This window comes from Bacteroides sp. 1_1_14, assembly GCF_000162515.1.
Classification (GTDB): Bacteria; Bacteroidota; Bacteroidia; order Bacteroidales; family Bacteroidaceae; genus Bacteroides; species Bacteroides thetaiotaomicron.
Map to the genome: position 1 here is coordinate 165,217 of NZ_GG774703.1, position 89,850 is coordinate 255,066.

Annotated in this window: 78 protein-coding genes, 1 tRNA gene, 7 pseudogenes and 1 riboswitch (1 of these 87 only partly in view); of the genes and pseudogenes, 33 read left to right on the forward strand and 53 right to left on the reverse strand. The window is 40.4% G+C overall.

Annotated elements, in window-relative coordinates; all coding sequences use genetic code 11:
• The 3 genes from HMPREF9007_RS20265 to HMPREF9007_RS20255 form a co-directional block, all read left to right on the forward strand.
• A protein-coding gene (locus tag HMPREF9007_RS20265; RefSeq protein ID WP_008760271.1) for an AAA family ATPase crosses the window boundary here: on the forward strand, nt 1-1,266 show its 3' portion. The gene continues 906 nt to the left of window position 1, outside the view; 1,266 of the gene's 2,172 nt are visible here — the last part of the coding sequence; the start codon falls outside the window, past its left edge; it ends in the stop codon at nt 1,264-1,266.
• Nucleotides 1,266-1,871 (forward strand): hypothetical protein, encoded by a 606-nt coding sequence (locus tag HMPREF9007_RS20260; protein ID WP_008760272.1) that lies wholly within the window; start codon nt 1,266-1,268, stop codon nt 1,869-1,871. The genes HMPREF9007_RS20265 and HMPREF9007_RS20260 overlap by 1 nt, the downstream gene beginning before the upstream one ends.
• A gap of 694 nt (nt 1,872-2,565) precedes the next feature.
• Nucleotides 2,566-4,656: a BT4734/BF3469 family protein gene (locus HMPREF9007_RS20255; protein ID WP_008760273.1), complete on the forward strand. Its 2,091-nt coding sequence runs from the start codon at nt 2,566-2,568 to the stop codon at nt 4,654-4,656.
• Nucleotides 4,657-4,791: 135 nt separating this feature from the next.
• Here the strand turns inward: HMPREF9007_RS20255 and HMPREF9007_RS20250 are convergent, their stop codons facing one another.
• Entirely contained in the window at nt 4,792-5,226 is a 435-nt protein-coding gene (locus HMPREF9007_RS20250; RefSeq protein WP_008760274.1) for a DUF6078 family protein, read from the reverse strand.
• A gap of 177 nt (nt 5,227-5,403) precedes the next feature.
• Here HMPREF9007_RS20250 and HMPREF9007_RS20245 point away from each other — a divergent pair, with 177 nt between their 5' ends.
• Both HMPREF9007_RS20245 and HMPREF9007_RS20240 read left to right on the forward strand, forming a co-directional pair.
• Nucleotides 5,404-6,456: a Zn-dependent alcohol dehydrogenase gene (locus HMPREF9007_RS20245; RefSeq protein WP_032850134.1), complete on the forward strand. Its 1,053-nt coding sequence runs from the start codon at nt 5,404-5,406 to the stop codon at nt 6,454-6,456.
• A gap of 4 nt (nt 6,457-6,460) precedes the next feature.
• Nucleotides 6,461-7,261 carry an RNA methyltransferase gene (locus HMPREF9007_RS20240; RefSeq protein ID WP_008760276.1) on the forward strand — a complete coding sequence of 267 codons (801 nt, stop codon included), beginning with the start codon at nt 6,461-6,463 and terminating at the stop codon, nt 7,259-7,261.
• Nucleotides 7,262-7,367: 106 nt separating this feature from the next.
• Here the strand turns inward: HMPREF9007_RS20240 and brxL are convergent, their stop codons facing one another.
• The 16 genes from brxL to HMPREF9007_RS20165 all read right to left on the reverse strand — a co-directional run bounded on the left by brxL (nt 7,368) and on the right by HMPREF9007_RS20165 (nt 28,310).
• The gene (gene brxL, locus HMPREF9007_RS20235) at nt 7,368-9,404 is read right to left on the reverse strand and encodes a BREX system Lon protease-like protein BrxL (RefSeq protein ID WP_008760277.1); all 2,037 of its coding nucleotides are present in this window, start codon (nt 9,402-9,404) and stop codon (nt 7,368-7,370) included.
• A gap of 5 nt (nt 9,405-9,409) precedes the next feature.
• Nucleotides 9,410-11,956, reverse strand: a complete 2,547-nt coding sequence (gene pglZ / locus HMPREF9007_RS20230; protein WP_008760278.1) for a BREX-1 system phosphatase PglZ type A — start codon at nt 11,954-11,956, stop codon at nt 9,410-9,412.
• A gap of 2 nt (nt 11,957-11,958) precedes the next feature.
• Nucleotides 11,959-13,047 (reverse strand): PDDEXK nuclease domain-containing protein, encoded by a 1,089-nt coding sequence (locus HMPREF9007_RS20225; RefSeq protein ID WP_008760279.1) that lies wholly within the window; start codon nt 13,045-13,047, stop codon nt 11,959-11,961.
• Nucleotides 13,048-13,056: 9 nt separating this feature from the next.
• Complete coding sequence (locus HMPREF9007_RS27480; RefSeq protein WP_277754621.1) at nt 13,057-13,332, reverse strand: hypothetical protein; 276 nt, start codon at nt 13,330-13,332, stop codon at nt 13,057-13,059.
• Nucleotides 13,314-16,478, reverse strand: coding sequence for a BREX-1 system adenine-specific DNA-methyltransferase PglX (gene pglX, locus HMPREF9007_RS20220; protein ID WP_277754622.1), 3,165 nt, complete (start codon nt 16,476-16,478; stop codon nt 13,314-13,316). The genes HMPREF9007_RS27480 and pglX overlap by 19 nt, the downstream gene beginning before the upstream one ends.
• A gap of 171 nt (nt 16,479-16,649) precedes the next feature.
• Nucleotides 16,650-20,231 carry a BREX system P-loop protein BrxC gene (gene brxC / locus HMPREF9007_RS20215; RefSeq protein ID WP_008760280.1) on the reverse strand — a complete coding sequence of 1,194 codons (3,582 nt, stop codon included), beginning with the start codon at nt 20,229-20,231 and terminating at the stop codon, nt 16,650-16,652.
• Between the two features lie 12 nt (nt 20,232-20,243).
• The gene (locus HMPREF9007_RS20210; RefSeq protein WP_008760281.1) at nt 20,244-20,849 is read right to left on the reverse strand and encodes a BREX protein BrxB domain-containing protein; all 606 of its coding nucleotides are present in this window, start codon (nt 20,847-20,849) and stop codon (nt 20,244-20,246) included.
• 2 nt (nt 20,850-20,851) lie between these two features.
• Nucleotides 20,852-21,490 carry a BrxA family protein gene (locus tag HMPREF9007_RS20205; RefSeq protein WP_008760282.1) on the reverse strand — a complete coding sequence of 213 codons (639 nt, stop codon included), beginning with the start codon at nt 21,488-21,490 and terminating at the stop codon, nt 20,852-20,854.
• Nucleotides 21,483-21,695 carry a helix-turn-helix transcriptional regulator gene (locus HMPREF9007_RS20200; RefSeq protein WP_008760283.1) on the reverse strand — a complete coding sequence of 71 codons (213 nt, stop codon included), beginning with the start codon at nt 21,693-21,695 and terminating at the stop codon, nt 21,483-21,485. The genes HMPREF9007_RS20205 and HMPREF9007_RS20200 overlap by 8 nt, the downstream gene beginning before the upstream one ends.
• A gap of 684 nt (nt 21,696-22,379) precedes the next feature.
• Entirely contained in the window at nt 22,380-23,186 is an 807-nt protein-coding gene (locus HMPREF9007_RS20195) for a metallophosphoesterase family protein (protein ID WP_008760284.1), read from the reverse strand.
• A 21-nt stretch (nt 23,187-23,207) separates the two neighbouring features.
• Nucleotides 23,208-24,605, reverse strand: a complete 1,398-nt coding sequence (gene rhuM, locus HMPREF9007_RS20190; protein ID WP_008760285.1) for a RhuM family protein — start codon at nt 24,603-24,605, stop codon at nt 23,208-23,210.
• Nucleotides 24,606-24,633: 28 nt separating this feature from the next.
• Nucleotides 24,634-25,059, reverse strand: a complete 426-nt coding sequence (locus HMPREF9007_RS20185; RefSeq protein ID WP_008760286.1) for a hypothetical protein — start codon at nt 25,057-25,059, stop codon at nt 24,634-24,636.
• Between the two features lie 247 nt (nt 25,060-25,306).
• Entirely contained in the window at nt 25,307-25,981 is a 675-nt protein-coding gene (locus HMPREF9007_RS20180) for a TIR domain-containing protein (RefSeq protein ID WP_008760287.1), read from the reverse strand.
• A gap of 6 nt (nt 25,982-25,987) precedes the next feature.
• Nucleotides 25,988-26,569, reverse strand: a complete 582-nt coding sequence (locus tag HMPREF9007_RS20175; RefSeq protein WP_008760288.1) for a hypothetical protein — start codon at nt 26,567-26,569, stop codon at nt 25,988-25,990.
• Nucleotides 26,551-27,585 carry a toll/interleukin-1 receptor domain-containing protein gene (locus tag HMPREF9007_RS20170; protein WP_008760289.1) on the reverse strand — a complete coding sequence of 345 codons (1,035 nt, stop codon included), beginning with the start codon at nt 27,583-27,585 and terminating at the stop codon, nt 26,551-26,553. The genes HMPREF9007_RS20175 and HMPREF9007_RS20170 overlap by 19 nt, the downstream gene beginning before the upstream one ends.
• Before the next feature lie 155 nt (nt 27,586-27,740).
• Nucleotides 27,741-28,310, reverse strand: a complete 570-nt coding sequence (locus tag HMPREF9007_RS20165) for a TIR domain-containing protein (protein ID WP_008760290.1) — start codon at nt 28,308-28,310, stop codon at nt 27,741-27,743.
• Between the two features lie 102 nt (nt 28,311-28,412).
• On the opposite strand from HMPREF9007_RS20165, the gene HMPREF9007_RS20160 reads away from it, so the two are divergent.
• From HMPREF9007_RS20160 to HMPREF9007_RS25845, 5 genes and pseudogenes are all read left to right on the forward strand, one after another.
• Complete coding sequence (locus HMPREF9007_RS20160; RefSeq protein ID WP_008760291.1) at nt 28,413-28,622, forward strand: helix-turn-helix transcriptional regulator; 210 nt, start codon at nt 28,413-28,415, stop codon at nt 28,620-28,622.
• A gap of 87 nt (nt 28,623-28,709) precedes the next feature.
• On the forward strand, nt 28,710-31,415 hold the full coding sequence (locus HMPREF9007_RS20155; RefSeq protein WP_008760292.1) for a DEAD/DEAH box helicase family protein: 2,706 nt from the start codon (nt 28,710-28,712) through the stop codon (nt 31,413-31,415).
• A 4-nt stretch (nt 31,416-31,419) separates the two neighbouring features.
• A complete protein-coding gene (locus HMPREF9007_RS20150; RefSeq protein WP_008760293.1) occupies nt 31,420-32,838 on the forward strand; it encodes a class I SAM-dependent DNA methyltransferase in 1,419 nt (472 codons plus the stop codon).
• Between the two features lie 4 nt (nt 32,839-32,842).
• Nucleotides 32,843-33,994, forward strand: coding sequence for a PDDEXK nuclease domain-containing protein (locus HMPREF9007_RS20145; RefSeq protein WP_008760294.1), 1,152 nt, complete (start codon nt 32,843-32,845; stop codon nt 33,992-33,994).
• Between the two features lie 5 nt (nt 33,995-33,999).
• A pseudogene (locus HMPREF9007_RS25845) lies at nt 34,000-35,488 on the forward strand (restriction endonuclease subunit S).
• Nucleotides 35,489-35,495: 7 nt separating this feature from the next.
• On the opposite strand, the gene HMPREF9007_RS20135 reads toward HMPREF9007_RS25845, so the two are convergent.
• A complete protein-coding gene (locus HMPREF9007_RS20135) occupies nt 35,496-36,299 on the reverse strand; it encodes a tyrosine-type recombinase/integrase (protein ID WP_016662496.1) in 804 nt (267 codons plus the stop codon).
• A 63-nt stretch (nt 36,300-36,362) separates the two neighbouring features.
• Here HMPREF9007_RS20135 and HMPREF9007_RS20130 point away from each other — a divergent pair, with 63 nt between their 5' ends.
• Nucleotides 36,363-36,914, forward strand: a complete 552-nt coding sequence (locus HMPREF9007_RS20130) for a restriction endonuclease subunit S (protein WP_008760298.1) — start codon at nt 36,363-36,365, stop codon at nt 36,912-36,914.
• Here HMPREF9007_RS20130 and HMPREF9007_RS26780 read toward each other — a convergent pair.
• The 7 genes from HMPREF9007_RS26780 to HMPREF9007_RS20100 all read right to left on the reverse strand — a co-directional run bounded on the left by HMPREF9007_RS26780 (nt 36,909) and on the right by HMPREF9007_RS20100 (nt 42,870).
• On the reverse strand, nt 36,909-38,042 hold the full coding sequence (locus HMPREF9007_RS26780) for a restriction endonuclease subunit S (protein WP_225982430.1): 1,134 nt from the start codon (nt 38,040-38,042) through the stop codon (nt 36,909-36,911). The genes HMPREF9007_RS20130 and HMPREF9007_RS26780 overlap by 6 nt on opposite strands.
• A gap of 98 nt (nt 38,043-38,140) precedes the next feature.
• Nucleotides 38,141-38,545 (reverse strand): hypothetical protein, encoded by a 405-nt coding sequence (locus HMPREF9007_RS20125; RefSeq protein ID WP_008760300.1) that lies wholly within the window; start codon nt 38,543-38,545, stop codon nt 38,141-38,143.
• A gap of 35 nt (nt 38,546-38,580) precedes the next feature.
• Nucleotides 38,581-39,522, reverse strand: coding sequence for a relaxase/mobilization nuclease domain-containing protein (locus HMPREF9007_RS20120; RefSeq protein WP_008760301.1), 942 nt, complete (start codon nt 39,520-39,522; stop codon nt 38,581-38,583).
• Nucleotides 39,512-39,820 (reverse strand): MobC family plasmid mobilization relaxosome protein, encoded by a 309-nt coding sequence (locus HMPREF9007_RS20115; RefSeq protein WP_008760302.1) that lies wholly within the window; start codon nt 39,818-39,820, stop codon nt 39,512-39,514. Before HMPREF9007_RS20115 ends, HMPREF9007_RS20120 begins: the two co-directional genes overlap by 11 nt.
• Before the next feature lie 138 nt (nt 39,821-39,958).
• The gene (locus HMPREF9007_RS20110) at nt 39,959-41,038 is read right to left on the reverse strand and encodes a DUF6371 domain-containing protein (protein ID WP_032850135.1); all 1,080 of its coding nucleotides are present in this window, start codon (nt 41,036-41,038) and stop codon (nt 39,959-39,961) included.
• A 78-nt stretch (nt 41,039-41,116) separates the two neighbouring features.
• Entirely contained in the window at nt 41,117-42,493 is a 1,377-nt protein-coding gene (locus tag HMPREF9007_RS20105) for a DUF3987 domain-containing protein (protein ID WP_008760304.1), read from the reverse strand.
• Nucleotides 42,494-42,504: 11 nt separating this feature from the next.
• Nucleotides 42,505-42,870 (reverse strand): helix-turn-helix domain-containing protein, encoded by a 366-nt coding sequence (locus HMPREF9007_RS20100; protein WP_008760305.1) that lies wholly within the window; start codon nt 42,868-42,870, stop codon nt 42,505-42,507.
• Nucleotides 42,871-43,054: 184 nt separating this feature from the next.
• Here HMPREF9007_RS20100 and HMPREF9007_RS20095 point away from each other — a divergent pair, with 184 nt between their 5' ends.
• A complete protein-coding gene (locus tag HMPREF9007_RS20095; RefSeq protein ID WP_008760306.1) occupies nt 43,055-43,987 on the forward strand; it encodes a restriction endonuclease in 933 nt (310 codons plus the stop codon).
• A gap of 11 nt (nt 43,988-43,998) precedes the next feature.
• Here HMPREF9007_RS20095 and HMPREF9007_RS20090 read toward each other — a convergent pair whose 3' ends face one another.
• From HMPREF9007_RS20090 to mnmE, 5 genes are all read right to left on the reverse strand, one after another.
• On the reverse strand, nt 43,999-44,847 hold the full coding sequence (locus tag HMPREF9007_RS20090) for a hypothetical protein (protein WP_008760307.1): 849 nt from the start codon (nt 44,845-44,847) through the stop codon (nt 43,999-44,001).
• Nucleotides 44,848-45,112: 265 nt separating this feature from the next.
• Nucleotides 45,113-45,478, reverse strand: coding sequence for a lipoprotein (locus HMPREF9007_RS20085; RefSeq protein ID WP_008760308.1), 366 nt, complete (start codon nt 45,476-45,478; stop codon nt 45,113-45,115).
• A gap of 9 nt (nt 45,479-45,487) precedes the next feature.
• Nucleotides 45,488-46,594 carry a site-specific integrase gene (locus tag HMPREF9007_RS20080; RefSeq protein ID WP_016662489.1) on the reverse strand — a complete coding sequence of 369 codons (1,107 nt, stop codon included), beginning with the start codon at nt 46,592-46,594 and terminating at the stop codon, nt 45,488-45,490.
• Nucleotides 46,595-46,678: 84 nt separating this feature from the next.
• On the reverse strand, nt 46,679-47,581 hold the full coding sequence (locus tag HMPREF9007_RS20075) for a helix-turn-helix domain-containing protein (RefSeq protein WP_008760310.1): 903 nt from the start codon (nt 47,579-47,581) through the stop codon (nt 46,679-46,681).
• A 249-nt stretch (nt 47,582-47,830) separates the two neighbouring features.
• On the reverse strand, nt 47,831-49,228 hold the full coding sequence (gene mnmE / locus HMPREF9007_RS20070) for a tRNA uridine-5-carboxymethylaminomethyl(34) synthesis GTPase MnmE (RefSeq protein WP_008760311.1): 1,398 nt from the start codon (nt 49,226-49,228) through the stop codon (nt 47,831-47,833).
• Nucleotides 49,229-49,360: 132 nt separating this feature from the next.
• Here mnmE and HMPREF9007_RS28040 point away from each other — a divergent pair.
• Nucleotides 49,361-50,116, forward strand: a pseudogene (locus HMPREF9007_RS28040) (response regulator).
• Nucleotides 50,117-50,197: 81 nt separating this feature from the next.
• On the forward strand, nt 50,198-50,857 hold the full coding sequence (locus tag HMPREF9007_RS20065) for an NAD(P)-dependent oxidoreductase (RefSeq protein WP_008760312.1): 660 nt from the start codon (nt 50,198-50,200) through the stop codon (nt 50,855-50,857).
• A gap of 69 nt (nt 50,858-50,926) precedes the next feature.
• On the opposite strand, the gene HMPREF9007_RS20060 is transcribed toward HMPREF9007_RS20065, so the two are convergent.
• The 4 genes from HMPREF9007_RS20060 to HMPREF9007_RS20045 all read right to left on the reverse strand — a co-directional run bounded on the left by HMPREF9007_RS20060 (nt 50,927) and on the right by HMPREF9007_RS20045 (nt 54,900).
• Nucleotides 50,927-51,805: a nucleoside phosphorylase gene (locus HMPREF9007_RS20060; RefSeq protein ID WP_008760313.1), complete on the reverse strand. Its 879-nt coding sequence runs from the start codon at nt 51,803-51,805 to the stop codon at nt 50,927-50,929.
• Between the two features lie 162 nt (nt 51,806-51,967).
• Complete coding sequence (gene floA, locus HMPREF9007_RS20055; RefSeq protein ID WP_008760314.1) at nt 51,968-52,969, reverse strand: flotillin-like protein FloA; 1,002 nt, start codon at nt 52,967-52,969, stop codon at nt 51,968-51,970.
• A 23-nt stretch (nt 52,970-52,992) separates the two neighbouring features.
• The gene (locus tag HMPREF9007_RS20050) at nt 52,993-53,463 is read right to left on the reverse strand and encodes an NfeD family protein (RefSeq protein WP_008760315.1); all 471 of its coding nucleotides are present in this window, start codon (nt 53,461-53,463) and stop codon (nt 52,993-52,995) included.
• A gap of 9 nt (nt 53,464-53,472) precedes the next feature.
• On the reverse strand, nt 53,473-54,900 hold the full coding sequence (locus HMPREF9007_RS20045; RefSeq protein WP_008760316.1) for a tetratricopeptide repeat protein: 1,428 nt from the start codon (nt 54,898-54,900) through the stop codon (nt 53,473-53,475).
• Nucleotides 54,901-55,039: 139 nt separating this feature from the next.
• Between HMPREF9007_RS20045 and HMPREF9007_RS20040 the strand changes: the two genes are divergently transcribed.
• Entirely contained in the window at nt 55,040-55,786 is a 747-nt protein-coding gene (locus HMPREF9007_RS20040; RefSeq protein ID WP_008760317.1) for an ATP-binding protein, read from the forward strand.
• A 27-nt stretch (nt 55,787-55,813) separates the two neighbouring features.
• A complete protein-coding gene (locus HMPREF9007_RS20035; RefSeq protein WP_008760318.1) occupies nt 55,814-56,185 on the forward strand; it encodes a DMT family protein in 372 nt (123 codons plus the stop codon).
• Between the two features lie 125 nt (nt 56,186-56,310).
• Here HMPREF9007_RS20035 and HMPREF9007_RS20030 read toward each other — a convergent pair whose 3' ends face one another.
• From HMPREF9007_RS20030 to HMPREF9007_RS20005, 6 genes and pseudogenes are all read right to left on the reverse strand, one after another.
• Nucleotides 56,311-57,327 (reverse strand): FAD:protein FMN transferase, encoded by a 1,017-nt coding sequence (locus HMPREF9007_RS20030; protein ID WP_008760319.1) that lies wholly within the window; start codon nt 57,325-57,327, stop codon nt 56,311-56,313.
• Nucleotides 57,328-57,365: 38 nt separating this feature from the next.
• Nucleotides 57,366-57,946, reverse strand: a pseudogene (locus HMPREF9007_RS20025) (manganese efflux pump MntP family protein).
• Nucleotides 57,947-57,952: 6 nt separating this feature from the next.
• The gene (locus tag HMPREF9007_RS20020; protein WP_032850136.1) at nt 57,953-58,753 is read right to left on the reverse strand and encodes a DUF6048 family protein; all 801 of its coding nucleotides are present in this window, start codon (nt 58,751-58,753) and stop codon (nt 57,953-57,955) included.
• Nucleotides 58,689-59,240: a DUF6452 family protein gene (locus tag HMPREF9007_RS20015; protein WP_008760321.1), complete on the reverse strand. Its 552-nt coding sequence runs from the start codon at nt 59,238-59,240 to the stop codon at nt 58,689-58,691. Before HMPREF9007_RS20015 ends, HMPREF9007_RS20020 begins: the two co-directional genes overlap by 65 nt.
• A gap of 20 nt (nt 59,241-59,260) precedes the next feature.
• Nucleotides 59,261-60,211: a glycosyltransferase family 2 protein gene (locus HMPREF9007_RS20010; protein ID WP_008760322.1), complete on the reverse strand. Its 951-nt coding sequence runs from the start codon at nt 60,209-60,211 to the stop codon at nt 59,261-59,263.
• A gap of 23 nt (nt 60,212-60,234) precedes the next feature.
• Nucleotides 60,235-60,786 (reverse strand): DUF4199 domain-containing protein, encoded by a 552-nt coding sequence (locus tag HMPREF9007_RS20005; RefSeq protein ID WP_008760323.1) that lies wholly within the window; start codon nt 60,784-60,786, stop codon nt 60,235-60,237.
• 314 nt (nt 60,787-61,100) lie between these two features.
• Here HMPREF9007_RS20005 and HMPREF9007_RS20000 point away from each other — a divergent pair.
• Nucleotides 61,101-61,174 (forward strand) — tRNA-Thr (locus tag HMPREF9007_RS20000).
• Between the two features lie 53 nt (nt 61,175-61,227).
• Here HMPREF9007_RS20000 and HMPREF9007_RS19995 read toward each other — a convergent pair.
• From HMPREF9007_RS19995 to HMPREF9007_RS19960, 8 genes are all read right to left on the reverse strand, one after another.
• Nucleotides 61,228-62,313, reverse strand: coding sequence for a hypothetical protein (locus HMPREF9007_RS19995; RefSeq protein ID WP_008760324.1), 1,086 nt, complete (start codon nt 62,311-62,313; stop codon nt 61,228-61,230).
• A 7-nt stretch (nt 62,314-62,320) separates the two neighbouring features.
• Nucleotides 62,321-62,728, reverse strand: a complete 408-nt coding sequence (locus HMPREF9007_RS19990) for a hypothetical protein (protein ID WP_008760325.1) — start codon at nt 62,726-62,728, stop codon at nt 62,321-62,323.
• Entirely contained in the window at nt 62,725-63,288 is a 564-nt protein-coding gene (locus HMPREF9007_RS19985) for an RNA polymerase sigma factor (RefSeq protein ID WP_008760326.1), read from the reverse strand. Before HMPREF9007_RS19985 ends, HMPREF9007_RS19990 begins: the two co-directional genes overlap by 4 nt.
• A gap of 128 nt (nt 63,289-63,416) precedes the next feature.
• A complete protein-coding gene (eno, locus tag HMPREF9007_RS19980; protein ID WP_008760327.1) occupies nt 63,417-64,697 on the reverse strand; it encodes a phosphopyruvate hydratase in 1,281 nt (426 codons plus the stop codon).
• A gap of 179 nt (nt 64,698-64,876) precedes the next feature.
• Nucleotides 64,877-65,539, reverse strand: coding sequence for a pentapeptide repeat-containing protein (locus tag HMPREF9007_RS19975; RefSeq protein ID WP_008760328.1), 663 nt, complete (start codon nt 65,537-65,539; stop codon nt 64,877-64,879).
• Between the two features lie 20 nt (nt 65,540-65,559).
• Nucleotides 65,560-65,934, reverse strand: coding sequence for a fluoride efflux transporter CrcB (gene crcB / locus HMPREF9007_RS19970; protein WP_008760329.1), 375 nt, complete (start codon nt 65,932-65,934; stop codon nt 65,560-65,562).
• A 27-nt stretch (nt 65,935-65,961) separates the two neighbouring features.
• Nucleotides 65,962-66,024, reverse strand: a riboswitch (Fluoride riboswitch).
• Between the two features lie 17 nt (nt 66,025-66,041).
• Nucleotides 66,042-66,818, reverse strand: coding sequence for a hypothetical protein (locus tag HMPREF9007_RS19965; RefSeq protein ID WP_008760330.1), 777 nt, complete (start codon nt 66,816-66,818; stop codon nt 66,042-66,044).
• Nucleotides 66,819-66,993: 175 nt separating this feature from the next.
• Nucleotides 66,994-67,665: a M23 family peptidase gene (locus HMPREF9007_RS19960; protein ID WP_277754623.1), complete on the reverse strand. Its 672-nt coding sequence runs from the start codon at nt 67,663-67,665 to the stop codon at nt 66,994-66,996.
• Nucleotides 67,666-68,287: 622 nt separating this feature from the next.
• Here HMPREF9007_RS19960 and HMPREF9007_RS19955 point away from each other — a divergent pair.
• The 6 genes and pseudogenes from HMPREF9007_RS19955 to HMPREF9007_RS19930 all read left to right on the forward strand — a co-directional run bounded on the left by HMPREF9007_RS19955 (nt 68,288) and on the right by HMPREF9007_RS19930 (nt 77,401).
• Nucleotides 68,288-70,447, forward strand: a complete 2,160-nt coding sequence (locus HMPREF9007_RS19955; protein WP_008760331.1) for a glycoside hydrolase family 97 protein — start codon at nt 68,288-68,290, stop codon at nt 70,445-70,447.
• A gap of 164 nt (nt 70,448-70,611) precedes the next feature.
• Nucleotides 70,612-72,021 (forward strand): amidophosphoribosyltransferase, encoded by a 1,410-nt coding sequence (locus HMPREF9007_RS19950; RefSeq protein WP_008760332.1) that lies wholly within the window; start codon nt 70,612-70,614, stop codon nt 72,019-72,021.
• Between the two features lie 120 nt (nt 72,022-72,141).
• The gene (gene pepT / locus HMPREF9007_RS19945) at nt 72,142-73,365 is read left to right on the forward strand and encodes a peptidase T (protein WP_008760333.1); all 1,224 of its coding nucleotides are present in this window, start codon (nt 72,142-72,144) and stop codon (nt 73,363-73,365) included.
• Between the two features lie 49 nt (nt 73,366-73,414).
• Nucleotides 73,415-74,500 (forward strand): glycine cleavage system aminomethyltransferase GcvT, encoded by a 1,086-nt coding sequence (gene gcvT, locus HMPREF9007_RS19940; protein ID WP_008760334.1) that lies wholly within the window; start codon nt 73,415-73,417, stop codon nt 74,498-74,500.
• A gap of 150 nt (nt 74,501-74,650) precedes the next feature.
• Nucleotides 74,651-76,926, forward strand: a pseudogene (locus tag HMPREF9007_RS19935) (cation:proton antiporter).
• A gap of 49 nt (nt 76,927-76,975) precedes the next feature.
• On the forward strand, nt 76,976-77,401 hold the full coding sequence (locus tag HMPREF9007_RS19930; protein WP_008760335.1) for an HIT family protein: 426 nt from the start codon (nt 76,976-76,978) through the stop codon (nt 77,399-77,401).
• Between the two features lie 74 nt (nt 77,402-77,475).
• On the opposite strand, the gene HMPREF9007_RS19925 is transcribed toward HMPREF9007_RS19930, so the two are convergent.
• From HMPREF9007_RS19925 to HMPREF9007_RS19910, 4 genes and pseudogenes are all read right to left on the reverse strand, one after another.
• Entirely contained in the window at nt 77,476-77,898 is a 423-nt protein-coding gene (locus tag HMPREF9007_RS19925; RefSeq protein ID WP_008760336.1) for a S4 domain-containing protein, read from the reverse strand.
• Between the two features lie 101 nt (nt 77,899-77,999).
• Nucleotides 78,000-78,565: pseudogene (gene pth / locus HMPREF9007_RS19920) on the reverse strand (aminoacyl-tRNA hydrolase).
• A gap of 137 nt (nt 78,566-78,702) precedes the next feature.
• Nucleotides 78,703-79,293, reverse strand: coding sequence for a 50S ribosomal protein L25/general stress protein Ctc (locus tag HMPREF9007_RS19915; RefSeq protein WP_008760337.1), 591 nt, complete (start codon nt 79,291-79,293; stop codon nt 78,703-78,705).
• A 135-nt stretch (nt 79,294-79,428) separates the two neighbouring features.
• A complete protein-coding gene (locus tag HMPREF9007_RS19910) occupies nt 79,429-79,833 on the reverse strand; it encodes a PUR family DNA/RNA-binding protein (protein ID WP_008760338.1) in 405 nt (134 codons plus the stop codon).
• 168 nt (nt 79,834-80,001) lie between these two features.
• Between HMPREF9007_RS19910 and nusB the strand changes: the two genes are divergently transcribed.
• The 6 genes and pseudogenes from nusB (at nt 80,002) to HMPREF9007_RS19880 (ending at nt 83,853) form a co-directional block, all read left to right on the forward strand.
• A complete protein-coding gene (gene nusB, locus HMPREF9007_RS19905) occupies nt 80,002-80,928 on the forward strand; it encodes a transcription antitermination factor NusB (protein WP_008760339.1) in 927 nt (308 codons plus the stop codon).
• A gap of 40 nt (nt 80,929-80,968) precedes the next feature.
• A pseudogene (gene yajC / locus HMPREF9007_RS19900) lies at nt 80,969-81,285 on the forward strand (preprotein translocase subunit YajC).
• Between the two features lie 21 nt (nt 81,286-81,306).
• Nucleotides 81,307-82,319 (forward strand): annotated as a pseudogene (locus tag HMPREF9007_RS19895) (YbbR-like domain-containing protein).
• Nucleotides 82,309-82,923 carry a dephospho-CoA kinase gene (coaE, locus tag HMPREF9007_RS19890; RefSeq protein WP_008760340.1) on the forward strand — a complete coding sequence of 205 codons (615 nt, stop codon included), beginning with the start codon at nt 82,309-82,311 and terminating at the stop codon, nt 82,921-82,923. The pseudogene HMPREF9007_RS19895 and the gene coaE overlap by 11 nt, the downstream one beginning before the upstream one ends.
• Before the next feature lie 25 nt (nt 82,924-82,948).
• A complete protein-coding gene (locus HMPREF9007_RS19885; protein ID WP_008760341.1) occupies nt 82,949-83,383 on the forward strand; it encodes a DUF5606 domain-containing protein in 435 nt (144 codons plus the stop codon).
• A 221-nt stretch (nt 83,384-83,604) separates the two neighbouring features.
• Nucleotides 83,605-83,853 (forward strand): hypothetical protein, encoded by a 249-nt coding sequence (locus tag HMPREF9007_RS19880; protein WP_008760342.1) that lies wholly within the window; start codon nt 83,605-83,607, stop codon nt 83,851-83,853.
• A gap of 58 nt (nt 83,854-83,911) precedes the next feature.
• On the opposite strand, the gene clpB is transcribed toward HMPREF9007_RS19880, so the two are convergent.
• Complete coding sequence (clpB, locus tag HMPREF9007_RS19875) at nt 83,912-86,500, reverse strand: ATP-dependent chaperone ClpB (RefSeq protein WP_008760343.1); 2,589 nt, start codon at nt 86,498-86,500, stop codon at nt 83,912-83,914.
• A gap of 223 nt (nt 86,501-86,723) precedes the next feature.
• Between clpB and HMPREF9007_RS19870 the strand changes: the two genes are divergently transcribed.
• The 4 genes from HMPREF9007_RS19870 to HMPREF9007_RS19855 all read left to right on the forward strand — a co-directional run.
• Entirely contained in the window at nt 86,724-87,308 is a 585-nt protein-coding gene (locus tag HMPREF9007_RS19870; RefSeq protein WP_008760344.1) for a DUF6621 family protein, read from the forward strand.
• Nucleotides 87,309-87,365: 57 nt separating this feature from the next.
• Nucleotides 87,366-88,262: a LysR family transcriptional regulator gene (locus tag HMPREF9007_RS19865; protein ID WP_008760345.1), complete on the forward strand. Its 897-nt coding sequence runs from the start codon at nt 87,366-87,368 to the stop codon at nt 88,260-88,262.
• A gap of 321 nt (nt 88,263-88,583) precedes the next feature.
• Complete coding sequence (locus HMPREF9007_RS19860; protein ID WP_008760346.1) at nt 88,584-88,958, forward strand: YccF domain-containing protein; 375 nt, start codon at nt 88,584-88,586, stop codon at nt 88,956-88,958.
• Between the two features lie 117 nt (nt 88,959-89,075).
• Nucleotides 89,076-89,850 (forward strand): putative sulfate exporter family transporter (locus tag HMPREF9007_RS19855; protein WP_008760347.1); only part of this gene is annotated, 775 nt, incomplete at its 3' end.

Here is an 89,850-nt window from a genome sequence, read left to right on the forward strand (position 1 = left end):
GCGTTGAGCAAAGAAAAGCGACGTCTCAGCGACCTTGACATACAGGAAAAAGCGGCAACAAAGGCTAAGAAAGAAGTCGTTGATGAACTGACATCAAGTCTGCAAAGCGACTTCACACGCTTGCCTTGGTACCTGCCCGATGGGGAAACGATGCAAGAGATGCTCGACGAAGAAGTATGCAAGGTATGCGGCCGACCAGCAAAGAAGGGCACGCAGGAGTATCGTTTCATGGAGAACAAGCTGAGGGAATACTTGGAGTGTAAGTCGCAGGAACTTGCGGCCAAGCAAGAAGAATTACCAGACACTCCGCTTTTTGGTACTCAATATATCGAGGAGCTTCATTCGCTCTCTATCAGTTTTGGGGGCATGACGGCGAGAGATATTGCCAAGAAATATCGCGAGGTCGTGGATAAACTGGAATTTGTGGCAAGAATCAAACAGGACATTGCAGAGAAAGAGGCTGAGTTGCTAGAACTGGAAGACGAGAAATCCCGTTTGCTTATCCAAGCCGACGGACTTACGGAAGCGATGCTTGATAAGAATTTCCGCGATATCAAGGGTTTCTATGAGCAGCGAGACCGAGCAAAAAACCGCATTAGCGATTATCGCGAGCAGTTGGCCAAGGTCCAGCTGGAATACGATAAGGTGAAGGAAGAGTTTGAGCAACTGAATCCGACAACTGGCATGGCGAAAGTGTATAACCGTGTGCATACGTTGCTCGACAAAGTGATGTGGGCTTTCGTTAATGCAAAGAGCGAAAACCTGCGCCGCTTCCTCGCAAGCCTTGAGGAGCGCACCAATAGTTATTTCGAGAAACTGAACAAGAATGACTTCCGTGGCCTAATCCGCATTGTACAGACAGCGAGCGATTCGGCAGAGATAAAGCTATTTAGTTCTAACGGCACGCCAATCAAAAATCCGGGCGGTGCGCAGGAGACAACCATGTATATGTCACTACTCTTTGCTATCTCCGATCTCACTACGCTGAAGCGCGAAGAGGATTATCCGCTCATATTCGATGCGCCAACTTCATCATTTGAGAACTTCAAAGAGAACGTCTTCTACAACATCATCGACAAAATCCAGAAACAGTGCATTATCGTGACGAAAGACTTGCTTGAAGTGGACAAACAGACGGGCAAGAAGACTCTGAACGAAGCGCAAATAGAAGCTTTGACCTGTTCTGTATATCGTATCGAGAAACAGACGGGCTATAACGAAACCGACCTTTCAACAATACGAACCATCATAACTCCAATAAAATAATGGCAGCAACAAAGATATTCAACCTTTGGGCGAAGCGCAGCCCTGAGTGGGAAACGAAATACGAAGACACCTTGCTGAAGGCGTTCTGCGACTACGGTAAGGGTTCGACAAGCTATCAAGAAACCCGTGCAAAACTGTTCGGCGCAGGATATGAATTGTATATTCTGGCGTTCTTCATTGGTCTGTATCATGGTCAGACTAAAGACCTTGTGGCAGATAAAGCCAAGCGGAAAGACTTTGGCTGGGCGATTGAGAATTGGGGAACGGCAGAGGCTCGTGGCGGTCGCAAGCAGTATGGTCAGATTCGCGAATACATGTTCATGGCTCTTGTGGCTCGTACTGAAATAGACTGGATTGCCCTTGACAAAGGCGATATTACGCCCCGCAAAGTGGTTGACTTGCTCATTGACAAAATGGAGAAGTACGCAAACTTCGGCTTCGATTTCATGCAGGACAAGCTCGAAGACAATCCCGATTACTTCTACAAAGAAACAGCATTCCTACAAGTTTTCCTCAACTTTATGCGATCATCAACCTCTGAAAATGCAGCAGCAGCAGCAGAAGAAGAAGAAGAAGAAGAAGGGGAAGCAGAATCTTTGGATTAATATATGGAAGTTATATAATAAATTTTAATGTATGAAAAAACGGACAAAACTTACAGTCGGCTGGTTCTATGAGCTTCTGGAATGGGGCGTTTGTCCGAATAGGGTGTGGCAGGATTGGGTATTGCTATTGGATTAAAAAAGGTATCGATATACCTTCAAATTTTCAATAAAAGAGGACCAGCATTATTTGCTGGTCCTCAATAAAAAAACGATTGATTTGTTGCATTCGAAAATATGCAGTATCTTTGTGATAGAGATATTTGAGATTATGCAGAGAAACGCAATGTGCAGCAAGACTTTTGTTACTAATGTGTTACCTATTATCTTTGATTTTAGTCCTTACTTTTTGATTTTCAAAAAGATAAAATCAATCACTTAGATTTGCAGTTTGAAACTAAAGTTCCCAATGCTTGAAACCATAGTTCCAAAGGCTTGAAACTAATGATTCCAAGCTGTTGGAACTAAAGTTTCAAGCCTTTGAAACTATGGTTTCTCTTCGCTGAAACTATGGTTTCAAGGCGACGAAACTAATTCAGTGCTATAACCTTATCATGACCCAGCTTAGATTGCTTCTTTAGGGTCAGCCTTTTCTATATTAAATTTTCGTTTTTTCTTGTCGGTCCCGGATATAATGAGTAATTTAGCAGTCTCAACGACACGAAGACGCTGACACAAACAACCTATTATTATATAAATGAAAATTACCCAATTCCGTAAAAATGGAGATACAACAGCGCTCAGCGTAATGGATCTTGAAAAACTGGTAAACAAAGTAAAAACAGAGATAAAATCCCGTCCGGTTTCCACTTTCAGAGAAGAATTAAGATATATGCTTCCAGATGATCGGTGTATGTTTGCCGACAAGCTTCCCGAGATAATTCCTGCCGCAGAATTTAGAAAAGTAAACGGGCAGAAGCAGATGAAAGCGTATAATGGTATTATTGAACTGACTGTCGGTCCCCTGTCCAATAAATCGGAGATAGCTCTGGTGAAACAAAAAGCGAGTGAACAACCGCAGACCCGTTGCGCTTTTATGGGTTCGAGTGGAAAAACGGTGAAGATATGGACCACTTTTACTCGTCCGGATAACTCACTGCCCAAAACACGGGAAGAGGCGGAACTGTTTCACGCTCACGCCTATCGGCTGGCCGTGAAATGTTATCAGCCCCAAATCCCGTTCGATATACTTCCCAAAGAGCCGACTTTGGAGCAATATTCGCGATTGTCTTATGATCCGGATATTATGTATCGTCCGAATTCCGTGCAATTTTATCTCTCGCAGCCCACAGCGATGCCCGAAGAGACGACTTTCCGGGAGGCAGTGCAGGCAGAGAAGTCTCCGTTGACTCGTGCCGTGCCGGGATATGATGCAGAAAATGCTTTTTTGATGCTTTTTGAAGCTGCTTTTCGAAAAGCTTATACAGATCTTAGTGAAGCAGGCCTCCAATTACGGGAAGATAAATGGCAACCATTGGTCGTACAATTGGCCAAAAATTGTTTTGCTTCGGGATTGCCTCAGGAAGAAGTCGTGAAACGTACCGTTTTTCATTTCTATATGTATAAACAAGAAGTGTTGATCCGGGAGATGATTGGCAACGTATATCTCGAATGTAAAGGTTTCGGCAAAAATATCAGTCTGAGCAAAGAGCAACAGCTAGCCTTACAGACCGAAGAATTCATGAAACGCCGTTATGAATTTCGCTATAACACACAAATCGCCGAGGTGGAATATCGGGAAAGGCTGTCTTTCCGTTTTCGTTTCAATCCTCTCGACAAACGGGCGCTGAATAGCATTGCCCTAGATGCACAAATGGAGGGTATTCCACTGTGGGACAGGGATATCAGTCGGTATATCTATTCAAATCGCGTGCCTGTATTCAATCCGTTGGAGGATTTTCTCTATCGACTTCCCGGATGGGACGGTAAAGACCGTATCCGTGAATTGGCAGCTACCGTTCCTTGCCGGAATCCGTATTGGACAGACTTGTTTCACCGCTGGTTTCTCAATATGGTTTCTCATTGGAGAGGGTATGATAAAAAATACGCGAACAGTGTTTCGCCATTGCTGGTCGGGGCGCAAGGGACGCGAAAATCTACCTTTTGCCGGAGTATAATGCCACCTTCGGAACGTTCCTATTATACTGACAGCATTGATTTCTCGCGAAAGAAAGATGCGGAACTTTATCTCAATCGTTTTGCGCTCATCAATATTGATGAATTTGATCAGGTCAGTTCGACACAACAGGGCTTCTTGAAACATATTCTGCAAAAGCCTGTGGTAAATATGCGGAAACCTCATGCCAGTGCCGTGCTCGAAATGCGCCGGTATGCTTCATTTATCGCTACGAGTAATCAAAAAGACCTGTTGACCGATCCTTCCGGTAGCCGTCGTTTCATCTGTATCGAAGTGACGGGAGTGATTGACACGAATCGTCCGATAGATTATGAGCAGCTTTACGCGCAAGCCATGTATGAATTGGAACATGGCGAACGCTATTGGTTCGACCAGGAGGATGAAAAGATTATGATGGAAAACAATCGTGAATTTGAGCAAGTTCCTCCGGAAGAACAGCTGTTTTTCCGGTATTTTCGTGCTGCACAGCCTGAAGAAGGGGAGTGGTTGTCTCCGGCGGAGATTATGGAAGATATTCAGAGAAATAGTTCGATACCGATGTCCGTGAAAAGGGTCAATTCATTTGGAAGAATACTGAAAAAGCAGGAAATCCCCTCCAAACATGTACGTAGCGGTACGCTTTACCATGTCGTAAAGTTAGTGACCGGGTAGCGGGAACAAATAATAAATGTGTGATTGCATTGTGACGGCAAAAATGCCGTCACAATGCAATCACCTCCTGCTGTCACGGGCTGATTCGTTGATAATTAATCTGTTATCTCCTGTTTGGTGACAGATGACAGCAACTTACCATATATATTCTTCTGTGTAGCGTTGGTAAGCAGGCTCTTCTTTTATTCCTTTGTTACGAAACAATTGTTTTATATAAGCTTGATCTTTGGGCATAAGGCCTCGTTCTCCACGATAGAGTCGGTAATATCCTGTTTTCCCATAGTGTCCCACCAACTGTGATCGGATACTGACTGCGTCTTCATAAGGAATCCTGTCAAGCAACCGTTTAAGTCCCCATGTTACATGAACTTTTACAGCCGTTTTAAAACATTCGCATTGATTCCCGTCCGCAGGATAGCGTGCCGGATTAACGCTGGTGATATAAAGATAGTCGGCTCCGTTATATTGTGCAGCTATGTGGCGTAAGCATTTGGAGGCTTGTGGGCATTGGTCGTTGAAGCAACGGGCAAAATTGTAAGGGACAGACAGGCTGTCGGGTTCTTCTTTCATTTGTTGACTTTGTTTTATTTATGATAGCAAGGGATACAAGTTTTGTATTCTCTACAAATGTAAGGCTTTCTTTCAAGAATGAGAAATGATTGATAAGCTAATACCATTGTTCTATGCGATTTCTTTTTGAAATCACTATCTTTGCAATGGATCTATTCATTAAATAAAGAAGAGATTATGCTTGCATACACATATATTGAACACGGAAAATTTGAATTGCGAGAAAAACTGGAACCGAAAATTACGGATGCACGGGATGCAATCGTGCGTGTGACTCTTGGCAGTATCTGTACCAGTGACCTGCATATCAAACACGGTAGTGTGCCGCGTGCAGTACCCGGAATAACGGTTGGACACGAGATGGTAGGTGTCGTGGAAGAGGTGGGAGCTGAAGTTACATCAGTCAGACCCGGCGACAGAGTGACTGTGAATGTCGAGACTTTCTGTGGGGAGTGTTTCTTTTGTCATCACGGATATGTCAACAACTGTACCGACCCCAACGGTGGCTGGGCTTTAGGCTGCCGTATCGACGGCGGGCAGGCGGAATATGTCAGAGTACCTTATGCCGATCAGGGACTGAACCGTATTCCCGATACAGTCAGTGATGAACAGGCTCTTTTTGTCGGTGATGTCCTTGCCACAGGCTTCTGGGCAACTCGTATCTCGGAGATTACGGAGAAAGATACTGTCCTCCTCATTGGTGCCGGACCTACCGGAATTTGTACTTTGCTCTGCTCGATGCTGAAGAATCCGAAGCGTATCATTGTCTGTGAAAAGTCCCCTGAAAGGATTCGGTTTGTCCGTGAACATTATCCCGATGTACTGATAACGACACCTGAGAACTGCAAGGAGTTTGTACTCCAAAACAGTGATCACGGTGGAGCTGATGTTGTTCTGGAAGTGGCGGGGACCGAAGATAGTTTCCGGATGGCGTGGGACTGTGCCCGTCCCAATGCGATAGTCACGATTGTGGCTCTTTATGACAAACCTCTGCTTTTTCCTTTGCCTGAGATGTATGGCAAGAATTTGACTTTCAAAACAGGAGGTGTAGACGGCTGTGACTGTGCTGAGATCCTCAGTCTGATTGAAGAGGGAAAGATTGATACCACTCCTCTTATTACCCATCGCTGTTCGCTGAACGAGATTGAGGAGGCATATCGTATCTTTGAAAACAAGCTGGACGGCGTCATCAAGGTAGCGATTGTATGTCAAACTGAAAGTAATAAATAAGAATATGCCTGTTGTCGAAATATCCTCTTTGTCTCATCCCGGAGTTGAGATATTCTGTACTCTTACCGAGGCTCAGTTACGCAATCGTATCGAGCCTGGCAAGGGTATTTTTATCGTAGAAAGTCCAAAGGTCATAGAGAGAGCTCTGGACGCCGGTTATGAACCTTTAGCCATTTTGTGTGAGCATAAACATATCACTGGCGATGCCTCCAACATCATTGAACGCTGTGGCAATGTGCCTGTCTATACGGGTAGCAGGGAACTGCTTGCTACATTGACCGGTTATGTTCTGACACGTGGTGTTCTTTGTGCCATGCGTCGTCCTGTGGTGCGCAGTATGGCAGAAGTCTGTCGGGAAGCCCGGCGCATCGTCGTGATCGACGGTGTTGTTGATACAACCAACATCGGTGCTATTTTCCGTTCGGCAGCCGCCCTGGGAATTGATGCCGTACTACTGACACGTAACTCTTGTGACCCGTTGAACCGTCGTGCGGTCAGAGTATCGATGGGAACGGTCTTCCTTGTACCATGGACTTGGATGGACGGTTCTCTCAGCGACTTGGGCAAGTTGGGCTTCCGTACAGCTGCCATGGCACTCACGGATAACTCTGTTTCCATTGATGATCCTGTCTTGGCAACCGAACCCAGATTGGCTATCGTGATGGGTACCGAAGGGGACGGACTTTCGCCGGAAACGATTGCCGAAGCTGACTACGTAGTCCGTATTCCTATGTCGCACGGCGTCGATTCGCTCAATGTAGCCGCTGCGGCTGCCGTAGCTTTCTGGCAACTTCGTGCTCGATAATGTTGAGAGTAGTGTATTTGGGGATATTCCTAAAATAAGTTCCCATATTCATTCTGGTATTGATAAAAACTCGTTCATATATCATGTGTATTCATTTTGCTTTGTATTATTTATGCATATAGATCACTGTGAATTCTTTGCAACGACGATTCTCTTGACGAATATTGCTTAATGAAAAGCGGGAGAACTTTTCGAATATGTCCAGACCACGTCCTAAATTAATGGTCCAACCATTATCCAATTCTATTTTCCGGTCATGTTCTGCATCAAACATGAAATTGAAAGTAATTCCATAAGATAATAGTTCCTCTTGTAGGTCATTGAATATATCAATCATTTCAGGAATCTTTTCTTCTTCATTTTGAGTGTGTAGTTCGATTTCCAGCTCTTCGGGTGTCATACATGTTTCACGAGCCATTTGTATGAATTCTATTAGGTTATCAATCTGATGACCTAATCGGATGAATGGATCGGTTATTGTTATTTTCTTAGCTGTACGTATATAATCTCCGAAAAGGGATTTGTATGATACACCGCGTTGATTGAGACGGATTTCTATTTGTTTAGAAGCAAGCTGAACAATGCGTGGACGTGGCGTAAGGCGGGGAGATGATATCGATGGCTCGGAAACATCTTCTTTTGTAGGTTCTTCTGTCTGAATTTCTTCTTCCATTACAGGATTTTCAATTCGTTCAAGTGTCTCGACTTGTTTGGTTTCACCGGTTTTGAGGATTAGATATTCAAACTTGGCAGGTTCTGCTCTAAATGTCTCGTCAATGATATAGAGTTGATCTTTTACACGTTTACGGCATTCTGCTGCAAATTCAATGATTTCGAGTGCTTCTTCACCCGTATATTTTCCGTCCGGATAAAGTAATTTAATCATGCCGGAGAATGTTTTGCGAATAGCCAGATGGTCGCGTTCAGAAAGTGTTCCACTGAATCTTACATAATTCTTTAGCTCGCTTGAAAAGTCTTTATTACGTAAAGCATGAAGCACTGCGGCAATATAATCGGTGATTAATCCATATCCATTACTGAAACTATCTTTTTTGAGCATCTTTATTTCCCATCCCGGATTGTAAAGATGAATCCGGTCAAGGAAAGCCCCTTTGATGAATGCTGTAGGAATAGACTCGAAGAGGTGTGAATTCTTTAGCATGTATGAAACGGTATGTTTCGTGTTGCCGACAAAACTCATTGATGCCGAAGCTTCATGAGAACCTTTACCACGGTTGAATGATTTGTTTGCTAAGTAGTTCTGCATCGTGTCTATCAGAACAGGATCTACTGATTTTCCTTTTTGCTGTTCGTATTCATCCCAGGCAACTACATCCCAATATCCAACAAGTCCAAGTAGTTCCCTATTTCCACTAATCTTCACGAACAACCGGGCGGAAGTAACATCTCCGCCACTGACAAGTACACCATAAGGGGATAATTCCTGAAAAACGTGTGATTTACCTGTCCCTTTGGGGCCTAATTCCATAAAGTTGAAGTTATTTTCAACGTGTGGAAGTAATCGGGAAAGAACTATAAATTTTTCCCGACGGTTCAAATTTTCCGGTTTTAGCCCGACAGTATGAATAAGAAAATCAATCCACTCATCAGTAGTGAATTTTTCTCTTTGTGTAATGTATTCATTAATATCTATATTGGATATTTGGATGGGTTTCAAACTCTGAATATCCCATCGCATCTTAATGTCTTCTCCGCTGATATATCCGATAGTAACGATACACCACACACCATTGCCTGAAAGAAGTTTGGGATTCTTCTTTACAAATTCTGCAGGAATAGGGATATTGGCAAGTCCGAGATTGGCAAAAGTAGCATCATATTCGTCTGCCCTGTCATTGAGAATGACTGATATCTTATCGATAATACGATATTTTCCGGCTTCTCGTATTTTGCCTTTTACTTCTTCGGCATCAGCCCGATGAACATAGTTATTACGAATGACATCCTTTACCTTTTCGAGCCCTTCTTCAATAATAACCGTATCATCACTTGCACAGTATTGTCCTAACAGATATTCGAGCACATAAGTCGGTACAGGTAGGTTGCCTTTGACAAGAAATGCCAGATCTTTTCTTACTACTTTCCCGATGAAGGCGTCTAATATTTTTTGTTGCAGTTCCATAAGCGTTAGAAATCTTGTTCTATTAATGTATTGTTCGTAACGGTTTCTTTTATAAGAGGGTTAAGCATGTCTTCTACATCAAAGATACGGAGTTGCATGATACTTGTACTTGTCGATTGGTTCAGTGTTAACTCCACATCGAAGATGCGATTGTTGTAATTATCTATATCACTGCTATTCAGACAAAGCCTTTTTTCTGTAGTGACGAGTGTGTCATTTGCATAAACGGCGCATACGATATTACGCTCCAGGGTATCCATATCAACTGGTTCCGATTGCATAATTTTAAATTTCAACCGACTCGATACAATAGAGAGATTACGGGTTATCAAAGCAACATTCACTTTTTGCTTCACATTGTTTTTCTTGTTTTTACTATGTATTACAGGAATGATAAGTTCTTGCAAGGATGCCCCTCCATGAGCGAAGTTGTATCCTCCACCTTGAGCGGCAAATCTGTTTGTCCCTTCAGGAACGGCCACAAATACATTATCATTCATGCCGGAAACTTCGGATAAGGGGAATTTGATAACTCCTTGTATGGGAGTATCAGATTTGGTAATGTAATATCGCGACTTCTTTTCCATCGTTTCTTCGGAAACCGTTATTTTATCTTTTTCTTCAAAAGCCATGTCGTTATATAAGAAACCATGATCTGAAGTAAGCGTTACATTAGTCACATTGTAGCTGGCATGAAGGCTTCGGATTAACTTTGCCAACTGTTCTATCGTTCGGCGACAGGCAGAAACTACTTCCATTGGATTATTAGAATGACCTATTTCATCAATCGTATTATGGAAAATATAGACAAGAGGCTTTTTGAATAGTTCCCGATTTACATCTTTGGTTCCATTTACTACAGTAACATAATCTGTACAAACTGCACTTTCACGATAAAGAGCTACGTGTGCAGAGCGTTTCTCCAGCGTATTTAGAATCTTATCATCTACAGCTAAATCCATTTCCGTATCATTCTTATATAGCCAGATGGAACGATGAGGGAGTAGGGCAGGCTTACAAAACTTAGTTTCGGTAGGTAACATGGCAAGCGCGGCATCCAGTGTCGCAATATGTTTTTCTCTGCCGAGATATTGCATCAGTTCTGCGGCAACTTCGTAACGTAATGCATCGCTGATGATAATCACTTGTTTGGTTTGATTATTTTTCTCTTGTTCGTAAAAGTCCTGTTGTTTTGTCAGGCTGATTGTGTTAAAACTGCTACCTTTCTCTTGTAGGCAGGTAAGCCATTCTAGATTAAGGATGTTACACAATTGGGCATAGTCAATATCAAGTTGTTTTTTGACTTTTTCGATGGCACTGATTATAGGAGTACTGTCAGATAACTGATGATAGTTCTCTAATGATTTACGATAGAACATATCAAGCAAGTGGGCTTCCGATATGTATTTACGTACATACTCGTCGGGAGTATTTAGTTTTAACGAACCCAATGAAGTGGCTTTGCTGTAATAATTGGCTACTTCTATTCCGTAGTTAATAGTTTTTTGAATGGCTGTATTGCTCTCTTGTTTTAAGAACAGATCACGTAATTTGTCACATGCGGCTTCCGGGGTCTCTGTGAGTTGCTTTGCAAATATTTTCTTTAAGATTTCCCAACACAGTTCGGTGGGGATATAGAAATAATTAGCATCAATACCATAGGTTTTGATGATTTCTTCAACTTTTATTCCGGCAGCTAATGCATGAAAGGTTGCAAAAAACAAATCACTTTTTACTTTAGACTGATGGATGGCTTTCTCAAGTAATTTATTTATCCGGTCTAAAACTAATGAACTGTTTATTTTATACCGTTTATAATTGTCGTTTGCATCGACAGCTAATGTCTGTGTGATAGCATTGTATTTAAAAGATTCTGCTATTTCTTTTATCTTTTCTTCGCTGTTTGGATTATAAGATCCCCCAAAATAGGATTCAAGTACATTTTGTAAAGTTGCGTAGATATCTACGTTTCTCTCTATCGAACGGTAGAAAGTTATCTTTTTCTTTTCTTCGCCCGGTGATGACAGGAGGAACATCCTGATAATGATAGAATCCCAGTCTAATAACTGATTCTCACCTAAATATCCGGATATTAATCCTCTGCATGCAAGGCTTTTATCAAAATTTTCAGTATTATAGTAAGGACTTAAAATGCGATTAAACTTTTCCAGTTGCAGTTCATCAATGTGCTTACGGATAAAGTCGTGACAGCTTTGAGGAATGTGATGTTGCTGTATAAAGGCTGCATAATCATCGCTTTTGTATTCCATATTAGCACATAATACATCAAGTAGTGGGAACTTTAGCATGGAAATTGTTGATGTAAATGGGCTTGCCTGTTTGAAAATAAGAATGACTTTATCTTCTTTCCATTCATTTTCTAAAGCATATTTTGTTTTGAACCAAGCGCCGTCGAATTCGATGAAACGGAATCCGTCACGCCAGGATACGGCATGAAGTTCCGAAGCAATGGCATCCATCGGGTCAAATATAAAAAGTACTTTAAGCTTTTCGTTTCGTTCAAAGTAATTGTATATCTTGTTTTGTATCATATCTAATTCTTTATTGCTTTAAGTTCATTTTCTAATTCTTTAATAGAGGGTAAAGTGCCTTTGAAATCTTTCGGATAAAGTTTGGTTAACTCATATTCGGAGATACCTATAGGCTGCTTGCTCGCTTCAAGGGCATATTGTGCCAGTACGTTATCTTTGGTCTTACAAATTAGCAGACCGATGGTCGGATTATCTTCAGGACGTTTTAATATATGATTGACGGCAGAAATATAAGTTCCTAATTGCCCTACATTTTCTGAATCAAACTCATTGATTTTAACTTCGATTACCACATAACATCTTAGATTTAAATTGTAGAAAAGCATATCGATGAACTTCTCCGTATGACCGATTTGAAGTCTGTATTCTCTTCCTACAAAAGCAAATCCGGTGCCTAGCTCTAATAAGAACTTGGTAATATTGTGCATTAAAGCATCTTTTAGCTCTTTTTCTCTATATTGTTCTGTGATAGCCAGAAAGTCAAAATTATAAGGGTCTTTGGTCATCTCTTGGGCCAGAGCACATTGTGGCATTGGCAGTGTCTGGCTAAAGTTTGAAATTGAGTTACCTTCTCTTTGATATAAGTCAGTAGTAAGGAAGTTTAGTAAAATGGATCGCGACCAATTGTTCTGAAGTGTTTTTTTTATGTAAAAGCAGGCTTTTACTGGATCATCAAAGCATTTGTCGATGATGCATTTGTGATGTCCCCAAGGGATAGCAAACAATTCACCCCCAGGCTGGGGGCAGATTGTGTTTTCTGTACCTTTTAAATTGCCCTCAAGTTGGGGGCATAATTTATCTGACTGTGAGTAAAGAAGATAAAACCGCTTAATATAATTAATATTAGTGATAGAGAATCCTTTGACACCCGGTAAGCTTTTTTGTAAATCCTGACTGATGGATTGAATGATACCATCCCCCCATTTGCTTTCAGCTTTAAGATTTACAATGTCAGCTCCCAAAGACCAATAGAATCGCAGCATCTCTGTATTCACTTTAACAGCTGCTTTCAGTTGACTTTGTCTATACCGTTCACTTAGATTTTTAATCCATTGTTGGTATTCCGTATCTATTTTTATTAGTTTACTCATTATCCGATATTATTTGATTTTTGCTACTACATCTTTGAACTTAGCATGGTTTACTAGCACTCCATCATCTAAATCAAATGCAATCTGTTCATCAGCTATGATATGTAAGCGATTGTGGTATTCTTGACATTCGTCTAAATCTTTGCGTAGCTTATCCAACTTTTTACGTTCTTGAGTAGAGAGGGAAGCTGCCCGGTTTTCCATTTCTAAAATGCGGTTGGACAGATACTCGATATGTGGAAGCAAATATTTGCTGCGTATTTTTTCTACAGTGTAAGCATCCATACGATGCATATAGGTAATACACTGGAAAGCTCCTTTTTTGAGGAGAATAACCAGTAAATGGGACGATTCTGATACATTTTTTTATGATCTTTCCAGAAGTCTTTTACCAAATAGTCCTCAAGCGTTTTTCCAAAACTCTCTTCTATGAAATTGAGGTTTTCAGTCAAGGTTTCTGCTCCGAATGTTATGCGAACAAAATCTGTAAAACGGCTGACTGCATTATCGTCAAATACACAGTCGCGAGACATAAAGGGAATAATAGCATCATCATCAATTGTGAACTCTTCTCCATTGTAGGGGTAGGGAGCAGTTTCTTCCTCTGTTGGATTAGGATGTGCTATTTGAAGTCCCGGACGATCAAGACGGTAGCGTCCCATCCAGCAGCCTATGGCATAGCTGATGAATTGTTTCATTATGACATCAGCATTGAAAGTTATTTCGTTGTCTTTGATAGTGATTTCACCTTGTTGGAGGATAGTGATTTCCTCTAATGGTACATCAGGGGTTAATTCGTCTTGTAAACCGTATATTTCGATGAATTGGCGGTTGAGTTCTTCTTCGTTAGCATGGAGTTGCATAAATAATACTTTCCACTTTGACATATATTTATTATATTTTTCTTGTAAATTTCCACGTAGCGATATAGATATATCAACAGGTTCATTAATTATTGAGAATATTGTGTTTTTAGAATACTGTCTATGAATAAGTACTAGTTCATTTCCTTTGAAATCCCAAGATGTTTCGTGAGAGTCCCAATCTTCTTTGGCTATTTTATATCCTTCTTCAGCTATTTTTGTTATTGTAAGCTTTTCTTTTTCATTAAATTTTGCTGGTATTGGAAATCTTATAACATCTCCACATTGTAATGCAAGAGTGGGATTAATAAGATTAGCAAAGATTTTATATGGTTTTGAGTTTACAGAACCAAGAAGTAAAAATATATCTTCTGCATTGAAAGGAAACATACTCATACCATTAACATCAAAAATTGCAGCTTCTGGGTTATATCTAAAAGCACAACCTATTGAAGATGTTAATGACCAACTGATACTTTGTTTGAAGTAGTAGTTCGGATTACGAATAACGGGTCCCTGAGTTTTTTTTATTTCTTCTCCATCATTTTCCCAGTTAACAACATATTCTTGATTTCCATACCATTTACGTGTGGAACCACCTTTATTATAAGGAACCCATTTTTTATTTTTTGCGCGAGCCGCTAACGCGGCATTTGTGAAGCCTAGTCCCAATTTTACATCAGCGATTTCGAACCAGAAGCGGAGAAATCTTGCATTGTCTGAAGTTTGCAAGCCTGTCAATGGCTTGCAAACTTCAGACAATGCAAGATTTGAGGTGAATACTTCTTTGACTTTGTCGTTTACCCAATAAACTATCGGTGAACCAGGAATTTTTTCAAAGTCTTTTTGAATTATATTTGGATAATAGCTCTCTTTTTTAAGGAATATCTTTTCTTTCTCCTTACAACTTTTTCCTTCAATAAGCCTATGATAAATACTAGAAGTAAAGGGCGGAAATTTGCAAATGACAAAGGCTATATTCTGTACTACCTCTCCGCTTAATTCATCAAATGTTCGAGGTCCCAAATGGAGCATACTGTCTATTTGGTAATTCTTTATAAAGTGTTTGCGAAGTTTCTCAAAAGATGAAAGAAACATCCAGCTTTGCATATTAATCATTCCCATTTTACCTTGTGAGGTAAGCAACTGTATAGATACATACATAAAGACAGAAAATAGATCTGCTTTTCCATCTTCATAGTTATCTTTTACATATTTAGCTAGTTCTGGATTCATATTCCCACTTCCCATATATGGAGGATTTGCTACCACTGCTGCATATTTATCTGTCAAAGCCAATAGCAACCTAAATGCGGAAAGAAAATTTCGAATCATGATCGGCATTTCTCCCATAGTCTTATATTCTGCCAATCGTCGTACAATAATTTCACGTGTAACTTCTGATATATCAAACTTCATGATAGAACCTAAATTGTCCGCTTGCTGTAACAATTTCATTGCATCCATCAATTCATTTAGGACTTTGTTGTCTTTAGTGAGTAGTATATCTGAAAGATCATTTTTCATCCTGTCATATAACACAGGAATACCACTCATATCAAGTACCCGTGGCAGAGTGTTAGCTTCGAGGAAATAAGTATCTTTTTTGCATGCAGCCATTAGTAGTGCAAACATCGCTAATTGTTTAGCACGTGTATCAAGGTCGATACCTAATAGATTTTTGGTTAAGATGGCTTCTACTGCTTGCCGACGAGAATATCCTTCTTCCTGATACATCTGATAAAATAAATCAAATGCTTCAATCAGAATATGTCCCGAACCACAAGCAGGATCAATCATTTTCATTGTTTCTATATCAGATATAACCAATTTAGTCTCTTGGGGGGTTGGTTCGGATGGCTCTACCAGATATTTCATTTGTTCTGCTAGGCTAGAATAGAGATTATTATCAAGATATATGCGACCTATGGTGTTTTGTACCATATACTTGACAATCCAGTTTGGAGTAAAGATTTGCGTTGCTGCCGGAATATCTTCAGCTTCTGCTTTTTTTGACTTCTTAAACGATGCAAACACTTCGTCTTTCTTTTCAGAAATATAAAATTGATAGAGCCAACCAATCAGTTCCGGTGAACAGTAATCTTCGTCAGAGATAAAATTTGTATGATTAAGAAGATCAATAAATCCACCTTCAGCAAGAATATTTTTGGGTAGTAATAGTTCTGTATAATCATTGACACTGCCAAAGCAAGCCTTTAATACAGGATTAAATTGACAAAATGCGATAATAAGATAAGTAAATTGTTCTGTCACTTTGTTGTCATCTTCCATGTATTCGAGTAATGCACGACGATTATCTTCGGTCATGGTCGGCAATATGCCACGACGTGCTTCTGCTACAATGTGAGGAATATGTACGATTTCACTTTCGTATGCAAGTATAGGAGATATAAAACCATTTTTTTGCATGATGCGGATAGCCATCAGACGATTGAACCAAGTGTAGGCAGCTTCTTCGCATACTTCTTTAACTCCTTTTTGCTGAACACGTTCATAAAGCGATATCCATTTATCATAAAATGTATCATCCGCAATATGTGTTCCCATAAATATAGCACCGGGTTGAACTTTTAGAGGTTTATTTTTTCTTCTACTTTACCGTGAGTATCAAACCCCAAAGAAGTTATTTTGTTAAGGACTCCTGTTTTGAGTATATTGCGTGCCTCAATGGCGAATTTCTTGATCTGATTTGTTTCCATATTATACGGTGCAAAAATGTTATTTGGTAACCATTACTTCATAATTATTGTCTATGAACTTCATCAATTGTTTTTTCAATCCTTGAAGATATTCATCAATCTCTGCTTCTGACTTCAGCGGTTCAAAAGTCTGAATGTTTAATTTGACATTTCGTGTTTGCTTTACTATTTCTATTTCATTTTTAGTATCTTTGCTTTCTGGTTTATCTTTTGGAATATGGGGAATTGGAATATGTTTTATGATGATATCCAGTTGTTCGTTATAAAAGTCATTGCTAGTATTGATATTATTTTCGAGCATCAAGATATTAGAAGAATTCTTTTTCTGCATAATACTGATATCTCTTTTCGCAAAGCTATTACGATCCACATTTTTAGATGTAGCAAACTTCTCCAATCGATCGAATATATCGTTATAGATACGTTCTATTTCAAGAATCTTAATCTTTTTGACCTCTTCTAAGTGTGCATTCAGTTCACGCATCATTTTATTATAGGGAACCATTTTATCAATAGGCCAAGGTTCATTTATTATAGACTTCAAACTTTTGACAGTATCTGCGCATGATTCAGGAAGAAATAACCAGTTGTCGCGGTTATCATCAACGAAATCACAGATTATTTTATATTTAGCTAATTGATCTGTGATAAATTCTCCTATCATTTTACGCTTATCTATTAGTGCTTTAGCAGATTGGCGCGCATTGATTATCTGTTCGAAGAATTTCTTTGGTTCACGTTCCGAATTCCAACGGCTCAATTCGCTGATTGTGTCATTGAGAACTGTGACAAAGGGATAGCGGGCTATTCTCTTGCAATCGTTTTCTGTATTTTGAATATTTTCGGCCAGCTTGGTTTTGCATTGGTTGAAAAGTTCATTGCTATCTATACCCGATGAAATGCTGACTGTTCCGAATATATCTTTCCAACTTTCAACAAAACGGTTGATTAAATCCTGCGATATTTTTTGGGCAGGACGGACCGCAAATTTAGCTTGATCTCTCAATATATTGTTTGCTATGATGGATCGCTCTACATTTGGATTGTTGTTGTAAGAGAAATCGCGAAGATGTCTGCGTACCAACTCATTGACAATGTAAATGGTACAAATCTCATTCCATCCATAGGGAGCAGCGGCATAACGAGTCACAATATCTTTGAGGTTTACATCGTTGACTTGCCGATTCAAATAGTTTTCTACTTGTCGTTCAGCTTCCGTCAGCGTATTATTCAGTTCATTGTAATCACCAATTTCTACTTTTCGTTGAATCTTGGACTTCAGTTCTTCCGAATTGCGTGGCATATCCGTAGAATCAACAAGGCGTGCTTGTGGATATAGGTTTGCGAAATGGCGATTTAGGACTTGTTTGTAGCGATCCGGACCTTTACCGGAACCTAAATCTTCGAGAATGTTCAAACCGGATATAACTGGACAAGAATCGAAGATTTCGCGGAATGGCTTTTCTATCTTACGTTGGTAGATGTCTTTAGCCCGTTTACTGAACTCTTCCCGTGTTTTCTGGCGAAGTTCGCTTGTGACAGGAGTTCGCATATATTTTTGTACTTGGCAATACCAATAAAAATCATTCTTGAGCGTCCGGTTTTCTTTATAAAGTTCCGACATAAAAAAGACCATCTTATTGTTTGTATTGCTAAAAGCGTAAGTATGCGGATTGTCTTGGTCAGAATCCATCACAAATTCGACATTGATATCTGCATTGTTGGACAAGAAGTTCTTTCCCATAATATTTACTCCTACAGTAAAACGGCTGGAATAGAATACTTCACGTGCAGCAGGAGTAATATATGCGAAGAATATTTCTTTCAACTCCTCGGCCATCGTATTATTATCGATTACTTGAGTTTTTATTAATTGAGCTACTTCTATTTCGTCTTCGGAATAGAAACAATATGTTTCGGGAACTCCCTGCTTGGCGGGTTCGTTACGAATAATGTTTTTGTCACATAGAAAATCTAGTACTTTTTGAACTTCATTTTTGAGTGATAACTTTTGAGCATCGACATCACTCATCAATAGGCAGGTAATGTTGTCGACAGTGGCCGGAAATATTAACCGGTCTGTTTCCGAAAGATTACATATCATGAATAAAATGTTAACCACTCGTTGACCGAAAGCACGATCGCTATACTCTTGTATCATATCGTTTGCTTTCTGGATAGAACGCTGCCCTTTTGCCATCAGACTACCTTGGAACATAGCATTGAAGAATTGATCGAAAGCAATGAAATTGCCAACTTCCTGATCTTTAGTTTGCTTGGCCGTACTGTGGGTTACTTTAATAATACTTCGTTCATTACCTTTTACCTCTTTCTCTACATATCCTAAATTAACGAAGGAATTGAAAACCTGCATTATCAATTTAAATTGATAGGGTACAAAAGGGTAGTATCCGATAAACTCTTCGCGTGTTTGATAAGCATTGTATGATGTAGGAAGTTGGAATTGTGCTGATATAGCGTTTTTCTTTTTATCATATAATTCTCCTAATCTTAACTCTGCTGTCGGCTTTTTTTCAAGAATACGTTTTTGAGTGATGTATTCGGGCTGTGTTCCTTTCAAAGAAACTTTCACTTCGAAGCGTCCCATAATCTTTCCATAATCTTCGGAAGTTGCAGATATCTGGCAACTTTCTACGATTTCCGATAAATCTTGCTGTGCTGTACAGGCTACCCAAATTTTATCTTCACAGGCTTTATGCAATTCTGTGACAATCTGTTGCAACTGTAATAAAAGTCCTTTTCGGTCATCAATAAACTGACTGACTTCGTCCACAAGGAAGATTAAACGATATTTATCTCCTTTGTCTGCAAGATATGATTTTAGCTCATTCATGAACGTTTCGACGCTAACAGCAGTGTCGTCTCTAATGATTCGTTCACGAATAATGTCTGTTGATAGGGTCGGTATCAGTTCTTTACCGATTTCGAGAATGAAATCTAATTCATTGATAGCCAGGTCACTTGCCTGCAAATCCCAGTCGAAACCTTCTTCTTTTATACGCTCTTTGAACTCATCGAATTTATTTTTCTCCAGAAGAACCTTTTCGAAATGTTGGGCAAGGGCTAAATTGAATTTATTGAACCCTCGAAATTGATTCAGTTCGCTCCAGAATATATCTAAAAAGACACGTTGCTGATCGCCATGAATATTATGGACTGTACCAATATTGAAAAGAATAGTGTCAACGGTAGCATCCTTTAACCAAATAGTTAAATCACGCATATCCGAAATTTCTACTTCCGACTTACTTTCCGGTATTTGTAACGGGTCACGAAGTTTCACTGCTTCTAACAAGCGTTCAAGAGCCATTTCCCGATATTGGGAAGATAGACAATAATCCAAATATTTTAAGAAATGGGATTTACCGGAACCAAAGTAGCCATTTATCCAAATTCCATCATGGCTGACATTGCGGTTTTTGATAGCCGATAGTATTTTGTAGAGTCCATTAATGATCTCGTCTGTAAATACGTATTCTTCAATTTCTGTTTTGACTGTTTTATCAGAAAAGTCGCTTGCGGATACTGCCGGATTGACCGTACGGTTTATATCTTTTTCGTATATTGCTTCTAATTTCATATCGGTGTCTTTTTAATCGTTAATCAATAATGTTGCGCGGTATGTGTGTTGATCGTCAAGACGGTCAAATAAATTGAAGTTATTATCTTCACGGTGCCCGGGATAGAATACTATAATTTTGTATCGGCTACTTCGGTTGTACTGTTCGTAATTGGCCAAAAATACATTCGTACGCATATATGGGAACATATTGCCTATCCCATATAAAAATACATAAGGACGTATCTTATCATCATCAATTGTGATATGGTCAATGATGCGTTGATGAATATATTGATAAAAAGCTTCGCTATTAGCTTTATTGGTAAGAGAAGATGTTACCGCATCCGGAGTACTTTCGTCTTTTTCAAGTAAGTATTTCAAATACGAAGGATGTTTTTTGCCGAAGGATTGCCCATCAAGAAATTTACAAAACTCATCAAATAGATTGAGAGTAAGTACATCTATGTAATTGCAAGGGCGAATTAGTTTGACCTTGAATTCCTGTATCTGCTGCCGTATTTCATATTCCTTATTGGCAGGATATTGAAAGATGAAGAAGTTATAGAATAAATCTCCATTTTCTGTATCTTTGAACTCTTTACTGGAGAGTTTCTGAAATAATTGCTCAACTGTCATGTTTATAGTATGGATTGTTTAATACGTTCAATTTCATAAGGTTGTAACAGACAGGCTTCAAGGAACCATTGTTCTTTTTGAAGCAAGTAATAGTTCCAGTCAGTATCTTTTATTTGCAGAGGGTGAAGCTCGGATGTTTTTTCGTCTAACATACCAATCTTCTTGAGCATTGATAAAAATGTCACAGCCACTTTATTTTTCGTCTGATCACTCCAACTGTCAACAAAATCATCATTGGCTGATATTTCATTAATTGCTATTATAATGTCGTTTTTACTAACTTCCCGTTGGATAGAGTTCCATTTGGAAAGAATGACATTCAGCTGAAAATCAAAGAACAGTTTATAACTTTTGAGCATGACATAGAACATGCCCACATTCTGAGCTTCCCGGGAGAAGGACTGGTATTGCGCCCAAAATGCGGGAGAAACAGAATTGTATCTAAGCTTGAATTCTGCAACAGCACGTTTCCGTGTGTTCTCTGTATTTATCATTAGATATTTGTTTTCTATAATTTCCTTTTTAAGTAATGCATCTTGTTCTGATGACATTAATAATGGTAGGATGTTATTCATTTCATCCAACATATATCCGCAACCTGTAACAGATGCACTATATGGACTATTATATTTATTATTCATTTATATTTTTACTACTGTTTATTAATTCCCGAATATCTATTTCGAGAAGTCTTGCTATTTTTATTAAAGTATTTAGATCTGGCTGCGAAGTATTAGTACACCATTTTGATACAGTGGCAGGATCTTTACTAAGCTGCTCTGCTAACCACTTATTAGTCTTTTTCTTTTCAACAAGTACCACTTTTATTCTATTAATATCGGCCATTTTATAATTTCTTTATTGCGTTTGACGCAAATTTAGTGAAAAGAAAAATAGGATATGGCATCTTACTGTGATTTTTTCGTATCACCAGATAAATAATTCTTGTTACTTGAATTAATTAAAGATTTAATGGACTGAAACCTTGAAAAAAGGATCTCTCAGTTTGAAATAATATGTGATAATCTAATGTTAAACAACAATCATAATTGATTGTTGTTTATTTCCCGATGCAGCATATTTACATCACTGATTATCAGTGACTATTCATTTTAATCGGTACAACCTCCGTTTTTACAAGTACACAGAATGTGGGGACAAATGCAAATTGTTGTATTTCATTGTTTTGCATATACGTGTTGTACCGCTTTCTTTCAGCCTTTTTGTGAAATGTCTGCTATCAGATTCAATGTGTTGAACGATAGGGCATTTCCGCATGGATGTTACAGAACGCTTGCTGAATACAAAGGTAGTGCTTTTCTTGGAATTTCTGCGGTTTATGGTGGAATTTTTGCGTTCCGATTATTTAGGGTACTCGATTCGTTGGAAAAAGTGTAGCAAAACCGAGTTATTCGCTTGAAAAAGTGTTTGTATGCCATAAATGGTACACTTCTATTCGAGGAAAACCATTATATCCTATCGGGTATAATTCTGTGTTTTACAGAAATATTATACCTGAAATGGTATAAATTAATAGACTTGACTGAACTCCATAATGTCGAGCATCTGATATAGTATTCCGTCAATGTCGGAATGCCAGCTTTGATGGAAATGACCATAATACCAATGGCTCACCGGGTGGTTGTTGATTTTAAGATGATGAAGAAGCATATCCATTACTTCTCTTTCAAGTTGTACATCCCCAAGAAGTAATGAATCGTTCTCAGCCCATTGGTTAAGGTTGCTTTTTGAGAATAGCTCACAATGTGATGGCGCAGTATGTGTGACAACTGTATCAATCAAGAAATCTACACAGATGGTATTCATCTTATCAGCGTCGTAAATAGGAGCTTCATTCTTCCAATATAAATTGCGAGGAATATCATTTTCTTGCGACTCATTGGAGTGAACACGATATTTCCGTTTGTTCCATTCATTTATGCGATAAATACGGTCAATAGAAATAGCTCCGCCTACACAAAGGATGGTATGATTACAGGCTTGGAGAATAGTATAATCAGGAACAGCGATGAAGCGTTTGTAATTGAATGTTGTTCCATCGAAATAAGCTGGATTATCATGATTGCCACGCACAAATACAATCCAATTGTTGGCTTGGTTCATTCGCTTGGCATTTCGTCTAACCATTTGCTCATAGTATTCTTTCTTTTCAAAGCCAAAGCCACAATCCCCAGCTACAATCAATAGAGTGTCCTTCAACTTGTATTGAATGCAGAGTTTGAACACCAATTGATTTAAGTCTCCATGAATATCACCGGAAACAATAATTGTCTTGGCTTCGGGAAAAGATAGTGAGAACGTGTTGCTATGGTTCATTTTATGTTTCTGTTGATAGAATTAATCCTTACCAAACAATCCCTTCTCTTTCCACAATTTGATTTCCTTATCAAAATCAGAAAGATACTCTGTGTCTTGAATCAAGCGGAATTTGTCGTATTCAGCGTATGCTTTTTCTTTCGCTTGTTCTGCGGAAATAGTTCCGGCATCATTCAAGGTGTCATATTTGTATAAAGCCAAGAACTCGTCTAATTGTTTTTTCCAATCTGCCATCGTAGTAATAATCTGCCGTTCTGCACGAAGTTCTGCAAAATCAAGGAATGCAGTTGATAGACGATTTAAGGCTGAGACTTCCTTGTCGGACAAGTAGTTTTTAGCAACAATTGTGTCTGACTTTTGAACTCTGCCATCAGGTGCATTTTTCCAAGTGGTAAGTCCCATGTGGGGCATTTCGGCATCTGCTCTTGAAAATACGATTTCGGCTGCCGTTTGATGGGTGACAGCCCAATGCATCATATTCTGTACCATCTTGAAAAACAGTTGAGTTGTTTCGGATTTGGGGTCATAATCGGCACTACATTCGGCATATACATCAGTGATTTTCTGATAATATCGGCGTTCCGAAGTCCGTATTTCTCGGATGCGTTCTAATAAATCATCAAAATAATCTTTGCCAAAATGCTTGCCCTGTTTCAATCGTTCATCATCTAACACGAATCCTTTGACTATCATTTCTTTCAGAACAGATGTAGCCCAAATTCTAAATTGAGTGGCTTGGTAACTGTTCACACGATAGCCTACGGCAATAATTGCATCCATATTATAGAACAATGGTGTACGTTCTACATCTCGTTCTCCTTCTGATTGAACTATCCCAATTTTTCGGATAGTTGCCTCTTTGGTAAGCTCTCCTGATTCGTAAATCTGCCCAAGATGATAGTTGATGGTGCGCACATCTACTCCAAACAAATCAGCCATACGTTTTTGTGACATCCAAAATGTTTCATTGTTGAAGATGACCTCAATTCGTGTTTCTCCTTGCTTTGTTTTATAGAGTAAAATATTGGATGATAGACTGTTGTTTAGAAATTCAGAAGTAGGGGCTTCCTGTCTGAAATATTCTCTTGCCATTTGCACTTGTGGTTTCTTCCCATCAGCATTTTCCGCAATTATCAGACAAGCTATACGTGATAGATGTATATTCTCCACTTTCCGAAAAGAGCCAGAACCTAATCTGACCATTTCAACCGTATGGTTAAAAAGCTCTGCTGTATTAAGTCCTTTATGGTTGACTATCGCAATGGCTTTGTTTATTGTGCGTGTGAATTTTTGATAGGTACTATAACCTAACGCAACGCACAAATCACGAGAAGTCCAATACTCAGAACCGCTTTCGTCCTGCTTTTTTATCTGCTCAAAATCGGAGCGGATAGGGGATATACTACTTTCTTTCATCATCCTTATTACATTTTAGAATTGCGAAAACTTACTTATATAAATCCGGTCTCAATTCCTTATCATGCTTCCTGACAATTTCTTCCATAAGAGAGCCTTTCGGAACTATTTCATAGGAATAGGATCTTTCAAATGCTTGTCGTCCGGCATCTGTCATAAGCCCTCGGTCTTCAAGATTTATATAGCGTTCTTTGTTTAACTCAGTCCAATGACTTCTTTTGCAACGAGGTGAAATCCGTTGTGCAAGGCGTCCGTCCGGTAATTTCTTTATTGTTGAATCAATCCACCCAAAACACAACGCTTCTTCAACGACCTCAATGTATGGAATACATTTGTATGTAGGCTGTTTAGAGCGAGAAGTGATAACCCAACACGATTTCGCTTGGTTGTGGTTAGCCTCCAGCCAATCTCTCAGCTCAATGCGGTCTGTGAAGTCCTGTAGATTGATAATTTCCATATTTGTCCGTAGTTCAATGATATATGATTATCCTAATTGCTTTTGTAAACAGAATCCAAAGTGTTTTCTTTACGGTTGAACCGAAACTGATTGTATATAAACCTGATACTCGAATTAAGCATGATATTAATTGAGCGCAAATAGGTGTCATAATGTTCCTGTTATTGTCAGTTCAAATACAATTAAGGTTGTTCATAGGAATAATCATTGTCTAAAAATAGGAGTAAAAATATTTTATTCTGCAATATTAAACATTAATGTGAATATCGTATTCGTCTTTTTTATCTTGAATCTTTTTAACTTCATTAATCCAAAAGCTAATATTATTAATGAAACTATCCCATCTAACCATATGTATATAACTGACATAGCCACGGTAAACATTATCACCAATATTACAATTTGAATATGTTTTCTCTATTTGATTAAACATATTCGCACGTAAGACTTTGAATAGTTTATTTGTATGCCATAACGTACATCCTGACTGACAACACATCTTCGGTTCGAGCATATAATCATACCCACCATTAATATCAGGAAGAACAACAGCCAGTATACCATTTCTTCTGCTAGTTCTGTCATTTCGAGTAGTCTCTCTTAGAGAATAAGACACTTCCCAAGGAATCCATTGTTCATCTTCGCTTTTATTTAACTCTTTCATATTAGGAGAGATGAGTACAATGGTAATGCTACTATCAAAAATTTTATTTCTTAATTTTGACTCCACAGTGGAGTCTTTAAAATTGGATAGGTCTTCACCATCTAGTTCTCCTTTATTAATATGATCATCTTCTTCAAGCTTATCCTGTAATTCATCAACATAGTGACGAACTTTAGTTGATTCGTACCAAGGAGTCCTTTCAAGATGCTTTACAGAAGTATCACCATATTTATATGATATAAAAATCTTATGTCCCATAGCTATTTATAAATTAAGTAAATCTTTAAATAATGAAGAATATGCCAAGTTTATACATAATTCAGGTTCTTTACCATCAAAATATTTGTCATAAATGATTTTGGCGGCACCTCCAGTGCTAGCTAAAGGAAATGCTTTTGCTTCTGGATGTAACTGAGTAAACATTGCATATTCATTTTCTATACCTTCCATACCTCCAATAAAGATTCCAGCATAAAATTCATTATCGCCAAGCATATGTTTTCTCATCTCTTCTATACTCAAATCTTTATCACCCATATCATTGGTCTTTATAATATGAGCAACACTTTCATTCTCTAAAGGAAAGAACTGTTCAAAATACGTAGATTGATACAAAGTTACACTGCTCTGTATATCTAATCCCGAATGCTGCAAAACACTAGCTATAAGTGGCGTTATTGAAGGATGGCCTCCCCAAATCAGTTTATACTTAGGCAATGCCACACTAGCTAAGGCTAATACGGAATCACGTATTGCGATTGTATCCGCTGTTTTGAAATATCTTTCATCTCTTCCTAACATAGGAATACTTGCTGACAAGAATATGTTTAATTGTTTTTGAGCCATAATTCAAAATCTTTTTTCTTGATAGTTTTAACCTCTAATGATTCATTTAACCATTCTAGATGTTCTACCCATTTCTTACGAATACGCAAATCATCATATATAAGGAATAATTCGATTTTCTCGTTATCAAGCAATTTTCTAAAGCGTAGAGAATCGAAACAGTCATAAGATTGTGGAATTCCTATCGCCGGAATAAACAATCTAATTATATCATCTTTCAAAGTCTCTACAAGATAGCGATACTCTTGTATAAGTTGTCTCCCTTGTTTGCGAGCTTCTTCAACAAATTCTCCCACAAGATTGTCTTGTCTAGCAGCAAGGTTTCTAGCTCTAACGGATTCTACTGCATTTACGATATTCTCAATACATTCTTCAGTAATGCAACAAGATCCATTATGGAAGTCCTCATTCATAAACATTTTTTGTGTTAATTGAATAGGTTCGCATAATAAATTGTGTATGTCTGGGGTGCAATCAGGCCAGATAATTTCAACTACTCCAATTTGTTTCTGATTTGCTGATATAATTTCCTCATTGCACCACTTGCTGTTCTTAAAATCATTGGTGTATAGTTGGATTAATACATCGCAATCCGTCATTCGATGATGTAATTCTTCTTGAAAATTTTTAGCAGGATTGATAGAATATGTATCCAGAAATACATCGTAATTATTGCGGACAAAAGCATCAAATAATTGGTTGGCTACAGCAGAAGAGTCCGTCCGGCGATAACTAATAAATAGCTTCCGGTTTTCTCTCAATAACCTCATTGATTCAAATGCATAATTAATATATTTTTCAATATGATCAGCAATGTATTGTCTTCCATTCATTACATGAATGATTTTAGGAACTTCTGCTTCAAAATTATCGCCAAAATATATTGGCAAAATAGCATCCCCATTATCAAGGAGAACTTTTAATATATCGATATCTTTTTCTGAATGATTTAAATTGCCAAAATAGAATACGAAAGATGGCTGTTTATTCGAATATTTTTCTCTCAAAAGTTTCATTATAGATTATCTCAAACATATTGTCTCTCAAACCTATACTATGAATCTTGTCAAAAAAACGAACTTTTATTGTATTGCAAGCATTATTATTAATATCTCCTAGAAAGATAAGTTGGTATTTATATGTCATAATAATTATTGTTAGTTATAAGTAGCTATGATACAATCCAATCGTACAAATTTTTGATACAATAATTCCCGTCTTTATCATTGTAGCAATAGTAGTATCCTCTAGGTATTAGATTCCCGTTTGAATATCTTTCTGTTCCAGAATAATATTGAATAGTTGGATATATTTGCATATATTCAGAACCTTTCCAGTTATTATCGTTCTGAGCTATAGGGAATAAAGCTATTTTCCCTAAATCAAATTTTTGCGCATCTCCGTAACCTAACTCCCAATTACACCATTTTGAATCAATAGCACCGTTTGTGGCGACTAGTATAAATTTATCGTATTTTTGGATTTGCTGTTTGATTATGGCTGCTGTGGGTCCAGATGTTTTTGGGGGCATAGAATTATCAAGCCAATCAACATAGATACTGGCATGTAATTCTTCTAAAATGTAGGCAACTCGTTTGAGTTGGCTAATTTCATCGTGTTTATGGGAAAGAAATACGGATGCTTGTTGACCAGTTGAAAAAAATCTAGTTTGCCGATGAGCTTCGGAGAGGACATCAGCAGCAAGAGTAAGTTCCTTTAGCTTATTTTCTGTTAGAATCATGGCTCTTTTTAATGTTTGTCTTATATAGGATACAAAAATACGAAATAATTCTGATTATCGAATATAATTCGCTATATTTGCACTATAAAATCGTATCAAAGAATGAAACTGAATAGAATAAAGACTGTATTGTCCGAAAAAGGTATCTCTCAGACATGGTTAGCTAAACAACTGGATAAGAGTTTCAGTATGGTAAATGCCTATGCTTGTAATAGGATTCAGCCTAATTTAGAGACCTTACAACAGATTGCAGAGATATTGCAAGTGGATTTGAAAGATTTAATAACCGATAAAAAAGAACGGTTGAAATAGAACTTAATTAGGTTAGGAGGTTATAGTTCATTTGTACCTTATTGCAAATGTGCTGATAAACTTCCGATAATATACAATATTAAGAACATGACTCCTGAAGAAAAAGCAAGAATAAAGATAGACCAGTGGTTTGCTGATGCAGGTTGGGAAGTGGTTGATAGGGAAGACTACGAGCCGACTTGTACTGCTGTCGCCATAAGAGAAGGCTTGTTGAAAGGGAATCTTGAAGCTGACTATTTCCTATTTATTAACGGGAAAGCAGTGGGAATACTTGAAGCAAAACGAGAAGAAACAGATGCTTTTGCTTCAAAAGTTTGCGACCAAGCAACTTTATATGCAAGAAGTGTCCCTAATATCTATCAGGCGTATCAAAAGCCATTGCCTTTTATCTTTACTTCAAATGGTAAAGAACTATACTTTTGTGATTTTCGTGAACAAGATTCATATTTCAGACAAATAATGGCAATCCCTACGCCACATGAGTTGGTCAAGAAATTGGGAATTGAAGATACATTTGCCGGACTACCTACATTGAAAAAGAAAGGGCTTCGTGATTGTCAATACGAAGCGGTAACAGAACTTGAAAAGAGTTTCCGCAGTGGGCGAAATCGGGCATTGATGGTTCTTGCTACTGGTGCAGGTAAAACATATACGGCTTGTCTCGCAACTTATAGGATGCTTTCTTATACTCCTATGCGCAGAGTGCTGTTTCTCGTTGACCGGAATAATCTTGGGAAACAGGCAGAGGGAGAATTTGGAACCTTCCGCCTGACGGAGAATGGAGATGCGTTCAATACAATCTTTACGGTTAATCGGCTTCGCTCTTCTTCTATTCCATCTGATAGTAATGTGGTTATTTCTACTATACAGCGTTTGTTCTCATTCTTGAAAGGAGACATTATTGAAGATAATGAGGAGGATGACGGCAACGAGCCGATGGAAGAAGTAATCTTGCCACCCAATCCCAACTTGCCCCACGACTACTTTGATATGATTATCATAGACGAGTGCCACCGCTCTATTTATGGAAACTGGCGTAAGGTATTGGAATATTTTGATACGGCAAGATTGGTTGGTTTGACTGCAACCCCGATTGAAGAAACTGAGAAATTCTTCAACTACAATATCATTGTCAACTATACCTTGGAAAAGAGTATTGTTGATGGTGTGAATGTGGATTGCAGGGTATATAGAATAAAAACGCAAGTCACGGAATCAGGAGGAGCTATATTAGAAGGCGAGAAATTCAAAGAAGAAACAAAATATACCGGAGAGGTTAAGACTAAAAATAGTAAAGAAACAAAATTCTATACCAATAAAGAGCTTAATCGAAGTATCATCAACCCGGCACAGATAAAGTTAATCCTTTCGACTTATCGTGATGTGGTTTATACCGAATTGTTCAACGATCCACAGCGAGAACCGAATATAGATTATTTGCCCAAAACATTGATATTCGCTCTCAATGAAACTCACGCCACCAATATCGTACAGATAGCCAAAGAGGTATTCGGGCGCACAGACGACCGCTTTGTTCAGAAAATCACCTATTCGGCTGGCGACAGCAACGAACTGATACGGCAATTCCGAAATGACAAAGATTTCCGTATAGCCGTGACTTGTACGTTGGTTGCCACAGGTACAGATGTCAAACCGCTGGAAGTGGTCATGTTCATGCGCGATGTAGAATCATTGCCTTTGTATATTCAGATGAAAGGGCGTGGTGTGCGCACCATTGGTGATGAGCAATTGCGAAATGTTACGCCCAATGCATTCAGTAAAGATTGTTTCTACTTAGTGGATGCGGTAGGTGTGACGGAAAGCATGAAGACGGTGAAGCCTATAGATGGCAGTCCCACAACAAAGACTATCACTCTAAAGGAACTGTTGGAACGTATCAGCCACGGTTATATTCCTGATGAATATCTCAAACGGCTTGCAGCCACGCTTGCCCGAATATACTATAAGGCTGATGAATCGCAAAAGAAAGAATTTGCCCGTTTGTCTCATCATGACATGAAGGAGCTTTCAGCGAAAATATACGCTGTGTTGGAAAAAGGTACCCTCCCTCCGTTTGTTAGTACAGACGATTCTAATAACGAGCGTAAGGGATTGGTATCCCCTCTTGCCAACCATGCCGACGCACGAAGATATTTACTCATTCTTGCTGCCGGGTTTGTCAATACGTTGATGCCTGGCGAAGATGCGCTTATCTCAAAAGGATTCTCCGTTGAAGAGGCTAAAGACACAACAGAGGCGTTTGAAGATTTTTGCAAAAAGTATTACGATGAGATAGAGGCATTGCGCATTATCCACAGCAACACGGGTGAACCGATAACTTATTCAATGTTGAAAGATTTGGAGAATAAACTTAAAATGGCAAACAACCATTTTAGCCCTAAACAAATTTGGAACTCGTATGCCATTCTTTCTCCAAACAAGGTAAAGCATTCTACTACTAAAGAAGAGAGCGATGCTTTGACCAATATCATACAACTGGTACGCTTTGCTTTCCGCCAAATCGAGAGACTGGACAGTGTAGTCACCACATCCAAACAATATTTCAACTTGTGGTTGGGGCAAACCCAGCGTGAAATAACCGATAAGCAACGTGAAGTTGTCAGTCGTATTGTGGATTATATCGCTTCTAACGGGGCTTGTACAGTCAGAGATATTCGTGAAGATGATGCAACCCATGCAGCCCAAATGATTCGAGCGTTTGGTAATATGCAAAAAGCAGACGAAGCACTTCATTCACTTTATAAATTTGTAGTTTTAAGAAACGCAGCATAAGAAAATGGCAACAAATAATACAACGGAGCAATCGCTCACTAAAAAAGTATGGAGTCTGGCAACAACTCTTGCCGGGCAAGGTATCGGATTCACCGATTATATCACCCAGCTGACCTATCTCTTATTCTTGAAGATGGATGCAGAGAATGTAGAAATGTTCGGAGAGGAATCGGCTATCCCTACAGGCTATCAATGGAATGATTTGATTGCTCTTGATGGTTTGGATTTGGTGAAGCAATATGAAGAAACTCTTAAACTGCTTAGTGAGCAGGATAATCTGATAGGAACGATTTATACGAAGGCGCAGAATAAGATAGACAAGCCTGTTTATCTGAAAAAGGTTATCACCATGATTGATGAAGAGCAATGGCTCATCATGGACGGTGATGTGAAAGGTGCTATCTACGAAAGCATTCTTGAAAAGAACGGACAAGATAAGAAAAGCGGTGCCGGACAATATTTCACACCTCGCCCACTGATTCAGGCAATGGTGGATTGCATCAATCCGCAAATGGGCGAAACCGTTTGCGACCCTGCTTGTGGTACAGGCGGTTTCCTGCTTGCTGCTTACGATTATATGAAAGTGCAGTCTGCAAGTAAAGAAAAACGTGATTTTTTGCGTGACAAAGCTTTGCATGGTGTGGACAATACGCCTTTGGTCGTAACACTTGCTTCCATGAATCTTTATTTGCATGGCATTGGCACAGACCGCAGTCCTATTGTGTGTGAGGATTCTTTGGAAAAAGAGCCTTCTACGCTTGTGGATGTAATACTTGCCAATCCTCCTTTCGGTACTCGCCCGGCTGGTTCTGTGGACATCAACCGCCCAGATTTCTATGTCGAGACCAAGAATAACCAGTTGAACTTCCTCCAGCACATGATGCTTATGCTCAAAACCGGAGGACGTGCTGCTGTGGTACTTCCTGACAATGTCCTTTTTGAAGCCGGAGCTGGTGAGACTATCCGCAAACGCCTGTTGCAAGATTTCAATCTGCATACTATCTTGCGCTTGCCTACAGGTATTTTCTATGCGCAAGGCGTAAAAGCTAACGTGTTGTTTTTCAGTAAAGGACAACCAACTAAAGAAATATGGTTTTACGATTACCGTACTGATGTAAAGCACACCCTTGCCACCAATAAGCTGGAACGCCATCATTTGGATGATTTTATTTCTTGTTATAATAATCGAGTTGAGACCTACGATGCCGAAAATAATCCACAAGGGCGTTGGCGAAAGTACCCGATAGAAGATATACTGGTACGTGACAAGACAAGTCTTGACATCACTTGGATAAAACAAGGTGGTGAAGCGGACAACCGTTCACTGGCGGAACTGATGGCAGACATCAAGGATAAAAGCCAAACGATAAGTTCGGCTGTAGCTGAACTTGAAAAATTGCTCGCAAACATAAATGAAGATTGAGCGTATGGAGAACAATAAGGTAGCCATATCAATGGAGCAACAGTTTGGAGAAGTCATAGACATCATTCTCCAACATAAAGGTCGTGCATCAAGAGCTGTAAACAATGAACTGTTGTTCACGGCTTGGTATGTAGGTGGGTATGTATCAGCCAAATTAAAAAGTGAGGAATGGGGAAGCAAGGTGGTAACGCAGTTGTCCGAATATATCCGCTCTCAACGTCCAGATATTAAAGGATATAGCCGGAGAAGCATTTACAATATGGTGATGTTCTATGATGAATATTCATCGGAAACATTCTGTGCTACAGTGGAGAAGTATCTGAATCTTGAATTTGTGCGGCCAACAACTGCACAAATAGAAGCGAGCCAACCAACACAAGAAACGGCTGTAATTGTGCAGACGGCATCTGCACAATTAGTCCAGCCGACATCTGGACAAATGCCTCAGATATTAGAACTGACAACGTTGTCTAATCATATTGAGATTCTTTGCCGATGCAAAAGTACAGAAGAACGGATGTTCTATATTCTCTATGCCAATAAAGAGCATCTGTCTTTTAAGGAAATGCAGCGTTGCATTTCCAATCAAACATATACAGCTCTGTTGAGCAGCAAGGACAATATGTCAAAAGGATTACTCAATGCTTACCCCAATGCCCCTATAATGTTCAAAGACACATTGTTTGTCGATTTCCTGAACTTGCCCAAAAAACATAGCGAATCCAAACTAAGAAAAGGCTTGGTAGAACACATGAAGCAGTTTATTCTTGAACTTGGCAAGGATTTCATATTCATGGATCAAGAATACCGTCTCAATATCGGTGCATCTACATTCAAGGCTGATTTACTGTTCTTCCATCGTGGATTACAGGCATTGGTAGCTGTGGAACTGAAAAAGACAAAATTTCATCCGCGCGACCTCGGTCAGTTGGAATTTTATTTGGAAGCACTCGATAGGGATGTAAAGCGTTCCAATGAGAACCCCTCTATTGGCATTATCCTTTGTCCGGAAGCAGATAAGGTGGTAGTGGAATATGCCATGAGCAGAAGCATGAGTCCTACGATGATAGCAGAATACAAACGCATCCTTATTCCGCAGGAACGTATGCAACAGCAACTAAATGAATTTTGCAACCTTTTCTTAGATAAAGACTGATCGGTATGGATACAAAGAAATTACGTCAAAAGATACTCGACCTTGCCATTCGTGGCAAACTCGTTCCGCAAGACCCAAACGATGAGCCTGCATCTGTTCTCCTTGAACGAATCAAGGCTGAAAAAGAACGATTGATAAAAGAGGGGAAAATCAAGAAGAGCAAGAAGTCGGCAAAAACTTCCGATACGCCCCATTATCAGAACGTACCGTTTGAAATACCAGACAATTGGGTATCTGTTCCTGTATCGGAACTATTTTATCTTAATCCCAAATCAGAAATAGCAGATAATATACACATTGGATTTATTCCGATGGCGTGTGTTGATGATGGATTTTCTGGAAATCACTATTTTGAAAAACGTATATGGAAAGAAGTAAAAAAAAGGATATTGCCATTTTCAGAATGGCGATATAGGTATTGCAAAAATATCTCCATGCTTTGAAAATCTCAAATCAACAATCTTTCAAGGACTTCCCAATAATTGTGGCGCAGGAACTACCGAATTGGTTATTTTACGCCCAATAAATATCTATGCAAAATTTTATCTATATCTTTTTAAATCACAATGGTATATAGATGAAGGTACAAAATATTTTAAAGGAGTAGTAGGACAACAGAGGGTTCACAAAGGTATTTTTACTGATTTGCATATCCCATTACCACCTCTTGTCGAACAACAACGTATTGTAACAGAGATTGAGAAATGGTTTGCCTTGATTGACCAGATAGAACAGGGTAAGGTCAATTTACAGACAACAATCAAGCAAATCAAGAGCAAAATCCTTGACCTTGCTATTCACGGCAAACTCGTACCACAAGACCCAAATGATGAGCCATCCATCGAACTGTTGCAACGTATAAATCCCGACTTCACTCCTTGTGATAACGGGCATTATCCATTTGATGTGCCAAATGAATGGAAATGGTGTAAGATGAATGATTTGTGTTCGTTTTTGTCAAGGGGAAAATCTCCCAAATATTCGGAAGACGATAAGACATATCCCGTATTCGCACAAAAATGCAATCTAAAGGAAGGAGGTATTTCATTAGAACAGGCAAAGTTTTTAGACCCTTCAACAATAAATAAATGGGACTCAAAATATAAATTACAAACAGGTGATGTTCTTGTTAATTCAACAGGAACAGGAACTGTTGGAAGAACCAGACTATTTGATGAAAGTTGTTTAGGTAAATATCCTTTTGTGGTTCCAGATTCTCATGTATCAGTTGTAAGAACATATGAAGAAATCAATTCTGAATATGTATTTGCTTATATGTCTTCTCAACTTATTCAACAATACATAGAAGATAATTTGGCAGGAAGTACAAATCAAAAAGAATTATATATTGGTGTATTGGAGAATTTATATTTTCCACTTCCTCCTATCAAAGAACAACAGCGCATCGTTCAAAAGATAGAGAAACTATTCTCTATTTTGGATAACATTCAAAATGCCTTTAGAAGTGTATTCGTTTACACTTCTAAAGGCTGATGAGACTTTACCAGTTCACTACTTTATCCACAATCTTCTGCTGTTCGCTGGCAGTTCTGCGAAGATAGATACGTGTTGTTTCTATGCTTTCATGTCCCATAAGGTCGGCAAGTAGAGCAAGGTCATTGAAACGGTCAAGAAAGTTTTTTGCAAAACGGTGACGGAATGAATGGGGGTAAACGACCTCCTTGTTCATTCCGTATTTTTCGGCAAAATGTTTGAGTTGCGAGGCTATCCCACGAGTAGTAATACGTTGCCCGAAACGGTTCAGAAAGATATAGCCGGAAGTAAGTCCTATTTCTTTAAGCCATTTCGCAGCCTCTGTGCGCAAATTCTTCGGGATATACAAACGGCGTATCTTTCCTCCCTTGCTGTATAGGTCAAGATGCCCGATTTGTACATGTTCTGCTTTGATATGAAGCAGTTCACTGACACGCGCCCCTGTAGCAGCCATAAACCACACGATAAAATACCATTCATCATAACCGTCCGTTTTAAGTTGCGCTTTGAGAAATTTGTAATCGGCATCACTGATTACATTTTCCAAAAAGTTCTTCTGCTGTACCTTTACGAACTTCACTTTCAGTTTCTCCTGTTTTGTAAATTCCAGATACTTGTTGATACCTTGCAGCCGAAGATTTACTGTCTGTGGCTTAAAGTTCTCCACCAAGTACCCCTTGTATGCCAAGAGATTCTTTTTATTCACTTCCCCATAATGACAGAGGAAATACTGCACCGTCCACACATACGAGGTGACGGTGTTCTTGGCAAGATTAGTCTTTGCCAAATGATTTTTGAATTTTGTTACCATACTACATTGATTTAGAATGAATATGGTAATAATATAATAGAACGTATCGGGCATTATGCGCAGTTGCCTGATGGATGGTGCGCTGTTGCACTCAAAGATTTATGCGAAAACATTAATGGATTGTGGAAAGGGAAGAAAGAACCATTTGTTAATGTGGGGGTTATACGCAATGCAAATTTCACCAAGGACTTTAAGTTAGATTATTCAAATATAGAGTATATTGATGTTGAACAAAGAACTTTTGCTAAACGTCATTTAGAGAACGGTGATTTGATTGTAGAAAAATCAGGTGGTAGCGATAATAATCCTGTTGGAAGAACAATCCTCTATGAAGGCAAAAGTGGCGTTTTTTCATTCAGTAATTTTACAATGGTGTTAAGAATACGGTATAATGATACCGTATTAAGTAAGTACTTGTATTACTGTATTCTGGCAAAATATCAGACTGGGGCTATGAGATTGATGCAAACACAAACTACGGGTTTGCACAACTTAATTCTTAATAAATTTTTATTGATGTCTATATGCTTACCTCCACTCTATGAACAGAGGCGAATCATAGACCAAATAGAAACGTTTTTTACCACTTTGAACTTAATAATGGAGAGCCTATAAGCTCTCCATTATTAAGTTCAAAGACATAAAAGCCTTATTTATAGCCTCTACAATTCTTTGTTGCTCATTGTAAGGCGGAATAGGTACTTCTATCGCTTTGAATAGCTTTTTATTCAAGTGAGGAATGGCAGAACCAACCTTACTTTCTCTCAAGACTTTCCTATGCAAGTTGATAACTTGTAGTACATATTCTTCGTTCATATTTTCGTTGATAAGCAACTGTTTGAAAGTACTACCTTGGTAGCCGTCAATCGGAGTCCTAAAAACCTCACCAGAGTTCTCGCCATCTACTAAAATCAAAAGAGAATTTGCTGCCACATATTTGCCTGAAGTCAAAGTCTTGGCATCACGCTCTCCACGCAAATATTTCACATCATGGTTTATTCTTTCTATACCGTTCTGCTTTTCTCCATCGGTCAAATAACATAGCATTTGCATAGGTACTGCGCTCCACGAATCAGGCAACTGCGCATAATGCCCGTTATCACAAGGTGTGAAGTCGGGATTTATGCGCTTCAAGAGTTTGATGGCTGGCTCGTCATTCGGGTCTTGCGGTACGAGTTTGCCGTGAATGGCGAGGTCGAGGATTTTGCTTTTGGTTTGTTTGATTGTGTTTTGCAAATCAGCTTTGCCTTGCTCTATTTGGTCAATTAAAGCAAGCCATTTATCTATTTCCATTACAATACGCTGTTGCTCGGAAAGGGGAGGTAATGGTACCATTCCTTTGCATGCATCATTTGTACTCAATCTCGGCATTTTTACACCATAACCACATTGCTGAGTATAATCAAGGAAATATGCAGACCGCAGCACATGACATAAATAATGTGTTGAAATATCACAATATGAATTGAATGGAATAATTTCAGTTGTGCAGTATCCTGCTTTGGGAGCAACCAATACCTTATTCAGGTATGTGCGCAATTTGGAATATAACACATCGCCTTTTTTGAATTTATGGCGCACTCCTTTGATGTTTCTTTCTTTTTTCGATAGTTTCTGAATGATAGAAGCTGTATCTTTTTCTAAATCTTCAAGTTCTAATATCCATTCATTATCAGCAATATCTGTTACAGAAACATTATAGCAGTCGCCATAATTGCTTATTTCTTCGAGTGTTGTCCACACCCAATTGTCTGGTATTTCAAACGGTACGTTCTGATAATGGGGCGTATCGGAAATAGTTAAGGAGAGGAAAAATCCCCTCCTTAACCTTAGAGTACGTATCAGACATTCAAATCTTTCATCGCCAATCCATAGTTTTCTTGTCCGAACAGGTCTTTATGGATGAGCTTCAAACCGAGCGTCTGATAATACTTGTAGTCATCACCTTCGGTACAGAGGTATCTGTAGCCGTAGCGTGGCATGTACTCCTTGAAGAAACGAGCCAAGTCTTTCAGGCTTTCGGCTTGGTTCTTCTTAAAGTTGCTGCGCACGATGATGATGCTCCAGTCAGGAAAGTTGCCTCTTCCACAACTGTACTCCCAGAAGCGGATGTAGCAGTCTAAATCACGCTCACGGATGTCCACGCAAAAGCCGTTGGCATTTTGCATCACGCTACAACTGTTTCTGTAGCCGAACTTCTCACACAAGTAGAGATTGAAATCAAGAATCAAATCTTTCTGTTCCATAAATAATTGAATTTAAAAAGTTAATAAATAGTGGATTATAAACGAAAGCCTCGCTTGCGCTTAGCCTTTTTCTTTTTCATCAGGCGATTGAACTCAGCTTCTTCTGCGACAGTAGCATCGTAGGATGAACTGCCGTTCAACAGACCAAGACCGATGCTTGAACCATTGTCGGAATGGGAAACGCTTTGCTGCACTTCTTCATTTTTATGCGTGAATCCTTGTTTATGGAATTCAAATGAAGGCGCACAAGCATTCTGTTCCAATCGGTTGTCGATATTCAAGTAGCTGAACTCACGGCTGACTTTTGAGCCGGAGAAAGAAAAGCCGTCATACTCAAACTTGACTCCTTGTATTTCTCTTGTAGTCCGGCTGACCTTGAATTTCATATCAATGTCACGGTCGGCAAGGGCTTCTTTCAGTTCATTCCAACTTTGAGCTTTGGGCAGTTCTTCTTTCAGTGCTTTGTATATTTCATGTTTTGCTCGGTCGTATGGGCGCAAGCGTTCCTCCTTGATATGGTCTTTGCCATTGGCAAAGTGCAATCGGTATTTTGCCGTCAGCATCTTGCACGCCTTTTCATTTCTGCGGAAGTCGTTTTTGTCGCTAATCGTCTTACCGTCATTATCCACCCGATTGAAAACGATGTGGCAATGCGGATGCTCACGGTCGATATGCTTGGCGATGATGTACTGCGTGTTTTCGATGCCCATCAGTTTCATGTAGTCGTGGGCGATTTGCAACATCAACGCATCATCAGACTTCAAGCGTTCGCCATCTTCAGGAGAGAAATTGAGCGAGGTGTGTCCGACAATATTCTTTACCTTGTCATTGAGCAATGCTTGTAATTCAAATTGCTCTGCCATCCGTTCAGGCGTACCATCCACTCCGACTGCTTCCAGTAATTTGGATTTCTCCTCTTTGAGGACATAGCGGACACAACCGCCGAACGATGTCCCTTTGGTTTGTTTACCTATCATCTTTCAGTTGTTTTATAAGTTGGTTAATACGTTGCGCCATCTCCTCACATCTTTTGGAAACGGCAAAGAAACCGTAGGTATTTGCCTGCTTCGCCAACTGGTTGAGGTTGGTGCTTTCACCTATCAACTGACGGATGATATGGATATGTTCTTTCGTGATTCGTTCACGTACCGTCCCATTCTCGATGAGCGAACGGATGACTGCGCTTTGGGTCTGCTTGCTCCGTCTGCAAAGCGCACCGAGCCATGCGAATTGGTCGTATGACAGTCGGAGAGTTATCGTATGTTTCTTTTCCATTTTGAATTGCTTTTAGTGAATAATTTGTGACCATCGGGAGCCGTCTCCTCAGACTTTTTGAGGAGCAAGTGGTCGGGAAATGTAATACACCGACATTAACTTGCTACAGTAAAAAAGTCTCGATTTCTCTCCCTTTACTCAAAGTCTGAATCCTCGTTTTTTAGGTGGTGAAACCTTCGGTTGAGGGATGCTTCGTTGTACGCTGATGAGCTTCAAATCGAATGTCTCTATCAGTGTTTTCAAATTCGGATTCCTATTAATCATCTGCTGGAGTATGGCTTCATCGGGGCGTACCTTTAACAGATAATCGGCTATGTCGTAACCCTCCTTCCGTTCGTTTTCGGTTGCTTTGGTTTCTAGATAATCGAACAGTTGCACATCAATTCCATAGCTTTTCATCAACCCGATTTTGCTTTGCCAATAGTCGGTCGCTCCCAAATCAGGAAATAACACAACGCTTCTTCCGGCAAGAACGGATAGGCTGTTGGCATTGAAACAACCGTTCTTTCCACCCGATGCAATCCATAGAAATTGGGGTAGGTAGTAGGAAGCAATGATTGCCGTTTTCTCGCTTTCGACCAGTGCGATAGGACGTTTTTTATCTTTTGGAAGCAGATGCTCACCGAAGAAACATTGCTTTAAATTGTAATCCCCCTTGTGTAATACGGAGTGTACCCACGTGACATGATTGTATGGTTCTTTTATCCGCCTGCCTGTCGTTGTATTGTAAAGCATTATCTTACCTGTACGGACTCTGTTCTGATAATCCGTTTGCCAAAATACAGTTGCGCCATCCCAATGTTTGGAAGTACCAACTTTGTATTTCTCCATCAGCTTCAATGTCTCTGCCTCTCCGAATTGAGCCGATAAGAATTGAAACAGTTTGTTGTCGGGATAGCGTTGCAACGACTGGTTGACTATATCCAAATCAATGTAGGAGGTGACTTTCGGCTCGACTTCTTTAATGGGCGTATAGTTCCGAAAGGTATCTTCGGACAACTTTTCCTTCTCAGACGGATTCCGCTCAAAGTAATCACGGGGCGTGAAGTGGTAACCACATTTCTGTTCGTGGTCGCAACGACCCACGTAATCAGGAAACTGTATCTGTTTCTCTGTATCAATGTACTTGGAGAAACATCTTTTACGGTGGCAGTTCGGGCAAGTATGCCGGGTACTGACACCTTTGTAGGGTTCTAATATGAATCTATGTGTACTCATTGTTTGTTTCTTTTTTAGTGTGTCACTTTTGTCGTTATTGTCGTTTTCGCTTGGAAAGTGTCAAAACCGACAAAAATGTCACGGGTTAATCTTTGAATATTCTCCATGCTTCTCTTTGCGGAACAGTGTTCCGATATTGTCATTGAGAAAGCGTTGAAATGTCCGTTCCTTCATTCCGTTTTGCTCTGCTACCTGTATAGCTTGAGCTGTCGTAAAGGACGGAGGCAGCAGATTGACTATCGCCTGTTGCTGGCTGTTGAGGGCATTCTCATTCAGAATATTTTGTACGCTTAATGCTGATTCCTTGAAATATTCAGTCAGTTTAATGGCTCTCTCCACCGTCAGCAGGTCGATACACGTCTTGTCGCACTCACCGCAAGTCCATCGCGCCAGTCGGATAATCAGACAAAAGCGGATGATGTATATCTCCAGCTTGCAATAGATACTTACGATGGTGTCGTTCGTTTCCCGGTCGCACCATTCTGAGAAATGGTGCTGCCACTCGTAAAGCCGTTTCTTGGCATCCTCTGAGAAAAAGAGGATTTGTGGCTCAATCTCTCCATGTTCATTGAGATGGCACTCCGATTGTATCAGCTTATCTATGACGGTATTCCATTCTTGTTCAATATCTTCTGGTAGTTCTTTGTCATTCCACCGTGCTTTCTGTTGCAGATTGGGCATTACGAACAGGATGCGGTCAATAAATCCATTGTTGGAACGTTCACCTTTAGCCAACTCATTCAAAATTTTCTTTTGGATAGTACCAATGACCGATATATACGGACGCTTGATGAAGATGGAACTCTTGGCATTCTTTCTGTCGGACATGGTGGTCTTGGCACTGAATACCGATAGCCAAAATTGTTCCTCCGAACCGTTGTTATAGCGGTTGAAATTCTTGAACCAAGCGGATAATTCATCAGCCCATAAGCATAGCCCACGTTTGTTCTGCGCATGAATGAGGCTCAACCCTTCGGGCGTTACATCCGAAACCAAGAAGCGTTTGCGGATAGGCTCTTGCGGAAATTGCTCTCCACCACTTTCCGCACGTTCCTTGCGACTCATGCTCATCAGTTCATCGTACTTGGCAAGAGCCTTTTCAAATTCCTGATTCTGTCGGTAGTCATAATCAAGAAACGGCTTCATTGCAAAACTGAGCGGATGACTTTTGTTCGCTCCCGGTCTTCCAATCAATGCCATATACAGGATGGGGCTTTCCATCCAACCTTGCTTGATTTGGGCAAGATGCGTGTTACCTATGCCGACCGCTATTGCCGTAAGGATGGCAGCGGCAATGTAGTCGGTAGGGTAGTTATGGCATTCGTGAACCTCACTGATGATGCGTTGGATTTTTGTCGGGAATATGCTGACAGGAAAATCAGTGCCAGCCAATCGCATACTTAAATCAACCGCTTCGTCAATGATGGATGCCGGATTAATAGAGGATGTATCCATAGTTCTACTCATTAAAACTTCATGGATGATTTGGACTTATGACGGACACCGCCTTGCATATTTGCCAGCATCTCCTCGTAAGTCTGTTCTGCACTCTTTCTACGCCCGTTCTCAATCCAAGCAAGAAGTTCGTCCTCATAGAAATAGAGTTTCTTTCCTTTCTTGTAAGCCGGAAGCAGCCCTTTGCGTACCAATGTATAGATGGTAGGCTTTGCTTTTCGGATGATACGGCAAGCATCCTCTATTTCTACCAACACATGTTTGTCAGATGGCTGTGGCTGGAGTTCCGCTACCATCTTTTTCAACTCGATGACCTGTTCGGTCAGATAACCCACCGCTTCGGGCAGTTTATCAAATGTTACTGTTTCTTTTTGCATACGCCAATCGTTTTTAATTGTTCGACGGCAAAGGAAACAGGTGTTTCAATGGTGGAATCATTCACCAAAATATAACTGATGAATAACTTTTTGATGGTAATAAGTGATGATTACGAGTAATTTAAGTACCTTTGTGTCATGAAATACCAGTGGTTATTGAAGCTATAAAACAAATTTGTCGTTTATGATACCGCAATTTGAAGAAATACGGATACAGGCATTGAAAGAATTAAGTGCCGGAGTTGTTATGAGAGCTAAAGATTTGCGCATTCCTTTGGCGAAGCATTTTGGATTGACCGATGAGGATATGAATGCTTGGTATCCCTCTGGTAATGGCGAAATATTCTTAGACCGTATTTCGTGGGCTTTATCGTATCTTTTTATTGCAGGACTTGTAGAAAAACCTCAAAGAGGTGATTATAAAATCAGCGAAAAGGGTTTGTCTATGCTTTCTTCATGTACGGAGGAACAAATAAATAAGTTCATCAAAGTAACTGTGAATGCGAAAACTCCGAAGAAAAGTTCTAAAAATAAAGATGCTAACAGCACTTCTTTCCATTTGGGAAATGATGATGAACGTACACCGGAAGAAGAATTAGCAGATTCTTATGATAGGATAAAGCAGAATGTGCAATCTCAGATTCTGACAACTATTTTAAGTAAAAAGCCACAAGAATTTGAACGGTTAGTTGTGAATTTACTTCAAACACTTGGGTATGGTGGCGAGGTCAAAAACTCAGGTATCGTAACGAAACTTTCTAATGACGGTGGTATAGATGGTATTATTAAAGAAGATATTTTAGGATTTAATCATATATCCATACAGGCAAAGCGATATGCTTTAGATAATAATGTTCAGCGTCACGAGGTTCAAAGTTTTGTAGGAGCTGTTGCCGGAACTCCATCCAAGAAAGGAGTATTCATTACTACCTCTGATTATACTAAAGGTGCAATGGAGTATGTGGAAAGCCTTAACGGTTCACCAACCATTATCTTGATAAATGGTCAACAATTAACAGAATATATTTATGACTATGGCTTGGGATTGCAAACAGAGAAAGTCCTTAAAGTCATGAAAATGGATATGGACTACTGGGATGCAATGGATAATGCCTAATAGTATTGCAGCTATGCAATTTTTCTATCCAGTTTAATCTTGCACTCTGATTCTGTGTGCGACATTTTGCGTTCAATGGTGGATATTTCCGAATCACGGAGGGTATGAGCAAATACTTTCTTGATAAATGTGGCAGTATGTAGGCGTGGCTTGCCGAATGCCTTACCTATATTCCAGCCAAAGTGCATGATGTCAATGGTTCTTAATTGAGTGTCAACCTTTATCTGCTCCACTTTAGGCAAGGAATCGGATAGGAAGTATTCCGTGATATATCCACATAGACGATTGAGATCAGTTTCGCTAAGGTAGAGAGCCAAGTTCTGTTTCGTATATGAGAGAACCTTATCTAATTTTTCTTGCGATGCCCGTTCCTTTTCAGCCATAGCGTTGGCACGAAATATCTCGTATTCTGTTGGCTGATTGGATTCTTCGATGGGAAGTTCTGCCATGTCTTCGTTGAGTTCGGAACACGATGGATTAGAAACCTCTTCTGTTATGTCAGATGTAGTTTCGATTTCAATTTCGGGTTCAGGTTCAGAAATGATGGATTCTGAATTTATGGTACTTTCGGCAAGCATGGAGTGTACTATAGGAGTTTCAATTACCACAGCCTTATTGCTGTAGCACTCAAATTTCATAAAGCACTTCTCTATTGTAGATGAAAGAAATTGGCTGAATACAATTTGCAGATTGAGATAGATTGCACCCATGACAATGGAGCATACCACCAAAATAAGGTAGCTGCTGAACTCGTCCCAACCATAGTGAAGTACGGTCTGACGGGCTAAAACACCAATGATTGCGATTGTACCAAAAACAATCAGATGCAATGTTATATGTTCTATCTTTCTCTGTTCCATAGTGAGATGTATTAATCGTTTGTGTGCAAATATATAGGATTAATTTTTGAGAAAATCCATAGTTTTGCTTGTTAATGGGCTTTTGACGATATATTTCATCACTTTTCACCACGTTACACTCCTAATAATAAGCGTATTGCAAATTTCTTGTTTTTGAATGAAAATAGTTGGGTAAATAGACTTGTGTATCTTAAAAACAGAAATTATCTGCATCATTTGGGGTGAAACAATGCAGATAATCAATAGGGTATAGAGATATAGCTTATTAGCAATACAATGTATGGTTTGTACCCTTGTTGAGATATAAAAGGATGTTGCAATCTTGATTATGAGCGACTTTGTTTATTAGCCATTCTCTGAATACTATGGAATGTCCGGTGTCTATTTGATAAGATAAGGCTACAACCATATCGAGATTATACACATCGGCATTGTTCCCATTCTCCAATTTGATGTACTTACAAACTTCGTGGCTCTTCAAAATATTGGTTTTCAAGATTCTCTTGATTGCTGCATGGATAGCTCCAGCCGTTGTATAAAACAAGTCTGCAAGTTCCCAAGTGGTCATCCATACTTCTCCATCAGAAATATGGATGCCTTGCCCTTTGTTGGTTATGATTCCTCGTTTCATAGTTACAATTTACTTGAGTGATATTTTATTGGCTGTTTCTCGCTTCTTGGAATTGACCAAATCGGCATATATTTGAGTTGTGGACACGTTCTTATGCGTTAGCATCTTTGATACTGTGTAAATATCTGTACCTAAGGATATTTGTATGACGGCATACGAGTGACGAAATCCGTGGAAGGTTATCGGTTTCGTTATTCCTGCCTTTTTGAGCCAGCTTTTCAGTGGGTAATTAATCATACTTCGCTTCAAATCCTTGAAAACCTTGCCTGTTCCGGGTGTGCCGCATAGTTCGTAGGCTTCGTAACTGATGGGGAGTGTCGCTTCCGTCTGGGTTTTCTGTGTTCTGATACGTAAACAATAGCCTTGGTCGGGGGCGATAGTGAAGTCTTCCCATTGCAGGTTTAGAATATCACTGATGCGTAAGCCTGTCAGACAAGCAAACAAAGAGGCAGCTTTCAATACGGGGATGTCGCAAGGAGTGGCGGCAAGTTGCTTCACTTCGTTCAGAGTCAGATACTCTTTCTTCACATCTTGTGGCTCAATCTTATCAAGATAGTCATTGATGTTCTCACGAAACCATTTGTCCCGATAGGCAATCTTCAATAATCCTCTGAAAGTAGAGTAGTAGCCGGATGCCGAATTGAGGGATATGGGTCGGTTGCTATGTTTGAGTTGCTTGGCATTCAGCAAGTATTCACGGAATTTTTTGCATAAGTCTACATTTACATCGCCAAAGGTACATTGTCCCTTGACGAAGTTGTAGAAATGCTGATAGACGAATTGCCATTTCTGGTCTTTGTTCCGACACATCTTCTTGAAATAGGCGAGGAAATCGGCTTTTTGCTTGGTCTTATCCAAGAAACCAAATTCTTCATTGATGAGTGATTGTACCCGGATGCAACGGATTGCTTCTGCTTTGTTCAACATATCGTTGTTGAACTCCCGTTCCATTTCGTTCTTCGGATGGGCATAGATGTAAATACCGAGATATTCCCTGCGGCTCATCTGCATCGTTTCGGGGTTACGAACTGCCGGATAATAATCCAGATACAAGGAGATGCGATTATTCCGAATCGCTCTTTGACGAACTGTTACTTTTGTACATGTGTGTGTCATACTGTTTAATATTTAGAGTTTTACATTTGTTTGGTGCAAAGGAATATGGTGATTCGATAGTGGGTACATTCACCGATAAATAACTTATTCAATCTTCGGTGCTGCAAGCAACTTATCCAGTTCTGGCTTGGAGATAAGCGTGTATTTGCCTTTCTTGACCTTTGAGATATTATGATATTTTGCGTAATGATAGAGTTGGTCACGGGTTAGGTTGAACTTCTCCATCGCTTCGGCTACCGTATAATATTGCGGTTCTTCGGGTGCAGCTATACCTTTTGCTATATCCACATGTTTCTTGGAATAGTACACCATGATTCCCTCTTTCTTCTTCGGAATGGCATTCTTGGAAACGAAACAGTAGATGGCGGATAAAGTCATGCCGAATTTCTCCTGCATTTCTTGGGTGCTGTACCATTCAGTAATGTCAGGGTTCGGGGCTTTCTTGGCAAAATAAGTGTCTATATGTTTCTTGCTCCAGTAAGTTTTGCCACGATTGAAAGTGCGAGGGATGTTGTTCTTCTTGGCTACCGCAAATATCCATGACTCGTTTACATGGTATTTCTCTTTGACTTCTGCAGTGGTGTAGAAGTCGGTGATAGGGGCTTTCTCTTTTGTTGATGTCTTCTCGTTTTCTTTCGAAAGATAGTCAGTCATATTTTCTATATCAGCTCTGCGAACAAGCGTTTTCCTTTCAAACCGGATTACTTTGATTATTCCATTGTGGATATAGCGATATATAGAAGTACGCCCAATGTTTAATAACTTGGCTACTTCTGATGGAGTAAGATACTCCTTATTCAAATTAGGAGGTGTCCTTATGCTTTTCCCTAATTCGTGTTGCAGACTTTCGATACGCTGTTTCCTAACCCTGTCTTTGTAGGCAAGGTTGGCACATCGGTGTGAACAATACTCTGTGGTCGTCTTATGAGCTGTGAAAACCGCGTTGCACCACTTACATCTTTTCTGAATGTCGATTCTACTACTCATTTTATTTATCCGTTTATTTCACCAAATCTGTTTCATCGCGTACCACCACGTACCATGACGTACCAGTGTATCCACGACCTTTCCGACCTAAAATCGGAGAGTAACAAGCGAGCAACAAATACGGTACAAAAATGAGCTGAAAAAGCCCTATAAACGATAACTATCGCTTACAAGGCTAAAAAGAAAGGCGCTCAAAATGAACGCCTTAATAATCGTTGATGATATATGCTAACCGTTGGTAATCACCACTTACTTGCCAATACAAAAATGCTGAAAAATATTCTGAAGTACCATATCATTCGTCACTTCCCCTGCAATATCCGAAATGAAGAAAATACACTCCCGTATATCTTGCGAAAGAAAATCTCCGGATATATGTGAATCAAGCCCATCCTGCACTCGATGGATAGCATCTAAAGCTTTACTTAAAGCTTCATAATGCCTTACGTTTGTCACAATAATATCATTTTGTGTAACCGTAGGCAGATGTGCTGCGTTAATAAGCATCTTTTGTAACTCGTCGGTCTGTTTACGTTCTTTTGCCGATATGAAGATAGATTTCGTGTATTCTTTAGGGAAGTTCTTTAATAAAGCAGATAATTCTTCTTTCTGCTTTTCCTCAATCAAATCCGCTTTGTTGAATACAACAATTAGTTGTTTCTCCTCACAACGAGGGATGATCTTTTCTGATAATTGCTTTATCTGAGAAGATGCATCAGATGAATCAACCATCCAAAGTACGATCTCCGCTTGATCCAACTTTTGGAATGTACGTTCGATACCAAGACTTTCAATGGTATCATTTGTTTCCCGGATTCCGGCAGTATCAATGAATCGGAAAGTGATGCCACTTATATTAATAGTATCTTCAATGACATCACGTGTGGTACCATGAATATCACTGACGATTGCTTTATCCTCGTTCAGTAATACATTCAGTAAAGTAGATTTCCCCGCATTCGTTTCACCGATGATAGCCACCGGAACACCATTCTTAATGGCATTCCCTACATTGAATGAATGAACCAGTCGGGAGATAACCTGCTCTATTTCATCTGCGAGTTTTCGCAATGCCGAACGATCAGCAAACTCCACATCTTCTTCGCTGAAGTCAAGTTCCAGTTCAATCATGGAAGTGAAGTTCAGCAACTTGTTGCGTAGATCTGTTAACTCTTTGCTAAAACCTCCCCGCATCTGACTCATGGCCAAACGATGAGTGGCTGCGGAAGAAGATGCAATCAAATCGGCTACAGCCTCCGCCTGACTTAAGTCCATCTTTCCGTTGAGGAACGCGCGTTGGGTATATTCTCCCGGTTGAGCCATACGGCAACCGTTCTTAATCAACAATTGCATTACTTGCTGAAGAATATAGGAAGAACCATGACACGTGATTTCTGTACTATCCTCTCCCGTATAGGAATGAGGAGCCCGGAAAAGACTCACAAGGACTTCGTCTATGATTTCTTCTCCGTTATAGATACGCCCGAATGTCAGCGTATAAGGTTTTTGTTCACTAAGTAATTTGCCGGCTTTGGCTGGTTGGAAGATGCGGCTTGTAATGGAAATAGCTTCAGGACCGGAAACACGGATGCTTCCGATGGCACCTCCTTGAGCGGTAGCAATAGCGCAGATAGTATCTTGATTCATTATATTTCTTTTTGGATGATGCAAAGATAATTGTTTCTAAGTAAAAAAAATAAGATTAGACACAACTTGTGCTTTATTTGTTTATATTTGCTGCCGTTCAAACAATGCACATACAAAATATAATGATAGTCTATGGAGCCGGATACAAACTTATATTCACCGAATGAGAATAATGAAATCATACGGGAAAATTCACAAAAGAAACTTTATGTACTTGCCGCACACCAAATAGCTTTATGGGAATATGATATTCCGACAGGAAAATGTAGCTTTACGGACGATTACTTCCGCACGTTAGGCTTGAAAGAGGTTTAAAGGCATTAATGACTTTTACCATTTCGCATACCCCGGAGATATAAATGCCTATCAGACTGCTTTTGCTGAAATGCTTGCTTCGGAGTCCAAAGCATATTAGATACAGGTTCGTTGTGTCGGAGAACATGGTGAGGTGATTTGGCTGGAAGAACATAACTGTAAAATAATAGAAGCTTTACCCGAATTTATTTTCATCTTTGACGAGAATTTCTTTATAACGGATGTGCTGATGGCGCGGGTACGATTCTGCGGTATCCGGTAGAAGTTGCCGAACAGAGTCTTTCTATTAAGATTGATTCTGAATCCGTACGTCATAAAAAGATTTTGGTTGTGGAGGATATCGAATCGAACTTTGCCCAGCTGAATATCTTACTGAAGAAAGAGTATATCATCCTGTGGGTGCGTAACGGACAGGAAGCAATCAATAGCTTTATTCGGGAAAAACCGGACTTGATATTAATGGATATTCGTATGCCTGTGATGGATAGTATTCAAGCTGGATGCAATGCAGTTTTCTCCAAACCATATTCTTTGGAGAAACTGAAAGAAACGATTGAAATCTATATCGGATAATTAATTTTCTAAAAGGAGACCAACATTCTGAAAGTTAGATTGTTATTAAACTAATAATAACAATCTAATTTTTGTTGGAATATGGAGAAAGTGAAAAAGATGGTCCTCATCGGAGCTAGCGGCTTTGTTGGTTCCGCTCTGCTAAATGAGGCATTGAATCGTGGCTTTGAAGTGACAGCTGTAGTTCGTCATCCCGAAAAAATAAAGATAGAGAACGAACATCTGAAAGTAAAGAAAGCGGATGTCTCTTCGCTCGATGAAGTATGCGAAGTTTGCAAAGGAGCGGATGCCGTTATCAGTGCATTCAATCCGGGATGGAATAATCCTAATATATATGACGAAACCATCAAAGTATATCTGACTATCATTGATGGAGTGAAGAAAGCGGGAGTGAATCGCTTCCTGATGGTAGGTGGTGCCGGCTCGCTGTTTATTGCGCCGGGATTGCGACTGATGGATTCGGGTGAAGTACCGGAGAATATCTTACCGGGCGTAAAAGCATTGGGAGAGTTTTATCTGAATTTCCTGATGAAGGAGAAAGAGATTGACTGGGTATTTTTCTCTCCGGCAGCAGATATGAGACCAGGAGTACGCACCGGACGTTACCGTTTGGGCAAAGATGATATGATTGTGGATATCGTGGGTAACAGCCATATTTCAGTAGAAGACTATGCGGCTGCAATGATCGATGAGTTGGAACATCCCAAGCATCACCAGGAGAGATTTACGATTGGATATTAATGAAAAAATGGCTTGGAACATACAATACAGAGTATGATTCAAGCCATTTTGTAATGATGGATATATCTCCTATATTCTGTCGAGCACAGTCTTAATCAGTGTATCGATTGTATTCTTATATCCGGTATTAGCCTCTTTGATCAGTCGGTTGGCTATTACCATACAGACGGTCATTGCCTTATGTCCCATCAGTCGGCTAAGTCCTGCAAGTGCCGAACTTTCCATTTCGAAGTTGGTAATCTTAAAGCCTTTATATTCAAATGTTTCAATCTTATCATTTTGTTTCGGGTCTGCTAACGGAATACGGAGCTCACGTCCTTGTGGCCCAAAGAAGCCTCCTGCGGCAATCGTTACACCACGTACCATATCTTCTTTAGCAATCCGGTCAATCAGTTCTTCACTGGCATCAATAACATAAGGCGCAGGGGCACACATATTTCCCGACCAGCCCATGTGGTTAAGGAAAGCACGTTCGAAAGGAAGATCGCATACCGCATTACGTCCGGCATAAAAATTCAATAATCCGTCGAAACCGATAGATTTCTGTGAACAAACGAAGGTGCCTACCGGAGTATTTGGCTGCAAGCCGCCGCACGTACCGATACGTACTAACTCCAGTTGGCGGAACTTTTCTTTTTCTTCCCGTGTCTCAAAGTTGATGTTGGCAAGCGCATCCAGTTCGTTCATAACGATGTCGATATTGTCGCAACCAATTCCGGTAGAAACCACTGTGATTCGTTTACCTTTATATGTACCCGTGATTGTTTTGAATTCGCGGCTTTCCACTTCGCATTCTTTGTTTTCAAAGTGAGAAGCTACGAGTGCTACACGTCCTGGATCTCCTACAAGGATCACTTTATCTGCCAGCCATTCGGGCTTTACGTGAAGATGGAATACCGAGCCGTCTTCGTTGATAATCAGTTCAGAGGATGGAAAGTACTTTTTCATGTTATTGAACGGTTTTAGTTTTACAATAAGTCGTATATATAAATAGAAACGCCGGAACCGGATTTTAGTTCGGAAGAGGTATCTTTCTTTTCTTTTGCAAGTTTGTCAAAGAGAAGATACGCAGATGAACTGAATAGGAATCGGGTTCCGGCGTTTGGTAGACTATTTACTCAAAGGCTGGTTGGTGGTACCACCAGTCGTTGGTTTGGCAATGTTTTCGCGCATTGAAGTATCGGCTTCGATATTTTTCATACGGTAATAATCCATTATACCCAGATTGCCGCTACGGAAGGCCTCTGCCATTGCTTTAGGTACTTCCGCTTCCGCTTCGATTACTTTGGCACGTGCTTCCTGTGCCTTAGCTTTCATTTCCTGTTCGGAAGCGACAGCCATTGCACGGCGTTCTTCTGCTTTAGCCTGTGCGATGTTCTTGTCTGCATTAGCCTGGTCAATCTGCAAAGCTGCACCAATGTTTTTACCTATATCGATATCCGCGATATCAATAGACAGAATTTCGAAAGCAGTTCCTGCATCCAATCCCTTGCGGAGTACAAGTTTAGAGATAGAATCCGGATTTTCGAGTACTGACTTGTGGTTTTCCGAAGAACCGATAGAGGAAACGATACCTTCACCTACACGGGCAAGGATGGTATCTTCTCCGGCACCACCGACCAGCTGCTTGATGCTGGCACGTACTGTTACACGAGCTTTCGCTATCAGCTGGATACCGTCTTTGGCTACTGCAGTAACAGGAGGAGTATCAATCACTTTCGGGTTTACAGACATCTGAACAGCTTCAAACACATCACGTCCGGCAAGGTCGATAGCGGTTGCCATCTGGAATGACAGCTCAATGTTGGCTTTCGATGCGGATACCAGCGCATGTACTACTTTTTCTACATGGCCTCCGGCAAGGTAGTGGGCTTCCAGTTCATCACGGGTGATGTTCTTCAATCCGGCTTTGTGGGCTTCGATCATGCCCGGAACAATGATATACGGCGGAACATTACGGATACGCATCAGGAAGAGTTGAATCAACGAGATGTTAACGCCTGATACTTTAGCCGACAACCAAAGGAAGAACGGCACATAATGGAAAAATAGTATTAGGAAAATAATACCTCCAACAATCAGAACGATAGGTAAGTACAAAGATGTTTCCATTGATAATTTATATTAAGTGAATATTATATTTTGTGTTTCTCAACCAGAATGGTACCGTCAGTGATGCGGCTCACAATGATGGGAGTTTTTTCATTGAGGAAGCCATCTATCGATCTTACTTCCACGATGTTACCGTTAATCTCAGCATAACCGATTTGTGCCAGGCGGGTAGTGCTGATTCCTGTGTCGCCTACCTTGACGCTCTTTTCCGCACTGCGGTCTACTTTCGAGTCAATATCTTTTTTCAAAGCCAACTTATCCAGCATCTTCGAACGCATGAACCAGATAAGCGAACCGATACAGGCGACAGCCGATATCCCTAAAGTGATAAATCCTCCTGCCATACCCAGATTGGCGAAAGCGTAATAGTTGGCATAGAGAATACAAGCAAGTGCTGAAATGCCAGCCAGGCTAATCCCCGGAATGACAAACAGTTCAACCAAAAATAGTATTACTGCAGCAATGATGAGAACGGTGATAATCAGTATGTCCATAACTCTGTATTATTTTGATTTTGTTTTTTCGGCATTACGCACACTTACTCCAAGAGCATCCAGCTCTTCATTCATTTGCAGAATTCTTTTTTCCAGATCAAGGATTGCGGGAGCAAGTTTTTCTTTTCCTTGTTGATTGGCGCTTGCATATTGCTGGCGCAGACCGTTCAGTTTATCTTCCTGTTGCAGATAATCTTTTTCCAGTTGCCGGTAACTTTGGAACAGTAGCTTTGCTTTGGGAGATTTGAAGTCACTCAACTGATAATAGGTCGTGCTATCATCGATGACAAACTCGAAATCAACCACACGACGTTCCTGTGGCTTATGATTGATTGCCTCTTTCAGACGTTGCAGTGCCTCCGTTACTGTATTTTCATCTTTCCAAGTTTCCTTCAGCGAATGAATCTGTGCCAGACGGATCATCTGTTGCGGGTCCATCGCCTCATAATTATAAGTCTGTTTAGACGAATTAGGAATGAACACATAGATGCAGACCTTCTCTTCGGGCTGGAAACGGTCGGAGGCAAACCAACCTAGATTATTGTATTCGTCGATGACGTACATATAATCATTATAAGGTGAATTGAACGGCATTCCCACATTTTCCGGCGTCAGATAAGAGTCCGTATTTGTGTTGTAACGAGTGACAAAAATATCATATCCTCCCAGTCCTTCGCCATCGGTTGCATAATAAATAGTAACGCCATCCGATAAAACAAACGGGTAGTTGGCGTTTCCGGATTCGTTGATGCTGCCGGGCAACGGGTGACCGTTGCTCCATTCATTCAGTAATTTATTTTTGGAGAATATATCCAGATTTCCTCTTTCTCCCTTTTCGCTATAATAGATTTTATTACCGATTTCTGTTTCATAAACTGTTCCCGGATGATCTCCTTCGGTTTGGAAGAATTCGTTGAATGTAAATAGCTTGCCAGACTCTTCACTGATCTTGTATGCGCTCAGGAAATTTGCTTTATCTACCACGAAACTGTCAATAATGCACACGTCTTCTACTCCTTTGAGCATACGCAGGTCAGCTTTGCTCTTTTCCAATAGAGCTTCAGCTTCTTCCGTCGATCTTTTGCGTTTGCTGAGGTCGGCGATATATTCTTCAAAGCAGTTGACTGCATCTTCGAAACGATAAGTATCATTGTAAGCTTGTCCCAGATAGAGTTGTCCACCGGCTACCCGTCTTTTTACAGCGGTTTCGAGATACTTCACGGCTTCTTCCGGTTCTCCGGTTTTCAGGCAGCAGACACCGTACCAATAGCTGTAGTTACCATTGGATGGTTGAGATTTGGCATATTTCTGAAATACGGGTTTGGCTTGTTCGTAGTCACCTTTTGTAAATAAGGTGCGTGCCTGTTCCAATGTTTGTGCAGATACTCCTCCGAAGAAGAAACTGCAAATTATAAATAGAATATATTTTCTTTTCATTGTTTTATTCACTAATCCATGCATCAATTGTTCAAAAGTACAAATTTATTAGAAATAAACCCTTTTTCAGAGATTCTATTATGTTAATTCTTCTTTAAATCATTCTTTTCGCTTACTTTTGCAGCCGATTTTTGAAGATATGACACAATTTACGGAAGAAGAGAAGACGATCCGCCGTATTGAACGGCGATTCAATAAAGGAGTGGTGCAGTATAGACTGATAGAAGAAGGGGACAAAATCCTTATCGGACTGTCGGGCGGGAAAGATTCGTTGGCACTTGTAGAGTTGCTGGGCAAGCGGGCGCGTATTTATAAGCCTCGGTTTTCTGTGATAGCTGTTCATGTGGTGATGAATAATATTCCTTACCAAAGTGATACTGAATATCTGAAAGCATATTGTGAATCTTTTGGAGTGCCTTTCGTACAGTACGAAACGTCCTTTGATCCTGCTACGGATACACGTAAGTCTCCCTGCTTTCTTTGTTCCTGGAATCGTCGGAAAGCTCTGTTTACGGTTGCCAAGGAGCAAGGATGCAATAAGATTGCTTTAGGACATCACATGGATGATATTTTGGAAACATTGTTGATGAACATTACTTATCAGGGGGCATTTAGCACGATGCCGCCCCGTTTGGTGATGAAGAAATTTGATATGACAATTATCCGACCGATGTGTATGGTGCACGAGGCTGATCTGGTTGAACTGGCTGCATTGCATGACTACCGGAAGCAAGTGAAGAATTGTCCTTATGAATCACAGTCCAGCCGAAGTGATATGAAGGGTATTCTGCGACAGTTGGAAGCGATGAATCCGGAAGCTCGCTACAGCTTGTGGGGGAGCATGACGAATGTGCAGGAAGAATTATTGCCGGATAAAATAGACTGATAATTACTAATTTTAGTATATAATAAGATGAAAGGTTTCTATACAATTTTATTACTCATTGTATCCAATGTTTTTATGACCTTTGCATGGTATGGGCATTTAAAGATGAAACAAGAGTATTCTTGGTTTGCTGCTCTTCCGTTGATAGGTGTGATTACCTTTAGTTGGGTCATTGCATTTTTTGAATATTCTTGTCAAATACCGGCGAATCGTATCGGCTTTGTCGGGAATGGCGGTCCATTCTCGTTGATGCAGTTGAAAGTGATTCAAGAAGTGATTACTTTGATCATATTTACTGTTTTTACCACCGTTTTCTTTAAGGGAGAAACTTTGCACTGGAACCATCTGGCAGCATTTGTTTGTCTGATTGCAGCTGTTTATTTTGTGTTTATGAAATAACTGTTTCAGCCACTCTGAAACAGAGGCTTCGTTTGGCTTCAACAGAGGTGCTGTTTTATATAAACGGAGGCTCTATTCGTATGAAATGGAGCCTCCGTTTATATGCTTATTTGCAAAGCATTTTTCTATTTGGCATCAGGCATATATCGTTTCATGCCATCCGTATAGTAAGTTTTAAACTCTCCATTCTCGCCGCTATATATAAAGTAGGCATCGATCATAGGATTTGCTTTACAGAACTTTTCAGCTTCTTCCAGTCCCATTACCATGAAAGAGGTAGCCAAAGCATCAGCCGTCATACAGTCTTCGGCAATCACAGTAGAAGACAGGATACTGTGCTGTACTGGATAACCTGTTCTGGGGTCGATGGTATGAGCATACTTTTTGCCATCCTTATAATAATAGTTGCGGTAGTTTCCCGAAGTAGCCATACCTAAATCTGTCAGGTTGAGTACTACTTGTATATCTTGCTTAACAGCTAATGAGTCGTCGTATGGCTTGTTAATTCCGATACGCCACAGATCTCCTGTCGCATTTTTACCTTTTACTACTACTTCACCACCTATATCTACCATATAGTTTTTGATTCCTTTCCGGTCGAGCAGGCGGGCTATTACATCTACCGAATAGCCTTTTGCAACCGCACTGCAACTTAACATTATACGCGGATCTTGCTTGACTACCTTTCCGTTCTCCAGCTTCACTTTTTCGTAACCGGTAATCTGTAGCAGGCTGTCTATCATCAATGAATCTGGGAAGGCGCCTTTTTTAAAGCCAAATCCCCAGGCATTGGCAAGAGGAGCTATCGTTATGTCAAAAGCTCCTTTCGTTTCGCGGGAGATTTCCATGGAACGATTAAAGCAAGTCTGAAAAAAGCTGTCCGTCACTAGCTCTTCATTGCGATTGACGCGACTAATGACCGAACTGTCATTGAACGGTGAGAGAGACTGGTCGAAACGTTTTAATTCCGCTTCAATCTCCGGTTTCAGATCAGCGTCATGTTGATACGCAATCTTGTATACTGTGCCAAACACAAAACCACTGGCGGTATTAAACTCTGCTTTTTGGTTACGTCTGGCTAATATCCAGATTGTTGCCAAGATGAGGAAGGCCAGCCAAAGGAAACTCTTTTTTGTTTTCATACGTTTTTCTGTTTTTTTATTAGAGGAACCAATGCTTGTTATTGTAAGAATAGATGTTCTATCAATATTTTTAATCCGATAGCGACCAGAATGATGCCGCCCCATAATTCCGCCTTTAATTTCCGTGCACATCCACAACCACATTTGATACCGAAGTAAAGACCAATGAGTGACATGACGAATGATACGAATCCGATGATAAGGATAGGAGAGAGGATTTCGGTATAGTTGTTGATTCCGAGCAAGGCAAAGGAGATGCCTATTGCCAGTGCATCGATACTTGTCGCTATCGCCATTGTGAATACGACTTTCGGGCTTGCGGGGTTAAATGTCTGACGGCAGTCCTCGTTTTTAAAGATTCAAGAATCATACGTCCGCCCAGGAAGGCAAGGATAGCGAAAGCGATCCAGTGGTCTACGCTTTCTATCAGGTGGCTGAAAGTCTTTGCAAACATCCATCCAATGAATGGCATCAGAGCCTGAAAAAGTCCGAACGCCAAAGCCATGACCAGCATCGGTCTCCATTGAATACGTTTCAAAATAATACCGCTTGCAATTGAAACAGCGAAACAATCCATCGCTAAGCCTATTGCAAGCAGCCAAATCTCTAGTCCTGTCATTATTCTTTAAAGAGGTAATTTGTAAATAAGGGAATAGGTAATTCCCATGTTATTTGATTTAAATTTTCCGTAGCCGGGCACATACCAAGGGTTGGCGTATTCATTGGTCGAAGCATTTGTCTTATATTTCATGCGTACAGACCAGCCCATATTGAAATTCTTATAAATACGTACTTTGACACCTATCACTAATTCAAACCACTGCATAGACCCTTTCATTCCTAAATGACTGAAAGGAACGCTTCCTCCCCAATAGTCGTCTTCCAGACTCGGATTTCCGATGCTTCCTCCCCAAATAGGGTCGTCAACCGGCAGGGTTGACACATCATATTTGAATGAACTGAACGCATAGCGGAGACCTACATATAGATAGCTGTTTTTCTCCTTTTTCTTTGCCATCGTGTTATAGTCTACACCAATCCGGAAGAATGGGGCGGTCTTACTTTTGTAGTGTATTCCCGTTTCATTCCATGTATCTGTTCCTCCCATACCAAACTCGATAGTCGGGATGAACTTGTTTTTAAGGTTGACGCCTATGCTGACTTCGGAGCTCATGAAGTCGCCACCTAGCATTTTACTTCCGATGCCGTATATGTCCACACCAACATACGTCCCATTATAAAACGGGATGGTATCGACTACAGCCTCTTTCTTCTTCTGGTCTCTTTTCTGTACAGGACCCGGTCGTTGTTGTTGCTGTTGTGCAATTGACGGTAATCCAATACAAAAGAGGAGCAGCACACTACTCAATCGTAGGAGGCGTGCGGTCGCGATATCTATAGAATATTTCCAAATTCTGAATTTCATTTGTATTGGCTTCTTTGTTTGATATATGAAGTGAGTCTATTTTTTCCTGATCTGCGGTTTTTCTCGGATTGCCGTATCTCGTACTGAGAATGTTTTGTTTCATCATATACCCACATTCCATTGACTGGAAATACGGAGTGTTTTGTTGTACAATAATTAATGTATCGACGTCATTCGGTTTACGGTCTGGATCGTAGCGGAAAATAAAAACAGTTGTATCGCTGGTATAGCGTAACGGTAACATCAGCGTATGTACTTTTTTCTGGTTGTTGAGAATGATTGAGTCTGTTCCCAATGCTGTAATTGTTAATGAGTCCAGTGTGTCGTTTACCCTGAGGTCGGTTATCTCGTCAATTGTGTACAATGTGCAGTACATCATGGGGCGTCCCGCCAGCGAACAATCGTTTTCGTCCGAACACGAACTGCCGATGCTTATACCTGCACCAACAATTACTACTATTAAAAAGATACGAATTAAATTCTTCATAATCGGTTATTGGGCGTGAATTAAATTTTCTTTTCTATCTGATAATTGTTCCGTTCGGGGGCATTACGTGAGATCAGTTCTCCCAGGAATCCGGCAAGGAATAACTGTGTACCGATAATCATCGCTGTGAGCGATAGATAGAAATAAGGAGAATCGGTTACAAGCCGGTAGGGGAGACCGTTGTACATTGCGTGCAGTTTGCTGACACCTACCATGATAACGGAGATCATTCCGATAAAGAACATAAGCGATCCTAATAATCCGAAGAAATGCATCGGCTTCACTCCGAATTTAGACAGGAACCAAAGAGAAATCAAATCCAGATATCCGTTGAAGAAACGGTTGAATCCGAATTTGGTAGAGCCATATTTACGTGCCTGGTGGTGTACCACCTTTTCACCTATCTTCTGGAATCCGGCATTCTTAGCAAGGTAGGGGATATAGCGGTGCATTTCGCCATATACTTCGATGTTTTTCACGACATCTTTGCGATAGGCTTTCAGACCGCAGTTGAAGTCGTGCAGGTTTGGAATACCTGATACTTTGCGTGCGGTAGCATTGAATAACTTTGTCGGCAGTGTCTTTGATAGCGGATCATATCTTTTTTGCTTCCATCCGGACACAAGATCATATCCGTCTTCCGTAATCATCCGGTATAATTCCGGTATTTCGTCCGGGCTGTCCTGTAAGTCGGCATCCATTGTGATCACCACATCTCCTTGTGCTTCTGCAAATCCGCAGTAGAGTGCTGGCGATTTACCGTAATTGCGGCGGAACTTGATGCCTTTTACGCAGTCCGATTGGGCTTTGAGTTTTTCTATTACCTCCCATGAACGGTCTGTACTTCCGTCGTTAACGAAAATCACTTCGAATGAGAATCCGTTGGCTTTCATTACCCGTTCTATCCAAGCGTAGAGTTCGGGCAGTGACTCTTCTTCATTGAATAATGGGACTACAACTGATATATTCATTTTTAATAATTATGAATTACGAATTATGATTGGGCCGGGGTATTGTTTTCCGGTCGTGCTTTCTTCATTACCATCAATCCGGTAGGAATGGCCAGTAAACTTCCCCAGAATACATCCCATGACAGGAGTTGCATGGTGATATTGATGGAAGTAAGTGAACGGGCAGTATCTATCGTTTCTTTTATTATCTCTTGATTTTCCATCAAGGCAGGTGTTTTAGTCATCAGTTCGTCCCATAGCTGGATATAGGAGTTGATGATAAAGCCGTGGTCAATGAACTGGAAATAGGCGTAGTGTGCAACGGCTACCAGCAGGGAAGCAAACATATACATGAATATGGTAAAGAGAACCGCATGAGAGAATTGGATACTTCCTCCACATATTTTGTCACGATACATCTTCACGTAGTGATAGCCAATGAACGGCACTGCCAACGTCAGGATTACAAATAATAGTGAAAGGAAAGGGATGTGGAATCCCAACGGAAATAAAATGAACTTCAATATCCAATAGATTCCCATATACGTGCCAAAGTGCATGGCATATTTCTGTAAATAGCTTCTGTTCTCTGTCATCTTCGTTAATAAATTGCGCACAAAGGTACAAATAATATCGGTTGGTAAAGGGAATATGGTTGTTAAAGTTAATAAAGCAGTAAAAGTTGGCACTCGAATATTTTTTTTGATTTTTAATTGCTTGAAATGTAGAGTATTACTTTCTTTTATGCAAAAAAGTTGCCTACAGCTATTGCAGAATCCATAAAAATACCTACCTTTGCAACCGCAAAACGGGTAAGTCCTATACGGCCAGCTCCCTTCGAATCCTCCAGGGCTTGATCGCAGCAAAGGTAGTTGGTTGTAGCGGCGCGATATAGTAAGCTTACCCACCCGCCTCTTTAGCTCAGTTGGCCAGAGCACGTGATTTGTAATCTCGGGGTCGTTGGTTCGAATCCGACAAGAGGCTCAGAAAGAAAAAGCATTCAAGTATTTTACTTGGATGCTTTTTCTGTTCTACTCTTATGATCTCTTCCTGTATAATTTGATGAAAACTCCTAAGACAAAGAGCATAATGAATAAAGTAATCCCGAATGCCCAGTAATTAATAACCCGTGACTCTGCGGTAAGTACGTAATCACCAGCGAGAAGCCGGAAGCCGTCTATTTTCCAGATGACTACATCATTTTTCAGAACTTTGGCGTTAGAGGTGAGCAGCCTACCGGGCATTGTCAACTCAAATTGTATAGCCTGATAGAAAATTTCGGCGATGTTGATTTTCTCTTCGCACAGGGCATCCATCATTTCTTTATTTGTTTTATAAAGGTCCGAAAAGTATTTCGTACTGCAAGCTTTATCAAACATGTTACAGACTTCCTCGATATCAGCGTCTCCCATACTGTCACCTTTTTCTGACGAATGTTTCTTGTAAACAGAATCTTTCAATTCCTTCAGACACTGCAGGCAAGCAGTATCTCCTTGTAAAGAAGCGAAGTGGTGGATGACTTCCCAGTTGATTTCATAGACGCTGCGGTTATACCATTCTCCGAATTTAGCTTCGAGTTTATCCAGTTTATCATTCATTTCGATGCCGTTCATACCTCTGAAGGCATCATCGTTTCCCTGAAGCCAAATCATTTGCTCTTCCTTATTCAGATAATTGTCAAGAGGTACAGGGCCTTTGTCCTGAAGTTCTTTGTAAGTGGCCGTATATATATAATAGGTGTAAAACCATCTGAAACTCTTCTTTACCCGTTCCATAGGTATAGCCATAGCACTCAGATGCTCTTTACCTTTGGCAACAGTGAAGTATTCCCCATCTATTCCGGAGAGTTTTTGGCAGGCCTTTACATTCAGCTTTTCTTCTTCGCCCCAAAAGTTGAATTTAATTGTAGAGTCCAGATTTACTAATTGCCAGTTGGCATCCGGTTGAAACAGAAAAGGATTATGTGTCTTATCTCCTGCAATGAAAGCGGAATCGCCTTGTGCATAGATTTCCCTGTACATACTTCCGTCCCTTTCAACTCGTGAAGTCGTCCGATAATAGGTGCTGCAAGAAGTCATGCTAAGTAACAGTAGCATGGTTATTAAGAAATAGTTGGTTTTCATATTCTGTCTATTTTAATCGTTTTTCTTTGATGACTTGTAAGATTTGCATCTTCCGGGATTTCCGGTGTTGTATATATTGAGAGGATAGATAAGTATTCTTTTCCAGCAGTCGCATTTCTTCCCAGTTGTCAGGTAATGGAATGCTGTTTGACCAGTTATCATATTCATTTTGCATTTCTGTCCGGTGAGGGACAGAAGTGAAGCAAGTGTCATTGATGAATAGCAGGAGTAATAATGAGGCGGCAATGCCGGATGCCCATGCTCCTATGAGAAACTTTCTCCGTTTCCTTTCCGGTGAGATCCCGGATATTCTGTTGAGGATGGTAGCGGTCAGTTCCTCCGGATTTTCCAATATCGGCTGGTTACTTTTGATTTCGGTCAGCCATTTTTCATACTGTTTATCTTCTTGTTTCATAAGTCGGGATCTATTTGATTCATTTTATTACGTATGTTCTTTCTGGCAAGGTACAAGGTACTTTTTATCTTTTCGGGCGATAATCCTGTGATAATCTGTACTTCTGCTACCTCCAACTCTTCGACATCCCGAAGCGTGAAAACGACTTTCTGCTGGGGAGGCAGTTCGTTGGTATATCGCAATATCAGTTCTTTCAACTGCTTGTTGGAAAGAGATATCTCAATATGATCGTCAGAAGGAATATTTACCGAATCGGAAAAGGCGGATTCATTATCCAGCGGAGAATGGCGTAACGAACGCAAACGGTCGTAACAGGTGTTACAGGTGATTTTGTAAAGCCAGGTTGACAGGCGGTTTTTCTGATTGTACGTTTTCAGGGATAACCATACTTTTACAAATGTTTCTTGTGTTATGTCTCTGGCTTCCTCTTCATCACAAAGTAAACGGAAAGCTAGTCGGAACACCAGTGGCTGGAATTCTGAAACCAGTAGGGCGAAGGCCCTTTTGTCGTCCTGCTGACTTCGGCTGACCAGTTCCTGTATTTTTTCCTGATTCATCATTATTTATTCCTGTTTACTATATGATACGTAGCAAAATGCTTCAGGTCGTTTGTAAGTCATCAAATATATAAAAAAATCCCCGGACAACACATTGCCCGGGGGAAAGATATCTGAAAAGAGAATAAAGATTATTTGATTCTCTTATATCCGTATACAGCCAAGTCACCGAGTTCTTCTTCGATGCGGAGCAGTTGGTTATATTTAGCCATACGGTCCGAACGGCTTAATGAACCGGTCTTGATCTGTCCGCTATTCGTAGCTACTGCGATGTCTGCAATCGTTGCGTCTTCCGTTTCGCCGGAGCGGTGGGAAGTGACAGTCGTATAGCCATGACGGTGAGCCATTTCGATAGCGTTCAGAGTTTCGGTCAGCGAACCGATTTGGTTTACTTTGATCAGGATAGAGTTTGCACATCCCTTCTCGATACCCATTGCGAGGAAGTCAACGTTCGTAACGAACAGGTCATCACCTACCAACTGGCAACGGTCGCCGATACGTTCAGTCAGTTTCTTCCAGCCTTCCCAGTCGTTTTCGCTCATACCGTCTTCGATGGAGTCGATTGGGAATTTGTTGATCAGTTCTTCCAGGTAGTCGATCTGTTCTTCGGCGGTACGTTTCTTGCCTTTGGCACCTTCAAACTTGGTATAGTCGTAGATACCGTCATGGTAGAATTCGGAAGAAGCGCAGTCCATACCGATCATTACGTCTTTACCTGGTTCGTATCCGGCAGCTTTGATGGCTGCGATGATAGAGTTCAGAGCATCTTCCGTACCTTCGAGGTTAGGAGCGAAACCACCTTCGTCGCCTACGGCAGTGCTGAGGCCACGATCTTTCAGTACTTTCTTCAAAGCGTGGAATACTTCGGCGCCCATTCTCAAACCTTCTCTGAATGAGGGTGCACCTACCGGACGAATCATGAATTCCTGGAATGCGATAGGAGCGTCACTGTGTGAACCGCCATTGATGATATTCATCATCGGTACAGGCATTACGTATGTATTTGTTCCGCCGATATAGCGATAGAGAGGGAGATCAAGATAGCTGGCTGCTGCTTTGGCTACAGCGAGAGATACGCCAAGAATAGCGTTAGCACCTAGATTGGACTTGGTTTTAGTACCGTCGAGTGCCAACATTGCGTAGTCGATTCCTCTTTGGTTGAGAGAAGACATACCGATCAGTTTCGGAGCAATGATCTTGTTTACATTGTCCACCGCCTTTTGTACGCCTTTGCCACCGTAACGTTGCTTGTCACCATCACGAAGTTCGAGTGCTTCATGTTCACCTGTGGAAGCACCTGACGGAACAGACGCACGTCCCATGATACCTGATTCCAATACTACGTCAACTTCTACTGTGGGGTTACCTCTTGAATCGAGAATTTCTCGAGCTACAATTTTTTCTATTTTCATCGTTTCTATTGTTTTGAATAATATTTTTGCAAAAGTACGGACTTGACAGAGAGTGGGAAATCACTATAAATAGGTATTCTTTCGAATCATACTCCCTAGATGTCATTAGTCCGGTCTTATTAGATAACAATGTGACGATGCTTTTTGTTTGAATGCGGATGGATGAAATTGGCAGAATTCTAGTCTTCGATAATAACTCCCAACAGTGGAAGCAAGTCCATGGCCTGCAAGGAAGTAATGACAGCTCCTTTCAGGTCGCTGATATTAAGTGTTATTCCACCGATGCGCGAAGTACGCAGGTCGATTCCACGGAGCGGAGCATGAGAAAAGTCAGCTTCTACCAGATCACAACTGTCGAAGGCGATGGAAGAGAAACGGCACTCATTGAAACTTCCGTTCCGGAAATGGCAGTGCGAGAAGCGTACCTGATTCATTTTGCTCATCGCCAGATTGATGTAAGAGGCATTACAGTCATGCAATAAAACATGATTCATGGTCGTCTCTGAAAGGTTGGTTCCCAGTAATTTGCAGGAAATGAATTCTACTCGGTAAAGGGAGCTTTCTGCAAAAGATATATTGGACAGGTCGCAGTTCTCAAACCGTATATCTGCCAGCTGAGAAGAACGGAATTTACATTCGCTGAATGTCTGATTCCGGAAAGTGCAGTTCTTGAAACTCTTGTAAGACTTGCTGATTCCCTCTTCTCTTCCTTTGCTGAATATGAGATTTGAGACGGTTTCCTCTTTTTCGAGCAGTTCTTGCAAGGTGCTTGTACTGACTTCCTGTTCCTCCATCATGGGAGGAGCCACACGGACGGGCTTGGCTGCATTTCTTTTGATCATATGATGTAGATATGTTATGTTTATTGTTTTACAAGTGAATATCCCAAGTACAGCATAATGAATCCTACAAACAAGCTGAGGCCTACATAGAGTGAGAGGTAGAAGAAATTATCGTCTTTGATTAACTGAAAGTTCTCATTCATGAAGGTTGAAAAGGTGGTGAATCCTCCACAGAATCCTACGGTGAGAAATATTTTCAGATTGGGGTTCATCAGATTTCCCCGTTCGAAGAGTCCGTAAAACAGGCCGATGGCGAAACAACCGAGTATATTGACCAGCAGTGTTCCCAAAGGGAAGGAAGGTGTCAGGAAATTCTGAACGTAACGCGAGATGAGATAACGCAGAACGCCTCCGGTAAAACTTCCCATACCGATAAAGAGTAAAGTCTTGAGCATAAGCTGACAATTTAAGAGTTATACATTCAAATTGTAGGGATCATCAGCTCCAAAGGGCGGTTAAAGGCTAATCCCATAGCCGGTGCAAAGATAGAAAAAAGATAAAACTATTTGCAGAAGGCTTCAAAATCTTTTTCAAATTGTTTGAAACCTCCGGTGTAAACCTTATCTATCCGTTCGGAAACAATGGATGAGTCATCTTTGTTTTGAAAGGAGAGTACAAAATCACGTAATATCTGCCGGGGAACTTTCTCGATCCAGAAAGTGACGAGTGCATGAGAGAGGATATAGGCGTATTGTTCGTCGGTTCTTTGCTGCTTCATAAATTCCTTTTGGCGACTGTTGATAAAGGTAGGCAGATCAATGTCCCCCAACATATATATAGTGCGGATTCTTCCTTTTTCGTAATCGGTAAACGTGTGCTGAAGTCCTTTTTTATTAACTTTACAATGTTCAAAATATTCGGCAAGTCCCTCGTTGAACCATATCGGAGGACGTCCTGCCGTGATTTGCAAGGTGAGGTGGTGGCTCAGTTCGTGATAGATGACGCCCAGACCTTGTTGGTATTCTTTTTCTCTGCTTAATATGATGGCCTTTTGTAATCTGGATATATACATTCCGTTTGTACTTTTGGGAGGATGTATATTGAATTTATTCAGATAGATCAGGGCATCTTCCCTTTTGTTGAATACAGTCAATTGAAGATTAAGCGTATCGGGAAGTCCGAATTGTGTGTAAAATTCGACTTCATATTGGAGGGCCTGTTCGATCTTCCGGCGTTCTTTGTCTGTAAGCGGGTCGCCTTCATAAGCGATTCTTACAGTCTGCGCATGGAGCAGGTCGCAAAGGCAGATGAAACAGAGGAAAAGATAAAATATACGCATATTGCTTCCCTTTATTTTGAGTATTTCTGCTTCTGAAATTTCTTTTTTTCACGTTTACTCATTTCAAGCATGATCAGTTCATCATCTGTGGCGGATTTATAGGCTGTTTTCTCCTCCAGTTTTACATCCCCCTTGTCTGTGCGGAATACAGGAGTGAAGTGAGAATATGGATAGCCTAAGAACCCGTTTGCATCGAATTTATTGTTATCAAGAAAAAATAAGAGATGGATACTCCGAGTACTCCGGCTATTCCAATAGGTTGCCCGGTCATGACTTCTTCACCTGTCTGGATGAAGTTTTGACGCATCATAAGGTAAGCGGCAAAGGTATGGTCGGGGTGGTATATCAACAATTGCTGTGGCAGCACTGTCGCACAGGCGACTCCTCTGCGGGTTGCATAGACGGTGTCTCCTTCCTGAATTTGGAATATCATAGTTTTGGCAGATTCCTGAGGAGCGATCTGCCATTGTGTTTCTTCGCCGGTCTTTACAGGAAGTGCATAAGGAGTACTGATCCGAAAGTCTTTGGGGAATTGACCGCGGAAGAACATATACCTGCTTGAAGTCTTGAAAGAATTGCTGGCATTGGAGCCTTTCTCTATTCTGAATACCGTGTTCTTTCCGGGGTTCAAATTGTATGAACGGTCATTTTCACGGAAAAGGTAGTAACTGCACAGGTCTCCGTTGTAATAGTTTAATTCTGTTCCTCCTTCCGGAGTTTGCTCCCATTTCGATTCAATAATGCGCGGAGGCATTTCCATTAATTTTCGCAGAGACTGTGCGGAGACATAAACGGTAGATAATGTTGTAAGAAGTAACAATGTCGTATATCTGAAGTGCTGTGTCATAATAGTAATATTAGATTATGTGTTATGAAGTAAGATATTCTGCTTGCAAATTTATCAATTATATGCTAATATCATAGCATACTTTGAACTTTTTTGTCTCTGGTATTCAGATTAAGATGTAAATTCTGGGATAATTCTATCCGAACCCATGCGGATATTGTATTTTGAACTATATTGTATTCCTTGTCATTGGGCGGTTGTTAGTGTTTTATCCGGCTGTCTTTTCTATGATATCCTGCTTCTATTTGTATCTTTTCTACCTTTCATCTTTATCGTTCCACTAGGGTGAACAGGCCTGTTTACTCTAGTGGTGAGAACTTTTCACAAGAGTGATGAGATCTGTGCACTGGAGTGGAACGATGGTTATATCCCTTCAAAAATACAGTATTAATAGATGATATACATACCCCTATACTATATGTTATATACAAAGTAGCGGTAGATTCTTGCTCCATGTAAGCACTATATTTTTTCTGTTGGAGTACTTTGGTATATGTTTTATTGACAGGTGTTTATCAGTATTGAGATATTCAAAAACGCTATATTTTAATTATAATCCGAAGTGACGCTTGCTATTCCTCACTACATTTGCCATATGATTATTAACTAATTCATTTATATCATGAAGAACATGAAAATATTAACTACGGCAGTACTCTGTCTGTTACTCTCTTTTTCTATGGGTGCAACGGCAATGGCAGAAAGTATCACTTCTCCTGACGGACAATTAAAACTGGATTTTTCGGTCAATACTCAGGGAGAACCGGTATACGAACTTTCTTATAAAGGAAAGGGAGTGATTAAACCATCAAAGTTAGGACTTGAGTTGAAGAATGATCCGGGACTGATGAATGGGTTTGCGTGCATCGATACAAAAACTTCCACCTTCGACGAAACTTGGGATCCGGTGTGGGGAGAAGTGAAATCCATTCGCAATCATTATAATGAAATGGCTGTCACACTGAATCAGAAGGCACAGGACCGGAATATGATCATCCGTTTTCGGCTTTACAATGACGGATTAGGTTTCCGCTATGAATTTCCGCAGCAGAAGAATCTGAATTATTTTGTTATAAAGGAAGAACATTCACAGTTTGCCATGACGGGTGACCATACTGCCTTCTGGATCCCGGGAGATTATGATACCCAGGAATATGATTACACAGAATCCAGATTAACGGAAATCCGTGGACTGATGAAAGGAGCTATTACCGACAATGCTTCTCAAACGTCTTTTTCACCAACAGGCGTACAGACATCTCTGCAAATGAAAACAGCCGACGGTCTGTATATTAACCTGCACGAAGCTGCTTTGGTGGATTATTCCTGTATGCATCTCAATCTTGATGACAAAAAACTGATTTTCGAATCATGGCTGACGCCGGATGCAATGGGAGATAAAGGTTATATGCAGACACCCTGTCAGTCTCCGTGGCGTACGGTGATTGTGAGCGATGATGCACGTGATATCCTTGCTTCCAAGCTGACCTTGAATCTGAACGAACCATGTGCTTATCAAGATGTTTCTTGGATTAAACCGGTGAAGTATATCGGTGTGTGGTGGGAGATGATTACCGGAAAAAGCAGTTGGGCATATACAGATGATGTTTATTCCGTCAAACTCGGACAGACGGATTATTCAAAGACAAGCCCTAACGGACGTCATGCTGCCAACAATGACAAAGTAAAACGTTATATCGACTTTGCAGCGCAACATGGTTTCGATCAGGTATTGGTAGAAGGCTGGAATGAAGGCTGGGAAGATTGGTTCGGCAAATCAAAAGATTATGTGTTTGATTTCGTCACTCCCTATCCGGATTTCGACGTGAAGATGCTGAACGCATATGCTAAAGAGAAAGGGGTGAAGCTGATGATGCATCATGAAACATCTGCCTCCGTGCGTAACTACGAACGCCATCTCGATACAGCCTACCAATTTATGGTTGACAACGGATATAATGCCGTGAAAAGTGGTTATGTTGGCAATATCATTCCTCGGGGCGAACATCACTATGGACAATGGATGAACAACCATTATCTATATGCCGTGACGAAAGCCGCCGATTATAAAATCTGTGTGAATGCGCACGAAGCTGTACGTCCTACAGGATTGTGCCGTACTTATCCCAACCTGATCGGCAATGAATCGGCACGGGGAACGGAATATGAAGCTTTTGCCGGCAATAAACCTTTTCATACTACTTTGCTTCCATTCACTCGTCAGATCGGCGGCCCGATGGATTATACACCGGGTATTTTCGACACGAGAATTTCTTTTCTGGAAGGGGAGCATAGCGTTGTACGTACTACTCTGGCGAAACAACTGGCCCTTTACGTAACAATGTACAGTCCTTTGCAGATGGCTGCCGATCTGCCGGAAAGTTATGAGCGTTATCCGGATGCTTTCCAGTTTATTAAAGATGTAGCTTTGGACTGGGATGACAGCAAATATCTGGAAGCCGAACCGGGTGATTATATTACAGTAGCCCGCAAAGCAAAAGGAACCAATCATTGGTTTGTTGGCGGCATTACTGACGAAAACTCCCGTACTGCCGCGTTTACTCTTGATTTTCTGGAACCGGATAAAGAGTATGTAGCTACCCTCTATGCCGATGGAAAAGAGGCTGACTACGAAAAGAATCCGACTTCCTATCAGATAAAGAAAGGGATCATGACGAATAAAACGAAGATGTCCGTCAAGCTGGCACGCAGCGGTGGTTTTGCATTGAGTCTTATCGAAGCAACTCTATCCGATCGGAAATCAATTAAGAAATGGAAATGAGACGCGACTAAAACGATTGTTCAATCTTCTTTGTATTTTTAATAAAATTTAGAAGTACTCCGCAAAGAAAATTAAAACTTTGCGGAGTGCTTTTTTTATCGGATGGATTCTTTTTTGTACTTTTGCGCCATCTTTTTTTAAACATTATCAATAAAGAGAACAACATGGGAGGTTTTTTCGGAACAGTCTCGAAATCGAGTTGCGTGACTGATTTATTCTATGGTACAGATTATAACTCACATCTGGGTACAAAGCGGGGCGGACTCGCGACTTATAGTCAGGAGAAAGGATTTATTCGCTCCATTCACAATCTGGAAAGTACATATTTCCGATCCAAGTTTGAAGGAGAGCTTGATAAATTTAAAGGCAATGCCGGCATAGGCATTATCAGCGACACAGATGCACAACCCATTATCATCAATTCCCACCTCGGCCGCTTCGCCATCGTCACAGTTGCTAAAATATCGAATATCCAGGAACTGGAAGAAGACCTTCTCAACCAAAATATGCACTTCGCCGAACTTAGTTCGAGCAATACCAATCAAACGGAACTCATCGCACTGCTTATCATACAAGGAAGAACCTTCACCGAAGGTATCGAGAACGTATTCAAACATATCAAGGGTTCTTGTTCTATGCTGATTCTGACAGAGGATGGCAGCATTATCGCGGCCCGTGACCAATGGGGACGTACTCCGGTGGTGATCGGCAAAAAAGATGGTGCGTATGCCGCTACCAGCGAGTCATCCAGTTTCCCGAATCTGGATTATGAAATCGAAAAGTATCTGGGACCGGGGGAAATAGTACGCATGTATCCCGATCATATCGAGCAGCTTCGCCAACCGAATGAAGGAATGCAGATTTGTTCTTTCCTTTGGGTGTATTATGGTTTCCCGACCTCTTGTTATGAGGGCAAAAATGTAGAAGAAGTCCGTTTCACCAGTGGAATGAAGATGGGACAGAAGGACGAATCGGAAGTGGATTGTGCCTGTGGTATTCCTGATTCGGGAGTAGGTATGGCGTTGGGATATGCGGAAGGTAAAGGAGTTCCTTACCATCGTGCCATTTCAAAATATACACCGACATGGCCTCGTAGCTTCACACCGAGCAATCAGGAAATGCGTTCGCTGGTTGCAAAGATGAAGCTAATTCCGAATCGTGCCATGCTTCAGGGAAAGCGTCTGCTGTTCTGTGATGATTCGATTGTGCGTGGAACACAGTTGCGTGATAATGTGAAGATTCTATATGATTATGGAGCGAAAGAGGTACATATGCGTATCGCTTGCCCTCCGTTGATCTATGCTTGTCCGTTTGTGGGTTTCTCGGCTTCTAAGAATGCTTTGGAGTTGATTACCCGTCGTATTATTAAAGAACTGGAAGGTGATGAGAATAAGAATCTGGAGAAATATGCCACTACGGGGTCTCCCGAATACGAGAAAATGGTTAGTATCATAGCCGAGCGTTTCGGACTGACTTCATTGAAATTCAACACGCTTGAGACTTTGATTGAAGCTATCGGGCTGCCGAAATGTAAAGTGTGTACGCATTGTTTTGATGGTAGCAGTCACTTTTAAGTAATATACAGAGAAAAAAGAGCCGTGAATTGTTTGTCAATTCACGGCTCTTTTTTTTACCTTTACGGCACTATAAACTATCAAAATGTAAATTGCAAATCATTAAATCGTAAAATAGATATGACTTTAGTAGACAGATTTTTGAAGTATGTGAGCTTTGATACACAGTCGGATGAATCAACAGGGCTTACTCCCAGTACTCCGAAACAGATGGTATTCGCTGAATATCTGAAGACTGAACTGGAATCTTTGGGGTTGGAAGATATTACTTTGGATGAACATGGCTATCTTTTTGCCACGCTTCCTGCTAATATAGATAAAAAAGTACCCACTATCGGGTTTATCGCTCATATGGATACAAGTCCCGATATGACAGGAAAAGATGTAACTCCACGTATTGTAAAAGGCTACGATGGGACGGATATAGTGCTTTGTGCCGAAGAAAATATCATTCTTTCTCCTGCACAATTTCCGGAACTGCTCAATCATAAAGGAGAGGATTTGATTGTAACAAACGGCAAGACGTTGCTTGGTGCGGATGATAAAGCGGGAATTGCCGAGATCGTATCAGCAATCGTTTATCTGAAAGAACATCCCGAAATCAAACATGGAAAGATTCGTATCGGTTTCAATCCGGATGAGGAAATCGGTGAAGGTGCGCATAAGTTCGATGTCGGGAAGTTTGGCTGCGAATGGGCGTATACGATGGATGGTGGTGAAGTAGGGGAACTGGAGTTTGAAAATTTCAATGCTGCCGCTGCAAAGATTACTTTTAAAGGACGTAATGTACACCCCGGATATGCAAAGAATAAGATGATAAACTCGATTCGTGTCGCTAATCAGTTTATCGCAATGTTGCCATCGATGGAAACACCGGAGCAGACTGAAGGGTATGAAGGATTCTATCATCTGATCAGTATTCAGGGAGATGTGGAGCAAAGTACAGTGTCTTATATCATTCGCGACCATGACCGTGCCAAGTTTGAGAAACGCAAGGAAGAAATAAAACGTCTGGTTGCGGAGATCAACACCGAATATGGAGAAGGTACGGCGACGCTAGAGTTACGTGACCAATACTATAATATGCGTGAGAAAATAGAACCGGTGATGCATATCATCGACACAGCTTTTGCAGCCATGGAGGCGGTAGGAGTGAAGCCGAATGTGAAGCCGATTCGTGGCGGTACGGATGGAGCGCAGCTATCATTCAAAGGTTTACCCTGCCCGAATATTTTTGCCGGCGGTCTTAATTTCCACGGACGTTATGAGTTTGTTCCTATTCAGAATATGGAGAAGGCAATGAACGTCATTGTGAAGATTGCCGAACTAGTAGCTTCTAAGTGATTACATTCCACGAATATCAATTTATTACTTAAAACTTAATACACAAAAAATGAAAACCACTCCGTTTACAGAGAAACACATTGCATTAGGTGCTAAAATGCACGAATTTGCAGGCTATAATATGCCTATCGAGTACTCTGGAATTATTGATGAACATCTGACTGTTTGTAATGCAGTCGGGGTATTTGATGTATCCCATATGGGAGAATTCTGGGTGAAAGGGCCGCAAGCGTTAGCCTTTCTTCAGAAGGTGACTTCCAATAATGTGGCGGCACTTGTTCCCGGTAAGATACAATATACCTGCTTCCCTAATGAAGAAGGGGGAATTGTAGATGACTTGCTGGTATATTGCTATGAGCCGGAAAAATATCTGCTGGTAGTGAATGCGGCCAATATAGAAAAGGATTGGGACTGGTGTGTTTCTCATAATACGGAGGGGGCGGAACTGGAGAATTCTTCCGATAATATGGCGCAGCTTGCTGTTCAGGGTCCGAAGGCTATTCTTGCTTTGCAGAAGTTGACGGATATCGATCTGTCGGCTATTCCTTATTATACATTTACCGTTGGCCGGTTTGCGGGAAAAGAGAATGTGATTATCTCCAATACCGGATACACCGGTGCCGGAGGTTTTGAACTTTATTTCTATCCGGATGCTGCCGAGGCGGTATGGAAAGCTGTATTTGAGGCGGGGGAAGAATTCGGTATCAAGCCGGTAGGGCTGGGTGCCCGTGATACGCTTCGTCTGGAAATGGGATTTTGCCTTTATGGCAATGATCTGGATGATAAGACTTCACCGATCGAAGCTGGATTGGGATGGATCACTAAGTTTGTGGAAGGTAAGGAGTTCATTAACCGTCCGATGCTGGAAAAGCAGAAGGCAGAAGGAACTACCCGTAAACTGGTTGGTTTTGAAATGATTGACCGCGGCATTCCTCGTCACGGCTATGAACTCGTGAATGGGGAAGGGGAAGGTATAGGCGTGGTGACTTCCGGAACAATGTCTCCCACTCGCAAGATTGGTATTGGTATGGGATATGTGAAACCGGAATATGCCAAAGTTGGCACGGAAATCTGTATTGATATGCGTAGACGTAAATTGAAGGCAATAGTGGTGAAGCCACCTTTTAGAAAATAAATCTTGAGTTTATAGAATTTTTAGCCCCGGATAGGTTTTGATACTATCCGGGGCTAAATCATTTTATGATGGTTGATGTGAAACATATCCGTGAATCTGTTGTTTATACGATAGATTTATTTTAATTTTGTCACCAAATACGATGAAACAATGTCTCAATTACCTACACTCATTGCCGATCTTGCGCTGATATTGATCTGTGCCGGCGTCATGACTTTGTTGTTTAAGAAGTTAAAGCAACCTTTGGTGTTGGGATATGTGGTTGCCGGTTTTCTGGCAAGTCCGCACATGCCTTATACACCATCAGTAATGGATACCGCCAACATTAAGACATGGGCGGATATTGGCGTTATCTTCTTGTTGTTTGCTCTTGGTCTGGAGTTCAGTTTTAAGAAAATCGTAAAAGTTGGAGGTTCTGCTATCATCGCTGCCTGCACCATCATCTTTTGTATGATATTGCTGGGGATAGGTGTCGGTATGGGATTCGGCTGGCATCGGATGGACAGCCTGTTTCTAGGTGGTATGATTGCGATGTCTTCTACTACTATTATTTTATAAAGGCGTTCGATGACTTGGGACTGAGGAAGAAGCAGTTCACCGGGCTTGTACTGAGTATTCTGATTCTGGAGGATATACTGGCTATTGTATTGATGGTGATGCTTTCTACGATGGCGGTAAGCCATAACTTTGAAGGCACCGAGATGCTGGAGAGTATTGGTAAACTGCTGTTCTTTCTTATTTTGTGGTTTGTAGTAGGCATCTATCTGATTCCGGAGTTTTTGAAGCGTTGCAGGAAACTGATGGGAGAGGAAACTCTGCTTATCGTATCATTGGCACTGTGTTTCGGTATGGTAGTGATGGCAGCCAATACAGGGTTCTCTGCTGCATTCGGTGCGTTTATCATGGGGTCTATTCTGGCAGAAACAATCGAAGCGGAATCTATTGACCGGTTGGTGAAGCCGGTGAAAGATCTTTTTGGCGCAATTTTCTTTGTATCGGTGGGGATGATGGTCGATCCTGCAATGATTATTGAATATGCAATACCTATCATTGTAATTACGATCGCAGTTATTTTGGGGCAGGCTACCTTCGGAACATTCGGCGTGATTCTTTCCGGCAAACCCTTGAAGACGGCTATGCAGTGCGGTTTCAGTTTGACTCAGATTGGTGAATTCGCATTTATTATAGCTTCATTGGGTGTATCTCTGCACGTGACGAGCGATTTCTTATATCCGATAGTGGTAGCAGTTTCTGTGATAACCACTTTCCTGACTCCTTATATGATTCGTCTGGCTGAACCGGCTTCTTCTTTTGTGGATGCTCATTTACCCGCTTCCTGGAGAAAGTTCTTAATGCGTTATTCTTCGGGCTCGCAAACAGTACTTAATCATGAGAATTTGTGGAAGAAGCTGTTGCTGGCAATGGTACGCATAACTGTGGTATATTCAATTGTCAGTATATCCATTATTGCACTGTCTTTCCGTTTTGTCGTCCCATTCTTTAAGGAGAACCTGCCTCATTTCTGGGCGTCATTATTGGGGGCTGTTTTTATTATCCTTTGCATTTCGCCTTTCCTGCGTGCTATCATGGTGAAGAAAAACCATTCGGTGGAATTTATGACCCTGTGGCATGATAACCGTGCCAATCGTGCACCATTGGTGTCTACTATTGTCATACGTATTATGATTGCGGCGTTATTTGTCATTTTTGTGATATCGGGATTGTTTAAGGCATCTATTGGATTGATTATTGGAGTGGCTGTGCTTGCAGTCTTGTTGATGGTCTGGTCGCGTCGTTTGAAAAAGCAATCTATATTGATAGAACGGCGTTTCTTTCAAAATCTGCGTTCCAGAGAGGTGCGTGCAGAATATTTGGGAGAGAAGAAACCCGAATATGCCGGACGTCTGTTATCTCATGATCTGCATTTGGCGGATTTGGAGATTCCGGGGGAATCCACTTGGGCGGGAAAAACGTTGATGGAACTAAATTTGGGAAAGAAATATGGCATTCATATCGCTTCTATCTTGCGGGGGAAGAGAAGGATTAATATTCCCGGTGGCTCGGTGCGTCTTTTTCCTATGGACAAGATACAGGTAATAGGAACGGACGAACAATTGAATGTATTTAGCAGTGCCATGCAAAGTGGTGCGAAGATAGACTGGGAGATGTATGAGAAGGGAGAGATGGCTTTGAAGCAGTTCATTATTGATGCAGACTCCGTTTTTCTGGGTAAAACAATCCGTGAATCGGGTATACGGGATAAGTATCATTGTATGATAGCCGGTGTGGAACGGGAAGATGGCACTCTGATGGTGCCGGATGTAAATGCACCGTTCGAAGAGGGGGATGTAGTGTGGGTTGTTGGTGAAAAAGAGAATGTGTACCAATTAGTCGATCAAAAAAACGAAAAAATACAGGTGAAATAAAAGCAGAACGACTATTTTTGCTTTGTCAAAACATAAAAATAAGAATATCATGAAGAGTGATCCAAAAGAATGTCTGTATTGCCAGAACAATGAAACGTTGCATAATCTGATGATTGAGATTGCGCAGCTTAGTGTATCACGTGTGTTTTTGTTTAAAGAGCAAACTTATCGGGGGCGTTGCCTCGTTGCTTACAAGGATCACGTAAATGATTTGAACGAATTGAGCGATGAAGACCGTAATGCATTTATGGCTGATGTGGCACGTGTTACCCGTGCAATGCAGAAAGCTTTCCAGCCGGAAAAGATCAACTATGGTGCTTACTCAGATAAATTATCTCATTTGCATTTCCATCTGGCTCCGAAATATGTAGACGGACCTGATTATGGCGGTGTATTTCAGATGAATCCGGGAAAAGTTTATTTGACCGATGCTGAATATCAGGAGCTAATTGATGCTGTGAAAGCAAATCTGTAATCAACAGTTGGTAAAATAATAAACGGTGAATAAACTTGTAACTTCATGCTATAAGTTTATTCACCGTTCATTATTTACTTATCTTCGTCGAAATCAAAGTCGAAATCAAAATCATCCATAAATTCCGGAGCTGTGAATTCCTCCAGACTTCTGCGGTCTTTTTTGGTTGGACGTCCGGTTCCCCGTGCGCGATCAATGAATCCGCTGATTTTACTCATTTCCAATAGTTCGTATTGGTCGGGAGTGGTAACGTTTTCCATTACATCGGGTACAAGCTTTGCGCCTACTCGCTTCTCAATAGCTTGCAACACTTTGAATGAATAGGTAATAGGCGGCTTCTTAACTTGAACTACATCACCCGGCTTTATCATGCGAGATGCCTTTACGTATGCTCCGTTGATAGTGACACGGTTCATCTTGCAGGCTTCGGCGGCAATTGTGCGTGTCTTGAAAATACGAACAGCCCACATCCATTTATCTATTCTTGCTTCTGCCATATATTGATAATTTATTAATTAACAGTGTACCATGTGTCATGGTGGAGTACTTAATGACCGTTTGCATATATACGCTGTGAAATAGTCAATTGTAAATACTCCTATTTCTTATTGAACTGGTTCATGGTAATATCAATACCTGCCAGACAGAAACTTTTAATGATTTCTCCGGCTGTTTCCAGTCTTTCATCCATTGTCTTGCGATCTTCGTCAGTAAAGTGTCCGAGTACATAATCAATCTGTCCGCCTTTGGGGAAGTCATTTCCGATACCAAAGCGTAAACGGGCATAGTTCTGAGTTCCTAAAATGGCTGCTATGTGCTTCAGACCATTATGTCCGGCATCACTTCCTTTTCCTTTCAGACGCAGAGTGCCGAAGGGGAGAGCCAGATCGTCTACTACTATTAACACATTTTCCAAAGGGATGTTTCTTTTTGCATCCAGTAGCGAACGGCCAGTCCGCTCAGGTTCATGAAAGTTGACGGTTTGAGCAGGATTAACTGGCGTCCTTTGATCGAAAAACTAGTGGTAAATCCGTAGCGTCCGTCAATAAAGGGAGGAGCATTGTTGATTCTTGCCAATGCCTCTACTGTCATGAAACCAATATTATGCCGGGTTTCATGATATTCGGGTCCAATGTTTCCTAGTCCGACAATTAGATATTTAATCATTGTTTTTCGTAAAAAACAGTTCGTGAATATAAAAAGAGAAACGCAAATTAACGCAAACTAATGCAGACTGAACATCTGCTTTAATCTGCATTAATCTGCGTTTTGCTATATCTCTTTACAGGGATAATCTCAAATTACTTTCCAGCGGCTGCTGCTGCACCTCTTGCTGCACGAGTCAACTTAACAGCACATACAACTGCTTCCTTAGCGCTGATCAGTTCAAGACCTTCGAAGCTCAGTTCGCCAACTTTAACAGTCTTACCCAATCCCAGGTGAGAAACGTTAACAGTCAGTTTTTCAGGAATTACATTGTACAGAGCTTTCACTTTGATCTTACGCATCTGCAATGCAAGCTTACCACCGGCTTTCACACCTTCTGCAAGACCTTCCAACTGTACCGGAACTTCCATAACGATAGGTTTAGCTTCGTCAATCTGATAGAAGTCAACATGAAGAATGTTGTCTTTTACCGGGTGGAATTGAATATCTTTCAGGATAGCGTTTACTTTTTTGCCATCGATATCCAGATCTACTACGTAAATGTGCGGAGTATATACCAAGTTACGAAGACCTTCGTTAGTCACTGTAAAGTGAACAACTTCACCAGCTCCGTAAAGTACACAAGGTACACCACCGTTCTTACGAATTTCTTTCAAAGCTCTTGCTTGTTCCGAAGAGCGTTCTGCAATAGTTCTTGCAGTTCCTTTTACTTCAATTGATTTCATTTCTTAAAAAATTGTGTTACTCTAAATTAAGTTATTTTGCTTAATTCACCATTACACGATGTGGATTATCACATGATGTTGCAAAAAAGCGGTGCAAAAGTACTGTTTTTTTTGAAATATCAAAGAGTTACCTCTTTAAAAGTCAATATCAATCTTAATTTCGTTTTCCAGCTTGTCCTCTTGTGCTTCTTCGGCAAGAGCTTCCTGTTCTCTTTTTATATCAGCTTCTTCGTTCAGGCGGCTGATGTAATCGTTCATGTCACTGTGGTTAATAAAACTGATGGCTTCTGTCAATCCTGCCATAAATTTCTGAAAATCCTCCTTATATAAGAAGATTTTATGCTTTTCGAAGCTAACCTGAGAGTCATCTCCTTCTCCCATCACCACTTTCTTACTCTCCGTAATAGCTAAAAACATTTCATCTTTACGGTTCTTCTTCACATCGAGGTAATAGATGCGTTTACCTGCTTTGATGGACTTGGAGAAAACGATCTCCTTATCATTCATGTCTGCGTTCATTTTCTTTTTAAAATCTTCCATATCATTGGGTCCGTTAATAATCGGCCTCAAAATTGGATATTTTTTTTAAACTGTCAAAAGAAAAAGCGCAGAGAATCAAATACTGCATTAAAAAATGTGATTTATTTGTGGAAACTCATTAAAAATATCTACTTTTGCAGTTCGATAATAACAGTATTAATTTGAATTATGATCAACAGAGTTCTTATTCGTCTTAAGATTATACAAATAGTGTATGCCTATTACCAAAATGGCAGCAAAAATCTAGACTCAGCGGAGAAAGAGTTATTCTTCAGCCTTTCAAAGGCGTATGACCTTTATAATTATTTGTTAATGCTGATGATGGCATTAACAGAGTATGCACAAAAACGCATTGATGCGGCAAAAGCAAAACTGGCTCCTACTAAAGAAGAGTTGTATCCCAACACAAAGTTTGTGGATAATAAGTTTGTTGCACAGTTGGAGGTGAACAAGCAACTGACCGAGTTTATATCTAATCAGAAGAGAACTTGGGCAAATGATCAGGATTTCGTCAAAGAGCTTTATGAGAAAATAGTAGAAAGCGATATTTATAAAGATTATATGGCTTCCGGTGACAATTCATATGAAGCTGACCGCGAATTGTGGAGAAAACTCTATAAAACATATATCTTTAATAATGATTCTCTTGATCAGGTGCTGGAAGACCAGAGTCTGTATTGGAATGACGATAAAGAGATTGTAGATACCTTTGTCTTGAAAACGATTAAGCGTTTTGAAGAAAAGAACGGAGCAAATCAGGAATTACTTCCCGAATTCAAGGATGACGAAGATCAGGAATTTGCACGCCGCTTGTTCCGTCGTACAATTCTGAATGCTGACTATTACCGTCATCTTGTGAGCGAGAATACGAAGAACTGGGATTTGGATCGTATCGCATTTATGGATATTATCATTATGCAGACTGCTTTAGCCGAAATTTTAAGTTTCCCGAACATTCCGGTAAGTGTTTCGTTAAATGAATATGTAGAAATTGCGAAGTTGTATAGCACTGCCAAGAGTGGTAGCTTTATCAACGGAACGCTGGATGGAATAGTTAATCAATTGAAAAAAGAAGGTAAGTTGACTAAAAACTGATACCTTTGTCCATATAGTAGAAACTAAAACTTGATTATTTATGAACTTATTGACTGTATTATTGCAAGCTCCCGCAGCGGGAGGTGGAAGTATGATGTGGATCATGCTGATAGCTATGTTTGTTATCATGTATTTCTTTATGATTCGCCCTCAAAATAAGAAGCAGAAAGAAATTGCTAATTTCCGTAAATCTCTTCAGGTAAACCAGTCGGTAATTACTGCAGGTGGTATCCATGGTACAATCAAGAGATTACTGATGATTATATAGTACTTGAAATCGCTTCTAACGTGAAGATTAAAATAGATAAGAATTCTATTTTTGCTGATGCTTCGGCTGCCGGCAATCAGTCTAAATAATCTTTAGTAAACAAATACCCTATGCTTGATCGTAGGAAATTAAGATATACATATTTAAGACTATCCAAGAGAATTAAGGATTTCCTGCTTAGTGATAAAAGCAGGGAGTTCTTAATTTTTTATTTTTTTTCCTGATAGCCGGTGGATTTTGGCTGATTCAGACTCTTAATAATGACTATGAAGCGGAATTCTCTATCCCGGTGAGGATGAAGGATGTCCCTAATAATATTGTGCTCACTTCGGAACCTCCTTCCGAACTTCGCGTCCGGGTAAAAGATAAAGGAACAGTGCTTCTCAATTATATGTTGGGGAAGAGTTTCTTTCCGGTAAATCTGAGTTTCCCTGACTATAAAGGGCAAAATAATCACGTGAAAATCTTTGCCTCTGAGTTTGAAAAGAAGATACTCAGTCAATTGAATGCTTCTTCTAAGATACTTTCAATAAAACCTGATACGTTAGATTATATCTATTCGACAGGCAAGTCCAAATTAGTACCCGTTCATTTTCAAGGAAAAGTGACTGCAGGGCTTCAATATTATGTTTCTGATACCATTTGCAGTCCGGATTCCGTATTGGTATATGCTCCGGCCGGAATTTTGGATACTATAACAACCGCTTATACTCAAGAGGTAAATCTTGAAAATATATCGGATACGATTCGGCAACGGGTTGCCTTGGATAATAAAAAAGGAGTGAAGTTTGTTCCCGCCTCGGTTGAACTGACTTTCCCTGTTGATATTTATACTGAGAAAACCGTGGAGGTGCCGTTGCGTGGGATTAACTTCCCGGCAGATAAAGTGCTCCGTGCTTTTCCATCAAAGGTTCAAATTACTTTTCAAGTGGGTTTAAAGCGTTTTCGTAGCATTAAAGCCAGTGATTTTGTGATTAATGTTTCTTATGAGGAACTGCTAAAATTAGGATCGGATAAATATACGGTGAAGTTGAAGTCGGCTCCCCGTGGAATCAATCAAATCCGTATTGTACCCGAGCAAGTTGATTTTCTGATAGAACAAGTTTCTTCCGATGGCTATTAAAATAGGTATTACCGGCGGTATCGGTAGTGGAAAAAGTATAGTTTCCAGATTGCTGGAGATTATGGGAATCCCCGTTTATATTTCCGATATTGAGGCGAAGCGTATCACTCATACGAATGACGTGATACGTCGGGAACTTTGCGCCTTGGTCGGACAGGATGTTTTCCTGAATGGAAAATTGAATCGTCCTTTATTAGCATCTTATACATTTGGAAGCCCCGAACATGCGAAAAAAGTGAATGCTGTCATTCATCCGCAGGTGAAAGAAGACTTCAGGCGATGGGTGAAAGGGAAAGGTGATATAGCTATGGTCGGTATGGAATCTGCCATCCTTCTGGAAGCAGGCTTTAAGCAGGAAGTAGACTTTGTAGTAATGGTATATGCACCGTTGGAGGTGAGAGTGGAACGAGCAATTAGGCGTGACCATTCTTCAAGGGAATTGATAATGAAACGTATCGAAGCGCAAATGAGCGATGAGGTAAAGCGGAGTCATGCTGATTTTGTAATCGTGAATGACGATGAAACCCCTTTAATTCCGCAGGTTTTGAAGTTTATTTCTTTGCTATCTAAAAATAATCATTACCTTTGCTCCGCAAAAAAATAATTTAATAAATAAAAGAATATATACTATGTTGAAGACTATCCTGTCTATCTCCGGTAAACCGGGATTGTACAAACTAATTTCGCAAGGAAAAAATATGTTGATTGTTGAATCAATCAGTGCAGATAAAAAACGTTTCCCCGCTTATGGTAATGAGAAAATTATCTCTTTGGCAGATATAGCAATGTATACAGATGATGCTGAAGTACCTTTGTATGATGTGCTGGAAGCTATGAAGAAAAAAGAAAATACTGCAGTCACCTCCATTGACCCTAAAAAAGCTACTCCGGAGCAGTTACGCGAGTATTTAGGGGAGGTATTGCCTAACTTTGATCGTGAAAGAGTATACGTTGCGGATATTAAGAAATTGATTTCCTGGTATAACATCTTAATTTCGAATGGAATTACAGAATTTAAATCAGAGCCGGAAGCTGAAGAAGAGGTTGCGACTGATGAAAAATAAGTCATGAAACATTGATGGCTTAGATGCATAAATGTAATAAGGAAAGCGTGACAATGTTGCAAGTTGTCACGCTTTTTTGTGTTTTTATATGTCTGCGTAATTAAAGGATCCCCTTTAGTGTTCTTTAAGCAATCTTATGTTTGCATGAATATTTTATTGTTTATATAGTAAATAAACATAGTTTTTCTCTATCTTTGTGACTGCTAATATACGCACAAAATATGGATGTAATAACAAATAAAGAGGTAAACGTTTATCTTGATAATGAAAAAGGAACATTGTGCTTAACAGGAATGTTGGTAGGTACAATGGTATTTTTATATGATTCGCAGGGGGAGTTGAAAGAGAAACATAGATTTGCCTTGCCTTCACTCACTTTGGAGATATCCAGAAAAGGTACTTATGTCTTAGTCATGAGCCATCCTAATTGTCAGCCGGAAGTAAGAAGAATTATATATTCAGGAATATAAAAAGCCGATATGCTCACTTGAGAACATACCGGCTATCCTTATAACAACTAACTATAATTTAGTTTCTGAACACTAATCCGTCTCCGTTTGAGTCAACAATGATTGCTTTGCTTCTGTCGACTTCCTGAGACAATAACTTTTTCGACAGATCGTTCAGTAAATAACGCTGGATAGCTCTTTTTACTGGACGGGCTCCAAATTCAGGATCATATCCTACTTGGGATAAGAAACTCAAGGCAGCATCTGTCATTTCCAGTTCAACTCCGTTTTCTGCAAGCATCTTTTGTACACCTTTGATTTGTAAGAGTACAATTTGCTTGATTTCAGTTTCCGTCAGCGGCAGGAACATGATTGTTTCATCAATACGATTCAGGAATTCCGGACGAATGGTTTTCTTTAGCATATTCATCACTTCCTTCTTCGTTTCTTCGATAACTTCTTCCTTATTCGAACCGCTCAGTTTCTCCATCTGACTTTGTATATAAGAACTTCCCATATTTGAAGTCATGATGATAATGGTGTTTTTGAAGTTGACTACTCTTCCTTTGTTGTCAGTGAGTCGTCCGTCATCCAGTACTTGCAACAGGATATTGAAAACATCCGGATGCGCTTTTTCTATTTCGTCAAACAAAACAACTGAGTAAGGTTTCCGGCGAATGGCTTCTGTCAGCTGGCCACCTTCATCGTATCCAACGTATCCCGGAGGTGCTCCGACCAAACGAGAAACACTATGCTTTTCTTGATACTCGCTCATATCTATACGCGTCATCATCGATTCATCGTCAAAGAGGAATTCCGCCAATGCCTTTGCCAGTTCAGTTTTACCGACACCGGTCGTTCCAAGGAAAATAAAAGAACCGATCGGGCGTTTGGGATCCTGTAATCCGGCACGGCTACGACGTACGGCATCTGCAACCGCTTCAATTGCTTCGTCCTGTCCAATCACTCGTTGATGGAGTTCGTCTTCCAGATGCAATAATTTATCTTTCTCACTTTGCATCATCTTGCTGACAGGGATGCCCGTCCAGCGTGAAACAACGTCAGCGATGTCTTCAGCATCCACTTCTTCTTTGATCATGGCTTTATCGCCTTGCATACCACGAAGTTTCTCCTGCGTATCTTCTATCTCTTTGTCCAGAGCCTGAAGCTTTCCGTAACGGATTTCGGCGACTTTTCCATAGTCTCCTTCACGTTCTGCTTTCTCTGCTTCGAACTTCAGATTCTCGATTTCCACTTTGTTTTGCTGGATTTTATCCATCAGCGTTTTTTCACTTTGCCATTTAGCTTTGAAGGACTTTTCAGCTTCTTTTAGTTCGGCCAGTTCTTTGCCGATAATTTCCAGTTTCGGCTTATCATTTTCACGCTTAATGGCTTCACGTTCGATTTCTAACTGTTTGATCTTACGTGAGATTTCATCCAACTCTTCCGGAACAGAATCTACTTCCATACGTAGTTTGGCTGCTGCTTCATCCATCAGGTCGATTGCTTTGTCCGGCAAGAAACGGTCAGTGATGTAACGGCTGCTCAGTTCTACAGCTGCTATGATGGCATCGTCTTTGATACGTACATGATGATGGTTCTCGTAGCGTTCTTTCAATCCACGAAGGATGGAAATGGTACTCAGAGTATCCGGTTCATCTACCTGTACAATCTGGAAACGACGTTCCAATGCTTTATCTTTCTCGAAATACTTCTGATATTCGTCGAGAGTGGTTGCACCGATCGAACGTAGTTCTCCACGTGCTAATGCCGGTTTCAGAATATTTGCAGCATCCATTGCTCCTTCGCCTTTGCCGGCGCCTACCAGTGTATGAATCTCATCAATAAACAAAATTATATCACCTTCTGATTTCTTAACCTCATTGACAACTGATTTTAGTCGTTCTTCGAATTCTCCTTTATATTTTGCTCCTGCAACCAATGCTCCCATATCGAGAGAGTAGACCTGTTTGTTTTTCAGGTTTTCGGGTACGTCTCCCCGGAGGATACGATGTGCCAATCCTTCTACGATAGCTGTCTTACCTGTACCCGGTTCACCAATCAGAATCGGATTGTTCTTAGTTCTACGGCTTAATATTTGCAGTACCCGTCGGATTTCCTCGTCACGTCCGATTACAGGATCCAGCTTGCCGCTGCGGGCGGCTTCGTTCAGATTGATAGCGTATTTCTCCAATGACTGATAGTTGTCTTCACTGGATTGAGAAGTAACTTTTTCTCCTTTCCTGAGTTCATTGATAGCGTTACGCAATTCTTTTTCCGTCATTCCGGCATCTTTCAAGATGGTGGATACGGTACTTTTCACAGTTAGCAAAGCCAGCAGAATATGTTCCAATGAAACAAATTCATCTCCCATTTCTTTAGAATACTGGGTTGCCTTCTGCAATACTTCATTAGATTCTCTACTTAGGTAAGGTTCTCCTCCGGATACTTTAGGCAAAGAATCGATCTGTTTGTCAACGACTAGGGCTACCTGTTGCCCGTTCATTCCTAATTTTTGGAAGATGAAGTTAGTCACATTTTCGCCTACCTTCATTACTCCATGTAGGATATGAGCAGGTTCAATCGCCTGTTGTCCCCGACTTTGTACGAGATTTACGGCCTCCTGTACCGCTTCTTGAGATTTGATGGTAAAATTGTTAAAGTTCATATGGTTGTTCTCCTTTCTTTTTTCATGATTTTAATAACACTTGAAAGGGCTCAAAAGATTTGCCAAGTAGAAAAATATGACAAAATAGCATGATAATAAGAGAGTTAGAAGACAAAATGACGTTTTTCATCTGAATGATACTGACGAATTTGCCGCGAAATGAAGTGAATAAATAAAAGTATTGTAGTATCTTTATCCGCTGTAATCATATTATAAATAAGGTATGAATGATAAACCTCAAATAAAACTGTCTGAAACAGTAGTGTTGATTGATGCTGCTTTCTTGAATTTTGTAATTACAGATATGAAAGGTTACTTTGAAGAGACTTTGCGACGTTCTTTACAGGATATCGACCTTTCTATGTTGACCACTTATCTGACTCTGGATGCCGGAATCACGGAAGGGAAAAATGAAGTACAATTTCTTTTTGTTTACGATAAGGAGTCCGATCAGCTTGTACATTGCCATCCTTCCGATTTGGTGAAGGAGTTGAATGGAGTCGCTTTTCAGAGTCCTTATGGTGAATATTCATTTGCAAGTGTTCCTTCGGAAGGGATGGTTTCACGCGAAGATTTGTTTTTGGATTTATTGTCTATCGTTGCTGATTCGGCTGATGTGAAAAGGATGATTGTCGTTTCTTTCAATGAAGAATATGGAAAGAAAGTATCCGATGCGTTGCATGAAGTGAAAGGCAAGGAGATTATCCAGTTTCGTATGAATGAGCCTGAAGTGCAGGTAGAGTATAAGTGGGATATGTTGGCATTTCCTGTTATGCAGGCATTAGGAATCAGAGCTGAAGAACTATAGTCCTTGTGTTTAATTCTTGATTTTGAATTTTAATCCTCAAATAACTCAAATAAAAAGGTGTCCGATTTTCGTTTAAAAGTATTTCAGAGCGTAGCGAAGAATCTGAGTTTTACAAAGGCTTCGCAAGAATTGTTTGTCAGCCAGCCTGCTATCACTAAGCATATTCAGGAATTGGAGACTTATTATCAGGCTCGTTTGTTCGAACGTCAGGGGAGTAAAATCTCATTGACTGTTGCCGGTGAATTACTGCTGAAGCATAGCGAAAAGATTTTAGATGATTACAAGCGGCTTGAATATGAAATGCATTTGTTGCATAACGAGTATATTGGAGAGTTGAAACTGGGAGCTAGCACGACGATTGCTCAATATGTTCTGCCCCCTTTATTGGCTCATTTTATTGCGAAGTTTCCACAAGTCAATCTTTCCGTCCTTAATGGAAACTCTCGGGGAGTGGAGGTCGCTTTGCAAGAACACCGGATTGAATTGGGATTGGTGGAAGGTATTTTTCGTTTACCTAATCTGAAATATACTTTGTTTTTGCAAGATGAACTTGTTGCGGTAGTGCATGTGAACAGTAAACTAAATATTCAGGAGGAGATAACACCTGCAGAATTGCCGAATATCCCTTTGGTTTTGCGTGAAAGAGGTTCGGGGACGTTGGATGTATTTGAACGAGCCCTGTCGCAACACAATCTGAAGCTGTCTTCTTTGAATGTTCTGATGTATCTTGGTGGTACGGAGAGTATCAAGCTCTTTTTGGAACATACTGATTGTATGGGAATTGTTTCTATCCGGTCGGTGCATAAAGAACTTGTGGCCGGCACTTTACGGGTAGTTGAGATAAAAGGGATGCCAATGTTGCGCGAATTTAATTTTGTGCAGCTACAAGGGCAGGAGGGAGGATTATCTCAAGTTTTTATGCGCTTTGCGGGGCATCATAGCAAGAACTTGTAGGTGTTGCTTCTTTTCATGCGAATCATATCCCAACTGCAGGGCTACCTCATGATGTGGTGAAACTGTATCTCTTGGCAGAGCAGATAGATTTTCACTATCTACTAAAAAAATAAAAAAAGATTTAGTCTCTCATCATTTCTCAGTAAAAAGGGATAGTATTTGATCTGCAAGGAAACGAAGGTATAGCCATTGAACGTATCATTTTGCATAAAGCTTCAATGAAATAGTAAAAGAGAAAGTTTATAAAAAAGCCATTTAAATTCTCATATTTCTTCTGTATCTTTGTATAGTCGAATGTGGAAAATAACTAATACTATATATATGGGTTGTTTTATGAACTTATTGTGGTTGCTGCTTGGTGGTATCTTTACTGCAGTGGAGTACCTTATTTCAAGTCTGCTGATGATGTTTACGATCGTAGGTATTCCTTTTGGTATACAGACGTTAAAGTTAGCCGGACTTGCTTTATGGCCTTTCGGTAAAGAGGTGAGAAGTGGCAGGCGTTCGAGTGGATGTCTTTATATACTGATGAATATCCTGTGGTTATTTTTGGGTGGCATTTGGATTTGTCTGTCACATTTGGCTTTCGGAATTGTTCTGTGTATAACCATTATCGGTATTCCCTTTGGTTTGCAGCACTTTAAGTTGGCTGCGTTAGCATTATCACCATTTGGAAAGGACATCGTAGGAGCATAATGTAACAATAAGAGAAGTGACTATAACAAAAAGTTATAATAGATAATTAGAAACAATTGGTTTGTCTTGATTGTTTGCCGTACCTTTGCACCCGCAAAATTATAAAAAGATAAAAAAATGATTTCAACCGCTACAAAAACGTTGCAAACCAACAACAAGACAATTTACGTTGCAATACTTTCTACTTTAACTTTTTTCTTATTTTTAGATTATATTCCTGGTTTACAAGCATGGTCCGCATGGGTGACTCCTCCAGTAGCTTTGTTTCTCGGACTTATTTTCGCATTAACCTGCGGACAGGCACATCCCAAATTTAATAAAAAGACATCTAAATATTTGCTGCAATATTCTGTAGTAGGATTGGGATTCGGTATGAATCTTCAGTCGGCTTTGGCATCCGGTAAAGAAGGGATGGAGTTCACTGTTATTTCTGTGGTGGGCACGTTGCTCATCGGCTGGTTTATTGGTCGTAAAATATTCAAGATAGACAGAAATACTTCCTATCTGATTAGTTCGGGAACTGCTATCTGTGGTGGTAGTGCTATTGCGGCAGTAGGGCCGGTGCTGAGGGCCAAAGACAGTGAAATGTCCGTGGCATTGGGAACGATCTTTATTCTGAATGCTATTGCGCTTTTTATCTTCCCGGCTATCGGACATGCTTTGGATATGACCGAACATCAGTTTGGCACGTGGGCTGCCATTGCTATTCATGATACCAGTTCTGTGGTGGGAGCAGGTGCTGCTTATGGTGAAGAAGCACTGAAGGTTGCTACAACTATCAAGTTGACCCGTGCTCTTTGGATCATACCAATGGCATTCGCCACTTCTTTTATATTTAAAAGTAAAGGACAGAAGATAAGTATTCCTTGGTTTATTTTCTTCTTTATTCTGG

Excerpts from the sequence above, each read along its gene's own strand:
- HMPREF9007_RS20255 (WP_008760273.1), top strand. The coding sequence starts at position 2,566 with ATGAAAATTACCCAATTCCGTAAAAATGGAGATACAACAGCGCTCAGC.
- pglX (WP_277754622.1), bottom strand. The coding sequence starts at position 16,478 with ATGGGAACACATATTGCGGATGATACATTTTATGATAAATGGATATCG.
- HMPREF9007_RS20015 (WP_008760321.1), bottom strand. The coding sequence starts at position 59,240 with ATGAAGAATTTAATTCGTATCTTTTTAATAGTAGTAATTGTTGGTGCA.
- HMPREF9007_RS20160 (WP_008760291.1), top strand. The coding sequence starts at position 28,413 with ATGAAACTGAATAGAATAAAGACTGTATTGTCCGAAAAAGGTATCTCT.
- HMPREF9007_RS19955 (WP_008760331.1), top strand. The coding sequence starts at position 68,288 with ATGAAGAACATGAAAATATTAACTACGGCAGTACTCTGTCTGTTACTC.
- HMPREF9007_RS20145 (WP_008760294.1), top strand. The coding sequence starts at position 32,843 with ATGGAGAACAATAAGGTAGCCATATCAATGGAGCAACAGTTTGGAGAA.
- HMPREF9007_RS20260 (WP_008760272.1), top strand. The coding sequence starts at position 1,266 with ATGGCAGCAACAAAGATATTCAACCTTTGGGCGAAGCGCAGCCCTGAG.
- HMPREF9007_RS20175 (WP_008760288.1), bottom strand. The coding sequence starts at position 26,569 with ATGGCTCAAAAACAATTAAACATATTCTTGTCAGCAAGTATTCCTATG.
- HMPREF9007_RS20005 (WP_008760323.1), bottom strand. The coding sequence starts at position 60,786 with ATGACAGAGAACAGAAGCTATTTACAGAAATATGCCATGCACTTTGGC.
- HMPREF9007_RS19880 (WP_008760342.1), top strand. The coding sequence starts at position 83,605 with ATGGATGTAATAACAAATAAAGAGGTAAACGTTTATCTTGATAATGAA.
- gcvT (WP_008760334.1), top strand. The coding sequence starts at position 73,415 with ATGAAAACCACTCCGTTTACAGAGAAACACATTGCATTAGGTGCTAAA.
- HMPREF9007_RS20060 (WP_008760313.1), bottom strand. The coding sequence starts at position 51,805 with ATGAAAAAGTACTTTCCATCCTCTGAACTGATTATCAACGAAGACGGC.
- HMPREF9007_RS19910 (WP_008760338.1), bottom strand. The coding sequence starts at position 79,833 with ATGGAAGATTTTAAAAAGAAAATGAACGCAGACATGAATGATAAGGAG.
- HMPREF9007_RS19965 (WP_008760330.1), bottom strand. The coding sequence starts at position 66,818 with ATGCGTATATTTTATCTTTTCCTCTGTTTCATCTGCCTTTGCGACCTG.
- rhuM (WP_008760285.1), bottom strand. The coding sequence starts at position 24,605 with ATGATGAAAGAAAGTAGTATATCCCCTATCCGCTCCGATTTTGAGCAG.
- mnmE (WP_008760311.1), bottom strand. The coding sequence starts at position 49,228 with ATGAATCAAGATACTATCTGCGCTATTGCTACCGCTCAAGGAGGTGCC.
- HMPREF9007_RS20110 (WP_032850135.1), bottom strand. The coding sequence starts at position 41,038 with ATGAGTACACATAGATTCATATTAGAACCCTACAAAGGTGTCAGTACC.
- floA (WP_008760314.1), bottom strand. The coding sequence starts at position 52,969 with ATGGAAACATCTTTGTACTTACCTATCGTTCTGATTGTTGGAGGTATT.
- HMPREF9007_RS20035 (WP_008760318.1), top strand. The coding sequence starts at position 55,814 with ATGAAAGGTTTCTATACAATTTTATTACTCATTGTATCCAATGTTTTT.
- brxL (WP_008760277.1), bottom strand. The coding sequence starts at position 9,404 with ATGGAACTGCAACAAAAAATATTAGACGCCTTCATCGGGAAAGTAGTA.
- HMPREF9007_RS19950 (WP_008760332.1), top strand. The coding sequence starts at position 70,612 with ATGGGAGGTTTTTTCGGAACAGTCTCGAAATCGAGTTGCGTGACTGAT.
- HMPREF9007_RS19990 (WP_008760325.1), bottom strand. The coding sequence starts at position 62,728 with ATGAAACAAGAAGATAAACAGTATGAAAAATGGCTGACCGAAATCAAA.
- HMPREF9007_RS20105 (WP_008760304.1), bottom strand. The coding sequence starts at position 42,493 with ATGGATACATCCTCTATTAATCCGGCATCCATCATTGACGAAGCGGTT.
- HMPREF9007_RS19860 (WP_008760346.1), top strand. The coding sequence starts at position 88,584 with ATGGGTTGTTTTATGAACTTATTGTGGTTGCTGCTTGGTGGTATCTTT.
- HMPREF9007_RS20045 (WP_008760316.1), bottom strand. The coding sequence starts at position 54,900 with ATGAAAAGAAAATATATTCTATTTATAATTTGCAGTTTCTTCTTCGGA.
- HMPREF9007_RS20090 (WP_008760307.1), bottom strand. The coding sequence starts at position 44,847 with ATGGAACAGAGAAAGATAGAACATATAACATTGCATCTGATTGTTTTT.
- HMPREF9007_RS20185 (WP_008760286.1), bottom strand. The coding sequence starts at position 25,059 with ATGGAAATTATCAATCTACAGGACTTCACAGACCGCATTGAGCTGAGA.
- HMPREF9007_RS20165 (WP_008760290.1), bottom strand. The coding sequence starts at position 28,310 with ATGATTCTAACAGAAAATAAGCTAAAGGAACTTACTCTTGCTGCTGAT.
- HMPREF9007_RS19870 (WP_008760344.1), top strand. The coding sequence starts at position 86,724 with ATGAATGATAAACCTCAAATAAAACTGTCTGAAACAGTAGTGTTGATT.
- HMPREF9007_RS20195 (WP_008760284.1), bottom strand. The coding sequence starts at position 23,186 with ATGAACCATAGCAACACGTTCTCACTATCTTTTCCCGAAGCCAAGACA.
- HMPREF9007_RS20180 (WP_008760287.1), bottom strand. The coding sequence starts at position 25,981 with ATGGGACATAAGATTTTTATATCATATAAATATGGTGATACTTCTGTA.
- HMPREF9007_RS19930 (WP_008760335.1), top strand. The coding sequence starts at position 76,976 with ATGAAGAGTGATCCAAAAGAATGTCTGTATTGCCAGAACAATGAAACG.
- pepT (WP_008760333.1), top strand. The coding sequence starts at position 72,142 with ATGACTTTAGTAGACAGATTTTTGAAGTATGTGAGCTTTGATACACAG.
- HMPREF9007_RS20050 (WP_008760315.1), bottom strand. The coding sequence starts at position 53,463 with ATGGACATACTGATTATCACCGTTCTCATCATTGCTGCAGTAATACTA.
- HMPREF9007_RS20040 (WP_008760317.1), top strand. The coding sequence starts at position 55,040 with ATGACACAATTTACGGAAGAAGAGAAGACGATCCGCCGTATTGAACGG.
- HMPREF9007_RS20155 (WP_008760292.1), top strand. The coding sequence starts at position 28,710 with ATGACTCCTGAAGAAAAAGCAAGAATAAAGATAGACCAGTGGTTTGCT.
- HMPREF9007_RS20125 (WP_008760300.1), bottom strand. The coding sequence starts at position 38,545 with ATGGAACAGAAAGATTTGATTCTTGATTTCAATCTCTACTTGTGTGAG.
- HMPREF9007_RS19925 (WP_008760336.1), bottom strand. The coding sequence starts at position 77,898 with ATGGCAGAAGCAAGAATAGATAAATGGATGTGGGCTGTTCGTATTTTC.
- nusB (WP_008760339.1), top strand. The coding sequence starts at position 80,002 with ATGATCAACAGAGTTCTTATTCGTCTTAAGATTATACAAATAGTGTAT.
- HMPREF9007_RS20245 (WP_032850134.1), top strand. The coding sequence starts at position 5,404 with ATGCTTGCATACACATATATTGAACACGGAAAATTTGAATTGCGAGAA.
- HMPREF9007_RS20210 (WP_008760281.1), bottom strand. The coding sequence starts at position 20,849 with ATGACAGTTGAGCAATTATTTCAGAAACTCTCCAGTAAAGAGTTCAAA.
- eno (WP_008760327.1), bottom strand. The coding sequence starts at position 64,697 with ATGAAAATAGAAAAAATTGTAGCTCGAGAAATTCTCGATTCAAGAGGT.
- crcB (WP_008760329.1), bottom strand. The coding sequence starts at position 65,934 with ATGCTCAAGACTTTACTCTTTATCGGTATGGGAAGTTTTACCGGAGGC.
- HMPREF9007_RS20115 (WP_008760302.1), bottom strand. The coding sequence starts at position 39,820 with ATGGAAAAGAAACATACGATAACTCTCCGACTGTCATACGACCAATTC.
- brxC (WP_008760280.1), bottom strand. The coding sequence starts at position 20,231 with ATGAAATTAGAAGCAATATACGAAAAAGATATAAACCGTACGGTCAAT.
- HMPREF9007_RS20240 (WP_008760276.1), top strand. The coding sequence starts at position 6,461 with ATGCCTGTTGTCGAAATATCCTCTTTGTCTCATCCCGGAGTTGAGATA.
- HMPREF9007_RS20120 (WP_008760301.1), bottom strand. The coding sequence starts at position 39,522 with ATGATAGGTAAACAAACCAAAGGGACATCGTTCGGCGGTTGTGTCCGC.
- HMPREF9007_RS20095 (WP_008760306.1), top strand. The coding sequence starts at position 43,055 with ATGATACCGCAATTTGAAGAAATACGGATACAGGCATTGAAAGAATTA.
- pglZ (WP_008760278.1), bottom strand. The coding sequence starts at position 11,956 with ATGATACAAAACAAGATATACAATTACTTTGAACGAAACGAAAAGCTT.
- HMPREF9007_RS27480 (WP_277754621.1), bottom strand. The coding sequence starts at position 13,332 with ATGGATGCTTACACTGTAGAAAAAATACGCAGCAAATATTTGCTTCCA.
- HMPREF9007_RS20010 (WP_008760322.1), bottom strand. The coding sequence starts at position 60,211 with ATGAATATATCAGTTGTAGTCCCATTATTCAATGAAGAAGAGTCACTG.
- HMPREF9007_RS20030 (WP_008760319.1), bottom strand. The coding sequence starts at position 57,327 with ATGAAAACAAAAAAGAGTTTCCTTTGGCTGGCCTTCCTCATCTTGGCA.
- HMPREF9007_RS20135 (WP_016662496.1), bottom strand. The coding sequence starts at position 36,299 with ATGGTAACAAAATTCAAAAATCATTTGGCAAAGACTAATCTTGCCAAG.
- HMPREF9007_RS19975 (WP_008760328.1), bottom strand. The coding sequence starts at position 65,539 with ATGATCAAAAGAAATGCAGCCAAGCCCGTCCGTGTGGCTCCTCCCATG.
- HMPREF9007_RS19985 (WP_008760326.1), bottom strand. The coding sequence starts at position 63,288 with ATGATGAATCAGGAAAAAATACAGGAACTGGTCAGCCGAAGTCAGCAG.
- HMPREF9007_RS20170 (WP_008760289.1), bottom strand. The coding sequence starts at position 27,585 with ATGAAACTTTTGAGAGAAAAATATTCGAATAAACAGCCATCTTTCGTA.
- HMPREF9007_RS20080 (WP_016662489.1), bottom strand. The coding sequence starts at position 46,594 with ATGACACACACATGTACAAAAGTAACAGTTCGTCAAAGAGCGATTCGG.
- HMPREF9007_RS20205 (WP_008760282.1), bottom strand. The coding sequence starts at position 21,490 with ATGAATAATAAATATAATAGTCCATATAGTGCATCTGTTACAGGTTGC.
- clpB (WP_008760343.1), bottom strand. The coding sequence starts at position 86,500 with ATGAACTTTAACAATTTTACCATCAAATCTCAAGAAGCGGTACAGGAG.
- HMPREF9007_RS20225 (WP_008760279.1), bottom strand. The coding sequence starts at position 13,047 with ATGAGTAAACTAATAAAAATAGATACGGAATACCAACAATGGATTAAA.
- HMPREF9007_RS20065 (WP_008760312.1), top strand. The coding sequence starts at position 50,198 with ATGGAGAAAGTGAAAAAGATGGTCCTCATCGGAGCTAGCGGCTTTGTT.
- HMPREF9007_RS20100 (WP_008760305.1), bottom strand. The coding sequence starts at position 42,870 with ATGCAAAAAGAAACAGTAACATTTGATAAACTGCCCGAAGCGGTGGGT.
- HMPREF9007_RS20085 (WP_008760308.1), bottom strand. The coding sequence starts at position 45,478 with ATGAAACGAGGAATCATAACCAACAAAGGGCAAGGCATCCATATTTCT.
- HMPREF9007_RS19960 (WP_277754623.1), bottom strand. The coding sequence starts at position 67,665 with ATGACACAGCACTTCAGATATACGACATTGTTACTTCTTACAACATTA.
- HMPREF9007_RS20250 (WP_008760274.1), bottom strand. The coding sequence starts at position 5,226 with ATGAAAGAAGAACCCGACAGCCTGTCTGTCCCTTACAATTTTGCCCGT.
- HMPREF9007_RS20200 (WP_008760283.1), bottom strand. The coding sequence starts at position 21,695 with ATGGCCGATATTAATAGAATAAAAGTGGTACTTGTTGAAAAGAAAAAG.
- HMPREF9007_RS19995 (WP_008760324.1), bottom strand. The coding sequence starts at position 62,313 with ATGAAAACCAACTATTTCTTAATAACCATGCTACTGTTACTTAGCATG.
- coaE (WP_008760340.1), top strand. The coding sequence starts at position 82,309 with ATGGCTATTAAAATAGGTATTACCGGCGGTATCGGTAGTGGAAAAAGT.
- HMPREF9007_RS19915 (WP_008760337.1), bottom strand. The coding sequence starts at position 79,293 with ATGAAATCAATTGAAGTAAAAGGAACTGCAAGAACTATTGCAGAACGC.
- HMPREF9007_RS19885 (WP_008760341.1), top strand. The coding sequence starts at position 82,949 with ATGTTGAAGACTATCCTGTCTATCTCCGGTAAACCGGGATTGTACAAA.
- HMPREF9007_RS20020 (WP_032850136.1), bottom strand. The coding sequence starts at position 58,753 with ATGAAATTCAGAATTTGGAAATATTCTATAGATATCGCGACCGCACGC.
- HMPREF9007_RS20075 (WP_008760310.1), bottom strand. The coding sequence starts at position 47,581 with ATGAGTAGTAGAATCGACATTCAGAAAAGATGTAAGTGGTGCAACGCG.
- HMPREF9007_RS20150 (WP_008760293.1), top strand. The coding sequence starts at position 31,420 with ATGGCAACAAATAATACAACGGAGCAATCGCTCACTAAAAAAGTATGG.